Raw genomic sequence first — 111,261 nt, forward strand, 5'->3', positions numbered from 1 at the left:
TACGACATCTGAGCTGTATTGAATTCATCGAGCGAGCTGAGGCGGAGGAGGAGCGCCAGAAAGCCGCCGCCGAGAAGGCGATAGGTCACCAGAATCTGACAGAAGACGAAGCGGAAGAGCTGCGGCGTGATGCCTGCATCAAGCGCATAGCGCCTCGCACCTTTCAACGACACCAGAAGTACCTGTGCGCTCCACTCGACCATGCCGTGCAAATGGGCCTATTGTCGCATAACCCCTATAAGCCTTACGTGCTGGGGGAGGCTGCGATCACTGAGCTGCGTAAAGGACAGCCAGAGACAAAGCGGGTCCTGTGGACCAGTAGCGACTTTGAGAGCTTGTTAAAGACCGACACGTGGACCTCGAGTCGAACCGAGATTGATGACCCTCTCTACTGGGTGCCGATCATCGCACGGTTCCACGGCCTCCGAAGTGAGGAAATTCTTCAGCTGAAACCGAAAAACATTCGGTGCGATGAGGGCGTTCATTATTTCGAGATTGAACGAGGCACCGGGCAAAGCACAAAAAGCAATAACGCTCGCCGTATGGTTCCGCTTCACAGCCAGCTAATCGGCCTCGGTTTTCTGGAGCTTGTTGATCTGCACCACCGCCGCGGAAAAGTTCGGATATTCGACAAAGTGAACCGCGCGAAAACCAAAAAGCTGTCCTTCACCGCGAACTTCACGAAGTCCTTCACCTACTACCGGAAAACCAGAGGGGCGTATGAAGAACGTCGCGATCTGCATGCCCTCAGAACGACCTTCCATAGTCATTGCATCGCGCTCGCCGTTCCGGACACAGCCCGTCGTTACTTGATGGGACATCGCAACGATGACGTGGGTGTGACGAACTACCTACCAGACGGCTTTCCGCTCACGACACTGAAGCAGTATATCGAGATGCAGAGTCATGACCTGCGCGCTATCACCCAACGTTTCTGCGGCCCTGCAACGGGGTCAGGCGGTCCGAGGCTCGTTTCGTCGGTGGGCCTCCGGCTGGCTTCCTAATAAGGCGCCTATGACACCGCCTACACAACAAGCGACCTTCTTCGGATACAACAGGCGGACGGACGGACGCCCCCTATAGGGGCGGTCCGTCCGTCCGCTCTCCACCTGAAACAAACTCAGTCAAACTTTTTCTGTCCTCCAAAAGGAGACCCATCTCCGGACTGACCGATAGGTCCGTCAGATGAAAGGTAAAGAAATGACGCAAGCAAAAACTTTGTCGCCCAAGCAAGTGCAGTTCCTCGATAGACCGCTCCTGCGCGCACCCGACTTCGAGATCGAGAGAAGCCGCCCGTACATCATAAAGAAGCTTCTGTTGGCTTCGCAGGTCAGCATGCTTGCTGGACCTCCGAACATCGGAAAGTCATCCGTCTTGGCATGTATAGCGGCACACGTGTCGCTCGGAAAGTCAGTGGGAGGGCTGCGTACTAAGAGAACCGCAGTGCTCTACGTAGCGGCCGAAGACCCTCACGGGATAGCGGAGCGCGCCTATGGCTTCTGGCAAAACACGAACTCCGAACTCGCGGAGTTCCATATCTTCGAGTCACCGGTCAACCTAAGCGACGACAACGAGATGGCCACCTTCCGCGCAGAAACGATGCGGTTCCGTCGCGAGGTGACATCCGAGCAGCTTCTGATTGTCTACGATACGCTGAACTTGTGCATTGGCGAAGGCGACGAGAACTCCGCCCGTGACATGTCTCGCGTTGTCAGCAACGCGCGCGCTCTCACTCAACAAACGGGAGCTCATGTCATGATCGTCCACCACACTGGAACGAGTGACCGTTCGCGCCCACGCGGATCCAGCGCCATGCATGGCAACGTGGACACGCTTCTAATGCTCGAGCGAGCAGATGGAGACACCGGCGGATCGTTCGTGAGAATGATCCAAGAGAAGCAACGCTCGATGCCAAAAGGGAAGCCGGTATTCTTCGAAATCTCGCCTTATGCGGTTGGCAAAGATGAAGATGGCGAGGTCATCACTGTGCCGATTGCCCGTCCCATCGTTCCTACTCCGGCGCTGCTTGCAAGTGGGTCGGACGCTTATGGTGCACCCAAAGCCACCGACGCCCGAACCACGGGCATCCTGCGAGTGATCGAAGCGCTCAATTCCAAAAACCGGGGCCGTGTCTTTGCGCCAACTGATATATACGACCACGTCATCGGCATGTTCGAGGGCCAGAAGACAGATACCATGCAGAAAGCGGTGCGCAGGGTTCTCGCATCATTAGCAAATGACGGCACGCTCGAGGTCGCGGAGGGAGGACAGTATCGTCTCCGCGAATCTACTCCGCCCGCAGCGCATCATCAGGCAGCTTGATCGTCCCTAAGGAACATCCTATTGTCCGCTGCCCTTAGTTGATCCAAGCGGCGCCTCCGTTTTTCTCGGTGGCGCCGCTTTCATTATCTCCTCAAATAACTCTTCGTAGCGTCGAACGAGCTGATTCGCGATATCGTAGGCCTGCACGATCGTAATCTGTTCAAGGGAGTAGCCTGACAATCGAAACGCTCGAGAGTGAAGTGAGGTAAAAGTAATAACTCTGAGAAGCGATTTTTCTTGCGGGGATTCCATGATAGTTCCTAAGTAGATTGCGAAGGCGCACAACGGACAAAATATACATTTTGTCCCATCTCTCAAAATTCAAATGGCTATTTTTTCATTTCGGCATTCGGTCAAGACGTTCTCTCCCAAAGCCTCCGCCAATCGGGCGGCGAGGCATGGACAAACCATTGCTCATCTGAATTATATATCACGCCCTCAAGCAGCCCAAACGATCATTCGCAGGCGTCTCTCAGCATCGACTGACGCTCAGGTATCTGAGATAGCCGAGCGAGAGGCGGAGAAGCGCAAAGGTCGAGTAGGCGAGCGATTCATTATTGCTCTCCCTATTGAAGCAACGCCCAAGCAGCGTGAACTTCTTGTGACCGAATATTGTGAAAAGCTAACGCAAGGAACGGCGGGGTACATAGCCGCCATTCACGACAAGCGTGGCAACGATCTGCGAAATCCACATGTGCATATCGTTGTCTTCGACGTGTTCAGGAAGACAGGTAGCCGTGGGCGTCCACAAAGCACCATTGGAATGGCCCGGAAGGGCGCAATTGAACAGAAGGCTGCCCTGTGGGGAGAAGTTCACAATAGAATGCTGATCTCGTGGGGCTATGGCCCTGAGTGCATGATCAGCCCTCTGTCATACGCGGCCCAAGGATTGGAGCGCCTGCCGCAGATTCACGAAGGGGCAAGAAGCCGCGCTATGTCCGAAAAGGGATTGCGGCCAAAGATCAAGCCGCAGTGGAGTGGCGTGGATGCGGGCCACAGCCGTGCCGAAGCCAACCAGATCATCCGAGAAATCAACAGCTACAAGAGGAGCATGAGAGATGGAACAACCGAAGAGCGGCATGGATTGGGAGGGCACAATGAAATCCGCCGAGAAGAACTCGCAGATGGCAGCCGCTATGACGGAGCGCGCCGTTGCAGCTCTGGCGGACGTAATGATCCAAATGCAAGACCATGGACGGCGCTTGAGGAGCATACAGGCACAGATCAAGATGTTGGAAGAAAGCCAGCCGCAACCCAAGAAAGAGACTGCCACTCTCCCCCCTTCACAGCCAGGCAGCCAATACAGGTGGGCCCGCCTCCGTTTGGTTCACCTCTACGCGCTCGGAGCGGCGGCGGCATTCGGCGTGTCTATCGCGAACTGGTGATGCTCCGAGACACACTCCGGGCATGGCTTGTGAACGGGGAAGAGAAGCTTCTTACTCCCATTCCAACTGGGGTTGCGGTGAACTCAATGCAGCCCAAGCGGGTCTTGCAGCCAGATCGGCAGCACACCCGATAGCCGTAGAACGCTTAGCTGCAGACCTTCGGATAATGGACCACTTTTGGCCACTCAGTTGGTCGCCCGATATAAGCTTATTTTCCTCCCACGACTCCTGTCCTCTAAATGCTGCCCTTCTTTATCAAACACTCGCTACTAACCTGGAATAATAAGCATTACGATCAGCCTGTGCGTTCGTAACATCAAGAGAACTGATCGCCATTGCCGCGAAAGTGTCGAAGCTGGTTTTCCGGCACGACGGAATCTTCTTGGTCCTGAAAACAAACCAATGAAAAATTAGCCGAGACACTACCTTTCCATAGAAACAATGCAGGCCTACCAATGCCCTGTATATTGCTTCAGGGATGCTGCAGGTTTGGAACTTTCCGATTGCCTTCGCCTTAGCCAATATCGCGTCGACCTTTATAAAAGGCTCGCTGCTCCCCGAAGCATTGATGATAGCGAGAGGCTTCTCACGGTCAAAAAGAGCCTCATTGTGCCCAATGTACTTCAAATCCAACGCAGTCAACCTTTTTAAAACACGTGACTGCTTTTCAAGAAAGGCTTTATAATCTTCATAGAATTTTCTTTTCTGAGCCACCGTCGCAAAAAGCGCGAGCGCGTGATCAAATGAGAAATCCATGAATACGTCAGATTCCCAACTATATCCATAGGTGTAGAGCACCCGACTGTCATGAAGCAGGCTTCCCCGAAGACCTTCATAATCGCGGTCCATAGCTACCAAAACATGAGACAAGTTCTCTGAAATGACTCGCTCCGCAAGAGGCCTCAGAACTGTCTTACTCCCTAAGCTCTTGCAAACGACAGATTTTCCATGATCAGAAAATATCTTGCTCCAGAACATCTCATCGAAAGAAGATCCTTCTCCATCAACTGGCGCACCTTCGCAGTAAATAACGAGGTCCGCGTCATGAAATAGGTGCTCACTCCCCAGTCCAAGATCCGTCCTAACGAACATTAGAAATGCAACTCTCTATTTTAATAACTTTATCTTGAAACATGCCGACGATGTCGGGCGAGTGTGTTGCAGATATGATTTGGCAAGAACGGTTGAGGCTCCGAACGTGCTTGAAAAGGGAGCTCTGCCACTTGACATGAAGCGAAAGCTCTGGCTCGTCAGATATGAATACGACAGGCCTCCCCTCTTGAAGTAGCGCCTCGCCTAAGAGAATAAACAGCTGCTTCTCGCCCGAAGACAGCACCTTGATGTCCACAGCTTGCTCCGACGCCAAGTGCACTTTCGGAACATTTCGCTGATCGAAATGCAGCTCTTTTCCACTTAGTAGAGAATTGATAATACTCTCAAACTTTATCCTCGGCTCAAATATCAGTTGACGCTTGTCTTGCAGAGTGCGCCATTCTTTGATCATCTCACTTACACGGTGAGCATCAGAGAGGGTTATTGCTTCATCAAGATTAAGCTTGGAGGTCTGCTCGTATGACTTTTTAGCGCTCTGAACCCTTGAATAGTGACCGTTAACGCTTCTGGATGCTTTGGAATTAGTCACCCCAAGGCCTTTTAGAACATCGATGACAGTTGATCGGTCTTCCTGCTCTAAAGAAGCCTGCTTGAATACATCACCCCCGGTATGGTTCTGCTCAAGCAGCGACAGAAATACGTGCTCCTGAAAATTTTTACTTTCTACTTCAGCACGTGAAGTTAGCAAAGAGAAGTATCGGGAGAACGCTTGGGAAATCTCGTAGACTTTCTGGTCAACTGGGGACTGATGCCCCTCATCCTTCCGTCGTGGATCCATCTCAGAGGTAGCACGGTTGATAGACAGCCAGTTGACTTCCACAAATTTGGAAAGGATCGAGCTTAGGCGCTCACCCACCTCAACGCTCTGGCGATACCGAGCGTTGACGTAACGGTGATCCCGGTACAGCCGTGCGTCGTGTGGCCCCTCCACTCCGAATGTTTGCCCTTTATCCCCAGAGCTTTCTTTAACAGTGTATTTTATGTCCAAGCTTCCCATCTCTGGGTCTGTGGTTTTCACCACCTCGATTATTGGCTTCTTGTTGGCTCCAATGGTTTTCAGCTTGATCGACACCTTATCGAACTGAATTGAATAAAGTGTAGCAATATCGGAACGAAGGACCGCGGAAATTAGATTAATAATAGTAGTTTTCCCGCTCCCATTGGGCCCAATTAGGAAGTTCAAATCGTCCTTGAGCTTTAGAGAAACTTTCCTGCTACCCCAGAATCCTTCTATTTCTACAGTATCTATATAATTCAACTTCAGCGGCCCCTCGATCCATCGCCATAAATATATCCCCGAGCATAAGATGCGGTATCTCTCCTTTTGACAAGTCGCTGCTTAAAGGTGGCGGTAGGGTGGGACCTGCTCGGTGGCTACCGGCGGACGCTAACGGCTTTTGCGTCCGGCGCGGGATCCCTGCGCAGCCTTACGCTACTCCTGGACAGCCATTCGAAGCGATGGATACAGGTGGTCCTGTAGGGGATCCGCTTCATGCGTAGCGCCTTGGACGTGCATCGATGTTGCGCTGATTTTGGCCTTGCGTGACGGCACAAGAACAAGCACTTTTCGTTACACAAATCGGTATCGTGTACCGGCTGCCTGAGGATTCGTTAACGCGGTCAACGCTGTTTGTACTGGCTCCGAGCCCTACCGCCGGAGCCAACAAAACAAAGCTTGTTGGCAGACACTAATCCCCCGATCTAAATTACAGTTCTCTGCAAGCCGTAGATCACGGCTTCTTTCGTATGTTCTTCTCATACGATCACAAGGGCTTTGATGTTTGGGGGATGTCCGAGTGACAGGCTGGAAAAGCGGGCGGGCCCAGAACTGATAACGATTACATTGCCTGTCACTCTGGCCGTGAATATGGAACGCTGACACGGCAAGGCAACGAGCTGATGCATAAAAGTTTATCCGATCCGTCGCCCGAGCGTTGCATTTACCTTGCCGCAGCGAAAAGGTAGCCTGCCGCCGTATCAGGAAGGTAAACCGCGATGTCAGAAGAGATGATGAGCTATGTGTCGTTCTATGGCTTCTGGGTCATCGGAATCATCTGCTGCTTCGTGGCAGCTTTTGGCGCCTTCGTCGTGATCCGGGCGATTTTCTTTCCGCGGAACGACAAGGACGAGTGAAACGCCGCAGGACACAGTCCGCGGCGTAATCAGGGTCAGCCCTGCGGGATCTGGCTGCCGGCCTGTGCCACAAGTTGCGCCATCTGGCTGCAAAGCTCTGCCTCGCTGGTGGAGCGGCTCTCCGCAACCTCGGCAAGCGTAACTTCCTGGCCCATGGACGAGACGGTTCCGTCCTTGCCCTTGGAATAGGCCTCCATCGCGGGGGCGGTATCATCGGGGGCGGGAATCAGGCCCAGAAGGCGGTTCTGCGTTTCGATGACGCTGTTGTCCACTTTTCCGACGGTTTGGCAGTATTCCAGAACCCCAAGCTGGTTCTGGGCGGCAGCATAGGCGTCTTCCATGCTCATCTGCGGCGCTGCCGGTGCGGCCTGGTCCTGTGCCATGGCAAGGCCGGACATCAGCGGCGTGGCGACCAAGGCGGCCGCGAGGATGCGTGCTTTCACGTAATTGCTCCCGTAATTTGCATTTCGCCCCTCTACGCTATGAAGCGCCGCCCGCGGCGTAAACCGGGGGCGGCGAAGGTCGGCAACAAGTCGCGGAGGGGCAGGCGGAAACCTGCGTTACCGCCCCGGGATCAGACCCCTCGGGCTGAATCGCAACACCAGAAGCAGGATGATCCCCATCGTCAGCAGGCGCATATGTGCGGCCCCGTCCAGCAGATGGGCCTTGGCCCAGCCATCGGGCAGCGGCGCCGTCAAGGTGTGAAGCAGCGATGCGCCCATCGGCTCCACCATCACCCACAGCCACCAGATCAGGAAGCCGCCCAGCATCGCGCCCCAGTTGTTGCCAGAGCCGCCGACGATGACCATCACCCAGATCAGGAAGGTGAAGCGCAGCGGCTGATAGGCCGAGGGCGTCAGCTGGCTGTCCAGCGTCGTCATCATCGCCCCTGCAATGCCGATCACCGCCGATCCGATGATGAAGATCTGCAGGTGACGGGCCTTTACGTTCTTGCCCATCGCACCGGCGGCAACCTCGTTATCGCGAATGGCGCGCATCATTCGGCCCCAAGGCGAATGCAGCGCCAGTTCGGCCAGCAGCATCACCAGCGCCAGAACGACCGCGAACAGCCCCAGATAGCACAGCTTCACCACAATGGACGAGGCGGCGGCAGGATCGAAGCCAAAGCCGGTTGCCCAGTCAACGAAGGCAGTGCTGCGCTGCAGGTCCACCTCGTAGGGAACGGGGCGGGGCAGGCCGATCACGTTCTTCACGCCGCGCGACAGCCATTCTTCGTTGCGCAGGATGGCCAGCGTAATCTCGGCGATGCCAAGCGTCGCGATTGCGAGGTAGTCCGAGCGGAGGCCGAGTGCCGTCTTGCCGATCGCCCATGCCGCCAGCGCCGCCAGAATGCCGCCTGCGGGCCATGCCAGCAGCACGGGCAGGCCAAAGCCGCCAAGGTTGCCCTGAATGGTGGGATTGATCGCTTCGACCGCCGCCACGCCCGGATCAAAGATGCCGCGGAAAATGAAGAATCCGGCCACGATGATCGAAAGAACGGCCAGCATCCGGAAGCGGGGCAGGCGGCGCCACACAAGGGATGCCGCCACCAGCGCGGCAACGCCCACCGCCAGCGCGCCAAGGATGCGCCAACCGCCGGCGGCCATCGCGCCCTCGACCGGCGGGGTGGCCACCAGCACCACGGCAAGGCCGCCAAGCGCCGCAAAGCCCATGACGCCGATGTTGAACAGGCCGGCATAGCCCCACTGCATATTAACGCCCAAAGCCATGATGGCCGAAATGACGCCCATGTTCAGGATGGTCAGCGCCACGTTCCAGCTTTGCGTCAGGCCGGTGAAGACAAACAGTGCCGCCATCAGCGCAAACAGAAGAGCATTCCGCATCATACCGATTTCCCCCGGAACAGGCCCGTGGGCCGGAACAGAAGCACAAGAACAAGGATCGCAAAGCTGACGGCGATCTTGTAATCCGTCGAAAGAAGCTGGGCCAGGCCGTCCGGCTGAAGGTTTTCCGGCATGACATAGCCGGCGACCTTCTTCCAGGCATAGGTCACCCCCACCTCGGAGAAGGCGATGACAAAACCGCCTGCGACCGCACCGATGGGGCTTCCAAGGCCGCCCACGACTGCCGATGCAAAGATCGGCAGCAGCAACTGGAAGTAGGTGAAGGCTTTGAAGCTTTTATCCAGTCCGTAAAGCACGCCCGCCGTTGTTGCCAGCGCTGCCACGATCAGCCACGTGACCATGACCACGCGTCCGGGATTGATGCCGGACAGCAGGGCCAGATCCTCGTTGTCGGCGAAGGCGCGCATCGATTTTCCGGTGCGGGTACGGTTCAGGAACCAGAATAGCAGCGCCATGGCAACGGCCGCGACAACCACCGTGATCGCTTGGGTGGAGCGGATGGCAAGCCCCTCGTCCAGTCCCGTCGCCTCGCGGAATTCCCGCGCGCCGATCAAAAAGCGGGCGCCGTCGGCGAAGTTGATATCCTCCACCCCGATGATGAAGCGCACGATGCCGTTCATCACGAACATCACACCAAGCGAGGCCATGGTCAGGATTACCGGCGCAGCCCGCGTTTTGCGGTAAAAGCGATACACCGCGCGATCTGTCGCCATCAGGAACAGCGCCGTCACCGCAATGCCCACAGGCAGGGCCAGAAGGGCAGTGGGCAGGGGGCCGGCGCTGATGCCCCAGCTTTGCAGCCCCCATGTCACAAGGATGGTGCACATGGCCCCGAAGGCCATCGTGTCACCATGGGCGAAGTTCGAAAAACGCAGGATGCCATAGATCAGCGTCACCCCAAGCGCACCAAGCGCCAGCTGCGCACCATAGGCGACGGCGGGAACGAACACGAAGTTGGCAAAGGCGACAAGCGCGTTGAGAAGATCCATGTCAGCCACCAAGAAAAGTCCGGCGCACTTCGGGATCGGCCATAAGCTCGGCCCCGGTGCCGGTGAAACGGTTTGTGCCCTGTACAAGGACGTATCCCTTGTGGGCGATCATCAGCGCCTGCCGCGCGTTCTGTTCGACCATCAGAATCGAAATGCCGGTGCGGGCAATCTCGATGATGCGGTCGAACAATTCGTCCATCACGATGGGGGATACGCCCGCGGTGGGTTCGTCCAGCATCAGCACCTTCGGCTGCGTCATCAGGGCGCGGCCCACGGCCACCTGCTGGCGCTGGCCGCCCGAAAGCTCCCCCGCTGGCTGGTGGCGCTTGTCGCGCAGGATGGGGAACAGATCGTACACCATATCGATCGTGGGGCGGAAATCGTCACGGCGCAGGAATGCCCCCATTTCAAGGTTTTCCTGCACGGACATCGAACCGAAAATGTTGTGCGTCTGCGGCACGAAGGCCATGCCCTTGGCCACGCGGTCCTGCGGGTTCAGGGTGGTGATGTCCTCCCCCTCAAGCCTGATCTGGCCGCCGCGCAGGCCCAGCATGCCGAACACCGCCTTCATGGCCGTGGATTTGCCCGCGCCGTTCGGCCCGACGATGACGGCGATCTCGCCCTTTTCCACGGCTATTGTGCAGCCGTTCAGGATGTTGGCGGCACCATAGCCGCCGGTCATGGAATCACCAATCAGGAAGGGGTCAGACATGGGCAACCTTGTTCTTCAGGCCAGTGCCGAGATAGGCCTCGATCACGGCTTCGTTCTGCATGATCTGATCGGCGGAACCGTGGGCCAGAACCTCGCCCGCGGCCATGACGATCACGGGATCACAAAGGCGGCCGATGAAATCCATATCATGTTCGATCACGCAGAAGGTATAGCCGCGTTCGCGGTTCAGACGCGTGATGGCGTCGCCGATCGTGTTCAGCAGCGTGCGGTTCACGCCGGCGCCCACCTCGTCCAGAAAGACGATCTTGGCGTCCACCATCATGGTGCGGCCAAGCTCCACCAGCTTCTTCTGCCCGCCCGAGATGTTGGAGGCCTTTTCGTCGGCGATGTGGCTGATGGTCAGGAAGTCCAGAACCTCGTCGGCCTTTTCGCGCAGCGCCCGTTCCTCGGCGCGGATGGCCCCGCGGCGGAACCATGTGTTCACCAGTGATTCACCTGCCTGACGGGCGGGCACCATCATCAGGTTCTCGCGCACCGTCATGGACCCGAACTCGTGTGCGATCTGGAAGGTGCGCAGCAGGCCGCGGTGGAACAGCTCGTGCGGGGGCAGGCCGGTGATGTCCTGCCCATCCATCGTCACCCGTCCCGATGTCGGCGCAAGCCGGCCGGCGATCACGTTGAACAAAGTGGATTTTCCCGCCCCGTTCGGCCCGATCAGGCCCGTGATCGAGCCTTTCTCGATCGTCAGCGACGCACCGTTGACGGCACGGAACGAGCCGAAATACCTGTGAAGGTTTTCGACGGTCAGCATGTCTTTCCCCGGATGCCGTTGCCCGTCGGGGCCCGCACGGCGTTGCCAAAAAATCGAAGTGGCCCGGCAATGCTGCCGGGCCACGTCATGGTTTCTTAGCTGATCCTAACGGAAACCGATAGTTTCATACGCACCGTCCACGATGTTGTATTCGCGGAACGTGCCCTGGCTTTCACCAGGTTCGATCAGTTCGACGCCGGTTGCGCCGACGTAATCGATGTCCTGCCCTTCGGACAGCAGGCGCAGGGCTTTATCAAGCTCCCCGGGGTGGATCTGTTCGCCCGGCGCGTTGGCCACGTCGAACATCCGGTCCTTGAACTGCGCAGGGTCCGACGATCCGGCTGCCTGCATCGCCAGCAGCACCAGCGCTGCCGCGTCATAGCTTTCGCCGGCATAACTGGAGGTGCCGTCAAAGCCGGCATCACTTGCGATCTGCTGGAACAGTGCGGCATTGTCACCCTCGGCCGCCGGCAGATCGCCGAAAGACCCTTCAAGATCGCTGCCGAAAGCGTTCAGGAGCGTGTCGCCATACATCCCGTCAGGGAAGAAGAACGTATCGAACGCGCCGGTGTCCAGCGCCCCCTGAACAATGCCGCGGCCACCCTGATCGACGTAACCCGCCACGACCAGTATCTCGCCCCCCGCCGAAGACAGGGCTGCGATCTCGGCCGAGTAGTCCGCCTTGCCGTCATCATGGGCGGCCTGCATCGTCACCTCGCCGCCCTTTGCGCGGAAGGCTTCGGCGAAGCTGTTGGCAAGCCCGTTACCATAGTCGTTGTTGGTATAGGTGACAGCGGCGGACGTGATCCCGCGTTCGCTGATGATGTCGGCCATCACCTGACCCTGCCGTGCATCCGAAGGCGCGGTGCGGAAGAACAGGCCGTCATCCTCCACCTGGCTAAGACCGGGGGAGGTGGAGGAGGGCGAGATCTGCACGATGCCGTTGGGGCGCGAGACGTTCTGCAGGATGGCGCTGGTCACGCCCGAACAATCGGCCCCGATGATGGCCTTCACGCCTTCGGCGCTGACCAGACGTTCCGCCGCGGCGGTGGCAGCCGTGGCATCGACGCAGGTCGAATCGGCCCGCACCGGCGTTACGGTCGAACCGCCAAGGAAAGCGCCCGACGCCGCCACCTCGGACATTGCAAGTTCCGCGCTCTCGGCCATCGTCGGCGTGATGGATTCCAGCGGTCCGGTGAAGCCGAAGATCACCCCCAGCTTCACATCTTCGGCACCAGCCGTTCCGGCCAGCGCGGCACTTGCGACTGTGGCAAGCAGGATCCGTTTCATAAGACACTCCCTCCGTGTTGTGAAAGAACCGTAAGAGGCCATTCCGCGAAAGGAAAGCATAACTGCAGGCCTTGGGCCACGGAACGAAATGTAAAGGATAAGTGAATAAAACAGGCCCCCCGGGTTGATCGAAGGCTTGCATCCCTTATATCCGGCGCTGTAACACGGGCGCCTGTCCGACCAGATCATGTGTGACGGAAAGATCGCCATGCAAGATATGCATGTCGGGAGTTCCAAATCCGTAGTCCTCACACGGGACTGTTCGGTTTATCCCCAGCGGACGCCAAAATCGCAAGAGCAAGAACAGGAAAACCGATGGCTGATTTCGTCGATAGCAGTGCTTTCAACTTCGAGCAGGGTCAGCGCGCTCGGAAGCTTTTTGCCGCCGTGGTGCTCGCCGCGCTTGATGATGCGATCGCGGATGACAAGAAATACGGCAACGGACCCGATCAGATCGCCCGTTGGGCCCGTTCGCGCGATGGCCGCGAAGTGCTGTCCTGCGCCGGCATCGACCCGAACGAACGCGTGGTGAAGGGTCTGATGGAATTTGTCGGCAAGGGTGTGCGCACTTCGGTTGCCCTGTCGCGCGAGGAAAGCGAGCGCCGCAACGCGCTGGAACTGGACCAGGCAGAAGCTGCCTGAGCTTTTGGTTTTCCCGGAAGTATCGCCTCGGCCCTGGGCCGGGGCGTTTTTATTTCAGAAGCCGTTGTTCTGCCAGCGCCTGATTGATCTCAGCGCGGATCATCTTGCGGATGTTGCGCGTCATGCGTTCGCCAACCTGGCCCTGAAGCTCCTCTGTCAGCAATTCCCGCACCAGCTCCTGCAAGACGTCTTCGTCGATGGGGGCCATGCGGTCATGCACCTCGCCCGTCAGCGGGGGGGCGGCATCTGCCACAGCCGTGCCTGTGCCAGGGCTGCTGTCATGTTCCGCAGGAACCCGCTGCGCCTGTGTCAGGATCAGCGGCCCCGCCGCGGCGACCGGCGTTTCGGCTGTCACTTGCCGGATGGAGGCGAGAATATCCGAGATCTGTGGCTCAACCGGACGATCTGACATCATTGCCTCCGCTTTAACGGTTAAAGGTTAAGCGCAGCGCGTCCGCTTTACAACGCGAAGTTGCGGGCCACTGCAAATCCCGGCATCACGGGCGCCGAGGCGTTGAAGACTGGCCGCCAGTTGATCTCTCCGTCGACGCGATAACCGATGCGGGCGACACCGAGATTGCGTTCCATGAACAGGGCAGCGATGCGGCCGCCTTCCTTCAGCTGATCCGTCAGGGACTGCGGAACCTGTTCCACCGCACCCTGGATCATGATGACGTCATAAGGGCCATGCTTTGCCGCGCCTTCGGTCAGCGGGCCGGCCACCACGACAGCATTGTCCACGCCGCTTTGGATCAGGCGATTTTCAGCCTCGGCTGCCAGTTCGGGTTCCTCCACCGCGATCACGGCATCGGCCAGCCGTGCCAGGACGGCCGAGGAATATCCAAGTGCCGTTCCGATATCCAGCACCAGCTCGTCAGGCTGGATGTCCAGCGCATCGACCAGCTTGGCAAAGCTGCGCGGGTCCAGCAGCACCCGGCCTTGGGCCAGCGGCAGGTTTTCCCCAAGATAGGCGGCTTCGCGCAGGTTTTCCGGCACGTAAACTTCCCGCGGCACGTTGAGCATCGCATCGATAATCGCGTATTTCGTGACATCGGACGGCCGGATCTGGCTATCAACCATGATCGTGCGCCGGGCGGAGAAGTCAGTCATTGCAGGACTCGCGCGTCTGTTATCTGTCATGCCGTTCTGACACATGGCGCCGCAGGCGGCAATCGGTCAGTCGCGATGGTTGCGAAGGGCGCGGACTTCGAACGGTTTCAGGACCAGCCGCGCACTGTTCCCATACCCTTCGGGCGGAAGGGCGGCGCGCATCTGGCCCAGCAACACTTCGCCCATGGCGTCACATCCGGGGCTGTCGGGGTGAAAGCTGCCCGTAAACGCTTCTTCGGTATAGATGATCTGGTGGCGCGCGAACAGCAGCGCGTAGTAGTCGATGACGCCGCCTTCCTGGATCCAGATTGTTTCCTCGTTCACCAGGGCGCGGGCAGGGGCAAGCACCTCCCGTTCGCCGAAAAGCAATTCCGCACGCCAGTCGTTCAGCAGGATCATATGGTGCTGTGAAACGATCAGGCTGCGGTTGTTGCCCAGCGCCCCGGGTGCGATGCGAACGGGGGCAAGGCGGCCCTTTCCTTCAACACGAATGCTGCCAATCCAGCGGACGGGCTGGAATCCGTCATCCTTCGTCATGACCATGTCATCTTCGACCAGATCTTCAACCGGAAGAGGGCCGTGATAGGTATCCACCAGCGTGCCACGGCTGACATAGGCGGGCAAAGGGGGCAGATCGCGCACGGGATGGGTCATAAGCATTCGTGGGCTTCGATGCTGCCAAGACTGGAGCAGCGCAACGGCAAAGTAAACCGGGCTGTTGGTTTCCACGGGAAAGGGGCGGCCCGGGAAAGGCCGCCCCCTCGCGATCCGGAAGGATCAGAAGCGATAGTTCAGACCGACGCGCAGGGTGTGGAACTCCGGCGTTTCTTCGGTGGTGAACGTGCCGGCGTTGGACGTGGTGGTTTCCGAGCCGTAGTTGGCGTATTCGTATTCGCCGCGAACCGACCAGTTGTTGTTCAGCAGCTTTTCAAGGCCCAGACCGACGACATAACCGTCAAGGTCACGCTCTTCGTGCAGCACATCGCCATTGCCCACGACCCAGTATTCCGAACGGCCGACCGAGTAGCCGGCGAACCCGTAAAGAAGCATGTCGGGTTGCACGACATAGCCGAGGTTGCCGCGCAGCGTGGCGGTCCATTTCAAGTCGTTCGCGCTGCGGAAGCCTGCTTCGTCCGCGTCGTCGCCAACATCGGCCAGCGTGGCCATGGCTTCAACGCCGTAAACGATGCGGCTGCCGGGTTGCTGCCAGCGATAGCCGGTGTGGACGTTGCCAACGGCGCCGCTGATTTCCAGCGTGCCGGCATCGCGGGTCACCGGGATGGCGCCGACACGGTCGTCACCGGCGAAGGCATAGCCGAGGCCACCACCGACATAACCGCCCTGGAAGCTGGGCGCGGCGGGCACGACGACGGCGGGCGAAGCCACGACCGGCTCCGGCGTCGGCACGACCGGGCCACCGGCAAGAACGGGCGTGGCGGCAAGGGCGACAAGCCCGAAACCAGCAGCGGCGATACGATTCATCATCTTCACGTCTCCTCGAACAGGGGGGCGGGGGGGGCACCAGTTTAGCGAAACTGTAGGTGGCCCGGTGCCATCCGCGAAACCTTAAATTAATCTTAAAGCCATAAGCGGAAGCACCTGTTGCACTTGTGCATCAAATGCTGTTCGCAAACCGGCCGGACTGACAGCTAGATTTGCGTCTCTTCGGGGGAAGTGTGCGGCACTCAGTTTTCATGCGCATGAATGCGGGCGTTGCCGGCGGTAAGGTCGCCCGCCAACCGGTCAAAGCGCAGATATGCAATAGCCTGCCCATTCGACTGGGTGAACAGCGTGCCCGCCACCTTTCCGCCTGCCATGATCTCCGTTCCCACGGGTGCAGCCCCGTCTATGGCAACGCGCATCAGGCCTTTGCGCAGTTCTGTCTTGTGCTTCATGCGGGCGGTCACTTCCTGCCCGACATAGCAGCCCTTGCGAAAATCCACGCCGTGAAGCCGCTCGAACCCGGCTTCGAGGATGAAGGTATCCGGAGTCAGCTCGATCCCCGTTTCGGGAACCACATGCTCTACCCGCAGGGCATCCCAGTCGACATCCGGTACATCCACCGTGTCGCCATAAAACCGCCAGCCCATCGCGGGGTGGCGCGGATCGGCATGGCTGCCCGCAGGGCCGGTTCCGACGCCGCGCGAAACAGTAACGGTTGCGGGTGCGATCTGCACATCCGCGCGCAGCCGATACATCGACAGGCGGCGCAGGGTGGCATCGGCGATGCCGGTATCGATATCAACCAGCAGGTCGTCACCCTGACGGATGATGAAGAAATCGGCCAGGTATTTGCCCTGCGGTGTCAGCAAGCCGGACCAGACGATGCCATCCTCTTGCAGGCGCAGCACGTCATTGGTGACGAGGTTCTGCAGGAAGTCCAGCCGGTCGGCTCCGGTGATGGTCCAGATCGTGCGTGTCATGCCTGATCCCTGAATTGCAGACGGTAAAGTTCGGCATAGATCCCGCCGCGGCGAAGCAGGTCGTCATGCGTGCCCTGATCGACCACGCGGCCCTGATCCATCACCACGATGCTGTCCGCCTCGCGGATTGTGGACAGCCGGTGCGCGATGACCAGCATCGTACGCCCGTTGCCCTTTTGCGCAAGGGCCGCGGCCACCATCGCCTCCGACTGCGCATCCAGCGCCGAGGTGGCCTCGTCCATCAGCAGGACCGGTGCGTCCGAGATCAGCGCACGGGCGATGGCCACACGTTGCCGCTGCCCGCCGGAAAGCGCAGAGCCGCGCGGCCCGGCAGGACTGTCGATGCCTGCAGGCAGGTTCTGCACGAACTCGGTCACGTGGGCGGCGTCAAGCGCGGCGCGAAGCTGGTCCTCGGGGATGTCGCGGCCCAGCACCACATTTTCTCGGATCGTTTCATCGAACAGCGCGCTGTCCTGCGACACGACCGAGAACTGGCCCCGCAGATCCTCCAGCGAGAATTCCCGCACATCCGTTCCATCCATCAGGATCTGCCCCGACAACGGCTGCGCAAGTCCCGTCAGCAGATGGAACACGGTGCTTTTCCCTGCGCCCGAGGCACCAACCAGCGCGGTCATCTTGCCCGCACGCGCGGTGAAGCTGGCCCCGCTCAGCACCGGAACCTCGGAATAGCCGAAATGCACGTCGCGCAGTTCGATCTGCGGCGGGGTGCGGGCAGGGCGGGCCGTTGCCGGTGCACGCGGCGCAGGATGCAGGTCGAACAGGCGGAAGATGCGCGTCAGGCTGGCGGCAGCCACCTGCCAGAAGCCCGAGATATCGCCCAGGCGGCGCATCGGCTGGAAGGTCAGCGCCATCGCGGTGAAGAATGACATGAACTCGCCCACCGTCCGTTCGCCCGCGATGATCTCCTGGCCTGCAAGCATCAGGACCGTGAAGAACCCGATGCCGGTGATCAGGTCGATCAGCGCAGGCATGGAGGCGCGGCCCGTGGCGGTTTTCACCTCTGCCCGGACGATGCGCCCGACGATGCTTTGGAAGCGGCCGGTCTGATACGCCTCCATCCGGTTCAGCTTGATGGCCTGGATGCCGTGAAAAATCTCGTCCAGACGGGTGGAGCGGAGGCCCGCCTGCGCCCGCGTCTGCCCCACCTTGCGCCGGATATAGCGTTGCACGACGATGGCCGGCAGGATCAGCAGCGGTGCGCCGACCATCGCGGCCAGCGTCCAGTGCACGTCGATCGACAGCGCCACCACGAAAAGCCCGATCAATGAAATGGCATCGCGCCCCACGCCCGTGATGACTGATGACCAGACACCCTGCACGGCGGCGGTATCGCCCTGCACCCGTTCGATCAGCTGGCCGGGGGGGTTGGTCTGGAAGAAGTCCTGGTCCAGCGTCAGGATGTGGCGCAGAAGATCTACCTGCATGAGGGTGGAGCTTTGCTGCGCGATGCGCGTCAGAAGTGCCTTCGATGCGACCGAGGTGAAGGCGCGGATCATGAACAGGCCAAGGATGCCGAAGCCCACCCAGACGAGCGCGCCTTCGCCGCCGGGCGTGAACACGCGGTCGAACAGCGGCTTGATCATCCATGACAGCAGGCCCAGCGTGGACCCTTCGATCGTCATCAGCAGGAAGGCAAGGACCATCTTGCCCTTGTGCCGGCTGAGATAGCCGCGCCACAGCCGCCCGAACAGGCGGTGCGAAGCGTAACGGGGGTCGCGCGTCTTGTGCGGGCTGTCGATGGACAAGGGGCCTCTCCGTATTGGGCCTTGGGTCTAGCCCGCGGGCGGGAGGGAGGCAAGAGATTGACGCGCCCCCCGGCCCGGGCGTAGCGATCATGGATACATCAGGAGGATGCCAATGAGCCTTGCCAACGGTCGTCACTACCTCGCCATTCCCGGCCCCTCTGTCATGCCGGACCGGGTGCTGAACGCGATGCACCGCGCCGCGCCCAACATCTATGAGGGCGCATTGCATGACATGGTGGACGGCATCGTGCCGGACCTGAAATGGGTGGCGGGAACGGCGCAGAACGTCGCGATCTATGTCGGGAACGGTCATGCGGCGTGGGAGGCGGCGATCGCCAACATGTTCTCGCGCGGGGATCGGGCGCTGGTTTGCGTGACAGGCCATTTCGGGCAGGGCTGGGCCAATGCGGCGCGGCAGATGGGCGTGGATGTGCAGGTTGTCGATTTCGGCAGGCAGGCCCCGGTCGATCCCGCCCGGGTGGAAGAGGCGCTGCGGGCCGACCCCTCGATCCGCGCCGTGCTGCTGACGCAGGTGGATACTGCAACCACCGTTCTGAACGACATCGCGGCGATCCGGACAGCGATCGACGCTGCGGGATCGGATGCACTTCTGGCTGTTGATGCCATTGCCACGCTTGGATGCGACGAGTTTCACATGGACAGGTGGGGCGTCGATGTCCTTGTTGCGGCCAGCCAGAAGGGCCTGATGGTGCCGCCGGGCCTGTCTTTCGTCTGGTTCTCGGACAGGGCGCATGAACGGTCGGCCCGCGCGGACATGCGCACGCCGATGTGGAACTGGACGCCGCGGGCGTTCCCGAAGATATTTCATGAACAGTTCGGCGGCACCGCCCCCACGCATCATCTTTTTGCCCTGCGCGAGGCGCTGGACATGCTGAAGGAAGAAGGGCTGGAGGCCGTCTGGCACCGCCACGACACCCTTGCCCGGACCGTCTGGGCAGCCTTCGATACGTGGGGCGCAGGGAACCCGCAGATCGGGCTGAACGTGGCGGACCCTGTGCAGCGTGGCCGCTCGGTCACTGCGGCGCGTTTCGGGGCCCCACATGCGACAGCCATCCGCCGCTGGACGGAACAGAAGGCCGGGGTGACGCTGGGGATCGGGCTTGGCATGGCCGATCCGGCAACGCCGGAATATCATGGCTTCCTGCGAGTGGCGCACATGGGGCATGTGAATGCCCACATGACGCTGGGCGTCCTTGCCGTGATCGAGGCTGCAATGCAGGCGTTGAATATTCCGCACGGGCAGGGTGCGCTTGCCGCCGCCGCAGGCGTGGTGGCGCGGGGCGCCTGAGGGTTGCGCGGCGGCCGGGCCGCCGCGCAACGGGATCAGCGAACCGGGGTGACGAATACCGGATTGGCCGGAGCCTCTTCTTCGGCCTCAGCCTCATCGGTTGCAGGCGCAGCAGGTGCCGTTGCAGGCGCCTCGGTCTCGGTCTCGGTCCCGCGCTCGATTTCCGTCCCGGCCACGGCTTCCACCTCGGGCTTGAACGAAGCTGCAGGAGCCTCCGCCTCCGGCGTGGCGGCAGGTGCGGCTTCCAGTGCACGGGCCGCATCCCTAGCCAGCGTGTCGGCGCTTTCGGCTTCCACCTCGTCGGGCACGTCCGTCGTTTCTGCGTCCAGCGCCTTCGTTTCGACCTTTGCGGGCGCGGCGCTTGCGGCAACGGGGGCAGCTCGCTTGGGTTTGGGCGAGGGTGGCGGCAGCGTCAGCTTCGTCGGGATCTCTCCTTCCGGAGTCAGCACGACCACCTTGGTGCCGGTGGGCACGCGCTCATAAAGGTCCAACACGTCTTGCTGGATCATGCGGAAACAGCCCGAAGACGCGCGCTTGCCAATGGTCCGCCATTCGGGCGTTCCGTGAATACGGAAGCCATAATCCTTGCCATCGATGTAGAGGTAAAGCGCGCGCGCACCCAGCGGGTTGGTCGGGCCGCCGGGCTGGCCGTCACGCCATTTCTCAAGGCTTGGCTGACGTTCGATCATCTCGGCCGGCGGGGTCCATGTCGGCCACTGCGCCTTGCGCGCCACAACCGAGGTGCCAGACCAGCCGAAACCGTCACGGCCGACCGAAATGCCATAGCGGATCGCCTTGCCCTCGGGCTGGACAAGATACAGCACCGCATGGGCAGGATCGATGACGATGGTTCCGGGTTGCTCCGTCGTTTCATAAGGAACGATCTGACGGCGATAGGCGACGGGGATTTCTTCTTCGGGAATGGGGGGCAAGCTGAACTTGCCGGCAGACCGTGCCGCATAGGCGTTCTCGAAGAACTGCGGCTCTTGTGCGGCTTGGACCGGCTGCTCTGTGAAGCTGCCAATCTGCTCGCATCCCGCCAGCGCTGCCACCATCGCGGTGGCTGCCAGCATTGCCCTGAATGTCATGGTCCTGTGCCTGTCTTTTGTACGCGTATTGACCCACACATAATGCAGCCAGCGCCCAGAACCACAACCCCGTCCTTAGGACAGCCGCACCAGGCGGTGCTTCTTCTTGCCGATGGAAACCTTCAATTCGTTCCCGATCACGTCAGCCGTGACGGGGGCGTTCGCATCGGCCACAGGCTCGTTATTGAAGCGCAATCCGCCTTCGGCGATCAGGCGTTTGGCTTCCTTGCCCGAGGGGGCAAGCCCGGTTTCCACAAGGAAACGCGCCACGGGCAGCCCTTCGCCAAGCGTAGCGGCGGGCAAGCTCACAACTTCGAGATCGCCGCCGACGCCGCCCTGTTCGAACACCGCGCGGGCGGTGTCCTCGGCCGTGCGGGCCGCTTCGGCACCGTGCAGCAGGGTCGTCACTTCGTTCGCAAGGATGACCTTCGCGCCGTTGATCTCGGACCCTGCCAGCGCGCCCAGACGATCGCACTCCTCCACCGGAAGTTCGGTGAACAGCTTCAGGAAGCGGCCCACATCGGCATCGGTCGTGTTGCGCCAGAACTGCCAGAAGTCATACGAAGACAGCATCTCGCCGTTCAGCCAGACCGCGCCGCCCGCCGACTTGCCCATCTTGCGCCCGTCCGACGTGGTCAGCAGCGGCGAGGTGAGCCCGAAGATCTGGGCATCGGCCACCCGGCGCGTCAGGTCCACGCCGTTGATGATGTTGCCCCACTGGTCCGATCCGCCCATCTGGAGCAGGCAGCCATAGCGCTTGTGAAGCTCCAGAAAATCATAGGCCTGAAGGATCATGTAGTTGAATTCAAGGAAGGACAGCGACTGTTCGCGATCCAGCCGGGTTTTAACGCTTTCGAACGACAGCATCCGGTTGACGGAGAAGTGACGCCCGATCTCGCGCAGGAAGGTCAGGTAGTTCAGCCCGTCCAGCCAGTCGGCGTTGTTGAGCATGACGGCATCCGTCGCGCCTTCGCCATAGGTCAGGTACTGGGCGAACACCTTCTGCATCCCGTCGATGTTCGCGCCGATCTGCGCATCCGTCAACAGGGGGCGTTCTTCCGACCGGAAGGACGGATCGCCAAGCTTCGTCGTGCCGCCGCCCATCAGCGTCAGCGGGCGGTTCCCGGTTTTCTGGAACCAGCGAAGGATCATGATGTTCAGCAGGTGGCCCACATGCAGCGAAGCTGCCGTTGCGTCATAGCCGATATAAGCCGAAACCGGGCCGTTGCGCAGTGCCTCGTCGAGCCCCTGAAGATCGGTGCAATCGGCAAGATAACCGCGGGCCATCATCACGTTCAGGAAGTCCGATTTCGGATGGAAGGTCATGGTTGTTCTCGTGCGTTATATCGTGCAGGCCTGCGGTATAACTTGGAGGCAGGGGTTTGGCCATGTGGAATTCGGGGCCCGTCTGGGCGCTTGGCGCGATGTCGGGAACCTCGCTGGATGGGGTGGATGCGGCGCTGGTGCTGACGGATGGCGAACAGGTGGCTGAATTCGGGCAGACTGCCTATCGCCCCTTCACGCCAGAGGAACGGGACGTGATCCGCGCAGCGCTTGGCCAGTGGGAAGGCGCAGCCGTGGAGGCCGCCGCCAAGGTGGTGGAGGATGTGCATGCCGAACTGCTGGCGCAGTTTCCGCAGGCGCAGGTGGTAGGGTTTCATGGTCAGACACTGGCCCATGATCCGGGCGGGCGCGGCACGCTTCAGGCCGGCAGCGGTGCGCGGCTGGCCGATCGGCTGGACTGCCCCGTCGTCTGGGATTTCAGGACCGAGGATGTTCGGCAGGGCGGGCAGGGTGCGCCGCTGGTGCCGTTCTATCACTTTGCCTGCGCCCGCCGCGCAGGGCTGGATGCACCGGTCGCTTTCCTGAACCTTGGCGGGGTAGGCAATGTCACGTGGATCGATCCACGCAAGGCCACGCCCGAGGATGAGGGCGCGTTGCTGGCCTTTGATACCGGCCCGGCGAATGCGCCGATCAATGATCTGATGCGTGAGCGGTTCGGGCTGGAGCGGGACGAGAATGGTATGCTTGCCGCGCAGGGCATCCCGGACGAGGCCCTTCTGGGGCGGTTCCTTGAACATGCCTTCTTCTCAAGAAACGCGCCGAAGTCATTGGACCGAAACGATTTCGACAAGGTGCTGGATGTATCACATCTGGGCGATGCGGATGCCTGCGCCACGCTGACGGCGGCGGTGGCGCGATCCGTTGGGATCGGCTGTGCGCGGTTTCCGGTTCCGGTACAGCGCATCTACGTGACCGGCGGCGGGCGCAACAACGCGACGCTGATGCGGATGATCGCCGAAGCAACCGGTGCCGAGGTGGAGGATATTGCGGTGCTGGGTCTTGATGGCGATATGCTGGAGGCGCAGGCTTTCGCTTATCTGGCCGTACGCGTGGCGCGGGGCCTTCCGACATCCTCGTCCGTTACGACGGGCGTGCGCGTGCCGGTTTCGGGCGGGCGCCTGGACGGGTAGTCGCCCGCGCCTCGGGCCCCGCTGGGGCCGTCGGCGCGGGCGGCTGCCGCGGAAGGTGTCAGGCCTTCAGGATGGAGCGGCCAGCGTATTCGGCCACTTCGCCCAGCATCTCCTCGATGCGGATAAGCTGGTTGTATTTTGCCAGACGGTCCGAGCGCGAAAGCGAGCCGGTCTTGATCTGGCCGCAGTTGGTGGCAACCGCCAGATCGGCGATGGTCGCATCCTCGGTCTCGCCCGAGCGGTGGGACATGACGTTGGTGAAGCGAGCACGGTGCGCCATGTCGACGGCTGCCAGCGTTTCGGTCAGCGTGCCGATCTGGTTGACCTTTACCAGCATGGAGTTGGCGCAGCCCTTGGCGATGCCTTCGGCCAAACGCTTGGGGTTCGTCACGAACAGATCGTCGCCGACCAGTTGCACCTTGTCGCCCAACCGATCGGTCAGCAGCTTCCAACCTTCCCAGTCATCCTCGGCGCAGCCATCTTCGATCGAGATGATCGGGTAATCGCCGCAAAGGGCGGCAAGGTAATCCACATTTTCAGCCGAAGTGAAGGTTTTTCCTTCGCCTTCCATGACATATCTGCCATTCTTGAAGTATTCGGTCGAAGCGCAATCCAGGGCAAGGTACATGTCGTCGCCCGGTTTGTAGCCTGCCTTCTCGATGGACCTCATGACAAAATCCAGCGCCTCGCGGGTGGAGCTGAGGGCAGGCGCGAAGCCGCCTTCATCGCCGATCCCGGTGTTGTAGCCGGCCTGCGACAGTTCCTTCTTCAGCGTGTGGAACACCTCCGCACCCATGCGGATGGCTTCCTTCACGTTGCCGGCCGAAACCGGCATGATCATGAATTCCTGGATGTCGATCGGGTTGTCGGCATGTTCGCCGCCATTGATGATGTTCATCATCGGAACGGGCAGAACGCGGGCCGAGGTGCCGCCGATATAGCGGTAAAGCGGCTGCATGGTGAAATCGGCCGCCGCTTTGGCCACGGCCAGTGACACGCCAAGAATCGCATTTGCGCCAAGGCGGGATTTGTTCGGCGTGCCGTCCATCTCGATCATGGTGCGGTCGATGCCGACCTGTTCGGTCGCGTCGAAGCCGATCAGTTCCTCGGCAATCTCTCCGTTGACGGCGGCCACGGCTTCCAGCACGCCCTTGCCTTTGTACCGGGCAGCGTCGCCGTCGCGCTTTTCAACCGCTTCATGCGCGCCGGTGGAGGCGCCGGAAGGAACCGCCGCACGGCCCATCGCGCCGCCTTCAAGCGTGACGTCAACCTCGATCGTGGGATTGCCGCGGCTGTCGAGAATCTCACGGGCATGGATGTCGATGATGGTGCTCACTGGCCTGTCCTCCTTTGGCGCCTGCCGATGGTCTAGCTTGCGGAAATGCCGGAGGAAAGCCCGTTTGCGCCAACGTCAGCCCTTCTTCATCGGCACGCCATAAAGTTCCAGCCGGTGGCCCTTCAGCCGATAACCAAGCTTGGCGGCGATCCTTTCCTGAAGGGCTTCGATTTCCGGATCGACGAATTCGATCACCTCGCCCGTCTGAAGGTCGATCAGGTGATCGTGGTGGTCGCGTTCGGCATCTTCGTAACGCGCGCGGCCGTCACCGAATTCCAGCCGTTCAAGGATGCCCGCCTCCTCGAACAGTTTCACCGTCCGGTACACCGTGGCAAGCGAGATGCCGGGATCGATGGCAGTGGCGCGGGTGAACAGCTCCTCCACATCCGGATGCCCTTCGGCCGAGCCGATCACGCGCGCCACCGTGCGGCGCTGCTCGGTCATGCGCAGGCCCTTCGCCTCGCAGCGTTGGATGATATCATCGGGCATGCACGCTTCCTTTCTTTGGTCGATCTAGGCGATTCCGCGGCGCGGGAACAAGGCGGTTTGCACAGGCGCGTGACATGGGAGGTCCAAGGCGCTATGGCCCGCCCATCCATCTGCCGAGGACACAATGACGCCAGCCGCCCGCCTTTCCGCCGCCATCACCATCCTTGACCGCTGGCTTTCGGGCATTCCCGCGGAAAAGGCGCTGGTGAACTGGGCGCGGGCCAGCCGCTTTGCCGGATCGGGCGACCGCGCCGCGATCCGTGACCTGGTGTTCGATGCCATCCGCTGCCGTCGCAGCTTTGCCGCGCTTGGCGGCGCCGAAACGGGGCGCAGTTTGGTCCTTGGGGGCGTGCGGGCGGCGGGCGCCGATCCGGCAACCCTCTTCACCGGGGAGGGGCATGCACCCGCACCCGTAACGGAAGCTGCCCGCACCCCGACCGAGCTTGAGGCGCTGGATTGTCCGGACTGGCTGGCCCCGCAGCTTCGCGCCAGCCTTGGTGACAAATTCGCGCCGGTGATGCAGGCGTTGCGCCACCGCGCACCGGTCTTCCTGCGGGCGAATGGCGCACGTGACGGCATCATTGCCGCGCTGGCTGCCGAAGGGATCGTGGCGCGGCCCCATCCGCTTGCCGCTGCCGCGCTGGAGGTGACGGAAGGCGCGCGCCGCATCCAGACCTGCACCGCCTATCGCGACGGGCTGGTGGAGCTTCAGGACGCTGCTTCGCAGGCGGTGACTGAGGCGCTGCCGCTGTCGGACGGGGATCGCGTGCTGGATTTCTGCGCGGGCGGGGGTGGCAAGACGCTGGCGATGGCGGCGCGTGCGCAGCTGGACCTGACGGCGCATGACATCAACCCGCGACGCATGGCGGACCTGCCGGTTCGGGCGGAACGGGCAGGCGTTGCCGTGCGTCTTGCCAACACCGCAGAAGCGTTGGCCTTGCAATATGATCTTGTGCTGGCGGATGCCCCCTGCTCGGGCTCGGGCAGCTGGCGGCGCGCGCCGGAAGGCAAGTGGCTGCTGACGGCCGAGCGGCTGGAAGAGCTTCTGCACATCCAGTCCGGCATCCTTGATCAGCTTGCACCCGCGGTGCGCGCGGGCGGGCACCTCGGCTATGCCACATGCTCGCTTCTGAGGAGCGAGAATGACGCACAGGCAGAGGCTTTTCTTGCCCGCCACGCCGGATGGACGCGGGAAAAGTCGCTGACGCTGACACCGCTGGATGGCGGCGACGGATTCCATCTGACCGTGCTGCGCGCTCCGACGGGTTAATGTGACGTTAACCTTCTCCTGCCAAGCTTGAACCTGAGTGAGGCGTGAACGGTGATGCGAGTGGACAATCTTCTGGGTTGGGCGGTCATGCTCATCGCTGCCGGACTTGCGGCGCTGACGCTGACGTTTCTTGGCAATTCGGCGCTGGTTGTCGATGTCAGCCTGTCGGTCACCGCGACCTTCTGGACCATGGCGGTTTCGGCGCTGGTCGTCTGGGGCGCGCGCTGGTGGAAGGAACGTGCGCAACGCGCCGTGCTGGCTCGGCTGATGGACCGGGATCCCGCCATTTGCTTCGCCACCGATGCCGAATGCCGGATCTGCGCCAGCAACGAAGCGGCCCGTCGGGTGGCGGGCAGCGATCAGCGAACCACCATGGCTGCGCTGTCGCGCCTTTTCGCCGATCCGCCGGCGGTGCTGAAACGGCTGCAAAGCCGCGCCGCACTTGACGGATCAGCGGCGGAGCAGGTGACGACGCGGCAGGGCACCCTGACGCTGAACGTGCATGACGGCGGCCGGGGCCTGTTCCTGTGGCGGCTTGACCATGCACAGGATCGTGTTTCGGACACGCCGTCCGCCCCCGAGGTGAGCGTTGCACCCTTGCGTGAAATGATGCGGTTCGAACACGTGCCGCTGCCGCTGGTCATCTTCGCGGCCGAGGGTCGGGTTCTGACTGCCAACGCCCTTGCGCGCGACATGCTGCAGCTTCAGGCGAATGAAAAGGCCACGATCTCGGATCTGTTCGAGGGGCTGGGCCGCTCGTTGAGTGCGTGGCTGCAGGACGTCGCTTCGGGGCGGCTGACCGCGGCGGGCGAAGTGCTGCGGATCCGCCGCTCGGCGGACAGCTATGTTCACGTGTCCTTGCGGCGCACGCAGGAACGGGGGCGCACCGTGGTGCTGGCGGTCCTGATCGACGCGACTGCCGTGCGCGCGTTGGAAACGCAGTCGATCCAGAGCCAGAAGATGCAGGCCATCGGACAGCTTGCCGGCGGCATTGCGCATGATTTCAACAACCTGCTGACCGCCATCTCGGGCCATTGCGACCTGCTGCTGCTGCGCCACGACGCGACCGATCCCGAATATGCGGATCTGATGCAGATCCACCAGAACGCCAACCGGGCCGCCAGCCTTGTGGGGCAGCTTCTTGCCTATTCCCGCAAGCAGACCCAGAAGCTTGAAACGCTTGAACTGCACGAAGTGCTTTCCGATCTCGCCCATCTTCTGAACCGCCTTGTGGGGGAACGGGTGACACTGCGGCTGGAACACGGACCCGGCCGCCTTCGCGTGCAGGCCGATCGCCGCCAGCTTGAACAGGTGGTGATGAATCTTGTGGTGAACGCGCGCGATGCGATGAAGTCGGGTGGCGTGATCCGGATCGAGACGGAGGCCCTGACCCTGCGGGCCGAACTTCGCCGCAACCGTGCGATCGTTCCCCCGGGGGATTATGTGGTGGTTCGCGTCATTGATCAGGGCGCAGGCATCGAGCCCGACCATCTGGAAAAGATATTCGAGCCGTTTTTCACCACCAAGCGCCCGGGCGAGGGGACCGGCCTTGGCCTGTCCACCGTGTATGGCATCGTCAAACAGACGGGCGGCTATATCTTCGTGGACAGCACGGTGGGCGAGGGCAGCGTCTTCAACCTGTACCTTCCCACCGCGCCCGAGGTGAAGGCCGTGGTCAAACCGCCTCCTGCCGCGCCCGTGGTCCTGCCGCCGGGCGAAGGCGTGATCCTTCTGGTGGAGGACGAGGCCCCCGTTCGCGCCTTCGCCTCGCGCGCATTGCGGCTTCGCGGATACACGGTGCTGGAAGCGGGAAGCGCCGAGGAAGCCCTGGAGGTGCTGGAGGATCCGTCACTGGTCGTGGATGCCTTCGTGACGGATGTTGTCATGCCGGGAATGGACGGGCCGACTTGGGTGCGCCAGGCACTTCAGCAGCGGCCCGACGCGCGGATCGTCTTCGTATCCGGCTATGCGCAGGAAGCCTTCGCGGATGAACAGGCGCAATTCCCGCACTCTGTCTTCCTGCCCAAGCCGTTTTCGCTGAACGACCTTACGACGACAGTGCAGCGGCTTCTGACGTGATGCGCCCGTAAAGTTCCAGATCCGGCGCACAGGCCTGACGCCACAGCGTTTCGGCCTCGGCTGAAAGGTCCAGCGATCCGGGGGGCGAAACGTTCAGGCGCGGCAGGGTGATGGCGCAGTCCAGGCGATCCTCAAGAAACGCGATGAAGCGGTCGATCTCCTCGTACCGGAACAGGTGATCCACGCCTTCGCCATTGCGCGGGCGCAAGAACCGTTCCTGAGAGCCCACATCGGCAAAGGCGGGCTGGGGATCGGACGCATAGGCGCGAACGAACTCTTCGAAGGTCATGCCGCGCGTCGCCTTGCCATCCTCGGCCGCCTCGCGGGTGCGATAGCGGAACCAGCTTCCCAGCCAGTCGCGCGGTTCGCGCATCAGGGCCATCACCTCGAAATCATGCCCCGAAGCGGCCTTGAGATAGGGCCCGATGAAACGGTGATAGCGGTGAACGGTCGTGTGCTTCAGCAAGGGCGGCCGGGTGACCGAGATTGCCGACAAAGCCTCCAGCGCACTTTCGATCGCCGTTGACCCCGTCTTCGGCGTGGCAAGAAATACCAGCCGTTGTTCCCAGAAAACCAGCATCTATCGCCATCCCTCATTATCTGTGGGGCCACTCTCGGCCATTGGCGTAAACTATTGCTTAAGCATTTTCGCGTGAAGTCGAATTTGTTGAAAATGCTTGAAGTTGCAGGGCCCCTTCGCCATATAGGGAACAAGACAAGAACATCGGCAAGATTGCCCCCCGGCGACAGCTATGCGAGAAGGGTTAACGTATGGCGACTGCGAACCTCTTTGATTTGAACGGAAAGCGCGAAATGGACAAGGCGAAGGCGCTCGAAAGCGCACTGGCTCAGATCGAACGTCAGTTCGGCAAGGGCTCGATCATGAAGCTCGGTCAGGACAATGCGGTGCTGGATATCGAGGCGACCTCGACCGGATCGCTGGGCCTGGACATCGCGCTTGGCATCGGGGGCCTGCCCAAGGGCCGCATCATCGAGATTTATGGCCCCGAAAGTTCGGGGAAGACGACGCTGACGCTGCATGTCGTGGCCGAGGAGCAGAAGAAGGGCGGCGTTTGCGCATTCGTCGATGCCGAACACGCACTGGATCCGCAATACGCCAAGAAGCTGGGCGTGAACCTTGACGAGCTGCTGATCTCGCAGCCCGATACGGGCGAGCAGGCGCTTGAAATCGTCGATACGCTGGTACGGTCCGGTGCGGTGAACCTGATCGTGGTTGACTCTGTCGCGGCGCTGACGCCCAAGGCCGAGATCGAGGGCGACATGGGCGACATGCAGATGGGCAGTCAGGCCCGTTTGATGAGCCAGGCGATGCGCAAGCTAACCGCCTCCATCGGCCGGTCGAACTGCATGGTCATCTTCATCAACCAGATCCGCATGAAGATCGGCGTGATGTTCGGCAGCCCGGAAACGACCACGGGCGGCAACGCGTTGAAATTCTACTGCTCTGTCCGTCTGGACATCCGCCGCACCGGCGCGATCAAGGACCGGGATGAGGTTATCGGCAACTCTACCCGCGTGAAGGTCGTCAAGAACAAGGTCGCACCGCCCTTCAAGGAAGTTGAATTCGACATCATGTATGGCGAAGGCATCTCCAAGCTGGGTGAGCTGGTGGATCTTGGCGTGAAGGCCGGCGTCGTTGAAAAGTCGGGTTCTTGGTATTCCTTCGGGGATGAGCGGATCGGGCAGGGACGCGAGAATGCGAAGCAATACCTGAAGAACAACCCTGATGCCGCACGTGCCATCGAGGACAAGGTTCGCGCCGCACATGGCCTTGACCTGAGCTTCAAACCCGGCGCGGATGACCTGACCGAGGACTGAGGCCTTGTTGCGAGTGGTCTAGGCAGGTAAACGGGTCGGAAGACAAGAACAGGGGCCAGCATGCCGTCGCTGAACGATATCCGATCCACCTTCCTCGATTTCTTCGCGCGGAACGGCCATACGGTCGTTCCGTCCAGCCCGCTGGTTCCGCGCAACGATCCCACGCTGATGTTCACGAACTCTGGCATGGTGCAGTTCAAGGACTGTTTCACCGGGGCCGAAACGCGTGACTATGTCCGTGCGACCAGCGCACAGAAATGCGTTCGCGCGGGCGGCAAGCACAACGATCTGGACAATGTCGGCTATACCGCCCGGCACCATACGTTCTTTGAAATGCTAGGCAATTTCAGCTTCGGCGATTACTTCAAGGAACAGGCGATTCCCCTTGCATGGGAACTGCTGACAAAGGATTTCGATATTCCGAAGGACCGGCTTCTGGTCACCGTGTACCACACGGATGACGAGGCTGCGAACATCTGGAAGAAGGTCGCCGGCCTGTCCGATGACCGCATCATCCGCATCCCGACCAGCGACAACTTCTGGCAAATGGGCCCGACCGGCCCCTGCGGCCCCTGCACCGAGATCTTCTTCGATCACGGTGACAAGATCTGGGGCGGCCCTCCCGGTTCGGCGGACGAGGATGGCGACCGCTTCATCGAGATCTGGAACCTCGTCTTCATGCAGAACGAGCAGTTCGCGGATGGTTCGATGCGTGCGCTGGACATGCAGTCCATAGATACCGGCATGGGGCTTGAGCGTATCGGCGCGCTGCTGCAGGGCAAGCACGACAACTATGACACCGACCTGATGCGCAGCCTGATCGAGGCGAGTGCGCATGCGACCTCCTCCGATCCGGACGGGGCAGGAAAAACGCATCACCGTGTGATCGCCGATCACCTGCGTTCCACCTCGTTCCTGATTGCCGATGGCGTCATGCCGTCCAATGACGGGCGCGGTTATGTGCTGCGGCGGATCATGCGCCGCGCGATGCGTCATGCGCACCAGCTTGGCGCGCAGGATCCGCTGATGTACCGGCTGGTGCCGGCACTGGTTCGCCAGATGGGCGCGGCCTATCCGGAACTGAACCGTGCGCAGGCCCTGATCGAGGAAACACTGCGGCAGGAAGAAACCAAGTTCCGCCAGACGCTGGACCGCGGTCTGCGCCTGCTGGATGACGAGCTGGGCCAACTTCCCGAAGGCGCGGCCCTTTCGGGCGAGGCGGCGTTCAAGCTGTACGACACCTATGGCTTCCCGCTGGACCTGACGCAGGATGCCTTGCGCGAAAAGGGCCGGACGGTGGACACTGACGGCTTTGACGCGGCCATGGCCGAACAGAAAGCCAAGGCCCGCGCGTCCTGGGCAGGTTCGGGTGAAACCAAGGATGCTGCGATCTGGTTCGAACTGGCCGACAAGGTCGGAGTTACGGAATTCCTCGGCTATGACACCGAGGAGGCCGAGGGCGAAGTTCAGGCCATCGTCGCAGGCGGCGCCGAAGCTGCAAGCGCCACAGCGGGGCAGGAGGTTCAGATCGTCCTGAACCAGACGCCGTTCTATGGCGAAAGCGGTGGTCAGGTCGGCGATGCGGGCCTTCTGCGCACGGCGACGGGCACGGCGAAGATCACCGACACCAAGCGCAGCCAGGGGCTGTTCATCCACTCTGCCACGGTGACCGAGGGCGAGATCAAGGTCGGCCAGGGCGCCGAACTGCTGGTGGACCATGATCGGCGTATGGCGATTCAGGCGAACCACTCGGCCACGCACCTGCTGAACGAGGCGCTGCGGCGGACGCTGGGCGATCATGTCGCACAGCGCGGCAGCCTTAACGCGCCCGACCGTCTGCGCTTCGACTTCAGCCACACCAAGGGGCTGACGGCCGAGGAGATTGCCGCGGTCGAGGCCGAGGTGAACGAGATGATCCGCCAGAACGGCGAGGTCGTCACCCGCGTCATGTCCCCTGACGATGCGCGCGAACTTGGTGCGCAGGCGCTGTTCGGCGAGAAATACGGCGATGAGGTGCGCGTCGTCTCAATGGGTCGGATGGACGCGTCGGGCAAAGGCAGCGATGGCAAGACCTACAGCCTTGAACTTTGCGGCGGCACCCATGTGGGCCGTCTGGGCGAGGTGGGGCTGTTCGTGCTGCTGAGCGATACCGCGTCCTCGGCGGGGGTTCGCCGGATCGAGGCGCTGACTGGCGAGGGCGCACTGGCCTACCTGTCAGAGCAGGTGAAACGGCTGGCCGAGGTTGCCGCGCTGTTGAAGGCCGCGCCTGCGGACGTGGTCGAACGGACGCGTGCGCTGGTAGAGGAACGCCGGGCCCTTTCGAACGAGGTGGCGCAACTAAAGCGCGAAGCCGCGATGTCCGGCGCTGATGAAGAAGCGAAGGACATCGGCGGTGTCCGCTTCCTGTCGCGCATCGTGCAAGGCGTTTCGGGCAAGGAACTGCCGGCGTTGGTGGACGAGATGAAGGCCAAGGTCGGCTCTGGTGCTGTGCTTCTGATCTCGGACACCGGCGGCAAGGCTGCGCTGGCGGCTGGCGTGACGGCAGACTTGACGGAGCGGCTTTCGGCGGTTCAACTGGTCAAGGCTGCAGCCGAAGCGCTTGGCGGCAAGGGGGGTGGCGGCCGCGCGGACATGGCGCAAGCCGGTGCTTCCGATGCCTCCAAGGCCGAGGATGCGGTCAAAGCCGTCGAAGCTGTTCTGGAGGGATAATGTCAGCGCTTTGGATCACCCATGTCGAGGTTACGGATCCCGACAGTTATGCGCTTTATGCGCAGGCTGCCGGTCCGGCCATTGCCGCACATGGGGGTGTGTTTCTGCATCGCAGCGGCCCCTACGTCCAGCTTGAGGGGCGGGAGCGCAAGCGCAACGTGGTTGTGCGCTTCCCCTCGGTCGAGGCGGCGGTGACCTGCTACAACTCGGATGAGTATCAGGCGGCACTGGTGCATGCGAAACATTCATCGGACCGCGACCTTGTGGTGGTCGAGGAACTGGAAAACTGAAAAGGCGCGGGTGATCCCCGCGCCCTTTTTATTCACCCTACAAAAAAGGCGCCCCGCGGGGCGCCTTTTTTATTAGCCAGCAGCGCGCGACTGGCGCTTACGCTCGTGCGGGTCAAGGTAACGCTTGCGCAGGCGGATGGCCTTCGGCGTCACTTCAACCAGTTCATCATCGTCGATATAGGCGATCGCCTGTTCCAGCGACATCCGCACCGGCGGCGTCAGGCGAACGGCTTCATCGGTACCCGAAGCGCGGACGTTAGTCAGCTTCTTGCCTTTCAGCGGGTTCACTTCCAGATCGTTCTCGCGCGAATGCTCGCCGATGATCATGCCTTCATAGACCGCTTCCTGCCCGCCGATGAACAGCATACCGCGTTCCTCAAGGTTCCAAAGCGCATAGGGAACAGCAGTGCCGTTTTCCATGGAAATCAGAACGCCCTGGCGACGGCCCTCGATCGGGCCCTTGTGGGGTGCCCATTCGTGGAAGACGCGGTTCATGACACCCGTGCCGCGCGTGTCGGTCAGGAACTGACCGTGATAGCCGATCAGGCCGCGCGACGGGACATGCGCGATGATCCGGGTCTTGCCAGCGCCTGCGGGCTTCATCTCGGTCAGGTCGCCCTTGCGCGGGCCGGTCAGCTTCTCGATCACGGCGCCGGTGAATTCGTCATCCACGTCGATGGTGACTTCCTCGATCGGCTCCAGCCGCTGGCCGTTTTCTTCGCGGAACAGAACGCGCGGGCGAGAGATCGATAGCTCGAACCCTTCGCGGCGCATGTTCTCGATCAGAACGCCCATCTGGAGTTCGCCGCGGCCCGCCACGTCGAACGCTTCACCACCGGGAGTGTCGGTGATCTTGATGGCGACGTTGACCTCGGCTTCTTTCATCAGGCGGTCGCGAATGACGCGCGACTGAACCTTGTTGCCATCCTTGCCTGCCAGCGGCGAGTCGTTGATGCCGAAGGTGACGGAGATGGTCGGCGGGTCGATCGGCTGCGCCGGAATCGGCGTATCAACTTCGGGGGCGCAAAGCGTGTCGGCCACGGTCGCCTTGGCCATCCCGGCCAGCGTCACGATGTCGCCGGCTTCGCCCACGTCGATCGGGCTTTGCGACAGGCCGCGGAAGGCCAGGACCTTCGAAACGCGGAACTGCTCGATCCGCTCGCCGTCGCGCGAAAGCGCCTTCAGCGTGTCACCGGCCTTGACGGTGCCCGCCTCGACGCGGCCCGTCAGGATGCGCCCGATGAAGGGGTCGGCCGACAGCGTCGTGGCAAGCATCTGGAACGGCTCTTCCATGCGGGACAGCTGCTTGGGTGCCGGAACATGCTTGAGGATCAGGTCATACAGCGCCGACAGGTCCTTGCGCGGGCCGTCCAGTTCCATGTCCGCCCAGCCGGACCGCCCGGAGGCGTACATCGCGGGGAAGTCCAGCTGCTCGTCCGAAGCGCCGAGGTTGGCGAACAGGTCGAACACCTCGTCCAGTGCGCGGTCGGGCTCGGCATCGGGCTTGTCGACCTTGTTCAGAACGACGATCGGGCGCAGGCCAAGCGCCAACGCCTTCGAGGTCACGAATTTCGTTTGCGGCATCGGGCCTTCGGCAGCATCGACCAGCAGAACGACGCCGTCCACCATGCTCAGGATCCGCTCCACCTCGCCGCCGAAATCGGCGTGGCCGGGGGTGTCCACAATGTTGATGCGCGCGCCGCCCCATTCGAGCGAGGTGCATTTGGCAAGGATCGTGATCCCGCGCTCACGCTCGATGTCGTTGCTGTCCATCGCGCGCTCGGCCACGGCCTGGTTGTCGCGGAACGCGCCCGATTGCTTCAGAAGCTCATCCACCAATGTGGTTTTGCCATGGTCGACGTGCGCGATGATCGCGATGTTGCGGAGTTCCATCCGGGGATCCTTGTCTGCTGCCCCGTCGCGATACACGCAGCAGGCGGAAAATGCCAGCCCCTCAGTGCCCCCGCGCGGCCGCAAGTAGGCCGTGCCGCGCGGGATGGCGCCAGGCGATCAGCCGATCCCGATAAAGGACAGGATGGCGACGACGATGACGACAAGGCCAACGATATAAATGATGCTGTTCATGACGTTCCTCCGTTCCTGCGCCAGCTTCATGCGGCGCTCGCGGTTCAACGGCGGGAATTGGGGCGCGGTTCCCTCAGGCTTCGCGTTGCCATAGCCCGGGGTCCTGGTGAATGAAGCCGTCCCCTGCAACCCGCAGCATGGTGGAACGATCCGGTGTGCTGTAGTCGTAAAGCTCGCGGTCGCGTCGCCGGAAATGCTGCGGCCTTTCCGTCAGCTTCGTTTGGCCGATATCGAAATACGCGGCGGGAATCCCGACGGCAGAGGTGACGCAAATTGCCTCCTTGCGCATCAGAAGCACTGAGGTGGCAGGGGTGAAGCCCAGCGTCAGGTGGCGCAGGTGGCGCAAACCCATGCAAACACCGTCAAGCGTCCATCCCTGCGCCTCGCGCAGGATCAGGTGGGAAAAGCGGTCCTTGCCGCGACAGCCGTCGATCTGCGCCCAAAGCGCACCGTCCTGCGCAAGCTGCACCTGATAGCTGACCGTGACCTGATGATCCGGGGCAGCCGTGAACATGGCCATCCCTTCAAGCCGCAGGGAACCAGCCTCATCCGTCAGCACGGCCGCGTCGCGGCCGGGAATGTCGATGCGTTTCCATAATGCCGTGGCCATGGGGCTCCCCTCCTAGAAGGGTGTGGATAACCTGCGGAGGTGTCGGTTCCATGACGGACGATATGAAAAGGCCCGGGATTTCCCGGGCCTTCAAGATCAGGAGAGCGCCTTGTTCAGGTATTCGTCCACCTTTTCCAGGTAGCCCATCGTTGTCAGCCATTGCTGATCGGGGCCCACCAGAAGGGCGAGGTCCTTGGTCATGAACCCGTCCTCGACCGCCTGCACTGTAACCCTTTCCAGCGTGGTGGCAAAGGTCAGCAGCGCATCGTTGTTGTCCAGCTTGGCGCGGTGCTTCAGGCCGCCCGTCCACGCGAAGATCGACGCGATGGAGTTGGTGGAGGTTTCCTTGCCCTGCTGGTGCTGGCGATAGTGGCGCGTCACCGTGCCGTGCGCAGCCTCGGCTTCCACCGTTTTCCCATCGGGCGTCATCAGAACCGACGTCATCAGGCCGAGCGAGCCGAAGCCCTGCGCCACGGTGTCCGACTGAACGTCCCCGTCATAGTTCTTGCAGGCCCAGACATAGCCGCCCGACCATTTCATCGCCGAGGCGACCATGTCGTCGATCAGGCGGTGTTCGTAATGGATGCCGGCAGCCTTGAACTTGTCCGCGAACTCTTCGTCATAAACCTTCTGGAACAGGTCCTTGAAGCGGCCGTCATAGGCTTTCAGGATGGTGTTCTTGGTCGACAGGTAAACCGGCCAGCCCTTGACGAGGCCGTAGTTCATGGAAGCGCGGGCGAAGTCGATGATCGATTCGTCCAGGTTGTACATCGCCATGGTGACGCCGGAACCCGGTGCCTGGAACACTTCCTTTTCGATGGTTTCGCCGTCTGCGCCGACGAACTTGATCGACAGCTTGCCCTTGCCGGGGAAGCGGAAGTCGGTGGCGCGGTACTGGTCGCCAAAGGCGTGACGGCCCACGACGATCGGCTGGGTCCAGCCGGGCACCAGACGCGGAACGTTCTTGCAGATGATCGGCTCGCGGAAGATCACGCCGCCAAGGATGTTGCGGATCGTGCCGTTGGGCGAGCGCCACATCTGCTTCAGGCCGAACTCCTCGACCCGCGCCTCGTCGGGGGTGATGGTGGCGCATTTCACGCCCACGCCATATTCCTTGATCGCATGCGCGGCATCGATCGTGATCTGGTCGTTCGTGCGATCCCGCTCTTCGATGCCGAGGTCGTAATACTTCAGATCAACGTCGAGATAGGGAAGGATCAGCTTCTTCTTGATGAAGTCCCAGATGATCCGGGTCATCTCGTCGCCGTCGAGCTCGACGACAGGGTTGGCTACCTTGATCTTCGACATGAGTGTCCTCGGGTGGTTGCAGGATTCGGTGAAAGGTGTAGCGCGGGCGGCGAAGAAAGAAAAGTATGCAGATGTATACGGATCAGGTGAAGAATGGCAGTGCCTGCGCACGGACCCAGTGCCACACCGCCGGAAGGCCCCGTGCGATCTTCGTGCCGATGCGGCTGTCCAGCTGGCCCAGCGTCACGTCGTACTCGATCCACGAGCCGCCGCCATTGGCGATATTCTGCATGACCGGCTGAACCCGGTCCAGCGATTTGGCAAAAACGGCGTCCGGTGTCGTGTTTGCCTCGAATTCGTCCCACAGGGCCCGGAATTCGGCTGCCTGATCGGCGGGAAGCAGGCCGAAGATGCGCGAGGCGGCGGCGGCTTCGGCCGCCTGTTGCGCTTGCGAGGCATGGGCAGCACCGTTCTGCGAATGGATCGGGATATCGCCCGTGTCGATCTCCACCAGATCGTGCAGGATCAGCATTTTCAGCACGCGCGTGATGTTCACGCCGCTTGGTGCCTGATCGGCCAGCACAAGCGCGTATAGCGCAAGGTGCCAGCTGTGCTCGGCTGAGTTTTCGCACCGCGAGCCGTCGGTCAACCGGCTGGCCCGCAGCACGTTCTTCAGCCGGTCGGCCTCTTGCAGGAAAGAAAACTGCTGCGAGAGGCGGTCGGTCATCAACGGCTCGTTTCGCCCAGACGGCGCTTCACATAGCCGCTGACCGTGTCGATCATCGGCTTCATGTGTGCCTCGTCATCCTTGAAGAAGTGGTCCGCGCCCTCGATCACCTCATGCGTGACGGTGATGCCCTTCTGTTCGTGCAGCTTGTTCACAAGGCTGACCGTGTCCTTGGGCTGGGCCACGCGGTCCGCAGAACCGTTGACGATCAGGCCCGACGACGGGCAGGGCGCGAGGAACGAGAAATCGTACATGTTGGCGGGCGGAGAAACGGAAACAAAGCCCGTGATCTCGGGTCGGCGCATCAGAAGCTGCATCCCGATCCAGGCACCGAAGCTGAAGCCGGCGACCCAGCAGTGCTTGGCGTTCTGGTTCATGGATTGCAGGTAATCCAGCGCCGATGCCGCGTCCGAAAGCTCCCCCACGCCCTGATCGTATTCACCCTGGCTACGGCCCACGCCGCGGAAGTTGAACCGCAGGACGGTGAAGCCCAGATTGTAGAATGCGTAATGCAGGTTATAGACGACGCGGTTGTTCATCGATCCGCCAAACTGCGGATGCGGATGCAGCACGATCGCTATCGGCGCGTCACGTTCCTTTTGGGGGTGATAGCGGCCTTCCAGGCGGCCTTCGGGGCCGGCGAAAATCACTTCGGGCATGCTGCGCCTTCTTGCTTGAGCGGGGTGCCGACCGTACGGCGATAACTTAGAACGATTCCAAAAGGGCTTGACATCTGCCTCCCTTCAGGCTGGAAAGCAGTTAAGCGGCCCTGCGGCCAAGGTCAATCTATCTGGACGATGCACACATGAAACTCTCGACCAAAGGGCGGTATGCAATGGTGGCGCTGGCGGACCTGGCGCTGCAACAGGGGGACGCGCTGGTGTCGCTGGGCGAGGTGTCGAAACGGCAGGACATCTCGCTTCCTTACTTGGAACAGCTGTTCGTCAAGCTGCGCCGGGCAGGTCTTGTGGAAGCCGTGCGCGGCCCGGGCGGCGGATACCGTCTTGCCCGCAGCCCCGATTCAATCCGGGTGAGCGAGATCATGGAAGCGGTGGATGAGCATGTAAATGCCATGCATACCGGGGCCGGTGCATCCGGCGGGGTTTCGGGCAGCCGCGCGCAATCCATGACCAACCGCCTGTGGGAAGGGCTTGCGGCACATGTCTATGTGTTCCTGCACCAGACGCGGCTTTCCGACGTGGTGGGCAACGGGATCAAGCCCTGTGCGGCGGTCCCGGCCCTGTTCCGCGTGGTGGTCGAGGATTGAGCGGCCGGACCGGAGGCTGATATGGATCGGGTCTATCTTGACTGGAATGCCACGACCCCGCTGAGGGTAGAGGCGCGGGATGCGATGATCGCCGCGATGGACGTGGCGGGCAATCCGTCCTCGGTCCATGCCGAGGGGCGCGCGGCCAAGGCGCTGGTCGAAAAGGCGCGGTCGCAGGTGACAACGGCGCTTGGTGCGGACGGGGCGGATGTTGTCTTCGTTTCCAGCGCGACCGAGGCTGCGGCGCTGGCTTGCGCGGGGCGCGGCCTTTCCTGTTCAGACGTGGAGCATGAGGCGGTCTCTGCCTGGTGCGACGCTTCGCTGGAAACAGGGATGGACGGGCTGGTGCGGGTGACCGATCCGGCACGCACCGCGCTGCAATTTGCCAATTCTGAAACCGGCATCATTCAGCCGTTGCCCGAGGGGCTGGCCGTTTGCGATCTGACCCAGGGCTTCGGGAAGGTGCCGCTGGCGTTCAACTGGCTTGGTTGCGACATGGGGCTGGTTTCGGCCCACAAGCTGGGCGGGCCGAAAGGCGTGGGCGCGCTGGTGATCCGGCGCGGGCTTGACGTGGCGGCACAGCTGAAAGGTGGGGGGCAGGAAATGGGCCGCCGTGCGGGAACCGAGAACGTGATCGGCATCGCCGGTTTTGGCGCTGCGGCCGAGGCTGCGGCCCACGATCTGACCGACGGGGCGTGGGATCGTGTCGCGGAAATTAGAAACATTCTTGAAAACGCGTTGTGCGACGCCGGTAATGTGACTATTTCAGTCGGCAAGGATGCCACGCGGTTGCCGAACACGCTTTGCCTCGTCACGCCCGGATGGAAGGGCGAAACGCAGGTCATGCAGATGGATCTGGCCGGTTTTGCCGTTTCGGCGGGATCGGCATGTTCCAGCGGAAAGGTCCGGCAAAGCCGGGTGCTGCGGGCGATGGGGTTCGATGAGGTTGCTGCGTCTTCGGCGCTGCGCGTCTCGCTCGGCCCGGATGTGACAAAAGATCAGGCTTTGCGGTTTGCGGAAGCCTGGACCAAGGCGCGGGCGCGGCATCTGTCGCGCGCCGCGTGAAGGAGAGAAAGATGGCTTTGGAAGATACGCTCCCCGAGATCGAAGTGCGCGAAGGCGTCGACCGCGAGACGATCGAAACCGTGCAGGCCATGGCCGGCAAGTACAAGCACGGCTGGGAAACCGAGATCGAGATGGAGTTCGCGCCGAAAGGCCTGAACGAGGAGATCGTGCGCCTGATCTCGGCCAAGAATGGCGAGCCGGAGTGGATGACCGAATGGCGCCTTGCCGCCTACCGCCGCTGGCTGGAGATGACCGAGCCGCGTTGGGCCATGCTGAACTATCCGGAAATCGACTATCAGGACCTGTATTATTACGCCAAGCCGAAAAGCATGGAAGTGAAGCCGAAGTCGCTGGACGAGGTCGATCCCAAGCTTCTGGCCACCTATGAGAAGCTGGGCATCCCGCTGAAAGAGCAGGCGCTGCTTGCCGGTGTTGAAGGTGCGGACGCACCGCAGCGGGTTGCCGTTGACGCCGTGTTCGACTCCGTTTCCGTGGGCACCACCTTCAAGGCCGAACTGGCCAAGGCGGGGGTGATCTTCTGTTCGATCAGCGAGGCGATCCGCGAGTATCCGGAGCTGGTGAAGAAATACCTCGGCACCGTGGTGCCGCAGTCGGACAACTATTTCGCGACGCTGAACTCGGCCGTCTTCTCGGACGGCTCGTTCGTGTACATTCCCGAAGGCGTCCGCTGCCCGATGGAGCTGTCGACCTATTTCCGCATCAACGCGGAAAATACGGGGCAGTTCGAACGTACGCTGATCGTGGCCGAAAAAGGCTCCTATGTCAGCTATCTCGAAGGCTGCACGGCACCCAAGCGCGATACGAACCAGCTGCACGCTGCCGTGGTGGAAATCGTTGTGCTGGAAGATGCCGAGGTGAAATATTCTACCGTCCAGAACTGGTTCCCGGGCGACGAGGAAGGCAAGGGCGGCATCTACAACTTCGTGACCAAGCGCGCCGATTGCCGGGGCGACCGTGCGAAGGTGATGTGGACGCAGGTGGAAACGGGTTCCGCGATCACGTGGAAGTATCCTTCCTGCATCCTGCGCGGCAATGAAAGCCAGGGCGAGTTCTATTCCATCGCCATCGCCAACAATGCCCAGCAGGCCGATACCGGCACCAAGATGATCCATCTTGGCAAAAACACCCGTTCGCGCATCGTGTCGAAAGGCATCTCGGCCGGGAGGGCGCAGAACACCTATCGGGGGCAGGTCACCATGCACCCGCGTGCGACCGACAGCCGGAACTATACCCAGTGCGACAGCCTTCTGATCGGCGATCAGTGCGGTGCGCACACGGTTCCCTACATCGAGGTGAAGAACAACTCGTCCCGCGTGGAGCATGAGGCGACGACGTCCAAGGTGGACGACGATCAGCTGTTCTATTGCCGGTCGCGCGGGATGGACGAAGAGGAGGCCGTTGCGCTGGTCGTGAACGGTTTCTGCAAGGAAGTGCTTCAGGCGCTTCCGATGGAATTTGCGATGGAGGCTCAGGCGCTGGTCGCCATCAGCCTCGAAGGCTCTGTGGGCTAAGGACAAGAATATGCTTAAGATCAACAACTTGCACGTTAAACTTGAAGAAGAGGAGAAGGTCATTCTCCGCGGCGTCGACCTGGAGGTCGAGGCCGGCAAGGTGCACGCGATCATGGGGCCCAACGGCTCGGGCAAGTCCACGCTGTCCTATGTTCTGTCGGGCCGCGACGGTTACGAGGTGACGGACGGTTCCGCGACGCTGGAAGGCGAGGAACTGCTGGAGATGGAGCCGGAAGAGCGCGCCGCGGCGGGCCTGTTCCTTGCTTTCCAGTATCCGGTCGAGATCCCCGGCGTCGGCAACATGACCTTCCTGCGCACCGCCCTGAACGCTCAGCGCAAGGCGCGCGGTGAAGAGGAGATCTCTGCCGGTGACTTCCTGAAGCTGGTGCGCGAGAAGGCCGCCTCGCTGAAGATCGATGCCGACATGATGAAGCGTCCGGTCAACGTGGGCTTCTCTGGCGGGGAAAAGAAGCGCAACGAGATCCTGCAGATGGCGCTTCTGGAACCCAAGATGTGCATCCTGGACGAGACGGACTCGGGCCTTGACGTCGACGCGATGAAGCTGGTTTCCGAGGGCGTGAACGCCCTGCGCGACGAGGGCCGCGCGTTTCTGGTGATCACCCACTACCAGCGTCTGCTTGACCACATCCGCCCTGATGTGGTGCACATCATGGCCAATGGCCGCATCGTGAAGACGGGCGGCCCGGAACTGGCGCTCGAGGTCGAGAAGAACGGCTATGCCGACATCCTGTCGGAGGTGGAGGCATGACGCTTCCGCAAGCGAAACTGGACCAGCTTTCGGCCCGGATCGCGGGCCTTCATTTCCCCTCGACCGGCTGGCAGGGCAAGGCGCGTGGCGCCGCGTTGGAGCGGTTGAGCGCGATGGGCCTGCCGGTCCGGCGCGACGAATACTGGCGTTATACCGATCCGGCAAAACTGGTCGCCCCGCAGCCGCAGGCTGAAGTCTGGGGCGGGGAGGTTGCATTCGACGAGATCGACGCGCTGAAGGTTGTGTTCGTGGACGGCATGTTCGATGCCGAGGCTTCGGATGACCTGACGATGTCGGGTGTGGAAATCTCGCGCCTTGCAGAGGCGGTTACGGACCTGCACTGGGCCGCGGAAATTTATGGCGAGCTTGAGACGAAGGGCCAGTACCCGGCGCAACGTCCCTTTGCGGCGCTTGGGTCTGCCTTCGCCACCGATGGCCTTCTGATCCGTGTGACGGGCAAGGCTGACCGTCCGGTTGCGGTGATTTATCGTTCGAGTTCCAACACTTCCGATGTGAACCTTCACCACTGCGTGAAGGTTGAGGAAGGGGCGGAAATCACGCTGCTGGAAAGTGGTGACGCCGCAGCCCGCCTGCTGACGGTGATGGAAGTCGATGTCGCCAAGGGCGCGCGGTTCCATCATGTCCGGGCGCAGGGCCGCAGCCACCAGCGCATCGTGAACACCCACGTCTTTGCGCGGATCGCAGAGGAAGCGACGTTCAAATCCTTCACCGCATCCATCAATGGTGTGATGACACGGAACGAAGCGGTGCTGGATATCGTGGGCGATGATGCCGTGGCGCATGTCGCTGGTGCATCAGTGGGTGACGGGTCGGACTTCCACAACGACGACACCGTCTTCATCACTCATGCGGCGGAACGGTGTGAAAGCCGTCAGGTTTACAAGAAGGTCCTGAAGAACGGCGCCACGGGTGTGTTCCAGGGTAAGATCCTGGTGAAGCCGGGCGCACAGAAGACCGACGGCTATCAGATCAGCCAAAGCCTTCTGCTGGACGGCGACAGCCAGTTCCTGGCAAAGCCGGAACTGGAAATCTATGCCGATGACGTGAAATGCTCGCACGGCTCCACCTCGGGCGCGATCGACGAAACGGCACTGTTCTACCTCCGCTCGCGCGGGGTGCCGGAGCGTCGGGCCCAGTCGCTGCTGGTTCTGGCCTTTCTTGCCGAGGCGCTGGCCGAGATCGAGGAAGAGGCGCTGGCCGAGGATCTGCGCCTGCGTCTTGAAAACTGGCTGGACCGGCACGAGGGCTGATGATGTCCGGTAGACTGCTCTCGCTCATCATGCTTTCGGTGCGGGAGCCCCGGGTTGGCATGCGCACGGTTCTGGATCTTTCGTTGCAGCGGGGCGAGCGTATTTCGCTTTTCCTGCTGGCGGCGATCCTGCCGACGCTGCTGATCTTTGTTGCCTTCAGCCTGTCGCCTGCTTCCGAAGAAGTGGCAGGCTTTCCGATAAGTCCGATGCCGCTGCTGGTGGCGCAGGCCGGGGCGCTGCTGATGATGTCGGCGGTGACCTTCTGGATCGGGCGCTGGCGGGGCGGCACGGGCAGCTTCGCAAACAGCATCATCACGCTGTCATGGCTTCAGATCGTGATGGTGGCGGCGCAGGTGGCGTTTTTGGTGCTGGAACTTGCGCTTCCGTTCGTTGCTGCGATCGTCGGCATTCTGGCGCTGATGCTGATGCTTTGGCTGGTCGTGAACTTCGTGGCAGAGCTTCACGGCTTCCAGTCGCTTGGCCTTGTTTTCGTGGGCGTCATCGGCACGCTTTTCGTGCTGTCCTTTGTGCTGGCCTTTCTGTCTTCCATCCTGCTGGGGATATGACCAATGTATGATGTCGAGGCGGTCCGCCGCGATTTCCCGATCCTGTCGCGGCAGGTGAACGGCAAGCCGCTGGTTTATCTGGACAACGGCGCCTCGGCGCAGAAGCCGCAGGCGGTGATCGATGCGATCACCAACGCCTATTCGATGGAATATGCGAACGTTCATCGCGGCCTGCACCACCTGTCGAACCTTGCAACGGACCGGTACGAGGCGGTGCGCAGCAAGGTTGCGCACTTTCTGAACGTTTCCGATCCCGAGGAGATCGTTCACACCAGCGGATCGACCGCAGGCATCAACCTTGTGTCCTATGGCTGGGCTGCGCCGCGGCTTCAGCCAGGGGATGAGATTGTTCTGACCGTTCTTGAACATCACGCCAACATCGTTCCGTGGCATTTCCTGCGTGAACGTCAGGGCGTGGTTCTGAAATGGGTGGAGTGTGACGCCAAGGGTGACATCGATCCACAGGCCGTGATCGACGCCATCGGTCCGCGCACGAAGCTGGTAGCTGTTACGCATATGTCCAACGTGACGGGAACCGTTCTGGACGTGGCGGCCATCTGCGCGGGTGCACGGCAGAAAGGTGTTCCGGTGCTGGTGGACGGATCGCAAGCCGCGGTTCACATGCCGGTGGATGTTTCCGCCATCGGCTGCGATTTTTATACTATCACCGGTCATAAGCTGTACGGACCCAGCGGTTCAGGCGCGATCTTCATCCGGCGCGACCGGATGGAAGAGATGCGCCCCTTCATGGGCGGTGGCGATATGATCGACACCGTCACACGCGACACCGTCACCTATGCCAAGCCGCCCATGCGGTTCGAAGCTGGCACGCCGGGCATCGTGCCCCAGATCGGGTTTGGTGCGGCGCTGGATTACCTGACTGCACTTGGTATGGAAAACGTGGCGGCGCATGAACGGCGCCTTCGCGATGCGGCGCGTGCCAAGCTGGGCGGCCTCAACTGGCTGAACGTGCAGGGCGATTCGGATACGAAGGGGGCGATCTTCTCGTTCACGCTGAACGGGTCGGCCCATGCGCATGACATCTCGACCATCCTTGATCAGCGCGGGATCGCCGTTCGGGCGGGAACGCATTGCGCGCTGCCTTTGATGCAGCATCTTGGCGTCAGCGCGACCTGCCGCGCAAGCTTCGGTCTTTACAACACCGAGGCGGAGGTGGACACGCTGGTTTCAGCACTGGAGCTTTGCCACGAGCTCTTCGGCTAGAACGGCGCTTGCCACCGCCGTTCCCGCCTGCTAGAGACCTGCGCAGGCACCCATAGCTCAGCTGGATAGAGCGCTGCCCTCCGAAGGCAGAGGTCTGAGGTTCGAATCCTCATGGGTGCGCCATATATCATTGATGTTTCCTGAATCGTCTGGCCTGACGCGCACAAGATGGCTCATTTTCGGGCATCCATCGCGGCCCGTGCAGTCGCTTGGTGGTTCGGGCAATGATGGCCGTAGGTGGATTCGATGGTCTCCACGGACACGCCGAAGAACCCTGCCACGTCCCATGTCCGGGCCCTGCGCGGCAGCGCCCGAGTGATGGCGGTATGCCGCAGGGTGTGTGGCGTCACGTCCGGCATTCCTGCTTCATCGCGGATGGCAATCCAGCCTGTCTTGATGTCGCCAACCTGCTGCCCCTGATACTGGACCGCGTACCCTTCGCATGCCACCGACGGGCGTGTGCCAGCAATCGATCAGGCAGGCGGCTGGCGCTTCTTGGAGCCGCGCTCCATGCTGCCTCGGCGATAGAGCAGGCCTTTCTTCACGTCGATCCCTCCACCCACCGTGTTCGGGGCGAAGCGCATCCGCAGGATCGCGTCTTTTCGGGTGCCGGTATAGCTCGATGGGGATGAACCGCACCAGCTTCCTGCGGGCGCTGCGATAGGCAGCCCAAAGTAGGCGGGCAGCCTCGCCCTGCGTCAGCCAGCGTTTCCTTCGCCGCCGGCTTCTCGGGAAGAGTCAGCGGCGGGGCGCTAGCCTTCCGCATGTCATAATGCAAGGCCGCCCGGAGGGTGCCCAGTTCCCGCCGAACGGTGGCCGGCGACACCGGAACAACCTTGCCATTAACCTTCCGCGCGCGGTTCTTGCTCTATTGGCGGCACGTCTCGCCCTTCACCGCTGACACTGGCAGTTTTTCCCATTAGGGCAGCAGAGCCGAGATAGCATAGGCAATCCGCGCCGGATCCTTCACTGTGACGGCATGCTCTTGGCCGTAGAGGGTCAGGACTTCCCCGACCGTGACTGCATCGGCAGCACGGGGGCCTTGTGGCCGGTCCCGCGTGGCGCGACGCGCTTTTCAGCATCTCCACAGTCTGCCGTGCCTGTCGCGACCTCTGGGCGTCCAGTGTCTCGGATGACCCAATTGGCGCGGGATTTGTGCCAGTGGAGGCGAGGGTCTTTGGCGCGCTCTGCCATGCTTTGATCAGCTCCTAGAACAACGCGTCGCTCCGGGCTACAGGATGATGCCTCGACCTTTTTCAGCCGCAGTTAGCCCACGAAGGCCGACTGGAACACGTACGTGTGTTCTGAGGAACCGGGCCCGCCTGTCGTGCGATGTTCCCACATACGCCGTTTCGGCAGAGGAGAAATGTGATGAGCTCGACAAACGACAAACTGAACGCGGCCGGCAACAAGCTGGCGGGCAGTGCAAAAGACGCGGCTGGCAAGGCGACGGACAACCAGGAACTGCAAGGCGAAGGCAAAGCCCAGAAGGCCAAGGGTTCGGTTCAGGACGCCGTCGGAGATGTCAAAGGCAAGCTGGGTAAATAAGGCCTGAGTAGGACGGCTGTCCGACGCAGAGTCTTCCAAGAAGCGGTCTCGCGCGAGGCCGCTTCTCTTTATGTGAAGGCCGCGGAGGCTGGAGGATGAGACCCGGCGGCTGAAGCGCATGTTCGCGGATCTCAGCATGCAGGCCGATCTGCTCAAGGAAGCGCTTGGAAAAAAGTGACCCGGCCAACTCAACGCCGGGAGTTGGCCGCGAAGGCGGTGGCGACGAAGGGGATCAGCATAGCGCTGGCCTGCCGGACGTTCGGCGTCAGCGAGAGAGCGCTACAACCGCACCGTCCGCCACGAATGGCTCGACCTCTACATCTTCGACACCATCGCGGAGGCACAGAGCATCGCAACCGACTGGCTATGGACTTACAACAACAAGCGACCGAACATGGGCATCGGCGGCATCACACCCGCACAGAAACTGAAAAATGGCTGCCTGAGTTCTACGGCCAAATCCCGTGAAAACGGAGAGGATTACCCCCCCCCCCCCCCCCCACTGCGACGATCTGGGCCGAAGGCGGTGACGATGCGATCATCGGGGATACGCGCCGCATCGTGCTCATCTGCCGCGCTACCACCGTGGCCGCGGTGAAGGCGGCAATCACCGGGGGTGGACGTTCTGGTTTGAGGCAGACCGGACACGCTGTTGTTCGACCTGTGACGCCGATTTGACGATGATAGGGCCGACAGCATTTGACCCGAAATAGCAGCTTGCATCTACATTTCTGGTAGGTTTCTCTCACCAGAAACCATCTGGTTTCTTCGGGAGGGGACTTGCGTGTCTATCGGGATATTTGTGCATGTGTTCTACGAGGATGTCTTTCCTAGGATCGTCGACCACATCCGAAAGATACCCGAGGAGACTGCCGTTTATGTGTCGACAACTCACCAGAATGACATAAAATACATATCTTCTATCTGTCCGGAAGCGGAGATTCGGACGTTCGATAACAGGGGGCGAGATATCTGGCCGAAGGTCTGGGGGTTCTCCGACAAGTATGCCCTCCATGACATCGTGCTCCATCTTCATACGAAGAAGTCAGTTCATAGCGGACAATTCAGAAATTGGCTGGATGATATTCTGAGCAGCCTCTTGAGCGACTCCGAGTCCATATCCGAGCTCGTCGAGCGCCTTCGGTGTGGAGACGCTTCGATGATTTGCCCGCCCGTCCACAAAAAGCATCTCAAGAGCCAGAGATGGCGGAACAACATCACCTACGGGAAGGCCCTGGCGGATATGATGGCGCTCGATGTCACGTTCAATCAGGAGACGTTCGATTTCCCGGTTGGAAGTATGTTCTGGGCGCGGTCCGAGATCCTCATGCCATTAGTGAACCTATCTCTCCCTCAAACCTATTTTCCGGATGAAGCCGGGCAGACGGATGGCACTCCCGCACATGCAATCGAGCGGCTCTACGGTGTGCTCGCGTCGAGATCCGGAGACGGCATCCAGTTTCTGGATCATTGATACAATCCCAAAAGGGACAAATGGAAGGCATCAATGCCGATTTTCACGGCTGATAAGAAGCTGTGGTAGTTTGCGCATGTGCCGAAATGTGCGGGTACAAGCGTCGAAGATCACCTTGCAGCTAGGTTCGGAAAGCTTGCGTTCTTAGACAGGAAGTTCCATGCGAAGAAGCGTGGAACATGGATCGGGTCCTCCCCGCAAACGCTGAGGGGGTAAGAACGTACACATGATCTTCATGACCGCCACAGCAAAAGCCGTCGCCGATTTCTTCTCGGTCATGGACCGGGAGGGCCGGGGGATGAAGTATCATATGAGCAAGGTGATATTCTTCATGGGTCTTGTCCTGGTTCTGCCGCAGAACACGCTCATGTTGCCCACCTATCGGCAGATTACGGCCTGATCGGCACACTCCCTATTCTGACACGGATCTTTGCCATCATCTACCTGTGGAAGCGCCCGCCGCCCGAGCCGCATTCGTCGCCCATGGAAACGGTTAAGGAAAATGCCAAGCTGATCCCGTTCGTTCTGGAGGAAATCCGGCAGGTCGTACGGGAAAACAAGGAACATCGCCGCCACCTTGATCAGCAAGAGCGGCGTCTTGACCATATCGAGGAACGCTCCGAGCGGCTTGGCGAAGTCATCAAGGCCCGCCCGGAGCGTTGAGGCATCCGCAACTCCTCCACAGCGATACTGCCGGCGTCAGTGAGCGCCTGCTCCCTAATCCAATTCAGGAGATATACCGATGGCTACTCGTTTTCAGAATTATGCGATGGGCGTGACAGCTCCCGCTCTCGGAGCTGTTGCCATCACCCCGTCCGATAGCGTCGATCTGGCCGAAGGGGTCTGCGCGGTCACCCTTGGAGGTGCGGGAACGCTAAGCTTCATCGGCACGGGCGGGACCACCTATACAACCGGCATGCTTCCCGTAGGCACGTACAGTTTGTTCGCCCGCCGCATCCTCGCGACCGGCACCACGGCCACCGACATCACGGGCTGGATCTGATGCTGGGGCTTGGGATCAGTCTGGGGCTGGCCGCGCCTATGCTGGCAGGCCCTGCCGCGTCAAAGCCTGTCCTCACCGTCACCAACGGGCAGATCACCCCATTTAGCCGTGACGGCGTGCATTACGTCGAGGTGCTGTGGCAGCAATCGGGCGGTTTTACGTTGAGCCGAAACGTGACGTGGCACAACCGCGCCCTTGGCGCTGGCGGGGCGAACGGCGGGCGGCAATCCGCGTCCGACTATGTTCCCGGCGGCGGCGGGGCCGGTGGGCTTCTGATGGCCTTGGGAGCGCCCTTTGCTGCCGGAGATTATACGGTGGAAATCGGCGCGGGAGCGCCTGCGAACAATGTCAACGGCGGTGGTTCCAACGGGTCCGATAGCCGTCTTATCACGCCTTCCGAAACGCTTGTCGCAATCGGTGGCGGGCGTGGCGCATCAGCGGGTGTCGGAAACACGTTGGGCCAGCTTGGCGGCTCGGGTGGCGGTGGTCGCGGTGGCGCGGCAAGCCAAGTGAACGGCGCCGGCGAGGGTACAGCGGGGCAGGGTTATGCCGGATCGGCTGGGTATCGGGTTGACGATCTTTCCCGAGCATCCGGGGCAGGCGGTGGCGCTGGTTCTGCGGGCGGTCCCGCGTCTGCCAACACGGGCGGAACGGGTGGCGCGGGCCGTCTGCTGACGTGGATTGCAACACCGCGTGAAGTGTGCCGGGGCGGCGATGGCATGAATGCCTCAGCTTCGGGGAGCAGTCCTAACGAAACCTGGGGCAACGGCGCGAAGGGTGCGATCAGCGGGATCGCAGGCAAAGGTGGTGACGGCTTCATGTTCCTCGTCGTTCGTGCGGATGAAGTTCAAGTAAAGGCAAGCGCATGATCTACGTTGCGAAAGTCGAAAAGGGGCAGGTCACACAAGTCATGGTCATGCCGGATGCCCATGAACCGGGAGAGGGAGAAGTCCTGATCGGGCCGGAAAACACCGTTGGCATTGGCTGGGCCTATGACGGAGCGCAGTTCCTGCCGCCCGAGGTGGAGGAGGAAGGGGAGCTTCCGCCCGACACCGCCTGATCTGATCCATCCCACCCCAACCGCCCCGCCTCGTGCGGGCTTTTTTTATGTCTGGACACATCATGCAGACGAATGAGGCAGGCGTTGCCCTGATCAAGAACTCCGAAGGGCTGGGGCTGGAAGCCTATCCCGATCCCGCCCATGGCTGGAGCGTGCCGACGATCGGCTATGGCCACACCAGCGCCGCTGGTGCGCCCAAGGTCACGCGCTGCATGGTCATCACCGCAGAAGAAGCCGATGCCATCCTACGGCGCGATCTGGGCCAGTACGAGCGGGCGGTGGAGGAGGCGCTGACTGTGCCTCTGACGGCCAACCAATTCTCGGCGTTGATCGGCTTCACGTTCAACCTTGGCGCGGGCAACCTCCGCTCCTCCACCCTGCTGCGGCGAACGGCACTTTCACCCTGCACATCGAGGATGCGGTGCAGGTGAACTCGGCCTTCGTTCTTTACGTGCTGACCGTCGTCTGGTCGCGTATCGCCTCCAAGCGTCCGGACGGCAAAACCTGATGATCGGGCTGGAGTGGATCCTCGGCGGGATCGTGGCAACGCTGGCCGCGGTCGTCGCCGCGCACCGGCGCGGGAAGGCTGCGGAGCGGAAACAGGAACCGGACAAGGTCGCGCTCGGCTATGTCGACACGAGGAGACGGACGGATGATGCGGATATTGTGGGCGATGATCCTGCCGCTGCTCGCAACTGGCTGCGCAACCGCGATCCAGACCAGCGGTGATGCGATGATGCGACACGGGCGGACCGGGCGGTGCATGCCGCGGCGCTGGCCGATGAAGGCAGCGATCGGGTGGTTCGCACGGGGCAGGCGCTGATCGCGCGGATCAATGCGGCGTGCGGAGGGTCAGCACCGAGTAGCCGCGAATAAGCGTGCAAAACACTAACTATGAAGTCGCCTCCGCCTGCAACGGCGGGGCGTCGGCTACGTCAACAGCGCGCCGTATATAAAGATGTCTGATGATCGCGAGTAAACGTTGACGATAAAGTGAGCGCGCCGTTATTCAGGTCGTGTTGGCGTCTTATCACTGATGGCTTTCGGTACCTGCGGAGTAAATCTTGATCTCGATACGGTACGTTCTCGCTGGTTACACCCCGAAGTTTCTGAAGTCTCCGGTGTACAAGCGGCTCTACAAAGATATCGGCGCTGATTACCACCTTGATGGCTTGGACTTCGTGGGGAGGAGAGTCCTGATTGTTGGGCCAGCGAAGACGGTCCACGACGAACTGAAAGCCATCGACGTTTCGGGATATGACATCGTCGTTCGAATGAACAACGGGCTGTTCTCCGAATTCAAGGATTCATCGGGCGTACCGCTTGGGTGTAATGTACTCTTTCATAGCTTGACCCATGATCTGCGAAAGGTAACGCCGAATGATCTTCGTCGGGCGGGGGTCAAACTGGTGGTCCATCGTACCCCCAAGCGAAGCGCATTTCTATCAACCCTTCTCGCGGAGCGTGATCTCAAGCGGATAGCCCAAGTGAAGATCATCAAGCCCGAACGGTATGATGAACTTGCTGCGCGGTTGGGCAGCTTTTCACCGACCACCGGCTTGGTGTGCGCGTCGTTCTTTCTGGGTGCGCCTGTTTCCGAGGTGGCGATCGTCGGGTTCACCTTCTTCAGCACGAAATATGTGCAGGGATATGATGCGGCCGTCACGTCTGATGCGATCGCGTTGGAGCGCGTCGTCTCGGCTGGCCATCATTCACCTTATGCAGAAGCGGCGCTTTTCCATGAGCTTGTCGAGCGGGCGCGGGCAGAGGGCAGAAACGTTGTTCTAGGGCGGCAAGTCGAGGAGAGCGTGGCAAGGCTGGCGCGGGTGGTGTAGCCATTTCGGCGTCCGCCCCTATCTGCGCAGCATGTGGATCCGCCGGTGCATCAATCTTGATGAATCCGACACTCGAGACGACGACTGGGTCGTCGCGCATGATGGAGAGGATGTGGGCCGCATCTACTCTCCAAGAAGGACGACATGGCTCGTGGGTACCTGCTTCCCGTACTGATCGGCCGACACTCTGAAGAGGCGTTGGAAGAGTGCCAGAGTACTTCAGATGGGCTATCCTGATGGTCGGTTGGACGTATGCTCTTAGCAACTGAAGGGCCTGAAGGTCATTAAGCTTCATGGGTTTCTGGGGGCGCCCCAGAAACACCGTAGTTTCCGGCGTCTGGACCGGGCCGGAATAGGCAACCGTCGGCGATCATACGGGGAACAAAACGAATAGAACTGCCCTCCAAAGCCAGAGGTCTGAATCCTCATGGCTGCGCCATTTCAAGCCTGTCATCCTGCATCTGCACCTGGCCTGTTTCGCACAGGGCGATCACATGCGCGTTCACGTTGTGGCGTGCCGCGGGACGCAGGCCAGGGGCGATGCGCGCGTAGAGGCTGTTCACGATCCCGTCCAGCGTGGAAGGGCCTTGCGACAGAAGGCGAAGGATGGATGCTTCACGGGCCTGCCTGTGGGCGCGCAGGGTGGCAAGGCGCTTCGCGGGATCCTCGATCGGGTCGCCGTGGCCGGACAGGAAGCGTTGCCACGGACGCGTCTCCAGCTTTGCAAGCGATTCCATGTAGTCGCGCAGCCGTCCGCGCGGCGGGATGATCGCCGTGGAAGCCCACCCCATGACATGATCGGCCGTCAGGCAGATGTTACCTGCGGCGAAGCAAAGATGATCATCGGAATGGCCCGGGGTATGGATCGCCTCCAGTTGCCAGGAAGTGCTTTCAAGGATTTGCCCGTCTTGCAGCGCGATGTCGGGGCGGATCGCGGAACTGGGGCTATCATATCCGCACAGGGGCGCGCCCGTCGCAGCCTTCAGCCCGGGAACAAGCATCGAATGGTCCTTGTGGTCGTGGCTCAGCAGGATATGGGTGATCCGTTCGCCCTTTGTCGCTTCCAGAATGGCTGCCAGATGGGCCGGATCGTCGGGGCCGGGATCAAGGACGGCAACCTCTCCCTCGCCGATGATATAGGTGTTCGTCCCCCGGAAGGTCATGGCGGACGGGTTGGGTGCAAGCAGGCAGCGTATCTGTGTCATGATGCGCATCATATACGCCGGGGCGGGGGATTGAACCTTTGCCTGCGCCCGTTACTGTCACGGCATGGCCATATCCCGCATCCCCTTGCCCCGAAGCCTTTCCGGCCGCGCCGCGCTGATCCTGATCGTCCCCATCCTGACGATCCAGCTCGTGTTCTCGTTGCAGTTCATCCAGCGGCATTACGAAGGCGTGACCGAGCAGATGTCCCGCGGGCTGGAGATCGAGCTGAGCTATCTTCTGAACACCTACGATGCCGATCCGGCCGAGGCGCAGCGGGTCGCCGACGGATTGCAGTTCAAGCTGGTGGCACCGGCAGAGTGGGAGATCCAGGCCGACCGGCGGGACTTCTGGGATCTGTCGGGGCGCGTCATCATCAGCACGCTGCGCAACGGGTTGCCGCTGACTGCGGTGGATCTGCAGCATGACAACCGCGCCGTGCGCCTGCTGATGCAGACGTCGCGCGGGCCGATCAACGTGGAGGTCGACCGGCGGCGCGTTTCCGCGTCCAATCCCCACCAGTTGCTGGTGCTGATGATCGTCACCTCCGTGCTGATGACGGTGATCGCCTTTCTGTTTCTTGCAAACCAGCTGCGTCCCATCGCCAAGCTGGCTCGCGCCGCCGAGGCCTTCGGGAAGGGGCGCAACATCCCGTATCGGCCGCGCGGCGCGTTGGAGGTTCGGGCAGCGGGAACCGCTTTTCTGGAAATGCGCAACCGGATCGAAAGGTTCATCGAGCAGCGCACGCTGATGCTTTCGGGAATCAGCCATGATCTGCGCACGCCCTTGACGCGCATGAAGCTGGAGCTGGCCATGATGGACGAGGCGGAAGCGGCGGATCTGCTGCGCGACGTGCAGGAGATGGAGCGGCTGGTTGACGAGTTTCTGGCCTTCAGCCGCGGTGATGCGACCGAGGAGGTGGCGCATGTGGACGCGGGCGAGTTGGTGCATCAGGTGGTCGCGAATGCGCAGCGCATGGGCCAGTCCGTGCAGACGGGGGGCATCGCCGGCGATGCGGTGGTACCGCTGCGCCCGCAGGCGGTTTCGCGTGCATTGGAGAATCTGGTGAACAACGCGGTTCGCTATGGCACCTCGGCGCGTGTCAGCCTGATCGCCACGCCGGCCAATATCCGATTTGTGGTGGAGGATGACGGTCCCGGCATCCCGAAAGAGATGCGAGAGGAGGCCCTGACCCCGTTTTCACGCCTCGGGAAGGAGAGGGATCCCAATCGCGGCGGGGGCGTGGGGCTTGGGTTGTCGATCGCCGCGGATATCGCGCATAGCCACGGCGGAAAGCTTCGCCTGCTGGAAAGTGAGGACATGGGCGGGCTGCGGGCCGAGATCGTACTGGCGCGCTGAGCCGGGTGCCCTTGCGGGTGGCGGCAGGCATGACTAAGACTCGGGCAACACCGGGGGAATGTTCCCAACGCATGCGAAGGGCAGGGCAGATGAAAGATCCGATCGACACATACATGAACACGCTTGTCCCCATGGTCGTCGAGCAGACGAGCCGTGGCGAGCGTGCCTATGACATCTTCTCGCGCATGCTGAAGGAGCGGATCATCTTCCTGTCGGGCCCCGTCCATGACGGCATGTCCAGCCTTATCTGTGCCCAGCTTCTGTTCCTGGAGGCGGAAAACCCGTCCAAGGAAATCAGCATGTATATCAACAGCCCCGGCGGTGTCGTCACCTCTGGCCTGTCGATCTATGACACGATGCAGTACATCAAGCCCAAGGTCTCCACACTGGTGATTGGGCAGGCCGCATCCATGGGCAGCCTGCTGCTGACGGCCGGTGAAAAGGGCATGCGCTTCAGCCTGCCCAACAGCCGCGTCATGGTGCACCAGCCTTCGGGCGGGTATCAGGGGCAGGCGACGGATATCATGATCCATGCCCGCGAAACCGAAAAACTCAAGCGCCGCCTGAACGAAATCTACGTCCGTCACACGGGTAATGACTACGAAACGGTTGAAGCCGCGCTTGAACGTGACAATTTCATGTCTGCAGAAGATGCAAAAGCCTGGGGCCTGATCGACGAGACCGTCGAAAGCCGCGGGAAAGCTGAACCGGCAACCTGACGGTTTTGCGATTGTGGAGGCCGGGCGACTGGCCTACATTGAACCCTTAATGTTCCGGCCCCCTTGCTGGGCCGGGGGCTTCCCAGAGGACAACGATGGCGAACACGACCGGCGGCGACAGCAAGAACACCCTCTACTGCTCGTTCTGCGGAAAGAGCCAGCACGAGGTTCGCAAGCTTATTGCAGGTCCGACCGTATTCATCTGCGATGAATGCGTCGAACTGTGCATGGATATCATCCGCGAAGAAACAAAGACGACAGGCCTGAAGACCGCAGGCGGGGTTCCCACCCCGAGCGAGATCTGCAAGGTTCTGGACGACTATGTTATCGGGCAGGTCCATGCCAAGCGCGTTCTGTCTGTCGCTGTCCACAACCACTACAAGCGGCTGAACCATTCGTCGAAGACGGATATCGAACTGTCGAAGTCGAACATCCTGCTGATCGGCCCCACGGGTTGCGGCAAGACGCTGCTGGCCCAGACGCTGGCCCGCATCCTTGATGTTCCGTTCACGATGGCCGATGCGACCACGCTGACGGAAGCCGGGTACGTGGGCGAGGATGTGGAGAACATCATCCTCAAGCTGCTGCAGGCGTCGGAATACAACGTCGAACGTGCGCAGCGCGGCATCGTCTATATCGACGAGGTCGACAAGATCACCCGCAAGTCCGACAACCCGTCCATCACCCGCGACGTGTCGGGCGAAGGGGTGCAGCAGGCGCTGCTGAAAATCATGGAAGGCACCGTTGCCTCCGTGCCCCCGCAGGGCGGGCGCAAGCATCCGCAGCAGGAATTTCTGCAGGTTGATACGACGAACATCCTGTTCATCTGCGGCGGTGCGTTCGCGGGCCTCGACAAGATCATCGCGCAGCGTGGCAAGGGTTCGGGCATCGGCTTTGGTGCTGACGTCAAGGATCCCGATGGCCGCAGCGTGGGCGAGCTGTTCTCGGAACTGGAGCCGGAAGATCTGCTGAAGTTCGGCCTGATCCCGGAATTCGTTGGCCGTCTGCCGGTTCTGGCAACGCTGACGGATCTGGATGAAGACGCACTTGTCACGATCCTGACCGCGCCGAAGAACGCGCTGGTCAAGCAGTATCAGCGCCTGTTCGACATCGAGGGCACGCAGCTGACCTTCACGGATGATGCGCTGACCGCCATCGCCAAGCGCGCGATCAAGCGCAAGACCGGCGCCCGCGGCCTTCGGTCGATCATGGAAGATATCCTGCTGGACACCATGTTCGAACTTCCGAGCATGGATGGCGTGGCCGAGGTTGTGGTGAACGAAGAAGCCGTGACCAAGGGCAGCAAGCCGCTGATAGTGCACAGTGAAAAGAAAGAGCCGGCTTCGGCAGGCTGACGCGTTTGTGCGGGGGCGGGGGTGGACCCTGCTCCCGCCTTTTGTCATAGACGGGGCAGAGAGGCGGAGGCTCGGATGTTTCAGACGCTCACACGGACTTTGACGTGGTGGAACAGCCAGACGCTGAACACCCAGTTCTGGACGTGGCGCAACGGCCAGAAGGTGGGTGAGGACGATCAGGGCAACGTCTTCTATCAGACCAAGGACGGCAAGCGCCGCTGGGTCATCTATAACGGCGAGTCCGAGGCAAGCCGCGTTTCCCCCGACTGGCACGGCTGGCTGCACCACACCTGGGACGAACCACCGACCAGCCGTCCGCTGACGCACAAGGTTTGGGAAAAGCCGCACCAGGAAAATCTGACCGGGACGCCCGCCGCCTATGCGCCGGCAGGATCCTTGCGCCGGGTTGAGCCGGTGGAGCGGCGCGATTACGAGGCATGGCAGCCGGAATGACGACACGGAATACGACAGAAGTTGTGGTCGGCGGGGCGGTTCTTGCCGCCGCAGTGGCCTTTGTTCTTTATGCAGGGCAGATCGCCGGTTTGGGCGGCAGCGGCGGCAGCTATACGCTGCATGGCAGCTTCCGCACCGCAGATGGCATCGGCGTGGGCACGGACGTGCGGCTTGCTGGTGTGAAGATCGGAACCGTCACCTCTTTGTCGCTGAACCCGCAGACGTTCTTCGCTGATGCAACGATCTCCGTTCCCGAAGGGATCGAAGTTCCGCTGGATTCGTCGCTGCTGATTTCTTCCGAAGGGTTGCTGGGCGGCAATTTCGTTGAAATCCAGCCCGGCGGTGCGCTGGAAAATGTCGAGCCGGGCGGTGAGATCGAGGATACGCAGGGCTCTGTCAGCCTGATTTCGCTGTTGATGGCGTTTGTGGGCGGTCGGGAGAGTGACAGCGGCAGCACTTCCGATCCGGCAATGCCATGAAGCGCGTGCTTTGGCTTCTGGCGCTGATCGCGGCGCCTGCCATGGCGCAGGATATCGAAAGCGCCTCCAGCGCGGCGGGCGGAACCGTTCGCTGGCTGGACAAGGTCACGGGTGCAACCAGTGATCTTTCGCTGGCTGATGGAGAGTCGGTGACGGAAGGGTTTCTGACGATCCAGATGGACGAATGCCGGTATCCGGCATCGGATCCCACGTCGGATGCTTATGCACATCTTACCATAACCGACACGCGCGTAGGCCCACCTGTCTTCGAGGGTTGGATGATCGCTTCAAGTCCGGCACTGTCGGCTTTAGACCACCCACGCTATGATGTGTGGGTCCTCGACTGCATGTGAACGATTCGGGCGGCCGTGGGGCAATATCCTTCAGGCTCGAAGATCGCCTCATCTTCCAGCGCTGCGGCAAGAAGCTTCTGATATCGGCGGGCCGGAATTGCGATCCCGCCAAGGCTGGCAAGGTGCGGTGTCAGGAACTGGGTGTCGAACAGGCGGAAACCGCCGGCATTCAGGCGATGCACCAGCCAGGCAAGTGCGATCTTCGAAGCGTCTGTCTTTCGTGAAAACATGCTTTCGCCGAAAAACGCAGCCCCGAGAGTAACGCCATAGGTTCCGCCGATCAGGTCGCCATCACGCCACACCTCGCATGAATGGGCGTGGCCCAGTGCATGAAGGCCGAGATACAGGTCTTCAATGCGGTGACTGATCCATGTCTCCTCGCGCGCGGCGCAGGCCCGGACGGTACCGATGAAATCATGGTTCACGCGAACTTCGTAATCCGCCCGCAACAGGCTGCGGCGTAAGGATCGCGAGATATGGAAGTTGTCGAGGGGAATGATGCCGCGCATCCGTGGTTCGACCCAATGCAGGTCGGGATCATCGCGGCTGTCTGCCATGGGGAAGATCCCCATGGCATAGGCCTGTAACAGGCGGTCGGGCGTCAGCATCGCCTTACTTGCTGAAGGTCTGCTCCAGCCACTTTTCCAGCCAGTGAATATTGTATTCACCCCGCTGGATTTCGGGGTTCTGAAGCAGGGCGTCGAACAGCGGCACGGTCGTGTCCACGCCGTCCACGATTAGCTCGCCCAAGGCGCGGTGCAGTCGGGCAAGCGCTTCTTCGCGGTCGCGCCCGTGCACGATCAGCTTGGCGATCAGGCTGTCGTAATAGGGCGGGATCGAATAGCCGCTGTAAAGCGCCGAATCCATTCGCACACCAAGGCCACCCGGCGCGTGGTAAACATTCACGCGGCCCGGGCAGGGCGAGAAGTTGGGCAGACGCTCGGCGTTGATACGAACCTCGATCGCGTGACCGTTGATGACAAGATCCTCCTGCGTGAAGGACAGCGGCAGGCCAGCGGCAACGCGGATCTGTTCGCGCACCAGATCGACGCCGAAGATGGCTTCGGTCACCGGGTGTTCCACCTGAAGGCGGGTGTTCATCTCGATGAAATAGAACTCGCCGTCTTCGTACAGAAACTCGATCGTGCCGGCGCCGATATACTTGATCTTGCCCACGGCCTCGGCGCAGATCTTGCCAATACGTTCGCGCAGTTCCGGCGTGATCGCGGGGCCGGGGGCTTCCTCGAACACCTTCTGGTGGCGGCGCTGAAGCGAGCAGTCGCGTTCGCCCAGATGGACCGCGTTACCCTTGCCGTCGCCAAAGACCTGGATCTCGATATGGCGCGGCTTTTGAAGGTACTTCTCGATATAGACTTCGTCGTTGCCGAAGGCCGCCTTCGCTTCGGACCGTGCCGTGCGGAAAGCCACTTCCAGCGCAGAGGCGTCACGCGCGACCTTCATGCCACGACCGCCGCCGCCGGCGGTTGCCTTGATGATGACGGGGAAGCCGATATCTTCCGCCACGCGAAGCGCGGTTTCATAATCGGGCACGCCACCTTCCGATCCCGGCACGACGGGAATGCCAAGCATCTTGGCGGTTTCCTTCGCGGTGATCTTGTCACCCATCACCCGGATGTGTTCTGCAGTCGGGCCGATGAAAGTGATGTCGTGATCGGCCAGCGCCTGCGCGAAGCCTTCGTTTTCCGACAGGAAGCCATAGCCCGGATGCACCGCCTCGGCCCCCGAGATTTCGCAGGCCGAGATGATGGACGCCATCTTCAGATAGCTTTCGGACGAGGAGGCCGGTCCGATGCAGACGGATTCGTCCGCCATGCGCACATGCATCGCATCGCTGTCTGCGGTCGAATGCACGGCAACCGAGGTGATCCCCATTTCCCGGCAGGCCCGGATGACTCGCAGCGCGATCTCGCCCCGGTTGGCGATCAGGATCTTGGTGAACATCCGCGCCTCACTCGATAATCATCAGGGGCGCGCCGAACTCCACCGGAGTGCCATCACCGACGAGAATGCGCTTCACCGTGCCGGCCTTGGGGGCCGGAATATGGTTCATCGTTTTCATTGCTTCGATGATCAGAAGGGTCTGGCCTTCCGTGACCGTTGCACCAACCGTCACGAAGGGCGTCGCGCCGGGTTCGGCTGCGACATAAGCGGTGCCGACCATGGGCGAGGTGACGGCGCCCGGATGCTGCGCGGGATCTTCAACCACCGTTGCTGCTGCGGTTGCGGAACCCGGCGCGGGCAGCGGGGCCGGCGCGGCGGCGGCGACGGGCGCGGCCATGGTCACAACGTTCGACTGCTTGACCACGCGCACTTCAAGGCTGTCGTCGTCGCCGTATTCCCGTTTCACCGACAGTTCGGTCAGGTCATTGGCGTTCAGCAGTTCTGCCAGTGCCTTGATGAAATCGACGTCCTGTTCGGGGGATTGCTTGCTCATGCCGTCCTCGGGTGTGTGGCCGTTCGGCCTTTGTTGCGAATGGGCGCCTGCGGGGCGCGGATCGCCAGCGTTATACGCGACCCGTCCCTTGAGGGAAAGCGCCCAAATCCCGTGCTTGCACCGACGCTTGTCCCGTTCTACGGCTTTCGGATAACCTGCTGCGGAGGGCGCGTGGACAATATCATCGACAACATCATCGCCTTTGTCGAGGCGCATCGCGGCTGGGCTTTCTGGATTGCGCTGCTCTTCGCGCTGGCCGAAACCACGCCCATCGTGTCGATCCTGATTCCTTCCACCGCCATTCTTGTGGGGGTGGGCGCGCTTGTGGCAACGGGCGGCGTTGATTTTCTGCCAATCTGGGCGGGGGCCAGCATCGGCGCCATCATCGGGTCCTCCGCCAGCTGGTGGATCGGGCGGTATTACGGAGGATGGGTGCTTGGCCGCTGGCCGATGTCGAACAATCCCGATCTGGCAGATCGCGGCCGCGAAGCGTTTGCCCGCTGGGGTGGCGCCGCGCTGCTGGTGGGGCACTTCTTCGGGCCGCTGCGGGCAGTCGTGTTCCTGATGGCCGGTATTGCGGACATGCCCTTCGCGCGCTTCATCGGCTGGAACCTTCTGGGCGCCGTTGCCTGGGCCTTCGCCGTTCCGAAATCCGGAGAGATCGGGGGCAATGTTCTGGGCTGGCTTTGGCAGCTGGTGGCGGGCTGACACTTCAAGCGGCCGGTAAAGTTCCTATATCGGGGCCGAAAGGGGAACCCGATGCAACGTTTTTCCATGCTGGACCTGTCGCCAGTGCCCGAGGGGCAGACAACCGCCGAGGCGCTGGCCCAGACAGTCGATCTGGCGCAACATGCCGAGGCGCTCGGTTATCACCGCTTCTGGCTGGCGGAACATCATAACATGCCGGGCATCGCCTCGGCCGCGACCTCGGTCGTGATCGGGCATGTCGCGGCCCACACCTCGCGCATCCGCGTCGGGGCGGGGGGGATCATGCTGCCCAACCACGCGCCGCTGGTGATCGCGGAACAGTTCGGCACACTGGCCACGCTGTTTCCGGGTCGCGTCGATCTGGGGCTGGGCCGCGCACCGGGCACCGACATGGGCACTGCACGGGCGCTGCGCCGCAACATGGATGCGGGCGACACGTTTCCGCAGGATGTGGTGGAGCTGATCCAGTATTTCGACGATGCACCGCTGGACGTCCGCATCCGTGCCGTTCCGGGTGAAGGAACGCAGGTGCCTGTTTGGATCCTCGGTTCCAGCCTGTTCGGGGCCCAGCTTGCCGCATATCTGGGGCTGCCTTATGCCTTCGCATCGCATTTCGCCCCACAGGCGCTGGAGGCGGCCATCGACACATATCGTGGCACCTTCCGCGCGTCGCGTTTTCTGGATGCGCCGTATTTCATGCTGGCTGCCAATGTGTTCGCCGCCGAAACCGATGAAGAAGGAGCATATCTTCGCACATCGTCGCAGCAAAGCTTCGCCAATCTGCGGCTCGGCCGCCCCGGCAAGCTGCCCCGCCCGGTGAAGGATATCGCTTCCGTTGTGCCGGAGCAGTTTCTTGCCAGCGCCGACGAGGCGCTTTCGATCTCTGCGACCGGATCTGCGGCGACAGTGCGGGCGCAGCTTGGGGCGCTGGTGGATCGGTACCAACCGGACGAGGTTATGGTGACAGGGATGATCCACGATCACGCCGCACGTAAGCGCAGCTTCGCCATCGCGGCCGAGGTGCTTGGCGATCTGGTTTTGCCCGCAGCGGCGTGATGAGAAGGGCCGGCTTTGGCCGGCCTTTCGTCAGTGCTGGCGCAGATAGGCGATCTGGCGCGGATGGATTTGGCCCAGCCATGTTTCCGTCAGCGGAAGGCCGTCCTTGTCAGCGATGAAAGCGCGGATATCCAGTGTTTCGGCGTCCGATCGAACATCAAAGGTCAGCCGGAACGTGCCGTCTTTTCCGACAACCGGAATGGCACCTGCATCGATCGGCTCCACCCCTTGGGGAAGCTGGACCTCGGCGGTAACGTCATCCGCCGCCAGTCCCCGCAGGATGTCGCCGGTGAACTCGATCTGCATCTTCACCTGATCGGCAGGGCGCGGATTGCCCGGATAGCCGCCTTCGCCGATGCGGGTGGCGCTGGTGCGGGCAACGGTTTCTTCAACCGGCACATCCTTCGCCCAATGCAGCCGATAGCTGAACTCCATCTGCTGCCCCGGCTGCGGTGCCTGTTCCGGTGTCCAGAAGGCGACGATGTTATCGTAAACCTCGTCATTTGTCGGCAGCTCGACCAAGGTCACCGCGCCCTTGCCCCAGTCCGAGGTCGGCTCCACCCAGACAGACGGACGCTTGTCATAGAACACGCCGTCATCCTGATAATTCTCGAAGTTGCGGTCGCGTTGCAGCAGGCCGAAGCCGCGCGGATCGGTGTCCGAGAAGGTGGAGGTGACAACCCGGTCTGGGTTGTTCAGCGGGCGCCAGATCTCCTCGCCGTTGCCGGTCAGCATCATAAGCCCGTCGGTGTCATGCACCTCGGGGCGCCAGTCGGCGGCGGCAAAACGGTTGGATTCGGAAAACCAGAACATCGAAGTCAGCGGCGCGACCCCCAGACGTTCGACGCCGGAGCGGAAGAACAGGCGGCTTTGCACGTCAATGATCTGCCCCAGCCCGTTCCGGTTCGACAGCACCATGCGATAGGCGCCGGTCACGCTTGGGCTGTCCATCAGCGCAGTGATGATCAGGTCCTTCGACGGATCTTCGGCATTTTCCAGAAAGAACTCGGTAAAGCGGGGGAATTCTTCGGTTGCGGCGGTGCCGGTGTTCAGCGCCAGCCCCCGGGCGGACAATCCGTACTGGCGGGCATAACCGTCGGTGCGGAAATAGGATGCGCCAAGAAAGGAAATCCAGTCGGTCTTCAGATCGGGCCGCATCACGCGAAAGCCCGCAAATCCGGTGTCGTTGCCCAATTCGGTTGCAGGGCTGTCCTTGGGCATGTCGAAATAGTCGCGGTCGTACAGGATCTCGCGCGCCTCGCCGTCCTGCACCTGATGGATGCGGACGGGCTGCTGGAAATAGCGGCCAAGATGGAAGAACTGCACCGGCGCGTCGCCGATTTCCAACGTCTGGTCGTTCCGGAAGCGGATCTTCCAATGGGCGGTGAAATCGATCCGGTCAAGAATGTCGGGATGGCGCGGTTCCACCGGCTGGAATGGCTGCGTTGCCAGATCCCGGGCGCGGCCCGACAGGATGTCGAAGCTGAAGGCCTGCGCCTGGCCCAGATGGGTTTCCGCCGCGGCCCCGCGCTGCGGCGCATCCTGCGCGTGCACGGACGGAACCAGCAGCGCGACCGACAGGGCGGTGGCCGACAACAGGCGGAACATGGTCTTCGACATCGAATCTCTCGGTTCTGCAAAGGGTGGGTGATGAAGTGCCTGACCGGACGCGGGACGCAAGGGGCAGCATGCCGCGGGGTAATCAACCCGCGCGAGGATTTGCCGATTTGCCTCAACGTCCCGTTAAGGATTATGCGGGAAACGTGGGGCCGATCAGGAGGGACGATGTGACGATCATCCGGCAGAAACTGGTACGCCCCGCACCGCAGGATGGCGGGGCAGAGCGGGCATGGCGGCAGGCGCTGAACCGCGCCGCGATGGAACATGCGGGGCTGGACCTTCTGGTGACGGCCGCGCGTATCGAAGTGATGGCAGCTGCGGCCTTCGTGGCCAGGGTTCCCGAACATGCGCTTGCACTGATGGTGGCCGGGCCTGAGGGCGGGCGCGGCGCAGCCGTGCTGTCACCGGCCCTGACCTCGGCCTTGGTTGAGGTGCAGATGACGCGCCGTCTTGCGCCGAAATGGCACCCGCGCAAGCCCACCCGAACCGATGGTGCACTTGCCGCAGGTGTGATGGATGCGGCGCTGTCGGGCCTTGCCAAACTGCTGGAGGATGAGGCTGATCGTGTCTGGGCGGCGGGTTTCGGTTGCGACACCTTCCTGCCCGATACCGATTCGCTGAAGCTGGCCTTGCCGGAAGCCGACCTGCGGGTGTTGATCGCGGAAGTGACGCTGGCCGGCACGCGTCAGGCGCAGCTGATGCTGGCCCTTCCGACCGAGGGGCGGGGAACGGCGCCCGCGGGCAAAGACTCATCGCGGGATGAAACGGCATTTCGCAGCGACCTTGCCGCGCAGGTGATGGAGGCCGAAACGGCGCTGGAGGCCGTTCTTTGCCGCATGACGGTGCCGCTGGCTGCGGTCATCGGCCTGAAAGTGGGCGAGACGATCCCGCTTCCAAGCGCCTCGGTGGAGCAGGTGGCCTGCGAAACCGGATGCGGGGCCACGGTTGCGACCGGGCGCCTTGGCCAGAACAAGGGCATGCGAGCCATCCGCATCTCGATAGGGCCCGCGGCGGAGGTTGTTCCCCTGCGCGCCGCGGGCTGATCCCCTCAGCGCATCTTTTCAAGCGTTGGGCGCAGATGGTTCAGATCGTATCCGTGGCGTGCGGGCAGGGCGATCAGATCGTCCGTGTCCATCTCGGCCGCATAGGCCAGGGCCCAGATGATCGAGCTGCGGTTGCCCGAAGCGCAATAGGCCAGAACCGGACCTTGGGACGCATCGATCGCCTGCCGCTGCGCCTCGACCGCATTCATGGTCAGGTTGCCGGGGGTGATCGGGTTGTCCACGAAAACCATTCCGGCGGCTTCCACGGCAGAACGCATCTTGTCTGCATGCAGCGATGCAGGAATTTCCTCATCGGGGCGGTTGTCGATCACGGTGGTGAAGCCCGCCTCGCGCAGGGTGGCCACGTCCTCCAGCCCGATCTGGGGCGAAACGGCGTAATTGTCGGTGATCTGGCGGATGTCCATGATGTCTCCCTGCGGTTTGGCGGTCAGAGTAGCGCCGCGCCGGCGGGGCGGCAACCGTCACGACAGGATGACACCTGCCACCACCATCATCAGCCCCAGCGCCGACACGCCCAGCGCAGCGGTGTTCACCAGCGTCAGCTTGCGAAAACGCGCCTGAAGCACCTCGCCCTCCAGCCCTTCGCGCCTTGCGCGCAGGGCCTGCATGATGCACCAGCCAAGCCCGCCGATACCGCCAAGGCACAAGACTGCGCCCAATGCCACAAGCCACGCCATTGCCACCCCTTCCATTCCGTGCCCCAACGGCGTAACCCCAACCCACGATGCTGGCAAGCACTCGCCATTGGAGATGACGATGACCAAACCGATCGCCCCCGAAGCGCTGGAGACGCTGTTCCGCACGGCGCGCACCCATAGCGCATGGCTGGATCGCCCCGTCTCGGACGATCTGCTGATGCAGGTGGTGCAGCTTGCCTCGACCGGTCCGACGGCATTCAACCAACAGCCGTTGCGCGTGATCTTCGTCCGCTCGGCCGAGGCGAAGGAACGGATGAAGCCCGGCCTGATGGGCAGCAATGTCGACAAGTCCATGGCCGCGCCGGCCACCGCGATCCTGTGCTTTGACCGCGCCTTCTTCCGCCACATGGCCGAAGCTGCGCCCGGTTTCGATGCCGAAGGGATGTATGGCGGCAACCCGGACTTCGCCCGCGCCAGCGCGGCGCAGAACGGCACGCTTCAGGCCGGATATTTCATCATGGCGGCCCGCGCCCTTGGGCTGGATTGCGGCCCGATGACGGGCATCCACAAGGACAAGATCGCCGAAGCGTTTCTGGCCGACCACCCTGACTGGGAGGTCAACATGCTGGTCAACCTCGGCTTCGGCGATGAAACGGCGCTGCGTCCCGGACGCCCGCGCCATTCCGTTGACTTCACTTCCACCATTATCTGACCGAAGGACGACATGAGCGATCCCCTCGATTCCTATAACGTCACCGCGGACGAGCTTCGCCAGTTCATTGAGCGTTTCGAACAGCTCGAATCCGAGAAAAAGGATGTGAACGAGCAGCAGAAAGAGCTGATGGCCGAAGCCAAGGGCCGGGGCTATGACACCAAGGTGATGAAAAAGGTCATCGCCTTGCGCAAGCGCAAGCCGGACGAGATCGCCGAGGAAGAGGCGATCATGGACATGTACAAGTCAGCCCTTGGCATGCATTGACGATCAGGGGGTGAGGAACGTCACCCCCTGCATCGCCCGGATGCGTTCGACATCCTGATCATAGGCGTGGGTCATGCGGTCCACGGTCGCCTGATCCCATTCCGGCATGTCGAACTCATCCTCCAACGCCTCGGGGCGGCCGAATTCCTCCAGAAGATGGGCGATGATGGTCCGGCGATGTGCCGGAGCCTGCGTTTCTGCCAGCGCCGCATGAAGGGCGCGAAAGCCTTCCTCCTCCAGCAGGTGATGCAGAAGATCGTCCCAGCCCTGCAGGGTCGTGCCATCGGGAAGGCCAGTGACCGCCTCCAGTATCTCGTGCCAGATCAGCGGCGTGTCCTCGTCGCACCAGACGATCAGCGGAATGTCCGGATTGTACGAGATGATCTCGGCGATTGTTTCGGACCAGCGCAGGGCTTCCGCATCGCCGCCGCCCAGCATCTCGGCCAGCGGCTTGCGCTTGCGCGCGCACAGGTCCGGCAGGAAGGTGGCAGGGTTGCGGATCGCCATGAAGAAGGCGACCTGCTGGTTCGGAAACGTCTGGTTCAGCGCCTGCACCCGCTTTGGTGCCGTCGGATAAAGTGTGCCGCCGCGCACCGCCCATTGCGGAAAGGACAGGAAGTTGTCCCAGGACAGGATCATCCGGCGGGGCCGCCTGGTATCGTCCAGGATCTGTTCCAGCATGACATCTTCGGTTTCCTGGCTTGCGGGGGCGCCTTGCAGGGCACCAGCCGCATCGCGCAGCAGGACGCGATAGGCATCGGGATCGGGAACGGCAACCTCTTCGGCCCGAAGCATGGCCGCATTCGCAGTTAGGCAGCGTAAAAGCCGTTCGTCATCGGTACAGTGAACGCCAAGGTGGATCGCGATTTCCATCTGCTTCCTGTTAGTTATCCGCCACGGGCTTCTATAGCCCGACCGCCTTACGGCGTGAACCAGATATGTGGTGATGACGCCCTTGCCAGCCGCCGCCGCACAGGGTAATACACCCCGATGCCTCTATAGCTCAGCTGGTAGAGCGGCTGATTTGTAATCAGCGGGTCGGGAGTTCGAGTCTCTCTGGGGGCACCATCGCAGCAAACGCTTCGGCCTATTCCTCGATCCCGAACACCTTGTCGCGTCCTGTGGCGCCTTTCAGCAGCGTAAGGCTGGTCGGTGCCAGGCGCAGATGTTTCGCCAGAAGCTTCTGGACCGCCTTGTTCGCCTTTCCGTCATCTGGCGCCGCTGTCACATATATGCGCAACGGTTCGCCATCCCCGTCAGCCTTCACCTCGTTGCGCGAGGCTTTGGGCGTGACGCGGACGGCGATCCGGCGACCGGATCGGGTCACTTCTTGCGGCCCTTGGGCTTTTTCGGGATGTCCTCCTCGGCCTCCTTGCGGGCGGCCCGCAGGCGGGCTGTCTTTTCATCACGCGCCTGAGTTTCCGCGTCGATGATCGCGGTTGCGGCTGCGTTCGTGCTTTCCCATGTCGTTTTAGGTTTGGTCGTCATGGTGGCCTCCGGCCTTGCTGGGTGGTCAACCCAATATGTGACCTGCGGAAGGGTTTCCGCCACATGATCCTGACCTATTGCGGCCCGATGCGCCAGAACCCGCAGGCGGGCATGGGAAAAGCCGGGCCGGATGATTACAAAGGCTTGGCTATCTCTCTGCGCCGCGCTAGCGTCCGCCCCGTAAAGCCATAGGAGGGCAGAATGATCCGCTCCGGAGAGCCGAGCTTCCGCGAATCGGTCGATCTCATGTTCAATCGCGCCGTGCGCCACATGGACCTGTCGCCGGGATTGGAGCAGAAGATACGGGTTTGCAACTCCACCTACACGGTGCGTTTCGGGGTCCGCCTGCGCGGCAAGATCGAAACCTTCACCGGCTACCGCTCTGTTCATTCCGAACACATGGAGCCTGTGAAGGGTGGGATCCGTTTCGCGCTGAACGTCAGCCAGGACGAGGTTGAGGCGCTGGCCGCGCTGATGACCTATAAGTGCGCGCTGGTGGAAACCCCGTTCGGCGGTTCCAAGGGCGGTCTTTGCATCGACCCGCGCCAGTATGACGAGCGGGAGCTGGAACTGATCACCCGCCGCTTCGCGTACGAGCTGATCAAGCGCGACCTGATCAACCCTGCCCAGAACGTCCCGGCCCCCGACATGGGCACGTCCGAGCGCGAGATGGCATGGATCGCCGACCAGTATGCGCGGATGAACACCACCGACATCAACGCCAAGGCCTGCGTTACCGGAAAGCCGCTGAACGCAGGCGGGATCCAGGGGCGCGTCGAAGCGACGGGCCGTGGCATCCAGTATGCGCTGCGCGAGTTCTTCCGCCATCCCGAGGATGTGGCCAAGGCGAAGTTGTCCGGATCCCTGGACGGCAAGCGTGTGATCGTGCAGGGCCTTGGCAATGTGGGTTATCACGCCGCGAAGTTCCTGTCCGAGGAAGACGGCGCCAAGATCACCGCGATCATCGAGCGGGACGGGGCGCTGACCGGCGAAGCCCTTGATGTCGAGGATGTGCGCCAGTGGATCATCAAGACAGGCTCGGTTCGTGATTATCCGGGTGCGACCTTCGTGGAAGACGGCGCGAAGCTGCTGGAGGCGGAGTGCGACATCCTTATTCCCGCAGCGATGGAAGGTGCGATCCATCGTGGGAATGCCGAACGGATCCAGGCCCCGCTGCTTATCGAAGCGGCAAACGGTCCCGTTACTTTCGGTGCGGATGAGATCCTTCGCAAGAAGGGCACCGTGATCATCCCTGACATGTATGCCAACGCCGGCGGTGTGACCGTTTCGTATTTCGAGTGGGTGAAGAACCTGTCCCATATCCGCTTTGGCCGGATGCAGCGGCGGGCGGAAGAAGCGCGGCACGAACTGCTGGTGAACGAGCTGGAGCGTCTTTCCGAAGACAAGGGGCTGGGCTGGACGCTTTCGCCGAACTTCAAGAAGAAATACCTTCACGGCGCGGGCGAACTGGATCTTGTCCGCTCCGGCCTCGATGACACGATGCGCACGGCCTATCAGGCGATGCGCGAGGTCTGGCACGGGCGCGACGATGTCGAGGATCTGCGCATGGCCGCCTATATCGTCTCGATCAGCCGCGTTGCGGCCACCTATCAGTCCAAGGGGCTGTAAGCACATGTTGCGTCCCCGCCTGCTTCGGGCGGGGACGTTGGGGCTTTACTCCGCCCCAAGGCGGACCGATATAGACGGTCATGTCGCTCCCGCACGGTTTCCTCGATGAATTGCGCAACAGGATCTCGCTGTCCTCGGTCGTGGGGCGCAAGGTCACATGGGATATGCGCAAGTCCAACCAGGGCAAAGGCGACTTCTGGGCACCGTGCCCGTTCCATCAGGAAAAATCCGCCAGCTTCCACGTAGATGACCGCAAGGGCTTCTATTACTGCTTCGGCTGCCATGCGAAGGGCGATGCGCTGACCTTTGTGCGCGAATCCGAAAACGTCGGATTCATGGAGGCGGTGGAGATCCTTGCCCGCGAGGCAGGGCTAACCATGCCCGCGCGCGACCCGAAGGCCGCCGAGAAGCTGGATCGCCGCGCCCAGCTTTCACAGGTGATGGAAGAAGCGGTGAAACATTACCGCCTGATGCTGAAATCCGGGCAGGGCGCAGGCGCGCGGGATTATCTGGCGGGCCGCCGTCTTGATCCGCAGGCGCAGGACAGGTGGGAGATCGGCTTCGCGCCGGATCAGCGTCAGGGACTGTTTCAGGCGCTGACGGCGAAAGGTATCGCGCCTGATCTGTTGGTTGAGGCGGGCTTGTGCGCCAGGCCGGATGACGGCGGTGCGCCCTATGACCGTTTCCGCGGCCGTATCATCTTTCCGATCCGCGACGCACGGGGGCGGGCGATCAGCCTTGGCGGGCGCGCGATGGACCCCAATGCCCGCGCGAAATACCTGAACGGCCCCGAGACGGACCTGTTCGACAAGGGCCGCAACCTGTTCAACCATGGCCCAGCGCGCGAAGCTGCGGGCAAGGGGCAGCCGTTGATCGTGGCCGAAGGCTACATGGACACGATTGCCCTGTCCGAGGCGGGGTTCCGCGCCACCGTCGCCCCTTTGGGAACTGCCATAACCGAGGATCAGCTTCGCCTGATGTGGCGCATCGCGGATGAACCCGTGATCGCGCTGGACGGCGATGCTGCGGGCATTCGGGCAGCGATGCGCCTGATCGATCTGGCTCTGCCGCTGCTGGAGGCGGGGAAGGGCCTGCGATTCGCCGTCATGCCCGCCGGCCTTGATCCTGACGATCTGGTGCGGGCGCAGGGCGCGCAGGGGTTCCAGAAGGTGCTGGACGAAGCCTCGCCCATGGTTGGCCTGCTGTGGCGGCGTGAAACGGAAGGCAAGGTCTTCGACAGTCCGGAGCGGCGGGCGGCGCTGGACAAGACGCTGCGGGCGGCGATCTCGCGAATCGCCGATCCATCGATTCGCCACCATTACGGCGAGGAGCTCAAACGGCTGCGGTGGGAGCTTTTCGGCATCCGCCGCACCCGTACGCCTTTCGTTCCGGGTAAACGTCCCGCACAGGCCGCCGTGCCCACCGCTGCCGCGCGCCAGTCCCTTCTGGCAACGGCCGAGGAGGCGATGACCCGCGACCTGCGCGTTTCCGTCATCCTCGCGGGCTTTGCGACGCATCCCGCGCTGGTTCCCGCCTTCGAAAGCTCGATCGAGCGTCTGGCGGTGACCCATCCCGATCATCAGGCCGTGCAACATGCGCTTCTGGCACATGAAACGGTGCCGCATGACGCCCTTGAAAGGCTGCTGGCGCTTCCCCATGTTCGGATTTCCCCGCCTGTCCGGAACCCCGAGGATGCCGATCTTGCCCGCATGTGCCTTGCTGAAGAGTTTGCCAAGCTCGACGCGGCACTGGGCGCCGAGATCGAGATCCGCGAGGCGATGGAAGATATGGAAGGGCTGGCCGACGAGGGTTTGACGTGGCGTTTGAGCCAGGCGGCAGAGGCACGCAACAATGCCGGTCGAACCCGCCTTGACGATGCCACTGACCTGGGCGAAGACCGCTCCGCCTTGTCAAAGCATCTGCAAAGTTTGATCGACAGCCAGATCTGGGTCAAGAAAAGGGGCTGAGGCGCTTACACGCTGCGTGATTCGCGTTATTGATTCGAGACCGCCGTGGCGATTCGCACCGCCCCGGCATTTTCCGCTAGGAGCTACCATGGCAGTCAAAGACAACGACGACGGCAAACACGAAGATCAGGAGACCGATTCTTCGCTGGACATGAGCCAGGCCGCCGTCAAGCGCATGATCTCCGAAGCGCGCGAGCGGGGCTACATCACGTATGAACAGCTGAACACCGTCATTCCGCAGGATCAGGTCTCCTCCGACCAGATTGAGGATATGATGGCCATGCTGTCCGAGATGGGCATCGAAGTGCGCGAGCAGGCGGAGACCGAAGAGGAAACCGCGGGCGCGGTGGTGGAAGCCACCTCCACCTCACGCGAGGTTGCCGTGGCCGGCACCACGTCCGAAACGCTGGATCGCACGGACGATCCGGTGCGGATGTACCTGCGCGAGATGGGCTCGGTGGAGCTTCTGAGCCGCGAGGGCGAGATTGCCATCGCGAAGCGGATCGAAGCTGGCCGGAACACGATGATCGCGGGGCTGTGCGAAAGCCCGCTGACCTTCCAGGCGATCACCATCTGGCGCGACGAGCTTCTGGCGGAAGAAATTTTGCTGCGCGACGTGATCGATCTTGAGGCCACCTTCGGGTCGGCCATCGATGCCGATGGCGAAATGGAAGGCGTCGATCTGGAAGGCGTGGAGGTTTCCGACACGCAGCAGCGGCGCCAGAACTCGTCCGAGCCGGAACTGGATGCTGATGGCAATCCCATCCGCAACGACGACGATGACGAGGATGACGACGCCTCGGCCATGTCCATCGCAGCGATGGAAGCATCCGTGCGTGCCGACGCGCTGGCGACCTTCGACGCGATTGCCCGCAATTACGAAAGCCTTTCGGACATGCAGGACGACCGGATGCGGTCGACCATGGGTGGCGAAGGGTTTGCCGGCGAAGCCGCCTATCAGAAGCTGCGTGCCGAGATGGTCGTGCTGGTCAACAGCCTGCACCTGAACAGCAACCGGATCGAGGCGCTGGTTGACCAGCTTTATGGCATCAACCGCCGCGTCATGTCCATCAACTCGGGCATGGTGAAGCTGGCCGATGCCGCGCGGATCAACCGTCGTGAATTCATCGACGAATATCAGGGCTACGAGCTGGACCCGACCTGGGTTGATCGCATGAATGCGAAGGCGGGTCGCGGATGGCAGACCCTGATGGAGAAAAGCCGCGAGAAGGTCGAGGAACTGCGCGCCGAGATGGCGCAGGTCGGCCAGTATGTCGGCGTGGACATCAGCGAATTCCGCCGCATCGTGCAGCAGGTCCAGAAGGGTGAAAAGGAAGCCCGTCAGGCCAAGAAGGAGATGGTCGAGGCGAACCTGCGCCTCGTGATCTCCATTGCCAAGAAATACACGAACCGCGGCCTGCAATTCCTGGATCTGATCCAGGAAGGCAACATCGGCCTGATGAAGGCCGTGGACAAGTTCGAATATCGCCGCGGCTACAAGTTCTCCACCTATGCAACGTGGTGGATCCGTCAGGCGATCACCCGGTCCATCGCGGATCAGGCGCGGACGATCCGTATCCCGGTGCACATGATCGAAACGATCAACAAGCTGGTGCGGACGGGGCGGCAGATGCTGCACGAGATCGGCCGCGAACCCACGCCCGAGGAACTGGCCGAGAAGCTGCAGATGCCGCTCGACAAGGTCCGCAAGGTCATGAAGATCGCGAAAGAGCCGATCTCCCTCGAAACCCCGATCGGGGACGAGGAAGACAGCCAGCTGGGCGACTTCATCGAAGACAAGAACGCGGTTCTGCCGCTGGATTCCGCCATTCAGGAAAACCTGAAGGAAACCACGACCCGCGTTCTGGCCAGCCTGACCCCGCGCGAGGAGCGTGTTCTGCGGATGCGTTTCGGCATCGGCATGAACACCGACCACACGCTGGAAGAGGTGGGCCAGCAGTTCAGCGTCACCCGCGAGCGGATCCGTCAGATCGAAGCGAAGGCGCTTCGCAAGCTGAAGCACCCCAGCCGCTCGCGCAAATTGCGGAGCTTCCTGGACCAATGATGAAATACATCGCCATCGTGGCGGCACTGGCTGCAGCGCCCGCGCAGGCCTACATCACCAAGGAAAGCTATGTGGTCAGCGGTGATGCGCAGCGCTTCACCGTGCGCTACGAGCCGGGGTCGGCCGCGCGGCAGTATTGGTGTGCCGCGGGGCAGTTTGTCGACAATCATCTTGCCATGCTGCCGACCACGCCGATCTACCGTCTTTCTCCGCGCCCGCTGGCGCGGGGCGAGGGGATGACGGTTTCCATCTCGCCCGAAGGGGCGATTGGCGACACCGGCGTGGCCGTTTTTCCGCCGCCGGATCACCTGTCGGCAGGGTTCGCGGCTTCGCTTTGCGACGCGCGGTATCCGCTGGCCCGCTGATGCGAACCAGCTTCACCATCCCCACGCGCGGACAGGGTCTTTACGAGATTACGCGCGACGTGGCGGAGTGGGTGACGGGCGACGGGGTGCTGACGCTGTTCATCCGTCACACCTCTGCTTCGCTTCTGGTGCAGGAAAATGCGGATCCCGAGGTGCAGACGGATCTGCGCGAGTTCTTCGCGCGCTTGGTGCCGCCTTCGACGGATCCGGCAATGTCATACCTGACGCACACCTACGAGGGGGCGGACGATATGCCTGCGCATATCAAGGCGGCCCTTCTGCCCGTTAGCCTGTCGATCCCCGTCAGCGGCGGTAGGTTGGCGCTTGGGCGCTGGCAAGGCATTTATGTCTTCGAACATCGTGATGCCCCACACCGGCGCGAAGTGGTTGCGCATCTGTTGAGTTAAAGCCACAATCAGGCGCAATATATGGATTAGGGGAAGCAGGATGCGGTGTCCTTTTTGCGGCAATATCGACACGCAGGTGAAGGACAGCCGCCCGGCCGAGGATCACGTCTCCATCCGCCGTCGCCGCTTTTGCCTTGCTTGCGGCGGGCGTTTCACCACCTATGAACGCGTGCAACTGCGTGATCTGGTTGTCATCAAAAGCTCTGGCAAGCGCGAGGACTTCGATCGCAGCAAGCTGGAACGGTCGATCCGTATCGCAATGCAGAAACGCCCGGTGGAGCAGGAGCGTCTGGACCAGATGATTTCGGGCATCGTGCGGCGACTGGAAAGCATGGGCGATACCGACATCCCTTCCAAGGTGATCGGAGAGATCGTGATGGAAAGCCTCGCCCGGATCGACGCGGTCGGCTATGTCCGCTTTGCCAGCGTGTACAAGAACTTCCATTCGGCTGACGATTTCGACAAGTTCGTGGCCGAACTGCGTCCCGCCACCCTGCGCGAAGAGTGAGCGATCAGGATCACATGGCCCACGCGCTGGCCCTTGCGCAGCGTGGCTTGGGCAGCGTTTGGCCGAACCCTGCCGTGGGGTGCGTGATCCTGCGCGAGGGACGGGTGGTCGGGCGCGGCTGGACCCAGCCCGGCGGGCGCCCCCATGCCGAGGCGCGGGCGCTGGCGCAGGCAGGCGATCTTGCACGCGGCGCCACGGCCTATGTCACGCTGGAACCTTGCGCCCATTTCGGAAAAACGCCGCCCTGTTCCGCCGCGCTGATCCGCGCGGGCGTGGCACGGGTTGTGACGGCGCTGACCGATCCAGATCCGCGCGTGGCAGGCCGCGGCCATGCGATGCTGCGCGACGCGGGGGTGGCAGTCACCGAGGGGGTTCTTGCCGGGCAGGCGCGGGCCCTGAACGCCGGCTTTCTCAAGCGGGTGGAACGGGGGCTTCCACATGTGACGCTGAAGCTGGCCACCACCATCGACGGGCGCATTGCCACCCGCAGCGGGGAAAGCCGCTGGATCACGGGGCCGCAATCGCGTCGCCTGGTCCACCTGATGCGCCTGCAACATGATGCGGTCATGGTCGGCATCGGAACGGCCATGGCCGACGATCCCGAACTGACCGTTCGCGACATGGGCGCAGCGCGCCAGCCGGTGCGGATCGTGCTGGACAGCCGTCTTCGCTTGCCGGTGAACAGCCGGCTTGGCCGCTCGGCGGGGCAGGTGCCGGTCTGGATGGTGCATGATGGGACGGCTGACAGCAGCGCATGGGCGAAAGCAGGCGCAAAGCCCATATCCGTTCCGGGGATGGAGCCTGAGGCCGTGCTGCGGGCCATCGCCGCCGAAGGAATCACACGCATCTTCAGCGAAGGCGGCGCACATGTGGCGGCGGCCCTTCTGCGCGCAAGGCTGGTGGACGAGCTTGCAACCTTCACCGCAGGGATCGCGGTAGGGGCTGATGGCGTTCCTGCGCTGCAAACGCTGGGGGGCAGCGCGCTGGCGGATGCCCCGCGCCTTTCCCTGATCGAACACCGCCGCATTGGCGGCGATGTTCTGACGCGGTGGCGCGCCTGATCACCAGTGGCCGGTGTTTTCCATGGAAGACCACGGTTCTGCCGGCGGCAGGCGATCGCCTTTCTGCAGCAACTCGATCGAGATGTTGTCGGGGCTGCGCACGAAAGCCATATGCCCGTCGCGCGGCGGGCGGTTGATCGTCACGCCCGCATCCTGAAGCTTGGCGCAGAGGTCATAGATGTTGTCGCATTCATAGGCGAGATGGCCGAAGTGGCGGCTGTCCGACGGCAGTCCTTCGTCGCCATCCCAGTTATACGTCAGCTCCACCGGGCATTCGGGCTGTCCGGGAGGGGCCATGAACACCAGCGTGAAGCGGCCTTCCTCGCTTTCCTTGCGGCGGGTTTCCTCAAGCCCCAAAAGGCGGAAGAAGGCCATCGAGGCTTCGAGGTCCTTTACGCGGACCATGGTATGTAGGTATTTCATCGGGTTCTCCTTTCGCGGGGAAGCTAACACGTCGAAGGGGCGCGGCAAATGGAACAACAATATCTTGATCTTCTGCAGCGGGTTCTTGATCAGGGCGATGAACGGGTGGACCGCACGGGTGTCGGCACGCGGTCGCTGTTCGGGGCGATGCTGCGCTTCGATCTGTCGGGCGGGCAGGTGCCGGTTCTGACCACGAAGCGGGTCTATTGGAAGCTGGCCGTGAAAGAGATGCTGTGGTTCCTGACCGGCGGCACCAACATCCGCCCGCTTCTGGAACAGAACGTCCGCATCTGGAGCGATTGGCCGCTTGCAACCTATCGCCGCGAAACGGGCGAGGACATCTCGCAGCGCGACTTCGAGGACCGGATCGTGGCAGATGCCGATTTCGCCACCAAGTGGGGGGACCTCGGCCCCGTTTACGGCAAGCAGTGGCGGCGGTGGAGCGGCCCTGACGGGCAGGAACATGACCAGATCGCCACGCTGATCGACACGCTGCGCACCAATCCCGCCAGCCGCCGGATGCTGTTCCACGCCTGGAACGTGGCCGAGGTCGGGAACATGGCGCTGCCGCCCTGCCACATGGTCTACCAGTACCACGTCACCTCTGACGGGCGGTTGAACGGGCTTTTGTATCAGCGGTCCTGCGATCTGCTGCTGGGGCTTCCCTTCAACCTGACGGGGGCGGCGGCGCTGCAACTGATGCTGGCCCAGCAGGCCGGCCTGCAACCCGGAGAGCTGGTCTGGACCGGTGGCGACGTGCACCTTTACCTCAACCACCTGGAGCAGGCGCGGACCCAGATCGCGCGCGCGCCCCGGGATCTGCCGCGCATGGTGCTGCGCAAGGCCGACAGCATCGACGCCTACCGGATCGAGGATTTCGAACTGGAGGGGTATGATCCCCATCCCCCAATCACTGCAGAGGTCGCTGTCTGATGCTGACACTTATTGCTGCCCGCGCCCGCAACGGTGCCATAGGCAGGGACAACACGATCCCTTGGGAAGCGCCCGAAGATCAGGCGCTTTTCGCCCGCGAAACGGCTGGCGGCGCGATCATCATGGGCCGCCTGACATGGGAGAGCCTGCCCAAACGCCCCTTGCCGCGCCGGATGAACATCGTCGTCACCTCGCATGCCGTGGAGGCGGAATGGACGGCTGCAAGCGTGGAGCAGGCGGTGCAGATGGCACGGGATGCAGGCCATGCGCGAATTTACGGCATTGGCGGGCAGGGCATCTATCGCGCGCTTCTGCCACTGGCCGACCGCCTGCTGCTGACCGAGGTGGACCTGGACGTGCCGGATGCCGACGCCTTCTTTCCCGAGTTCGATCCGGCCAATTGGCGTCAGTCACAGCCGCTGGTCCTGCGTGAGGATGGCCCACGCTGTGTGCTGAAGGAATACCTGCGCCGTTAAGGCGCAGGCGTTAGGTGGGTGATGCCAACGGCAGCCGCCCGCGCCAGCGCGGGGTCCAGCGACATCGGGATATATTCCCCACGACGCCACATGCCGCCCAGATCGTCATAGAAGCGCGATAGCGGATGTCCCGATTGCCCCGTCGACGTGATGAAGATGGAGCTGTCGGGATCGGCGAAGTCATAAACGCCGCGATACCCCGCACCATGCACGTTCTGGAACGGCTGCGGGCCCGTGCCCTTGGTCACACCGCGGTTCAGCGTGTCATCCCCGCCCGAGGTGGATTGGCGGATGTTCACCAGATACCGCAGCACGGGAATGTTTCCCAGAACCGGATCGTCATGTGTGGCCTGGTGGGCATCGCCCCAGCGCCAGCTTTCGATGTTGCCGCCATAGGTCTGCGACAGCCAAAGCAGCGCCGCATCCAGCGAGATGCGGGCGATGTCGGCGCAGGTTTCCGATGTTCCCGACCGCACGATATCGCACCAGACGCTGGCGCCGTCCGTATCGCGGAACACGCGGTCAAGAAACACGGGATCGATATGGCTGAACTGGTTCGCCATCGGTCCAAGCTCGTCCCGGATCAGGCGGTCCTGAAGAGCGGCCAGCCATGCCTCGGCGATCAGCGGCTCGGGCATATGCTCGTTCATCTCGCCGTTCCATTCGGCAAGCATTTCCAGCGCGCGCTGGCGCATCCGTTCGGGCGTGCCGTCGGGGGCGGGCTCTCCGGTGAACCACAGATCGGCGCCCACAAGGGGCAGGATGTTGCGCATGGTCGTGCTGACGGTATCCTGCTGCGCTTCGATGAAGCTGTCGCGGGTGTGCACGGCGCGGGCGTCCATCAGCGTCAGCCACCGCTGGATACGCTGCGTGTCGCCCCAGTCGAAGCTGACATGGTTCGGGAAGGGCCGGTCCACCGTCTTGTTGTTCGTGTTGCCAAGGATGCCCGATGCGGGGTTCACCTCGCGTGGGTTCGTTTCATAGGGCTGGATGCCCTGCCAACGGTTCTGGGGGTCCCATCCCCGTGTCGGCATGCGTCCCTGCGTCTGCATCTGCGGATCGCGCGCCGGGATTGCGCCCACGGTTTGCAGCGCGATGCCGTTCGCATCGGCCAGCATCAGGTTCTGTGCGGGGGCGACAAAGCGGCGCCCCTCGGCGATCGCCTCCTGCACACTGCCCGACATCATCAGGCGCAGCCCGGCCGTCATCGATGTGTCTTCGGCGCTGAGTCCCGTCCATGACAGCGACATCACGTGCCCCGGGGGCGTGACGGTGCCGACATCGTATTGCGAGGCGGGCAGCACCGGCCCATTATCCGTCCACCGCAGGGTAACGGTTTCCGGGGCAGCATCCTTGATGCGGATGATCGACCGCTCGGTCCGGAAGGGCTTCCAGCCGTCGGGTGTGCGATATTGCGCCGGCCGGTCGTCGGAAACCTCCTCGATATGCAGGTCCTGATCGTCGACATAGGCCGTCGTCAGCCCCCAGCCAAGGCGGTCCGACCTGCCTGAAAGGATAAGCGGCATGCCGGGGATAGTGGCACCGATAACCCCGCCCGAAGACAGCTGAAGCCGTGCAAGATACCAGATGGTCGGCGCGGTGAAGGCCAAGTGTGGATCGTTCGCCAGAAGCGATCCGCCAGCCGCCGAGCGTGAGGGTGCCGCCGCCCATGCATTGGACGCCCCCGCAAAGATGGGTGCGCGGAACGGCGAAAGCGGATCCTCGGCCGTATGGATGGGGTGATAGTCGGGCACCACACCGGGCGCGATCTCCGAATATTTCGGCAGGGCGATCACGCCTTGTCCGGGATCATCGGGAAGAATGTCCCGCAGGCGCTCATCAGGCAGGATCAGCGACATCCGCGCACGCAGGACTTCCTCTTGTGCCTTGCCCGACATCTGCAGCGCCAGCAGCTTCAGGATGGCGATGCTGTCCGCCGGCTGCCATGCCGAGATTTCGTTCGAGAACAGGAAGAACTGCGGCGCACCGCGCCCGCGGGCCCCGAGGTTCACCTGCCGGATCCAGTCATTCACCCCTTCGGCATAAGCCTTCAGCGCGCGCCGCGTGAGGTCGTCCTGCGCATGGACCGAACTTTGCGCCAGCCCGTACAGGTCCAGCCGCCGCATCATCGCGTCGGTATGCAGGGTACGGCTGCCGAAAATCTCGGACAGGCGGCCCTGCGCGGTGCGCCGCATCAGGGTCATCTGCCAAAGGCGGTCCTGCGCATGGGCGAAACCAAGGGCGCGGAACACGTCCTCGTCCGTTTCCCCGAAGATATGGGGCACATCGTTGGAGTTGCGGACAATCTCTACCGGGGCGGAAAGCCCCTGCAGGGCGAAGTCCTCGGAATAATCGGGAAGGGAGCGCGACAAGAACCAGTATCCGATCGCCACCCCCACCAGTCCGAGGATCACGAGGCCCGCGAAGATGCGGAGAAGCCAGCGGAAAATGCGGATCATCGGGGCCTCGGCATCAGGACGTTTGGCGGCGTCCTAGCTTAAGGACGGGATGACCGCAATCTGCCTGCATCAGGGGATGATGCGGGTGTATTTCGTGCCCGCCACCGTTGCGCCCGCAATCAGGCCCGACTGGCCGTAAACCAGCGCAATGACGGGGTCGATCTCGGTCGTGTCCTTGCCGATGCTGCCGCCTTGGTCCGGCACGGCATAACGCAGGTCCGCCCCCGCGACCCACCCCGAAGAGGCGCGGAATTGCGACAGCGCCTGCGGCGTCATGAAGAACAGCGCATGGGCGTATTGCTGCGCGCCGATCTGCAGACCCACGGATGCCTTGGCCGCCGAATAGTAATCCACCGTCACGTCGTTGATCCGCAGCGCACCGCGCCCATAGGATGCGCCAAGGCCCAGACCGGCTTCGGTGATCAGCGGCATGAACAGAACGCCGGCAGAACGGGCGGCAAGATCGCGTGTACCGGGGAACTGCCGAAACAGGTAATCCCGTGCCACGTCGACGCGCGCGTCGATCGTCGCGCCCCCGTTGCTGTTGATGCCATTTGCACAGGCCGCAAGACCAAGGGTTGCGCCAAGACCTGCAAGTATCGCACGACGGTCCATGTTCTTTCCTTCTGTCCCCTGACCCTTGACGGGCCGTGGGCGCAGCCTAGCCCATCGGTCCGCAGGTGTCATCCGCATCAGTATGAAGGGGCCAGTTTCCGCGCAACTTCGGGGGCATAGTAGGTAAGGATGCCGTCGCAGCCCGCGCGTTTGAAGGCCAGCAGGCTTTCCATCATCACGCGTTCCCCGTCCAGCCAGCCATTTTGCGCGGCGGCCTGAAGCATCGCGTATTCCCCCGACACCTGATAGGCATAGGTGGGCACGCCGAACTCTTCCTTCACGCGGCGGCAGATATCCAGATACGGCATACCCGGCTTGACCATCACGCTGTCTGCGCCTTCGGTCAGGTCGCGGTGAACCAGACGCAGCGCCTCGTCGCTGTTAGCGGGGTTCATCTGATAGGTCTTCTTGTCCCCCTTCAGCGTGGCATTTGCCCCCACGGCATCGCGGAAGGGACCATAGAAGGCCGAGGCATATTTTGCCGAATAGGACATGATCGCGACCGTATGGTGGCCGGCCTTCTCCAGCGCCATCCGCATCCGGCCGATGCGCCCGTCCATCATATCGGAGGGGCCAAGAATGTCGGCACCCGAGTCCGCTTGCGCAAGGGCCATCTTCACCAGCGCATCCACGGATTCATCGTTCAGCACCACCCCGTCCTTCATCAAGCCGTCCTGACCATGCGCGCTGTAGGGATCCAGCGCGACATCCGTCATGATGGCGATGTCTGGCACCTCTGCCTTGATGGCGCGGATGGCACGGTTGGTCAGGTTCTCGGGGTTCCATGCCTCTTCGCAGGCTTCGGTGCGCAGGGAGGGGTCGGTATAGGGAAAAAGGCAGATCGCCGGAATGCCGAGTTCGGCCGCCTCGGCCACCGCACGAACCAGCCGGTCGATCGACCGGCGCGACACGCCGGGCATGGAGGCGACAGGCGTTTCGACATCCTTGCCATCCTGAACGAAGACCGGCCAAATCAGGTCGTTTACGGTCAGTACGTTTTCCTGCGTCAACCGGCGCAGCGCCTCGGTCCGGCGGTTGCGGCGAAAGCGGGTTGCGGGATAGTGGGCCTGGATCGGTCGCATGACAGTCCTCTTTTCAGCTTGTTCCGGCCTGCGGATGACGGTTGGGACGTTTTTGTGAAGCTCGTGACATGGAAGTGTCGGTGCCTCAAGGCTATGCAATGGCAAAACGGGAAGGAACACCCAAACGTGCAATGGTACGAACTTCTTCTCTCGCCGCTCAGCCTGCGGTCCTTTTCCAGCCTGTGGTTCTGGATTGCGCTGGTGGCATTCTGGACGCTGGTGAACCGGCGGGTGATGGGCGTGCCGTTCGACCGGGTTCTGGCCGCGCGCGAAGGGGATGCCGAAGCCGCGTCCGAGGCGGAGGCGCTGGCACGGATCGAGGTGCGGCGGCGGCTGCGCCCGTCGCAGGGCGTCCGGATGGTGCATGTGGCACTGGCGGCCTTTGTGGGCACCGCGCTGACGCTTCTGGCGTTGGCGGGGCTGGAACTGGCGCAGGCGCTGGCGCTTATGATCCTGCCGTGGCTGCTGATCGAGCTGCTTCGCCAACGCCTTGCCCGCCGCCTTGATGCCGAAGCGCCCGATGCCACAACCCTTGTGGACCGGCTGATCTGGCACCGGCTGGGCACGCAGGCCATTGGCGGCATCGCCATTTTCGTTACGGTGCTTTGGGGGGCTTGGCGGAACCTGAGCCTTTCCATACCGCATTGACGTCCGCGCGGTCCGGGATAAAGGAAGACCATGAACACTCGCATCATTCTGGGCGGCGCGCCCGAAGGGTATGACGCCCGCCTTCTGGCGAAAGAGCTGTCGCGCGGCCAGCCGGTCATCCACGTTGCCCGCGACGACAAGCGGCTGGAGGCGATGCGCACCGCCCTGTCCGTCATGGCGCCCGACGTGGCGGTGCTGGAGTTTCCGGCTTGGGATTGTCTGCCCTATGACCGCGTCTCCCCGAACCCGCTGATTGCCGCGCGGCGCATGGCCACGCTTGCCGCATTGGCGCAGGGGCTGCCATCGGCCTTCGTGCTTCTGACCACGCTGAACGCGGCCACGCAAAAGGTGCCTTCGCGCGAAACCGTGGCAGCTGCCAGCTTCTCGGCCCGGGTGGGGGACCGGATCGACGAAAAGCGGTTGCGCGATTACCTCGGACGCATGGGCTATTCCCCCGTCACCACGGTGGCGGAGCCGGGGGACTTCGCGATCCGCGGCGGCATCATCGACATCTATCCGCCCGAAACACAGCCCGTCCGCCTGGATCTGTTCGGCGATACGCTTGATGGGCTGCGGCAGTTCGATCCGGATACGCAACGGTCAACAGACAAGCTGGCAGCGCTGGATCTTGCCCCGGTGTCGGAGGTAATGCTGGACGAGGCCGCGATCACGCGCTTCCGGCAGAACTATCGTGTCGAATTCGGCGCGGGTGGTGCGAACGATCCCCTTTACGAAGCTGTAAGTGCCGGCCGCAAGCATCAGGGGATGGAGCATTGGCTGCCCTTCTTCCATGACCGGCTGGAAACGATCTTCGATTACGTCCCAGATGCTGCCGTGATGCTCGACGATCAGGTCACGCCCGCCCGCCTGTCGCGCTGGGAAGGGATCGCAGACCAGTATGACGCGCGGCGAGAGGCCCTGGGCCAGAAGAACCGCGTCGACACGGTGTACAAGCCGGTTGCGCCCGAAACGCTGTATCTGGACAATGCGGCATGGGAGGCGGTGCTGGGCCCGCATCGCACGGTGCAGCTTTCGCCGCTGGCGCAGGCACCGGGGCCGGGGGTTCTGGATGCCGACGGGCGCATCGGGCGCAACTTCGCCCCCGAACGCCAGCAAGAGAATGTCAGTTTGTTTAGCGCACTGGCAGATCACGTCCGCGCGCTTCGCAAGGACCGGCAGGTGGTGATCGCAAGCTGGTCCGAAGGCGCACGAGAGCGGTTGAAGGGGCTGCTTGAAGATCAGGGTGCAAGTGCCACCTATGTATCGGATTTCCGCGAGGTGAAGGACGGGAAGGGCAGCCTGTTCCTGATCGTCTGGCCGCTGGAGGCGGGGTTCACCGCGCCCGGCCTTGCCGTCATTTCAGAGCAGGACGTTCTGGGCGACCGGCTGGTCGGCAAACCCAAGAAGCGCCGCAAATCAGACAATTTCCTGCGCGAGGTGGATACCCTTTCCCCCGGTGATCTGGTCGTGCATGTGGAACATGGCGTCGGCCGCTACATGGGGCTGGAAACGCTGCGCGTGCCGCAGCCGCCCCGCAACAAGCCGGGTCCGCCGCATGATTACCTGCATCTTGTTTATGCCGAGGACGCCAAGCTTTACCTGCCCGTAGAGAACATCGAGCTTCTAAGCCGGTTCGGCCACGAAGACGGCCTGCTGGACAAACTGGGCGGCGGTGCATGGCAGGCCAAGAAGGCCCGCCTGAAGGAACGCATCCGCGAGATTGCGGACAGGTTGATGCGCATTGCCGCCGAACGCAACCTGCGCCACGCACCCATCCTTGAAGCGCCGCACCAGATGTGGGAGGCGTTCTCTGCCCGTTTTCCGTATCAGGAAACCGATGACCAACTTGCCGCCATCACCGACGTGGTGGCCGATCTGGAGGCGGGGCGGCCGATGGACCGACTTGTGGTGGGCGATGTCGGCTTCGGCAAGACCGAAGTGGCGATGCGCGCTGCGTTCGTGGCGGCGATGGCGGGGATGCAGGTTGCCGTGATCTGCCCGACCACACTTCTGGCCCGCCAGCATTTCCGCAGCTTCGCCGATCGCTTCCGGGGCTTTCCGTTCAAGGTTCGCCAGCTGTCGCGTTTCGTTCCGGCCAAAGAGGCGTCGGAAACCCGTGCTGGGCTGGCCGATGGCACGGTGGATATCTGCATCGGCACCCATGCCCTTCTGGCCAAGGGCGTGCGCATCAAGAACCTTGGCCTGCTGGTCATCGACGAGGAGCAGCATTTCGGCGTCTCCCACAAGGAGCGCCTGAAGGAAATGCGGTCCGAAGTGCACGTTCTGACGCTGACGGCAACGCCGATCCCGCGCACGCTGCAACTGTCGCTGACGGGGGTGCGGGACCTGTCGATCATCGCAACGCCGCCGGTCGACCGTCTGGCCATCCGCACCTATGTATCCGAATTCGATACCGTCACAATCCGCGAGGCGCTTTTGCGCGAACGCTATCGCGGGGGGCAAAGCTTCTTCGTTGTGCCGCGCGTGTCGGACCTGCCCGAGATCGAGGCGTTCCTGCGTGAACAGGTGCCCGAGGTGAGCTTCATCATCGCCAATGGCCAACTTGCCGCAGGTGAGCTGGATGAAAGGATGAACGCCTTTTATGACGGCAAGTACGATGTGCTGCTGGCGACGACGATCGTTGAATCCGGTCTGGATATCCCCACAGCCAACACGATGATCGTGCACCGCGCCGACATGTTCGGCTTGTCGCAGCTCTACCAGATCCGCGGGCGCGTGGGGCGCGCCAAGACGCGTGCCTATTGCTATCTTACGACAAAGCCCCGTGCACCGCTGACCCCGCAGGCCCAGAAACGGTTGCGGTTGCTTGCCAGCCTCGACAGCCTGGGGGCAGGGTTCAACCTTGCCTCGCACGATCTGGACCTGCGGGGGGCAGGCAATCTTCTGGGAGAGGAGCAGTCGGGCCACATCAAGGAAGTCGGCTACGAACTTTACCAGAACATGCTGGAGGAAACGATCCAGAAGATCCGCTCGGGCGAGATCGGGGGCCTTACGGATGCGGATGAACAATGGTCGCCCCAGATCAACATCGGTGTGCCTGTTCTGATCCCAGAAGAATACATCCCCGATCTGGATATCCGTCTGGGCCTTTACCGCCGCTTGTCAGGGTTGACCACGAAGGTGGAACTGGAAGGCTTCGCCGCCGAATTGATCGACCGCTTCGGAGAGATCCCGAAAGAGGTGAACACCCTGATGCTGGTGGTCCGTATCAAGGCGATGTGCAAGAAGGCCGGCATCTCGCGTCTGGATGCAGGGCCGAAGGGTGCGACGATCCAGTTCCATAACGACAAGTTTGCCAATCCGGTGGGGCTGGTCGATTTCGTGAAGGCCCAACCCGAGGCGAAGGTGGTTGGCAACAAGATTGCCGTCACTGCCGACTGGAAAACGGAGGCGGACCGCATCCGCGGCGCCTTCGGTCTTGCACGCGATCTGGCGGAAAAGGTGGTGAAACCGAAGCGTCAGTGACGCTTCGGGATCAGCCGCATCAGAACCAGCGCAGTGCCGGTATAGATGGCGATACCCGTGGCCAGCGGCACGTTCGTGCCGTCGAATGCCTGCCCGACGGGCGTCGCCAGAACCACCCCCATGATGGTGGAGAAGCAGCCGATGATGGAGGCGCCAAGGCCCGCCAGATGGCCAAGCGGTTCAAGCGCCAGCGCGTTCAGGTTGCCCATGGACAGGCCCAGCATTCCGAACATCGTCATCGTCCACAGCACCTGCGCGGCAAAGGCGAACCCTTCGGGCATGATGCCGAAGCCATTCGTCACCGCCATGAGAGTCGAGACGACAACCTGCACCCCGATGACCGAGGTGATCAGCGTCCGCATCCCGATCGTCATGACCAGGCGCGCATTCACAAAGCTGGACACACCCGCCACCAGCGCGATCAGCGCGAACCAGTAGGGGAAGGTCTCTGCCCGGTCGAAGCGCACCTCGAAGATCTGCTGGATGGAGGAAATGGTCGCAAACATGCAGCTCATGATCAGGCCCTGCACGATCATGGAGATGATGACGATACGATTGCGCAGAACCTCCACCAGCCCAAGACGCAGCATGCTGACCTGCAATGCGCGGCGGTTTTCAACCTTCAGGGTTTCGGGCTGGCGGATCCACAGCCATGTGGTGGAAAGGACCGAGAACAGGACGAAGGCGAAGAACAACGAGCGCCAGTCGCTTGCGCTGATGATGATGCTGCCGATCATCGGGGCCACGGCCGGAACCAGCGTGAATACCATCATGATAAAGCTGACGACGCGGGCCATGTCGCGGCCGACGTAAAGGTCGCGCACCATCGCGATGGCGACCACGCGCGGCCCCGCAGCGCCGATGCCCTGAACGACCCGTCCCACCAGCATCCATTCAAGATCGCCCGATATCCACGCGATCAGCGCACCAAGGCAATAGATCACGGAGCAGCCGATCATCGTCGCCTTGCGACCGATCGCGTCGGAAACCGGCCCCATGATCAGCGTGCCGACCCCCATGCCCAGCATGAACAGCGTCACGATAAGCTGAACGTGGTTCGGGGCATCCGGCGTCAACTCGGCCGTGATGTCGGGCAGGGCCGGCAACATCGAGTCGATGGAGAAGGCAACGGTGGCCATCATCGCAGCGATCAGCGCGATGAACTCGACCTGTCCGGGGGCGCGCTTGGCGATCATTTGCTTTCCAGTTGCTCTGCGATTTCGTCGATGATGCGCTGCCATGTTTCCAGTGGCTGCGCGCCCGGGATCACGAACTGCCGGTCGATCAGGAAGGTGGGAACTGCCGTCACGCCTTTCTGGCGCGCATCCAGATCCCGCGCCAGAAGATCGTCCCGGTCGGCATCCGATGCCAGAAGCCGTGCCACAAGATCGCGATCCATCCCGCAGGCACCTGCCAGATCAGCCAGCACTGCGTGGCTTCCGATGTCCAGTCCGTCCCGGAAATAAGCCCGGAACAGGGCATCCACCACGCGGTTCTGCGCCCCTTCAAGGCCGGCCCAGTGGATCAGGCGATGCGCGTCGATTGTGTTCGGCATGCGGGTGGCACGGGTGATGTCCATCTGAACGCCTGCCTCATCCGCGGCGGCCTGCACTTGGGCCGCCATGGCGGCGGCCTTCTGACGATCGCCAAACTTCGCCTCCAGCCACTCAGCGCGGTTGGCGCCTTCGGACGGGATGTCGGGGTTGAGGCGGAAAGGATGCCATTCCACCCGGAAGGCATGGGCGGGCCGGCTTTCCAATGCGCGGTCCAGGATGGATTTGCCGATATAGCACCATGGGCATACCGGATCGGAAAATACATCCAGCGGAATCGTGGCCGAAGTCATCTGTCATCCTGACATGTCGGGTAGCATCCGGCGGTCAGGCCGTCGGATAACCCATTGATTATGCGCCCGGCACCACCGGATGACCAGAGCCGCAGGATGAATTTTTTACGGCATCAGCCGCCCTGCACCGGATCCTCGGTGACGTTATCATCGCCGAACTTGCGATCGTCATCCGTCGCGTCCTCGCCCGGCGACACGTAAAGCTGGCTGTCGCGGATCGAGGCGTTGTCATGCTGTTCATCCATATGCACGTCCGATGGCACCGCGCCTTCCAGCCATTCATCAACCTGCTGGGCGATATCTTCGGGATCTTCGCCCGTCACCTCGATCAGGCGGGCTTCCAGCGCCTCGCGGTCGCCGTCCACATCGATCAGGTCTTCTTCCGAAAGGTCCGGCCAGGTGTCCAGCAGGGACTCCTGAAACGCCTCCCAGTTTTGCTCAACATTGTTCCAGCGCATTCCGGTTCTCCATTCGTTTGGTCTGCCGGAAACGCAGGATGCGTGCTGTTGTTCCTCAGTCCGCCCACCAGGTTTCCGGCTCGAACCCCGGCCAGTCGCCGTAAAGGGGCAGGCGGTCCGGATGGCGCAGGTTGCTGCGATAGGCGATGCGGGACACGGGCGAATACCAGAAGGGAATGACATAGCGCCCCGCCATCAGCAGCCGGTCCAGCGCGCGGGTCGCGCTTTGAAACTCCCGCGGGGTTTGCGAACGGACCATCGCCGTCACCATCGCATCCACGGCGGGCGATGCAACGCCCATGAGGTTGCGACTGCCCGTCTGGTCAGCGCCGCTTGACCCCCCGTAAAGCATCTGCTCGTTCCCCGGGGAAAGCGAGAAGCTCCGCTCGATCTCGGTCATGTCGAAATCGAAATCGGTGATGCGCTGGCGGTATTGCGCGGCATCAACCGTAACGACGCGCGCCTCGATCCCGAGGCGTTGCAGCGACTGCACATAGATCGCGGCAACCGAAGCCGTTTCCCCCGCGCTTTGCGGCAGCAGGATATCGAAGCGGAAAGGCTGGCCGCCCTTGGTCAGGACGCCATCCTCCACCGTCCAGCCGGCTTCTTGCAGCAGGGCCATGGCGCGGCGCTGCCGGCTGCGGGCAGGGGCATCGTCGCGTGGCAGGGCATATCCTTCAAGCGCGCCGGGGGTGATGCTGTCGCGATAGGGGGCCAGCAGATCGGCCTCATCCGCGGGGACGGGGGTGCCGATTTCCATCCCGAGGTCGGAGTTGGAGAAGTAGCTTTCGATCCGCGGCTCGGTCCCGCCGGTGACGATGCGGTTGATCAGGCCGAAATCGAAGGCGAGGATCATCGCTTCACGCACGCGCCAGTTGTCGAACATCGGATCGCGCGTGTTCATGACGAAGCCGTGCATCCCCGACGGACGGCGGTGGGGGATCTCCTCCAGCACGATGTCGCCGTTGCGCACGGCCGGAAAATCGAAGCTGCTGAGCCACCGCGACGGGTTCCCCTCACGCCAGAGAGAGAGAGAGCCGGCCTTGAACGCCTCGAACATCACGCTGCTATCGGCATAGAATTCCGTCCGCATCTCGTCGAAATTGTAGAGGCCGCGGTTGAAGGGCAGATCCTTGCCCCACCAGTCCGGATCTCGCCGATAGGTGATGGAGCGGTTGGGCACGAAGCTTTCCACGCGATACGGGCCCGATCCGATGGGCGCTTCCAGCGTGGACTGGGTGAAATCCTTGTTTTCCCATTGCGCCCGCTTCAGCACGGGACGCAGGCCAAGGATCAGCGGCATTTCGCGGTCAGGTTCGGTGAAGACGAAGCGGACAGAGCGGGGCCCGGTCTGTTCGACCGATCGCACCTTGTGCCACGCCCCGGCATAGCGGGGCTGGCCTTGTTCGGCCAACGTCTCGAAAGACCAGATCACGTCCTTGATGGTTACGGGCGTTCCATCGGAAAAACGGGCCTCGGGGCGCAGCGTGAATTCCACGAAGCTCCGCTCGTCATCCGTTTCGACGCTTTCGGCCAGAAGCCCGTAAAGCGTGAACGGCTCGTCGATGGACCGGGCCATCAGGGATTCCACCGTCCATGTTCCAAGAAAGAACGGGGCGCGCCCTTTGACGATGTAGGGGTTCAGAGAGTCGAAGCCCCCCGATTCGCCGGTAATCATGATGCCGCCCTTCGGCGCGTCCGGATTCGCATATGGCAAATGGTTAAAATCTGGTGAAAGGGCGGGCTCACCATACATCGCGATGCCGTGCGACTTTTCTGCCACAGCCTGCGAGGCCACCAGAAGGAAGGCGGTGCAGCTTGCCGCGGCCTTCAAAACCTTAACGATTTGTGACTTCATGCGCCGCCTGACCCTCTTCTTGCCCCGGGTGACCGGGCCCCTTCTGTGGCAGACCGGCTCACCTGAAACTTTCAACTTGGCCAAACGGATGCGGGAGGTTATAAAGACCTCACTGCTCGATAGGTTTCTTGCCTGTATGAAACCTGCCTCATACTGAACGCCGGCCTTAGTGCCGGCGTTTTTTTTGCCGACGTGGCGGGCGTATCCCGAGGTCGGGCAGCATGGCAAGTACATTTCTTGACATCACGCGCCTTCCGGTGCCGGAGCGGGGGAAGACGCGCCCATTTTTTGGTTAACGCAAGCGGCAGATTTCCGACGCAATTCCCGCAGCAAGGCGTGCGTTGTTCAGAACAAGCTCGATGTTGGAGGCAAGGGAGCGGCCTTCCGTCAGCGCGAAGATGCGGTCCAGCAGGAAGGGCGTCACCTCCTTGGCGGCGATGCCTTGCTGTTCCGCCTCGCGCAGGGCGGCTTCGATGGCAGGTGCGATCTCGGCCTGCGGGATCTCATGCTCGGCCGGAATGGGGTTGGCGACAAGTTGGCCGCCCGGCAGTTCAAGCGTGGCGCGCATCAGGTGGGCCTGTGCGATCTGGGTTGCCGTGTCCATGCGCAGGGGGGCCTTCAGCCCCGACTGGCGCGACCAGAAGGCGGGAAGTTCATCCTGACCATATGCGATGACCGGAACGCCATGTGTCTCAAGCACTTCCAGCGTCTTGGGCAGATCGAGGATTGCCTTTGCGCCCGCTGCAACCACCGTGACGGCCGTCTGGCCAAGCTCCGGCAGGTCGGCCGAGATGTCAAAGGTCGTCTCTGCACCGCGGTGCACGCCGCCGATGCCGCCGGTGGCGAAAACGTCGATGCCCGCAAGCTTGGCGCAGATCATCGTTGCGGCCACCGTCGTGGCCCCCGTGCGGCCAGAGGTGATGCCAACAGCCAGATCGGCACGCGACAGTTTCATCGCATCGGGTGTCTGGCCAAGCAGATCCAGATCCTCGTCATCCAGCCCGATGCAGATCGCGCCGTTCATGATGGCGATGGTGGCCGGCACGGCCCCTTCGGCGCGGATCGTATCCTCAACGGCGCGGGCCATCTCCACGTTCTGGGGGAAGGGCATGCCGTGGGTGATGATAGTGCTTTCCAGCGCGACAACGGGCGTGCCTTCGGCAAGCGCTTCGGCAACTTCGGGAAGGATGATCAGGGGAAGGCTCATGGGATATCTCCGGAAACGTGATCGGCGGCGGTGCGCAACGCGGCGCTCAGGGCGTCGCGGCGGCTTGCGCCCCGACGTTCGGCCACAAGATGCGCGGCCATGAAGGTATCGCCCGCACCTGTCACGCGCGTGACAAGAACCGGCGGGGGTGTGTCGGTGACGACGCCTTCGCCCGCGCGCCCTTCGGCGCAGGCGCGCCCGCCATCGGTGACCAGCACATGCGCCGCGCCGCGCGCCAGCAGTGCCTCGGCCGCTTCGGCTGCGGTCTTTGCATTCACCTTCGACAGGATCGAGGCTTCTTCAAGGTTCACATAGATCGTGGCATTGGGGCAGCCCAACAGCGGCAGCAGCCGTTCGGCCTTGCCGGGGCTGGCTGGGGCCACGCGCAGATCCGCATTGGCAAACAGGGGAGAGCTGGCGATCTCGCTCAGCAAGCCTTCGGTCAGGTTGCCGTCCAGCGCGATGGGCCCGTTCCATCCGGCCAGCGCGCCGGAAAGGGGGCGCAGGATCTTGTCGCCCGCAGCCTCAAGTGAATGGGCGTCGGCGATTGCGGCGATCAGCCCGTTCGCGCCTTCCACGGCCATATAGCGGTCGGTGGGCAGGTCGTCGGACCGATAGATGTAGTCCGTGACCATTCCCAGCCGGGCGCAGTCGGCCACAAGCTCGTCCCCTTCGGCATCGCGGCCGATGGCGGTCAGCAGTGCCGGGGTCAGCCCGAAGCGGCGCAGCGTGATGGCAATGTTCATCGCGACCCCGCCCGGGATGCGCGTGATGCGTCCCGGCACGTCCGAGCCGAGCCGCATGGCAGCGGGCGAACGCCCGATGATGTCCCAAAGGACGGAACCGATGCAAAGAATATCCATGTGCTGCTTCTGTGCCAGCCGTGCGGCCCGCGCAAGGGGTTGCGGCCGGATCACGGGCAGGTTATATGCGCGCCACTTCACAGGCGAGGCTTGGGCTGATCGGGGAGACATCCCGAAAGGTCCGCCGGTTGGGAGAGATCCCTGAGGGCTTCGCCGAGGCGCAAACCGGAAAAGGAAATGGACATGGCGCTCCCCGATTTCTCGATGCGTCAGCTGCTTGAAGCTGGCGTTCACTATGGTCACCAGACCGCTCGCTGGAACCCCCGCATGGCGGAGTTCATCTATGGCGATCGCAACGGCATCCACATCGTTGACCTGACGCAGACCGTCCCGATGCTGGACAAGGCGCTGCAAGTCGTTCGCGACACCGTTGCCAAGGGTGGCCGCGTTCTGTTCGTGGGCACGAAGCGCCAGGCACAAAAGCCGGTCGCCGACGCTGCCGAGCGTTGCGCACAGCACTACATGAACCACCGCTGGCTGGGCGGCACGCTCACCAACTGGAAAACGGTTTCCAACTCCATCCAGCGCCTGAAGCAGCTGGACGAGCTGATGGAATCCGGCGCCGAAGGCCTCACCAAGAAAGAGCGCCTGAACATGGAGCGCGAGCAGGCCAAACTGCAGGCTTCGCTGGGCGGCATCCGTGACATGGGCGGCGTTCCGGACCTTCTGTTCATCATCGACGTGAACAAGGAAGACCTGGCCATCCTGGAAGCGCAGAAACTGGGCATCCCGGTTGTTGCGATCGTGGACACCAACGCTTCGCCCAAGGGCGTGGATTATGTCATCCCGGGCAACGACGATGCGGCCCGCGCGATCGGCCTGTACTGCGATCTGGTGGCCCGTGCGGCGCTGGACGGCATGACTGCCCAGATGGGCGCTGCCGGCATCGACCTTGGCGAGCTGGAAGCCGCGCCCGAGGAAGAGGCCGTCGAAGAGGCGTAAGCCTGTCGTCTGACCGTTACCCGGCGGGATTAAACCCGTCGGGATTTCCATTCGAATACCGAGGAGAGCCACGATGGCAATCACCGCACAGATGGTGAAGGAACTGCGCGAATCGACCGGCGCAGGCATGATGGACGCCAAGAAGGCGCTGACCGAAACGGACGGCAACATGGAAGCCGCCGTTGACTGGCTGCGCACCAAGGGTCTGGCCAAAGCCGCCAAAAAGTCGGATCGCGTGGCTGCCGAAGGTCTGGTCGGCGTTGCCGTCTCGGGCGGCAAGGGCGTTGCGGTCGAAGTGAACTCGGAAACCGACTTCGTTGCCAAGAACGCCGACTTCCAAAAGCTGGTCGCTGGCATCACGAATGCCGCGCTGACGGTTTCGGATGTTGACGCGCTGAAGGCTGCCGATCTGAACGGCAAAACGGTGGAAACGGTTCTGACCGAAGCCATCGCCGTTATCGGCGAGAACATGACGCTGCGCCGCATGGCCGTTGTGGAAGGCGACTCGGTCGCGTCCTATGTCCATACCGCTGCTGCCGACGGCATGGGCCGCATCGGCGTGCTGGTTGCCGTGAAAGGCAACGACAACGGCATTGCCAAGCAGATCGCGATGCACATTGCCGCGACTAACCCCGCCTCGCTGTCGGAAGCCGACCTGGACCCGGCACTGGTGGAGCGTGAGAAGAACGTCCTGACCGAGCAAGCGCGCGAGTCGGGCAAGCCGGAAGCCGTGATCGAGAAGATGATCGTTGGCCGCATGGCGAAGTTCTTCGAAGAAGTTACGCTGCTGGGCCAGAAGTTCGTTCTGAACCCCGACGTGACCGTTGGTCAGGCTGCCAAGGATGCTGGCGTTGAAGTCGTCGGCTTTGTCCGCATGGCTGTTGGCGAAGGCATCGAAAAAGAGAAAGAGGATTTCGCCGCCGAAGTCGCAAAGACTCTCAAGGGCTGATCTTCTTACCCGTCTTACGGAAACGCCGCTCCATCCGGGGCGGCGTTTTCATTTGCGCACGGCGCCCCCCTTGACCTTCGGTGCCCGTCGTTTCTTATGGTTCGCGAACCGAAAGAAGGAGAGCCCCGATGGCCTTTACGCTTCCCGAACTTCCCTATGCCCATGACGCGCTTGCCGATCTGGGCATGTCGAAGGAAACGCTCGAATTCCACCACGACATCCACCACAAGGCTTATGTCGACAACGGCAACAAGCTGATCGCCGGCACCGAGTGGGAGGGAAAATCCCTCGAAGAGATCGTGAAAGGCACCTATCAGCAAGGCGCTGTCGCCCAGAACGGGATTTTCAACAACGCCTCGCAACACTGGAACCACAACCTGTTCTGGGAAATCATGGGGCCGGGCGAAAAGAAACTTCCGTCCGAGCTGGAGAAGGCACTGACCGAGTCCTTCGGGTCGGTCGAGAAGTTCAAGGAAGAATTCGCAGCCGCCGGTGCCGCACAATTCGGTTCCGGCTGGGCCTGGCTGGTGAAGGATGCGTCGGGCGCTCTGAAGATCACCAAGACCGAAAACGGCGTGAACCCGCTTTGCTTCGACCAGACGGCGCTGCTGGGCTGCGACGTTTGGGAGCACAGCTACTATATCGATTTCCGCAACAAGCGTCCGGCCTATATCACCAACTTCCTCGACAAGCTGGTGAACTGGGAAGCGGTCGCTTCGCGTCTCTGATCACGGCAAAGGCCCGCCGATCCGGCGGGCCTTTCTTATCCTGCGGAACATCTGCGGGCAGCCGCCGTTTCCCCTCGACGCAACAAGAGGAGACGGACATGCACCGCCTGACGAATGGAACTTGGGTCGTCGTTGCCGATGGCGAGAAAGCGCTTTTCATGCGGAACGAAGGGGATGGCCAGTATCCCGTTCTGCGCGTGCGCCGGCTGGAAATCCACGACAACCCACCCGATCGCGAGCAAGGCACTGACAAGGCGGGGCTGATGGGCAACGGGCGCGGCGGTACCGGCGGCGCGGCGGGCGAGACGACCTTCCACCAGCTTGAAAAGGAACGCTTTGCGCAGGATCTGGCGCAGATCCTTTACAAGCAGGCGCACAAGGGCAAGTTCGACCGGCTGGTTCTGGTTGCCGCACCGCAGACACTTGGCGCCATCCGGCCCGAACTTCACAAGGAAGTTCAGGATCGCATCGTGGCCGAGATCCCGAAATCCCTGACCTCGATGCCGGTTGATCAGATCGAAAAGATCGTGATGTCGGAGTTGTCGGCCGACTGATCAGTCAGCCAGAGCCGCCTCCAGCGCTTCGACGCTGTCCACTACCGTCACGAAGTCCAGAAGCGATGCATCGGCAAACCCTTCGGCCACGGTGTGATTCAGAAGCTGGATGAGGGGTGTCCAGTAACCCTCGGTGTTCAAAACAAAGATCGGCTTGTCGTGCAGGCCGATCTGCCGCCAGGTCAGCACCTCGAAAAACTCGTCAAGCGAGCCTGCGCCCCCCGGAAGCACGACGATCTTGTCCGAGTTCATGTACATGACCTTCTTGCGGACATGCATGTTGTCGGTGACGACGAACTGCGTCACCTGGCGCCGGCCCTGTTCACGGTCCATCAGGTGCTGCGGGATGACGCCCAGTGTCGCGCCCGAGGCCGCACCGCGGGCTACCTCGCCCATCAGCCCTACGTCGCCCGCCCCGTAAACCAGCCGCCAGCCGCGCCGCGCGATCATCGCGCCCGTTGCATGGGCATCTTGCATGAAGGCCGGACGCGCCCCCTTGCGGGAGCCGCAGAATACGCAGACGGAAAGGGTATGGGTCATCGGATCACCTTGTTTTACACCGCTTCTACATGCAGCGGGCGCCTGACGGCAAGGTGACCCGTCTGGTCATTTGTGGCGCATGCCCCTATCACGGCGGACACAGGAGACCGCCATGACAAAGACGCCCGAGACATCCAGCACCGGCTGGCAGACAATCGCCCGCGTAGCGCCCTATCTGTGGCCCAAGGACAAGCCTTGGGTGAAGCGCCGGGTCGTGATCGCGATGACGATGCTGATCATCGCCAAGGTTATCTCGGTCTCCACGCCGCTGGCCTACAAGGCGGCGGTGGATGCGCTTGGGGGCGAGGCGCCGGATGCCGTCACCATGCTGATGCTTGGCGCCGTGGGGCTGACGCTGGCTTACGGCCTTGCCCGTTTCGGGGCGGTGGCGTTTCAAGAATTGCGGGATTTCGTGTTCGTGCGCGTGGGCCAACGTGCGCTTCGGGCGCTGGCGCTGGAAACGTTCACCCATATCCACCGGCTTAGCCTACGCTATCACATCATGCGGCGCACGGGCAGCCTCAGCCGCGTGATGGAGCGGGGCGTGAAAGGCGTGGAGTTCCTGCTGCGCTTCCTTCTGTTTTCCATCGGGCCGCTGATCCTGGAGCTTTCGCTGGTCGCGATCATTTTCTGGGTTCTGTTCGGCTTCGTCTACATGCTGGTGGTGATCGCCACCGTTGCGGCCTATGTCGCCTTCACCTTCAAGGTGACCGAGATCCGCGTGCGCATCCGGCAGGAGATGAACGAGCAGGACAACGACGCCAACCAGAAGGCCGTCGACAGCCTGCTGAACTTCGAGACCGTCAAGTATTTCGGGGCCGAGGCGCATGAGGCGAGCCGCTATGATACAGCAATGGCGGGATACGAACGGGCTGCCGTGCGTACCGGGCAAAGCCTGTCGGTGCTGAACATGGGGCAGGGCGCGATCATCACGACCGGCCTTGTGGCGGTGATGGTCATGGCTGCGCGCGGCGTTCAGGCGGGCACACTGACGGTGGGCGATTTCGTGATGGTCAATGCCTACATGATCCAGATCACGATGCCGCTGGGTTTCCTTGGCACTGTTTATCGTGAAATCCGGCAGGCGCTGGTCGATATGGGCCAGATGTTCGGCCTTTTGAACCAACCGGCCGAGATCATGGACAAACCCGATGCGCCGGCCTTGCGCGTGAATGGCGGCGGGGTGGAATTCGATGAAGTGTTCTTCGGCTATGATCCGGCGCGCCCGATCCTTCAGGGCCTGTCCTTCAAGGCGGAACCGGGCCAGACGATCGCATTGGTCGGCCCGTCCGGCGCGGGCAAATCCACTGTCGGGCGGCTTCTGTTCCGGTTCTATGACGTGACGGGCGGGGCCGTGCGGATCGACGGGCAGGACCTGCGCGATGTGACGCAGGACAGCGTTCACGCGCAGATCGGCGTCGTTCCGCAGGATACCGTGCTGTTCAACGACACCATCCGCTATAACATCGCCTATGGCCGCCCCGGCGCGACCGAGGAGGAGGTGTTCGCCGCCGCCCGCGCCGCCCGCATCCACGATTTCATCCTGTCGCTGCCCGATGGATACGATACCAGCGTGGGCGAGCGTGGCCTGAAGCTTTCGGGTGGGGAAAAGCAGCGTGTCGGCATTGCGCGCACAATGCTGAAGAACCCGCCGATCCTGCTGCTGGACGAGGCGACCTCGGCCCTGGACACGCAAACGGAACGGGACATCCAGGACAGCCTGCGCGTGATGTCGCAGGGCCGAACCGTGATCACCATCGCCCACCGCCTGTCGACCATCGCGGATGCCGACCGCATCCTTGTGATGGATGCCGGCCGCGTGGTGGAGGATGGCCGGCATGAGGAATTGCTGGCCCGCGGCGGACGATATGCCCGCCTTTGGGCGCACCAGTCCGCCGAAGAGGCGCATGCGGTATGAGCGGTCTTGGCATTTCGCGCGGAAACTGTGTAAGACGAAGGTCAACGGCAAGGGAGCGGTTTTCGTGAGCAACTCCGACAACTTCATGGGCGAGGTGGCCGAGGAGCTGCGTCGCGAGCGGATGGTCGGCGCGCTGAAGCGCTATGGCTGGATCGCAGTCGTGGTGGTGCTTGGCATCGCCGGCGGTGCCGCATGGGTGGAGTGGGAGCGTCAGAACGATCAGGCGTCTTCCCGCGCGTTTGGCGACACGCTTCTGGCGGCGCTGGAAACGGACACGCCCGAAGCGCGCCGCGCCGCGCTGGATGGTGTGACAGTGGAAGGGGAGCGTGCGGCCCTTGTGAACCTGCTGCAAGCGTCTGATCCAGACCAGGACAAGGCGGCAACGCTGGCCGCGCTGGATGCGGTGATCGCAGATACCAGCCTTCCGGCGGTGATTCATGATCTGGCGGTGCTGCGCAAGGTGATCGTGGCAGGCAGCGATCTTGCGGTGCAGGATCGTCAAGCCCTGTTGCAGCCGCTGACATCGCCCGGCCAACCCTATCGCCCCTTGGCGATGGAGCAGGCGGCCTATCTGCATCTTGAGGCTGGCGAGACACAGCAGGCGATCGAGGCGCTTCAGGCGTTGCTGGGCGACCAGCAGGCCATGCCCGATCTGCGCCAGCGGATCACGCAGGTCATCACCGCCCTTGGCGGTTCCACCACGACCGGTTGAGGAGGCGGCCATGATGAAGGCGACGACAGCCCTGGTAACGCTGGCCGCTTTGGCCGTGATGGGATGCCAGCGCGAGAGCGTTCTGCCGGGCGAGCGGATGGATGTGCGCGCCCCTTACGAAGATACGGGCGCCGGGGCGAACCGGGCAGCACCCATCTCGCTGCCTGCGCAGACCGCCGGATCGTGGACGCATCGCGGCGGCAATGCGCAGCATCTGGCCGGCAACGGACAGCTTTCCGCCCAACCGTCGGAAGTGTGGAGCGTGAAGTTCGGCGCCGCCGACTCTCGGCGCAAGCGGATCGCGGCGGCCCCGGTTGCGGTGGGCGACCGCGTTTTCGCGATGGATGCCGATGGGCAGCTTGCAGCGGTTTCGACCAGTGGCCAGCTTCTGTGGCAAACCCCGCTGCGCCCTGTGGGAGAGCGTTCGAGCATCTCGGGTGGCGGGATCGCTTATGGCGAGGGGCGCGTTTTTGCGACCACCGGCTATGGCGAGCTGATTGCGCTGGATCCCGCTTCGGGTGCCGTGCAATGGCGCCAGAAGCTTGGCGCGGCAGCCATCGGCGCACCCACCGTTGAAGGCGGCACTGTTTATGCCGTTGCCCGTGACGGGACCGCGTGGGCCGTGGATGCCGGTACGGGCCGCGTGGACTGGACGCTTCTGGGCACATCCGAGGTTGGCGGGATGCTCGGCACCGCCTCTCCGGCGGTGGCGGGTGGCTCGGTGATACTGCCATTCTCTACGGGAGAGGTCATTTCGGTCCTGCGCCAGTCCGGTGCGCGCCAGTGGACAACTGCCGTCGCAGGGCAACGTCGGGGCCGCAGCTATGCGCTGATCCCGGATATCACTTCCGATCCGGTTGTCAGCGGGCGAACCATCTATGTCGGCAACCAGGCGGGGCAGACGGTTGCGGTGAACCGCGACACCGGCACCCGCATCTGGGCGGCGCGCGAAGGGGCTTACGGCCCGGTCGCCGTTGGCGGCAATTCCGTGTTCCTTGTTTCGGACGAGGCGCATCTGGTCCGGCTTGATGCCTCCACCGGTGATACGATCTGGTCGGTGCCGATGCCCTATTACACCAAGGAAAACCCCAAGCGCCGGAGTGCGATCACCCCTCATTACGGCCCCGTCATCGCGGGCGGGCGGGTCGTTGTGGCTTCGGGCGATGAACGCCTGCGGTTCTTCGACCCGGTCAATGGCAACCTTGTCGGAGAGGTCGGGCTTGAGGGCGGCGCGGCTGCACAACCGGCCGTCGCGGGCGGCGCAATATACGTTGTCACGTCGGATGGACGGATTCACGCTTTCCGCTGACGCGCGGGCGGTGTAGACGTCCGGCCTTCGGAAGGAGAGCGGCATGAGTTTCACCCTCGCCATCGTCGGGCGGCCCAATGTGGGCAAATCGACCCTGTTCAACCGGCTGGTCGGTAAACGGCTGGCACTGGTCGACGACCAGCCCGGCGTCACGCGCGATCTGCGCGAGGGCGACGCGCGATTGATCGACCTGCGCTTCACCGTGATCGACACGGCGGGGCTTGAAGATGCCACCGATGACAGCCTTCAGGGCCGGATGCGGCGGCTTACCGAACGTGCCGTGGAAATGGCGGATGTCTGTCTGTTCCTGATTGATGGCCGCGTTGGCGTGACGCCGCAGGACGAGGTGTTTGCCGACATCCTGCGCCGCAAGAACGCCAACGTCATTCTTGGCGTCAACAAGGCTGAAGGCAAAGCCGGTGATGCCGGCGCGATCGAGGCGTGGAGCCTTGGACTGGGCGAACCTGTTCGCCTGTCCGCCGAACATGGTGAAGGGATCGACGATCTTTACCACGTTCTGCGCCCCATCGCCGCCGGCTATGCCGAACGCGCCAAGCAGGACGCACCGATCATCGACGTCGATGTGCCCGAAGGGTCGGAGGACGAGGCGGATCCCGATGCGCACAAGCCCACCGAAAAGCACCCGCTGCAGATCGCGGTCATCGGTCGCCCGAACGCGGGTAAATCGACGCTGATCAACAAGATCATCGGCCATGACCGTCTGCTGACCGGGCCCGAGGCCGGGATCACCCGTGATGCCATCTCGGTCAGGACCGACTGGAACGGCACCCCCACACGGATCTTCGATACCGCAGGGATGCGCAAGAAGGCCCGGATCAGCGACAAGGTCGAAAAGCTTTCGGTCGCCGATGGCCTGCGCGCGGTGCGATTCGCCGAGGTTGTCGTCGTGCTTCTGGACGTGGAGATCCCGTTCGAGCAGCAGGATCTGCGCATTGCCGATTTCGCCGAAACCGAGGGGCGGGCAGTCGTCATCGCGGTCAACAAGTGGGATCTGGAGGATGAGAAGCAGGACAAGCTGGCCGAACTGAAGGAAATGTTTGACCGGCTTCTGCCGCAGCTTCGCGGTGCGCCGCTGATCACCGTTTCGGCCAAGACCGGCCGCGGGCTGGAACGTCTGCGCGAGGCGATCTTGCGCGCGCATGACATCTGGAACCGCCGCATTCCGACCGCGCGCCTGAATTCGTGGCTGGGCGCGATGACGGAAGCGCACCCGCCGCCCGCACCCGGCGGCCGCCGGATCAAGATGCGCTACATGACGCAGGTGAAGACCCGTCCGCCGGGCTTCATCGTGATGTGCAGCCATCAGGACATGGTTCCTGACAGCTATAAGCGTTATCTGGTGAACGGTCTTCGCGACCACTTCGACATGCCGGGAACGCCGATCCGTCTGACGTTGCGGGGCCAGGGCGACAAGAACCCCTTCAAGGACAAGAAGAACTTCGGCACACCGTCGCGGTTGCGAAAGCACCTCGACAAGAAGAAGTCCTAGGGGACGACTTCCTGCCAGTCGCGCATCCGGTTGCGGAACCAGGTGCGCTGACGCTTTGCATATTGGCGCGTGGCGATCTTCGCCGCGGCCACCGCATCTCCAAGCGACATCTCGCCCCTCAGATGGGCTATCAGTTCGGGGGCGCCGATGGCGCGGGATGACGGGCGGGCTGGTTGCCAATGTGGCAGTTCTGCCCGTGCCTCATCCAGCGCGCCTTCCTGCATCATCATATCGAACCGCCGATCGATCCGCTTGCCCAGCCAATCCGGGTCGGGCCGCAGCACAAGCGCATGTGCCTTGTGCAGCGGCAAAAGCGGTGGCGGAGTATCGGCCTGCCAATCGGACAGGCCGCGCCCGGTGACGCGCAGCACCTCCCAAGCTCGCTGAACGCGGGCACGGTTCTGCATGTCGATCCTGCTTGCAGTGGGCGCATCAAGGGCGGCGATTAGATCGGGCAGCGCAAGACCGTCGCCTTCGGCGCGGATGGCAGGGGGCGTTGCGGGAATCTCAGCCAGTCCTTCGGTCAAAGCGGTGAAATAAAGCCCCGTGCCGCCCACGATCACCGGGCGCTGCGGCCCGTTCAGCAGGGCGGAAACCTCGCGCAGCCAATGGCCTACGGAGTATTCCTGATCCCGCGCAACATGACCATAAAGGGCGTGCGGCAGGGCTGCCTCCTCGCTTGGCGACGGGCGCGCGGTCAGGATGCGCCAGTTGCCGTAAACCTGCAAAGCATCGGCATTCAACACGATTCCCCCGCGTTGTTCGACGATTTGCGCCGCCAGCGCCGATTTTCCGCTGGCTGTCGGACCGGCGATCAGGACAGGCCGATCGTGCGGAATATCGCGCCAATCGCGCATCACTGACAATCCTTTGCTGATGGCCATGCGGCTCTGGTTGAAACTGGCGGCGTTTTCGGACATTTTCGCGCAAAGTAAAACCCGACGAAAGCGCCCCATGACCCAGATCTCCCAAACGCCCATTACCTATAAACGTGTAATGCTGAAGATCTCGGGCGAAGCGCTCATGGGGGATCAGGGTTACGGCCTGCATCCGCCCACCGTGGATCGCATCGCCCGCGAAGTTAAATCCGTTCACGATCTTGGGGTCGAGATCTGCATGGTCATCGGCGGTGGCAACATCTTCCGCGGACTGCAAGGATCCGCGCAGGGGATGGAGCGGACGACCGCCGATTACATGGGCATGCTGGCCACGGTGATGAACGCGCTGGCCATGCAAGCCGCGCTGGAGGCGCTGAACATCCACACCCGCGTGATCAGCGCCATTCCGATGGATCAGGTGTGCGAGCCCTATATCCGCCGCCGGGCCGTCCGCCACCTTGAAAAGAAGCGCGTCTGCATCTTCGCTGCGGGCACGGGCAACCCGTATTTCACCACGGACACCGCCGCCACGCTGCGCGCGAACGAGATGGCCTGCCAGGCGATCTTCAAGGGCACCAAGGTCGATGGGGTTTATGACAAGGATCCGAGCAAGCACGCCGATGCCAAGCGCTATGATGACGTGACCTATGACGAGGTGCTGCAAAAGCACCTGGGCGTCATGGATGCTTCGGCCATCGCGCTGGCGCGCGACAATGATCTGCCGATCATCGTCTTTTCGCTGGACGAGCCGGGCGGATTCTGCGGCATCCTGCGCGGTGAAGGCACCTATACGCGGGTGCGTGGCTGAGGCTATACCGCTGTGCGGGCGCCTGCTATGAAGCGCGGAACTATCAGGAAGGAAAACGCATGTCTGACGATCTGGAGATCGATCTTGACGGGATCGAGCGCCGCATGGATGGCGCGATCACGGCGCTGCGGGCAGAGTTCAGTTCGCTGCGGACGGGCCGCGCTTCGGGTGCGATCCTCGATCCGATCCACGTGGAGGCCTATGGCCAGATGACCCCGATCAACCAGCTTGGGACCGTGAACGTTCCCGAGCCGCGGATGGTCGTGATCAACGTCTGGGACAAGGGCATGATCTCGAAGGTTGAAAAGGCGATCCGCGAAAGCGGCATCGGCATCAACCCCGTAGTTGACGGGCCGCTGATCCGGCTGCCCATTCCCGAGCTGAACGAAGAGCGGCGCCGCGAGCTGACAAAGGTTGCCGCCGGTTATGCGGAAAACACCCGCGTTGCGATCCGCAACGTGCGCCGCGACGGGATGGACCAGATCAAGAAGGCCAAGGCTGCCGGTATGGCCGAGGATGACCAGAAGATGTGGTCGGACGAGGTTCAGGCGCTGACGGACAAGGCCATTGCCAACGTCGACAAGGCGCTGGAACAGAAACAGCAGGAGATCATGCAGGTCTGAACCTGCATGTAGGGAGGCACCCGTGGCCGGCACGCACAAGGACGGCGCACGTCACGTCGCCATCATCATGGATGGCAACGGACGATGGGCCACAAACCGCAGCTGGCCACGGCTGGTCGGTCACCGCAAGGGAGCCGAGCGGGTGAAGGAGATCGTCCGCTGCGCGCCCGATCTCGGAATCGAGTGGCTGACAATCTATGCCTTCTCGACGGAAAACTGGAAGCGCTCCACCGAAGAGGTGCTGGGCCTGATGGGCATCTTCGCACGATATATCGAGCGGGAGGCCGATCGCCTTGCTGCTGAAGGCGTGCGGATGCGCTTCATCGGTGACCGTTCGCGGCTCGACAAGAAGCTTCAGGCGCTGATGCTGGGGATCGAGCGTCGGACGGCGCATTTGACCCGCCTGAACTTGACGGTGGCCATCAACTATGGTGGGCGGGACGAGATGGCGCGCGCCGTGCGGTCCCTGGTTGCCGATGCTGCCGCAGGGCGCATCGATCCGGCACAGATCGACGGGGCGATGATTTCGGCGGCGCTGGACACGCGGGATCTTCCCGATCCTGACCTGATCATCCGCACCTCGGGGGAAACGCGGACCTCGAACTTCCTGCCGTGGCAATCGGCCTATGCAGAATATGAATTCACGCCGACACTCTGGCCGGATTTTTCGCCTGATGAACTGGCGGCGATCGTGGCGCGTTTCGGCAATCGCGACCGCCGTTTCGGCGGTGTGAAGCACGCATGAGGGGCGGGCGGAAGCAAGGACGTTGGGGCGATCTTCCCAAGCGCATGGCCTCTGCCGCGATCATGCTGGGTATCGGCGTTGTGGAGGTCTGGCTTGGCGGCGTGACTTTCGCCGCCCTTGTCATCCTGCTGACCGGCCTGATGACGTGGGAATTGGCGCGGATGCAGAAGCCGCGTGCGCCTTGGATGGCGGCAGGGCTAGGTGTGCTGGCCGCCGTCGCCTTGCTGGGGGCCCTTCAGGTGCCGCCCCCGTTGCAGGCCCTTTTGATCGCGCTTCCGCCTCTGGCATGCATTGGCGCGCTGCATCACCGCAAAGTTGCCACTATGTACGCGCTGGCGATCATGCTGTCGGGCTTTACCCTTATCGATCTGCGGAACGAGGCGGGCACGGTTGCGATCGTCTGGCTGATCACGCTGGTCGTGGCCTCGGATGTGATGGGATATTTCGCAGGCCGCAGCCTTGGCGGACCGAAATTCTGGCCGCGCGTCAGCCCCAACAAGACCTGGTCCGGTACCATTGCCGGCTGGTTCGGGGCAGCTGCCGTGGGCGCGCTCTTCGTGGCGATGCAAAATGAGCCGTGGCAGTTGATCGTGCTGTCGCCCATCGTGGCGCTTGCGGGCCAGCTTGGTGACATCGCCGAAAGCTGGATCAAGCGCCGTGCCGGCATCAAGGACAGTTCCAGCCTGATCCCGGGACATGGCGGTGTTCTGGATCGGTTCGATGCGCTGATCGGGGCGGTGGTGATCATCCTGCTGCTTGGTTTTCTTTTCCCTCTGCCTATTCCGGACAATATCTGATGCGCAGCGTTTCGATTTTCGGCGCGACCGGCTCTATCGGGGAAAGCACGTTCGACCTGATCCGGCGGGGTGGCGGCGCGGAAGTTTATCGCACCGTTGCGCTGACCGGTGGGCGGAACATCACACGCTTGGCCGAGATGGCACGAGAGCTGCGGGCTGAAATTGCAGTCACCGCGCATGAAGAATGCATGCCTGCGTTGCGCGATGCGCTGCAGGGCAGCGGGGTCGAGGTTGCTGCGGGCGCAGGGGCCATTGCAGATGCGGCCGACCGTCCGGTGGATTGGACCATGTCGGCCATAGTGGGTGCGGCAGGGCTGGTTCCGGGGCTGCGTGCGCTGCGCCATGGTGGCACGTTGGCCTTGGCGAACAAGGAAAGCCTTGTGACGGCCGGGCCGCTGCTGATGCAGACGGCGCATGATTTCGGTGCAACGATCCTTCCGGTGGATAGCGAACATTCCGCCGTCTTTCAGGCGCTGACGGGCGAGGATCGATCCTGCGTGGAGCGGGTGATAATCACCGCGTCGGGCGGCCCGTTCCGCGACTGGGATGCGGAGCGGATGGCAACGGCGACCCTTGCCGAGGCTGTGGCGCATCCGAACTGGTCCATGGGTCAGCGTATTTCCATCGACAGCGCGTCAATGTTCAACAAAGCGCTTGAACTCGTTGAAACGAGAGAGTTTTTCGGCATTGATCCTGAGAAGATCGAAGTGCTGGTCCATCCGCAATCCATCGTGCATGCTCTGGTCGGGTTCTGCGATGGCGGGATCATGGCGCATCTGGGCCCGGCGGATATGCGTCACGCCATTGGTTTCGCACTGCACTGGCCGAGTCGTGGCCCTGTTCCGGTGGAACGTCTGGACCTTGCGCGGATTGCCAACCTTTCCTTCCAAACCCCTGACGAAAAAAGATTTCCTGCCCTGCGCCTTGCGCGCGAGGTGATGGAGGCGCGGGGCCTGTCGGGCGCAGCCTTCAATGCGGCGAAAGAGATTGCGCTGGACCAGTTCATCGCGGGGCGGATCACGTTCCCGCAGATGGCGGTGCTGGTAGAGGAGACGCTGGCGCAGATGGCGCGGCGGAACGATCTTTCGCGTGACGCTGCGAACCTTGACGATGTGCTTCAGGCCGATGCCGCGGCACGTCGCACCGCAACCGAGATCGTGGGGGCTTGGTGATGGATATCGCACAACTCGTTCCGCAATTCGGCGGGCTCGTCTGGACGCTGGTCGCGTTTGTTCTGGCACTTTCAATCATCGTGACCATCCACGAATATGGCCATTATATCGTTGGCCGCTGGTCCGGCATCCACGCTGAGGTTTTCTCGCTCGGCTTCGGGCCGGTGCTTTTTTCACGAACAGACCGCCGTGGCACGCGCTGGCAGGTGGCCGCGTTGCCGCTGGGCGGTTACGTCAGGTTCAAGGGCGATGCCGATGCAGCTTCGTCCCGTCCGGATGCATCCGTTGAGGCACTGACGCCCGAGGAGCGTCGGCAGACCCTGCCCGGGGCGCCGCTTTGGGCGCGGGCCGCAACCGTTGCTGCGGGGCCGGTGTTCAATTTCATCTTCGCCATCATGGTCTTCGCGGGCGTTTCTATCGTTTCCGGCATCGCGGTGGATGAACCTGTGGTGGGGCAGGTGCAGCCTGTGCCGCAACAGGGCGATACCCTCAGGACGGGGGACCGGATCATCGGGATCGAGGGGCAGCCGACCGAAACTCTGGGCGATGTCTTCCGTGTGGCCGCCGATCTGCCCGCAGCCGCCACAGCCTCCTACGAGGTGGAGCGGGATGGTCGACGTATCGCGATCGAAGGACCGTTCCCGTTTCCGCCGATCGCGGGAAGTGTGGCCCCCGGCTCGGCTGCGCAGGATGCGGGCCTGCGCGCGGGCGACGTGATCGTGGCCGTTGATGGTGCGCCGGTGAATTCCTTCGAGGAACTGCGTGATCTGGTTGGCCTGTCCGAGGGAAAGCCCTTGACCTTGACCGTCTGGAACGGGACAAACCGCGAGGTGACGCTGACACCGAAGCGGCAGGACATTCCGCTGCCCGATGGCGGCTTTGAAACGCGCTGGCTTCTGGGCATCACCGGCGGTCTGGTATTTTCCCCCGAAACCCGCAGGCCCGGCCCGATGGAGGCGTTGACGCTTGGTGCTACCCAAAGCTGGACCATCGTGACAACCAGCCTTTCGGGCATGTGGCACATGGTCACCGGCGCCATTTCCACCTGCAATCTTCAAGGTCCCATCGGGATTGCCGAAACGTCGGGCGCTGCGGCACAGGCCGGCACGCAAAGCTTCATCTGGTTCATTGCGGTGCTTTCGGTGGCGGTGGGGCTTATGAACCTGTTTCCGATTCCGGTGCTGGATGGCGGGCACCTGCTGTTCTATGCCGCCGAGGCTGTTCTGGGCCGACCGCCAAGCCCGCGCGTGTTGCAAGCGTTCATGACAGGCGGGCTTGCGCTGATCCTTGGGCTGATGGTGTTCACGCTGACGAACGACATTCTGTGTCCGTGACCTCTCAGCCTTTTGACAACTGGTTTTATTGCCGCTAGTCAGGTCGGCAACAAAGGTAAAGAACGGGGCAGCGGATGACACGCGTGAAGGGTCGCTCGGGCAAGGCTGGGCTGCGTCCTGCCGTTGTATCGGTTTTCTTGGGGGCGGCAGCGGTTGGCGGGGCGGTGATCCCGGCACTGGCACAAAGCTACAGCTTCTCCAACGTCGTGGTGCAGGGGAACGAGCGTGTGGACGTTCCGACTATCCTGTCCTTCGCGGGCGTATCTTCGGGGCGACCGCTGTCGGCGGCGGAACTGAATGCCGCGTATCAGCGCATCGTGAATTCCGGCCTGTTCCAAACGGTTGAGATCGAGCCGCAGGGCGGGACCCTGGTCATTCGGGTCGAGGAATATCCCATCGTCAACGTGATCGCGTTCGAGGGGAACTCCGTTCTCAGCGACGATGTGCTGGCTGGGCTGGTGAAGACGCAGACGCGCCGCGCTTATTCCCCGTCGCAGGCCGAAGCGGATGCAGCCGCCATCACGCAGGCTTATTCGCAATCGGGGCGCAACGCCGTGACGGTGACGCCACAGATCATCCGGCGCACGGAAAACCGCGTCGATCTGGTGTTCGCCGTGACCGAGGGGCGCGTGGCGGAGGTGGAGCGCATCGCCTTCGCCGGCAACCGCACGTTTTCGGATCGCCGGCTGCGGCAGGTTCTCGAAACACGGCAGGCGGGCCTTCTTCGCCGCCTGATCCGCGCGGACACGTTCATCCCTGAACGGGCACAACTGGATCGGCAGCTTCTGCGCGACTTCTATCTTTCGCGCGGTTTTGCCGACGTGCAGATCACCGAGCCTTCGGCGGAACTGACGCGCGACCGCAGCGCCTATTTCATGACCTTCAACATCCAGGAAGGCCAGCGCTACCGGATGGGGAACGTCACGCTTGCCTCCGAAGTGGCGGGCATCGATCTGGGCCCGTTCCAGGATCAGATCTGGATCAAGTCGGGCAGCTATTACTCGCCCAGCTCCATCGACAACGTAACGACGCGGATGGAAAACGTCGGGGTCCAGCAGGGCCTGAACTTCGTGCGCGTGGAGCCCCGGATCAGCCGGAACGAGGCTGCGGGCACGCTGGACGTGGCCTTCACGCTGGTGCGCGGACCCCGCGTTTTCGTGGAACGCATCGACATCGAAGGAAACACCACCACGCAGGATCAGGTGATCCGTCGCCAATTCCGCACAGTCGAAGGGGACCCCTTCAACCCGCGTGAAATCCGGCAGGCCGCAGAGCGTATCCGTGCGCTTGGCTTCTTTGCCGATGCGCAGGTGGAAAGCCAGCAAGGCTCCGGTCCGGATCAGGTGGTGGTGAATGTCGATGTGGAAGAGCAGCCAACCGGCTCGCTTTCCTTCGGTGTGGCTTATGGCGCCGTGTCGGGTGTCGGCTTCAACATCGGCTTTTCAGAGTCCAACTTCCTTGGCCGCGGTCAGTATCTGGGTATCAATATAGGCACCGGCAGCGACAGCGTGAATTCGACGCTGACCTTCGCAGAGCCTGCCTTCCTTGGCCGTGATCTGCGCTTTGCCTTCAGCGCGAACTACACCAAAACCGACAACGAGAATGCCGACTATAATACCAAGCGGATTGGCCTTGGCCCGTCGCTGACCTTCCCGATCAGTGAAAACGGGCGGCTTGAGCTGCGGTATCGCATCTCGCAGGACGAGATTTCGGGCGTTGAAACGGGCGATCCGGATGATCCGGCGGACAACGGCTCGTCCGCGATCCTGCAGCGAGAAGAAGATCTGGGTGAGCTGCTGACAAGCACCGTGGGGTATACCTACAGCTATGACACGCGCACCAACGGTCTTAATCCGCTTGGCGGGGTGCTGCTGCGCTTCGGACAGGACTTTGCCGGTGTTGGCGGCGACGTGGAGTATATCAAGACAAGCTTCACGGCACTGGCCGAACGTCGTGTCTGGAACGAAGATCTGACCTTGCGCGCAGTGTTCGAGGGCGGCGCCCTTACGATGCTGAACGATCAGGTATCTACCGTGCCGAACCGTTACTTCGGAAACTCCATCCGCGGCTTCGATCCTAACGGCCTTGGCCCGCGCGATCTGAACGCCAGCAACAAAGACGCGCTTGGCGGCAACTACTATGCGGTCGCGCGTCTGGAGTCCGAATTCCCGCTGGGTCTGCCGGCGGAATACGGGATCACCGGTGGTCTGTTCGCGGATGCGGGTTCAGTCTGGGGGCTGGATAATAATATCGGCACTGGCGGCGAACCTGTGGACGATGATTTCAACCTGCGGTCCTCGGTCGGATTCTCGATCTTCTGGACGACGCCGATCGGTCCCCTTCGCCTGAACTTCACCAAGGCGCTGGTGAAAGAAGACTATGACAAGGAGCGCAACTTCGATCTGACGATCAACACGCGCTTCTGATGTGGCGCGCCATCGCCTTCGCCTTGTCGCTGTTGCCCCTTCAGGCAACAGCGCAGGGTGCGCCTTCATCGGAACGAAGCGCAATCCTGACCATCGTCCCGGAGCGGCTTTATGATGAGACGCGAGCTGGCAAGACGGTGGAGGAGCGGGCCGAAGAAGCCTCCCGCGCATTGATGGCGGAGAACCGCCGCATCGAGGCGGAGCTTGAGGCTGAGGAGCGCGAACTGACGCAAAAGCGTGATACCTTACCCCCGGACCAGTTCCGGACGCTTGCGGATGCTTTCGATGCCAAGGCTGAACGCATCCGGGATGAGCAGGATGCGAAGTCGCGCCGCATCGCTC

Annotated in this window: 114 protein-coding genes, 2 tRNA genes and 2 pseudogenes (2 of these 118 cut by a window edge); 71 read left to right on the top strand and 47 right to left on the bottom strand. The window is 62.3% G+C overall.

Annotation, left to right across the window (positions count from 1 at the left end):
- The 4 genes and pseudogenes from JX25_RS04515 to JX25_RS15055 all read left to right on the top strand — a co-directional run.
- On the top strand, positions 1-1,004 hold the 3' portion of the coding sequence (locus tag JX25_RS04515; protein ID WP_128253887.1) for a site-specific integrase. It extends 595 nt beyond the left edge of the window; the window shows 1,004 of its 1,599 coding nt (coding positions 596-1,599); its start codon lies off the left edge, out of view; its stop codon occupies positions 1,002-1,004.
- 181 nt (positions 1,005-1,185) lie between these two features.
- A complete protein-coding gene (locus tag JX25_RS04520) occupies positions 1,186-2,322 on the top strand; it encodes an AAA family ATPase (RefSeq protein WP_128253888.1) in 1,137 nt (378 codons plus the stop codon).
- A 325-nt stretch (positions 2,323-2,647) separates the two neighbouring features.
- Positions 2,648-3,256 (top strand): annotated as a pseudogene (locus tag JX25_RS15335) (MobA/MobL family protein); the annotation flags it as partial.
- A 124-nt stretch (positions 3,257-3,380) separates the two neighbouring features.
- Positions 3,381-3,707 (top strand): hypothetical protein, encoded by a 327-nt coding sequence (locus JX25_RS15055; RefSeq protein ID WP_241557849.1) that lies wholly within the window; start codon positions 3,381-3,383, stop codon positions 3,705-3,707.
- A gap of 255 nt (positions 3,708-3,962) precedes the next feature.
- Here the strand turns inward: JX25_RS15055 and JX25_RS04530 are convergent, their stop codons facing one another.
- Positions 3,963-4,685 carry a hypothetical protein gene (locus JX25_RS04530; RefSeq protein ID WP_128253890.1) on the bottom strand — a complete coding sequence of 241 codons (723 nt, stop codon included), beginning with the start codon at positions 4,683-4,685 and terminating at the stop codon, positions 3,963-3,965.
- A 103-nt stretch (positions 4,686-4,788) separates the two neighbouring features.
- Positions 4,789-6,078: an AAA family ATPase gene (locus tag JX25_RS04535; protein WP_164876052.1), complete on the bottom strand. Its 1,290-nt coding sequence runs from the start codon at positions 6,076-6,078 to the stop codon at positions 4,789-4,791.
- Positions 6,079-6,815: 737 nt separating this feature from the next.
- Here JX25_RS04535 and JX25_RS14945 point away from each other — a divergent pair.
- Positions 6,816-6,953: a hypothetical protein gene (locus JX25_RS14945; protein ID WP_206611517.1), complete on the top strand. Its 138-nt coding sequence runs from the start codon at positions 6,816-6,818 to the stop codon at positions 6,951-6,953.
- 35 nt (positions 6,954-6,988) lie between these two features.
- Here the strand turns inward: JX25_RS14945 and JX25_RS04540 are convergent, their stop codons facing one another.
- From JX25_RS04540 to JX25_RS04565, 6 genes are all read right to left on the bottom strand, one after another.
- Positions 6,989-7,396 carry a pore-forming ESAT-6 family protein gene (locus tag JX25_RS04540; RefSeq protein WP_241557850.1) on the bottom strand — a complete coding sequence of 136 codons (408 nt, stop codon included), beginning with the start codon at positions 7,394-7,396 and terminating at the stop codon, positions 6,989-6,991.
- Positions 7,397-7,513: 117 nt separating this feature from the next.
- Positions 7,514-8,800: a branched-chain amino acid ABC transporter permease gene (locus JX25_RS04545; protein WP_128253892.1), complete on the bottom strand. Its 1,287-nt coding sequence runs from the start codon at positions 8,798-8,800 to the stop codon at positions 7,514-7,516.
- Positions 8,797-9,807 carry a branched-chain amino acid ABC transporter permease gene (locus JX25_RS04550; protein ID WP_128253893.1) on the bottom strand — a complete coding sequence of 337 codons (1,011 nt, stop codon included), beginning with the start codon at positions 9,805-9,807 and terminating at the stop codon, positions 8,797-8,799. The genes JX25_RS04545 and JX25_RS04550 overlap by 4 nt, the downstream gene beginning before the upstream one ends.
- Position 9,808: 1 nt before the next feature.
- Positions 9,809-10,519, bottom strand: coding sequence for an ABC transporter ATP-binding protein (locus JX25_RS04555; protein WP_128253894.1), 711 nt, complete (start codon positions 10,517-10,519; stop codon positions 9,809-9,811).
- A complete protein-coding gene (locus JX25_RS04560; RefSeq protein ID WP_128253895.1) occupies positions 10,512-11,291 on the bottom strand; it encodes an ABC transporter ATP-binding protein in 780 nt (259 codons plus the stop codon). The genes JX25_RS04555 and JX25_RS04560 overlap by 8 nt, the downstream gene beginning before the upstream one ends.
- A 105-nt stretch (positions 11,292-11,396) precedes the next feature.
- Entirely contained in the window at positions 11,397-12,581 is a 1,185-nt protein-coding gene (locus JX25_RS04565) for an ABC transporter substrate-binding protein (protein WP_128253896.1), read from the bottom strand.
- 315 nt (positions 12,582-12,896) lie between these two features.
- On the opposite strand from JX25_RS04565, the gene JX25_RS04570 reads away from it, so the two are divergent.
- The gene (locus JX25_RS04570; protein WP_128253897.1) at positions 12,897-13,223 is read left to right on the top strand and encodes a DUF6280 family protein; all 327 of its coding nucleotides are present in this window, start codon (positions 12,897-12,899) and stop codon (positions 13,221-13,223) included.
- Positions 13,224-13,272: 49 nt separating this feature from the next.
- On the opposite strand, the gene JX25_RS04575 is transcribed toward JX25_RS04570, so the two are convergent.
- The 6 genes from JX25_RS04575 to JX25_RS04600 all read right to left on the bottom strand — a co-directional run bounded on the left by JX25_RS04575 (position 13,273) and on the right by JX25_RS04600 (position 18,420).
- Positions 13,273-13,635 carry a hypothetical protein gene (locus JX25_RS04575; protein WP_128253898.1) on the bottom strand — a complete coding sequence of 121 codons (363 nt, stop codon included), beginning with the start codon at positions 13,633-13,635 and terminating at the stop codon, positions 13,273-13,275.
- Positions 13,636-13,682: 47 nt separating this feature from the next.
- Complete coding sequence (locus JX25_RS04580) at positions 13,683-14,333, bottom strand: protein-L-isoaspartate O-methyltransferase family protein (RefSeq protein WP_128253899.1); 651 nt, start codon at positions 14,331-14,333, stop codon at positions 13,683-13,685.
- A 66-nt stretch (positions 14,334-14,399) separates the two neighbouring features.
- Entirely contained in the window at positions 14,400-14,987 is a 588-nt protein-coding gene (locus JX25_RS04585) for a Hint domain-containing protein (protein WP_164876054.1), read from the bottom strand.
- A 123-nt stretch (positions 14,988-15,110) separates the two neighbouring features.
- Complete coding sequence (locus tag JX25_RS04590; RefSeq protein ID WP_128253901.1) at positions 15,111-15,818, bottom strand: outer membrane protein; 708 nt, start codon at positions 15,816-15,818, stop codon at positions 15,111-15,113.
- Between the two features lie 200 nt (positions 15,819-16,018).
- A complete protein-coding gene (gene ygfZ / locus JX25_RS04595; protein ID WP_128253902.1) occupies positions 16,019-16,756 on the bottom strand; it encodes a CAF17-like 4Fe-4S cluster assembly/insertion protein YgfZ in 738 nt (245 codons plus the stop codon).
- Positions 16,753-18,420, bottom strand: coding sequence for an ABC transporter ATP-binding protein (locus JX25_RS04600; RefSeq protein WP_128255176.1), 1,668 nt, complete (start codon positions 18,418-18,420; stop codon positions 16,753-16,755). Before JX25_RS04600 ends, ygfZ begins: the two co-directional genes overlap by 4 nt.
- A 214-nt stretch (positions 18,421-18,634) precedes the next feature.
- Between JX25_RS04600 and JX25_RS04605 the strand changes: the two genes are divergently transcribed.
- Positions 18,635-19,831, top strand: coding sequence for a pyridoxal-phosphate-dependent aminotransferase family protein (locus JX25_RS04605; protein WP_128253903.1), 1,197 nt, complete (start codon positions 18,635-18,637; stop codon positions 19,829-19,831).
- A gap of 35 nt (positions 19,832-19,866) precedes the next feature.
- Here the strand turns inward: JX25_RS04605 and JX25_RS04610 are convergent, their stop codons facing one another.
- A complete protein-coding gene (locus JX25_RS04610; protein WP_128253904.1) occupies positions 19,867-20,919 on the bottom strand; it encodes a L,D-transpeptidase in 1,053 nt (350 codons plus the stop codon).
- 75 nt (positions 20,920-20,994) lie between these two features.
- On the bottom strand, positions 20,995-22,245 hold the full coding sequence (tyrS, locus tag JX25_RS04615; protein ID WP_128253905.1) for a tyrosine--tRNA ligase: 1,251 nt from the start codon (positions 22,243-22,245) through the stop codon (positions 20,995-20,997).
- 62 nt (positions 22,246-22,307) lie between these two features.
- On the opposite strand from tyrS, the gene JX25_RS04620 reads away from it, so the two are divergent.
- Positions 22,308-23,393 carry an anhydro-N-acetylmuramic acid kinase gene (locus JX25_RS04620; protein ID WP_128253906.1) on the top strand — a complete coding sequence of 362 codons (1,086 nt, stop codon included), beginning with the start codon at positions 22,308-22,310 and terminating at the stop codon, positions 23,391-23,393.
- A gap of 58 nt (positions 23,394-23,451) precedes the next feature.
- Here JX25_RS04620 and eno read toward each other — a convergent pair whose 3' ends face one another.
- Complete coding sequence (gene eno, locus JX25_RS04625; protein WP_128253907.1) at positions 23,452-24,729, bottom strand: phosphopyruvate hydratase; 1,278 nt, start codon at positions 24,727-24,729, stop codon at positions 23,452-23,454.
- Positions 24,730-24,804: 75 nt separating this feature from the next.
- Positions 24,805-25,218 carry a Fur family transcriptional regulator gene (locus JX25_RS04630; RefSeq protein WP_128253908.1) on the bottom strand — a complete coding sequence of 138 codons (414 nt, stop codon included), beginning with the start codon at positions 25,216-25,218 and terminating at the stop codon, positions 24,805-24,807.
- Positions 25,219-25,342: 124 nt separating this feature from the next.
- Between JX25_RS04630 and JX25_RS04635 the strand changes: the two genes are divergently transcribed.
- Together JX25_RS04635 and JX25_RS04640 are read left to right on the top strand one after the other, a co-directional pair.
- On the top strand, positions 25,343-26,488 hold the full coding sequence (locus tag JX25_RS04635) for an RsmB/NOP family class I SAM-dependent RNA methyltransferase (RefSeq protein WP_128253909.1): 1,146 nt from the start codon (positions 25,343-25,345) through the stop codon (positions 26,486-26,488).
- Positions 26,489-26,548: 60 nt separating this feature from the next.
- A complete protein-coding gene (locus tag JX25_RS04640) occupies positions 26,549-28,567 on the top strand; it encodes an ATP-binding protein (protein ID WP_421780177.1) in 2,019 nt (672 codons plus the stop codon).
- On the opposite strand, the gene JX25_RS04645 is transcribed toward JX25_RS04640, so the two are convergent.
- A complete protein-coding gene (locus JX25_RS04645; protein ID WP_128253910.1) occupies positions 28,536-29,147 on the bottom strand; it encodes a hypothetical protein in 612 nt (203 codons plus the stop codon). The two genes, JX25_RS04640 and JX25_RS04645, sit on opposite strands and share 32 nt — an antisense overlap.
- A gap of 191 nt (positions 29,148-29,338) precedes the next feature.
- On the opposite strand from JX25_RS04645, the gene recA reads away from it, so the two are divergent.
- The 3 genes from recA to JX25_RS04660 are packed head-to-tail and all read left to right on the top strand — an operon-like array spanning position 29,339 to position 33,405.
- Positions 29,339-30,406: a recombinase RecA gene (gene recA / locus JX25_RS04650; protein WP_128253911.1), complete on the top strand. Its 1,068-nt coding sequence runs from the start codon at positions 29,339-29,341 to the stop codon at positions 30,404-30,406.
- Between the two features lie 60 nt (positions 30,407-30,466).
- Positions 30,467-33,115, top strand: coding sequence for an alanine--tRNA ligase (gene alaS / locus JX25_RS04655; RefSeq protein WP_128253912.1), 2,649 nt, complete (start codon positions 30,467-30,469; stop codon positions 33,113-33,115).
- On the top strand, positions 33,115-33,405 hold the full coding sequence (locus JX25_RS04660; RefSeq protein ID WP_128253913.1) for a DUF1330 domain-containing protein: 291 nt from the start codon (positions 33,115-33,117) through the stop codon (positions 33,403-33,405). The genes alaS and JX25_RS04660 overlap by 1 nt, the downstream gene beginning before the upstream one ends.
- 72 nt (positions 33,406-33,477) lie before the next feature.
- Here the strand turns inward: JX25_RS04660 and typA are convergent, their stop codons facing one another.
- The 5 genes from typA to JX25_RS04685 form a co-directional block, all read right to left on the bottom strand.
- Positions 33,478-35,298 (bottom strand): translational GTPase TypA, encoded by a 1,821-nt coding sequence (gene typA, locus JX25_RS04665; RefSeq protein ID WP_128253914.1) that lies wholly within the window; start codon positions 35,296-35,298, stop codon positions 33,478-33,480.
- A 265-nt stretch (positions 35,299-35,563) separates the two neighbouring features.
- Positions 35,564-36,100, bottom strand: a complete 537-nt coding sequence (locus JX25_RS04670; protein ID WP_128253915.1) for a putative glycolipid-binding domain-containing protein — start codon at positions 36,098-36,100, stop codon at positions 35,564-35,566.
- 96 nt (positions 36,101-36,196) lie between these two features.
- A complete protein-coding gene (locus JX25_RS04675; protein ID WP_128253916.1) occupies positions 36,197-37,408 on the bottom strand; it encodes an NADP-dependent isocitrate dehydrogenase in 1,212 nt (403 codons plus the stop codon).
- A gap of 82 nt (positions 37,409-37,490) precedes the next feature.
- Positions 37,491-38,075: an HD domain-containing protein gene (locus tag JX25_RS04680; RefSeq protein ID WP_128253917.1), complete on the bottom strand. Its 585-nt coding sequence runs from the start codon at positions 38,073-38,075 to the stop codon at positions 37,491-37,493.
- Entirely contained in the window at positions 38,075-38,734 is a 660-nt protein-coding gene (locus JX25_RS04685) for an alpha/beta hydrolase (protein WP_128253918.1), read from the bottom strand. The genes JX25_RS04680 and JX25_RS04685 overlap by 1 nt, the downstream gene beginning before the upstream one ends.
- Positions 38,735-38,880: 146 nt before the next feature.
- Here JX25_RS04685 and iscR point away from each other — a divergent pair, with 146 nt between their 5' ends.
- The 8 genes from iscR (at position 38,881) to JX25_RS04725 (ending at position 45,892) form a co-directional block, all read left to right on the top strand.
- Complete coding sequence (gene iscR, locus JX25_RS04690) at positions 38,881-39,342, top strand: Fe-S cluster assembly transcriptional regulator IscR (protein WP_128253919.1); 462 nt, start codon at positions 38,881-38,883, stop codon at positions 39,340-39,342.
- A 21-nt stretch (positions 39,343-39,363) separates the two neighbouring features.
- Positions 39,364-40,407, top strand: a complete 1,044-nt coding sequence (locus JX25_RS04695) for a cysteine desulfurase family protein (protein WP_128253920.1) — start codon at positions 39,364-39,366, stop codon at positions 40,405-40,407.
- Positions 40,408-40,418: 11 nt separating this feature from the next.
- A complete protein-coding gene (sufB, locus tag JX25_RS04700; protein ID WP_128253921.1) occupies positions 40,419-41,939 on the top strand; it encodes a Fe-S cluster assembly protein SufB in 1,521 nt (506 codons plus the stop codon).
- Between the two features lie 10 nt (positions 41,940-41,949).
- Positions 41,950-42,708 (top strand): Fe-S cluster assembly ATPase SufC, encoded by a 759-nt coding sequence (gene sufC, locus JX25_RS04705; RefSeq protein ID WP_128253922.1) that lies wholly within the window; start codon positions 41,950-41,952, stop codon positions 42,706-42,708.
- The gene (sufD, locus tag JX25_RS04710) at positions 42,705-43,979 is read left to right on the top strand and encodes a Fe-S cluster assembly protein SufD (RefSeq protein WP_128253923.1); all 1,275 of its coding nucleotides are present in this window, start codon (positions 42,705-42,707) and stop codon (positions 43,977-43,979) included. Before sufC ends, sufD begins: the two co-directional genes overlap by 4 nt.
- 59 nt (positions 43,980-44,038) lie before the next feature.
- Positions 44,039-44,545: a Yip1 family protein gene (locus JX25_RS04715; protein WP_164876055.1), complete on the top strand. Its 507-nt coding sequence runs from the start codon at positions 44,039-44,041 to the stop codon at positions 44,543-44,545.
- Between the two features lie 3 nt (positions 44,546-44,548).
- A complete protein-coding gene (locus tag JX25_RS04720) occupies positions 44,549-45,769 on the top strand; it encodes a cysteine desulfurase (protein WP_128253925.1) in 1,221 nt (406 codons plus the stop codon).
- Positions 45,770-45,815: 46 nt separating this feature from the next.
- Positions 45,816-45,892 (top strand) — tRNA-Arg (locus JX25_RS04725).
- A gap of 50 nt (positions 45,893-45,942) precedes the next feature.
- Here the strand turns inward: JX25_RS04725 and JX25_RS14760 are convergent.
- Positions 45,943-46,119 (bottom strand): site-specific integrase, encoded by a 177-nt coding sequence (locus JX25_RS14760; RefSeq protein WP_164876056.1) that lies wholly within the window; start codon positions 46,117-46,119, stop codon positions 45,943-45,945.
- A 1,021-nt stretch (positions 46,120-47,140) separates the two neighbouring features.
- Between JX25_RS14760 and JX25_RS04730 the strand changes: the two genes are divergently transcribed.
- From JX25_RS04730 to JX25_RS04775, 11 genes and pseudogenes are all read left to right on the top strand, one after another.
- On the top strand, positions 47,141-47,317 hold the full coding sequence (locus tag JX25_RS04730) for a CsbD family protein (protein ID WP_128253926.1): 177 nt from the start codon (positions 47,141-47,143) through the stop codon (positions 47,315-47,317).
- An 82-nt stretch (positions 47,318-47,399) separates the two neighbouring features.
- Positions 47,400-47,750, top strand: a pseudogene (locus JX25_RS04735) (integrase core domain-containing protein); the annotation flags it as partial.
- 351 nt (positions 47,751-48,101) lie between these two features.
- A complete protein-coding gene (locus JX25_RS04740) occupies positions 48,102-48,791 on the top strand; it encodes a rhamnan synthesis F family protein (RefSeq protein ID WP_164876057.1) in 690 nt (229 codons plus the stop codon).
- Positions 48,792-49,017: 226 nt separating this feature from the next.
- Complete coding sequence (locus JX25_RS14765) at positions 49,018-49,191, top strand: hypothetical protein (protein ID WP_164876058.1); 174 nt, start codon at positions 49,018-49,020, stop codon at positions 49,189-49,191.
- A gap of 83 nt (positions 49,192-49,274) precedes the next feature.
- Entirely contained in the window at positions 49,275-49,454 is a 180-nt protein-coding gene (locus JX25_RS04745; protein ID WP_128253928.1) for a hypothetical protein, read from the top strand.
- A 79-nt stretch (positions 49,455-49,533) separates the two neighbouring features.
- Complete coding sequence (locus tag JX25_RS04750; RefSeq protein ID WP_128253929.1) at positions 49,534-49,794, top strand: spike base protein, RCAP_Rcc01079 family; 261 nt, start codon at positions 49,534-49,536, stop codon at positions 49,792-49,794.
- Positions 49,794-50,663, top strand: coding sequence for a glycine-rich domain-containing protein (locus tag JX25_RS04755; protein WP_128253930.1), 870 nt, complete (start codon positions 49,794-49,796; stop codon positions 50,661-50,663). The genes JX25_RS04750 and JX25_RS04755 overlap by 1 nt, the downstream gene beginning before the upstream one ends.
- Positions 50,660-50,854 (top strand): hypothetical protein, encoded by a 195-nt coding sequence (locus tag JX25_RS04760; protein ID WP_128253931.1) that lies wholly within the window; start codon positions 50,660-50,662, stop codon positions 50,852-50,854. Before JX25_RS04755 ends, JX25_RS04760 begins: the two co-directional genes overlap by 4 nt.
- Before the next feature lie 62 nt (positions 50,855-50,916).
- Positions 50,917-51,285 (top strand): lysozyme, encoded by a 369-nt coding sequence (locus JX25_RS04765; protein ID WP_164876059.1) that lies wholly within the window; start codon positions 50,917-50,919, stop codon positions 51,283-51,285.
- A gap of 76 nt (positions 51,286-51,361) precedes the next feature.
- Positions 51,362-51,583 carry a hypothetical protein gene (locus JX25_RS04770; protein ID WP_128253933.1) on the top strand — a complete coding sequence of 74 codons (222 nt, stop codon included), beginning with the start codon at positions 51,362-51,364 and terminating at the stop codon, positions 51,581-51,583.
- Between the two features lie 335 nt (positions 51,584-51,918).
- A complete protein-coding gene (locus tag JX25_RS04775; RefSeq protein ID WP_128253934.1) occupies positions 51,919-52,689 on the top strand; it encodes a hypothetical protein in 771 nt (256 codons plus the stop codon).
- Between the two features lie 425 nt (positions 52,690-53,114).
- On the opposite strand, the gene JX25_RS04780 is transcribed toward JX25_RS04775, so the two are convergent.
- Entirely contained in the window at positions 53,115-53,894 is a 780-nt protein-coding gene (locus JX25_RS04780; protein ID WP_164876060.1) for an MBL fold metallo-hydrolase, read from the bottom strand.
- Between the two features lie 64 nt (positions 53,895-53,958).
- Here JX25_RS04780 and JX25_RS04785 point away from each other — a divergent pair, with 64 nt between their 5' ends.
- The 6 genes from JX25_RS04785 (at position 53,959) to JX25_RS04810 (ending at position 58,610) form a co-directional block, all read left to right on the top strand.
- Positions 53,959-55,251 carry an ATP-binding protein gene (locus JX25_RS04785; protein ID WP_128253936.1) on the top strand — a complete coding sequence of 431 codons (1,293 nt, stop codon included), beginning with the start codon at positions 53,959-53,961 and terminating at the stop codon, positions 55,249-55,251.
- An 89-nt stretch (positions 55,252-55,340) separates the two neighbouring features.
- Positions 55,341-55,970 (top strand): ATP-dependent Clp protease proteolytic subunit, encoded by a 630-nt coding sequence (locus JX25_RS04790; RefSeq protein WP_128253937.1) that lies wholly within the window; start codon positions 55,341-55,343, stop codon positions 55,968-55,970.
- 95 nt (positions 55,971-56,065) lie between these two features.
- Positions 56,066-57,325 (top strand): ATP-dependent Clp protease ATP-binding subunit ClpX, encoded by a 1,260-nt coding sequence (gene clpX, locus JX25_RS04795; protein WP_128253938.1) that lies wholly within the window; start codon positions 56,066-56,068, stop codon positions 57,323-57,325.
- Positions 57,326-57,400: 75 nt separating this feature from the next.
- Positions 57,401-57,778 carry an NADH:ubiquinone oxidoreductase subunit NDUFA12 gene (locus JX25_RS04800; RefSeq protein WP_128253939.1) on the top strand — a complete coding sequence of 126 codons (378 nt, stop codon included), beginning with the start codon at positions 57,401-57,403 and terminating at the stop codon, positions 57,776-57,778.
- On the top strand, positions 57,775-58,257 hold the full coding sequence (mlaD, locus tag JX25_RS04805; protein ID WP_128253940.1) for an outer membrane lipid asymmetry maintenance protein MlaD: 483 nt from the start codon (positions 57,775-57,777) through the stop codon (positions 58,255-58,257). Before JX25_RS04800 ends, mlaD begins: the two co-directional genes overlap by 4 nt.
- The gene (locus JX25_RS04810) at positions 58,254-58,610 is read left to right on the top strand and encodes a DUF2155 domain-containing protein (RefSeq protein WP_128253941.1); all 357 of its coding nucleotides are present in this window, start codon (positions 58,254-58,256) and stop codon (positions 58,608-58,610) included. Before mlaD ends, JX25_RS04810 begins: the two co-directional genes overlap by 4 nt.
- Here the strand turns inward: JX25_RS04810 and aat are convergent.
- From aat to accB, 3 genes are read right to left on the bottom strand one after another with little or no spacing between them, the layout of a single operon-like run.
- Positions 58,580-59,218 (bottom strand): leucyl/phenylalanyl-tRNA--protein transferase, encoded by a 639-nt coding sequence (aat, locus tag JX25_RS04815; protein ID WP_128253942.1) that lies wholly within the window; start codon positions 59,216-59,218, stop codon positions 58,580-58,582. The two genes, JX25_RS04810 and aat, sit on opposite strands and share 31 nt — an antisense overlap.
- Positions 59,219-59,222: 4 nt before the next feature.
- On the bottom strand, positions 59,223-60,572 hold the full coding sequence (gene accC, locus JX25_RS04820; protein ID WP_128253943.1) for an acetyl-CoA carboxylase biotin carboxylase subunit: 1,350 nt from the start codon (positions 60,570-60,572) through the stop codon (positions 59,223-59,225).
- Between the two features lie 7 nt (positions 60,573-60,579).
- The gene (gene accB / locus JX25_RS04825) at positions 60,580-61,065 is read right to left on the bottom strand and encodes an acetyl-CoA carboxylase biotin carboxyl carrier protein (protein WP_128253944.1); all 486 of its coding nucleotides are present in this window, start codon (positions 61,063-61,065) and stop codon (positions 60,580-60,582) included.
- Between the two features lie 171 nt (positions 61,066-61,236).
- On the opposite strand from accB, the gene JX25_RS04830 reads away from it, so the two are divergent.
- Together JX25_RS04830 and JX25_RS04835 are read left to right on the top strand one after the other, a co-directional pair.
- Complete coding sequence (locus tag JX25_RS04830) at positions 61,237-61,773, top strand: DedA family protein (RefSeq protein WP_128253945.1); 537 nt, start codon at positions 61,237-61,239, stop codon at positions 61,771-61,773.
- 51 nt (positions 61,774-61,824) lie between these two features.
- On the top strand, positions 61,825-62,829 hold the full coding sequence (locus JX25_RS04835) for an LLM class flavin-dependent oxidoreductase (protein ID WP_128253946.1): 1,005 nt from the start codon (positions 61,825-61,827) through the stop codon (positions 62,827-62,829).
- A 30-nt stretch (positions 62,830-62,859) separates the two neighbouring features.
- Here JX25_RS04835 and JX25_RS04840 read toward each other — a convergent pair whose 3' ends face one another.
- Positions 62,860-64,449 (bottom strand): OpgD/OpgG family glucan biosynthesis protein, encoded by a 1,590-nt coding sequence (locus JX25_RS04840; RefSeq protein ID WP_128253947.1) that lies wholly within the window; start codon positions 64,447-64,449, stop codon positions 62,860-62,862.
- A 167-nt stretch (positions 64,450-64,616) separates the two neighbouring features.
- Between JX25_RS04840 and JX25_RS04845 the strand changes: the two genes are divergently transcribed.
- Complete coding sequence (locus JX25_RS04845) at positions 64,617-65,492, top strand: FliM/FliN family flagellar motor switch protein (protein ID WP_164876061.1); 876 nt, start codon at positions 64,617-64,619, stop codon at positions 65,490-65,492.
- Between the two features lie 5 nt (positions 65,493-65,497).
- Here JX25_RS04845 and JX25_RS04850 read toward each other — a convergent pair whose 3' ends face one another.
- Both JX25_RS04850 and JX25_RS04855 read right to left on the bottom strand, forming a co-directional pair.
- Positions 65,498-65,917, bottom strand: coding sequence for a protein tyrosine phosphatase family protein (locus JX25_RS04850; protein ID WP_128253949.1), 420 nt, complete (start codon positions 65,915-65,917; stop codon positions 65,498-65,500).
- Between the two features lie 57 nt (positions 65,918-65,974).
- Entirely contained in the window at positions 65,975-66,190 is a 216-nt protein-coding gene (locus JX25_RS04855; protein ID WP_128253950.1) for a hypothetical protein, read from the bottom strand.
- A 79-nt stretch (positions 66,191-66,269) separates the two neighbouring features.
- Here JX25_RS04855 and JX25_RS04860 point away from each other — a divergent pair, with 79 nt between their 5' ends.
- Together JX25_RS04860 and JX25_RS04865 are read left to right on the top strand one after the other, a co-directional pair.
- Positions 66,270-66,863 carry a malonic semialdehyde reductase gene (locus tag JX25_RS04860; protein WP_128253951.1) on the top strand — a complete coding sequence of 198 codons (594 nt, stop codon included), beginning with the start codon at positions 66,270-66,272 and terminating at the stop codon, positions 66,861-66,863.
- Between the two features lie 12 nt (positions 66,864-66,875).
- Positions 66,876-67,130 (top strand): DUF2312 domain-containing protein, encoded by a 255-nt coding sequence (locus JX25_RS04865; protein WP_128253952.1) that lies wholly within the window; start codon positions 66,876-66,878, stop codon positions 67,128-67,130.
- Positions 67,131-67,133: 3 nt separating this feature from the next.
- On the opposite strand, the gene JX25_RS04870 is transcribed toward JX25_RS04865, so the two are convergent.
- Positions 67,134-68,003 carry a hypothetical protein gene (locus tag JX25_RS04870; RefSeq protein WP_128253953.1) on the bottom strand — a complete coding sequence of 290 codons (870 nt, stop codon included), beginning with the start codon at positions 68,001-68,003 and terminating at the stop codon, positions 67,134-67,136.
- Between the two features lie 119 nt (positions 68,004-68,122).
- Between JX25_RS04870 and JX25_RS04875 the strand changes: the two genes are divergently transcribed.
- A tRNA-Thr gene (locus tag JX25_RS04875) sits at positions 68,123-68,198 on the top strand.
- Between the two features lie 19 nt (positions 68,199-68,217).
- Here JX25_RS04875 and JX25_RS04880 read toward each other — a convergent pair.
- Both JX25_RS04880 and JX25_RS14770 read right to left on the bottom strand, forming a co-directional pair.
- Entirely contained in the window at positions 68,218-68,457 is a 240-nt protein-coding gene (locus JX25_RS04880) for a DUF167 domain-containing protein (protein WP_128253954.1), read from the bottom strand.
- Positions 68,454-68,618: a hypothetical protein gene (locus tag JX25_RS14770; RefSeq protein WP_164876062.1), complete on the bottom strand. Its 165-nt coding sequence runs from the start codon at positions 68,616-68,618 to the stop codon at positions 68,454-68,456. Before JX25_RS14770 ends, JX25_RS04880 begins: the two co-directional genes overlap by 4 nt.
- A 201-nt stretch (positions 68,619-68,819) precedes the next feature.
- Between JX25_RS14770 and JX25_RS04885 the strand changes: the two genes are divergently transcribed.
- From JX25_RS04885 to ribD, 7 genes are all read left to right on the top strand, one after another.
- Positions 68,820-70,247 (top strand): Glu/Leu/Phe/Val family dehydrogenase, encoded by a 1,428-nt coding sequence (locus JX25_RS04885; RefSeq protein WP_164876063.1) that lies wholly within the window; start codon positions 68,820-68,822, stop codon positions 70,245-70,247.
- 80 nt (positions 70,248-70,327) lie between these two features.
- Positions 70,328-72,214 carry a DNA primase gene (gene dnaG, locus JX25_RS04890; RefSeq protein WP_128253955.1) on the top strand — a complete coding sequence of 629 codons (1,887 nt, stop codon included), beginning with the start codon at positions 70,328-70,330 and terminating at the stop codon, positions 72,212-72,214.
- An 88-nt stretch (positions 72,215-72,302) separates the two neighbouring features.
- Entirely contained in the window at positions 72,303-74,279 is a 1,977-nt protein-coding gene (gene rpoD / locus JX25_RS04895) for an RNA polymerase sigma factor RpoD (RefSeq protein ID WP_128253956.1), read from the top strand.
- Positions 74,279-74,644 carry a hypothetical protein gene (locus tag JX25_RS04900; protein ID WP_128253957.1) on the top strand — a complete coding sequence of 122 codons (366 nt, stop codon included), beginning with the start codon at positions 74,279-74,281 and terminating at the stop codon, positions 74,642-74,644. The genes rpoD and JX25_RS04900 overlap by 1 nt, the downstream gene beginning before the upstream one ends.
- Positions 74,644-75,051, top strand: coding sequence for a secondary thiamine-phosphate synthase enzyme YjbQ (locus JX25_RS04905; RefSeq protein WP_128253958.1), 408 nt, complete (start codon positions 74,644-74,646; stop codon positions 75,049-75,051). Before JX25_RS04900 ends, JX25_RS04905 begins: the two co-directional genes overlap by 1 nt.
- A 40-nt stretch (positions 75,052-75,091) precedes the next feature.
- The gene (gene nrdR, locus JX25_RS04910) at positions 75,092-75,559 is read left to right on the top strand and encodes a transcriptional regulator NrdR (protein ID WP_128253959.1); all 468 of its coding nucleotides are present in this window, start codon (positions 75,092-75,094) and stop codon (positions 75,557-75,559) included.
- Positions 75,556-76,620 (top strand): bifunctional diaminohydroxyphosphoribosylaminopyrimidine deaminase/5-amino-6-(5-phosphoribosylamino)uracil reductase RibD, encoded by a 1,065-nt coding sequence (ribD, locus tag JX25_RS04915; protein ID WP_338323022.1) that lies wholly within the window; start codon positions 75,556-75,558, stop codon positions 76,618-76,620. The genes nrdR and ribD overlap by 4 nt, the downstream gene beginning before the upstream one ends.
- Here ribD and JX25_RS04920 read toward each other — a convergent pair whose 3' ends face one another.
- Positions 76,621-77,043 carry a VOC family protein gene (locus JX25_RS04920; RefSeq protein WP_128253961.1) on the bottom strand — a complete coding sequence of 141 codons (423 nt, stop codon included), beginning with the start codon at positions 77,041-77,043 and terminating at the stop codon, positions 76,621-76,623. It lies immediately after the preceding gene.
- A 48-nt stretch (positions 77,044-77,091) separates the two neighbouring features.
- On the opposite strand from JX25_RS04920, the gene thyA reads away from it, so the two are divergent.
- Complete coding sequence (thyA, locus tag JX25_RS04925; RefSeq protein WP_128253962.1) at positions 77,092-77,976, top strand: thymidylate synthase; 885 nt, start codon at positions 77,092-77,094, stop codon at positions 77,974-77,976.
- Positions 77,976-78,452: a dihydrofolate reductase gene (locus tag JX25_RS04930; RefSeq protein ID WP_128253963.1), complete on the top strand. Its 477-nt coding sequence runs from the start codon at positions 77,976-77,978 to the stop codon at positions 78,450-78,452. The genes thyA and JX25_RS04930 overlap by 1 nt, the downstream gene beginning before the upstream one ends.
- On the opposite strand, the gene JX25_RS04935 is transcribed toward JX25_RS04930, so the two are convergent.
- From JX25_RS04935 to hemB, 3 genes are all read right to left on the bottom strand, one after another.
- Positions 78,449-80,911: a penicillin acylase family protein gene (locus JX25_RS04935; RefSeq protein WP_128253964.1), complete on the bottom strand. Its 2,463-nt coding sequence runs from the start codon at positions 80,909-80,911 to the stop codon at positions 78,449-78,451. The two genes, JX25_RS04930 and JX25_RS04935, sit on opposite strands and share 4 nt — an antisense overlap.
- Before the next feature lie 69 nt (positions 80,912-80,980).
- Positions 80,981-81,526 (bottom strand): lipid-binding SYLF domain-containing protein, encoded by a 546-nt coding sequence (locus tag JX25_RS04940; RefSeq protein WP_128253965.1) that lies wholly within the window; start codon positions 81,524-81,526, stop codon positions 80,981-80,983.
- Positions 81,527-81,603: 77 nt separating this feature from the next.
- The gene (gene hemB / locus JX25_RS04945) at positions 81,604-82,608 is read right to left on the bottom strand and encodes a porphobilinogen synthase (protein ID WP_128253966.1); all 1,005 of its coding nucleotides are present in this window, start codon (positions 82,606-82,608) and stop codon (positions 81,604-81,606) included.
- A 126-nt stretch (positions 82,609-82,734) separates the two neighbouring features.
- Between hemB and JX25_RS04950 the strand changes: the two genes are divergently transcribed.
- Both JX25_RS04950 and mfd read left to right on the top strand, forming a co-directional pair.
- On the top strand, positions 82,735-83,256 hold the full coding sequence (locus tag JX25_RS04950; protein WP_128253967.1) for a component of SufBCD complex: 522 nt from the start codon (positions 82,735-82,737) through the stop codon (positions 83,254-83,256).
- A gap of 30 nt (positions 83,257-83,286) precedes the next feature.
- The gene (gene mfd / locus JX25_RS04955) at positions 83,287-86,742 is read left to right on the top strand and encodes a transcription-repair coupling factor (protein ID WP_128253968.1); all 3,456 of its coding nucleotides are present in this window, start codon (positions 83,287-83,289) and stop codon (positions 86,740-86,742) included.
- Here the strand turns inward: mfd and JX25_RS04960 are convergent.
- From JX25_RS04960 to JX25_RS04985, 6 genes are all read right to left on the bottom strand, one after another.
- Positions 86,736-87,938, bottom strand: coding sequence for a multidrug effflux MFS transporter (locus JX25_RS04960; protein WP_128253969.1), 1,203 nt, complete (start codon positions 87,936-87,938; stop codon positions 86,736-86,738). The two genes, mfd and JX25_RS04960, sit on opposite strands and share 7 nt — an antisense overlap.
- Positions 87,935-88,588 carry a DsbA family oxidoreductase gene (locus JX25_RS04965; RefSeq protein ID WP_128253970.1) on the bottom strand — a complete coding sequence of 218 codons (654 nt, stop codon included), beginning with the start codon at positions 88,586-88,588 and terminating at the stop codon, positions 87,935-87,937. Before JX25_RS04965 ends, JX25_RS04960 begins: the two co-directional genes overlap by 4 nt.
- Before the next feature lie 113 nt (positions 88,589-88,701).
- A complete protein-coding gene (locus JX25_RS04970; RefSeq protein WP_128253971.1) occupies positions 88,702-89,046 on the bottom strand; it encodes a hypothetical protein in 345 nt (114 codons plus the stop codon).
- A 55-nt stretch (positions 89,047-89,101) separates the two neighbouring features.
- Positions 89,102-90,904 carry an extracellular solute-binding protein gene (locus JX25_RS04975; RefSeq protein WP_241557851.1) on the bottom strand — a complete coding sequence of 601 codons (1,803 nt, stop codon included), beginning with the start codon at positions 90,902-90,904 and terminating at the stop codon, positions 89,102-89,104.
- 292 nt (positions 90,905-91,196) lie between these two features.
- Positions 91,197-92,111: a pseudouridine-5'-phosphate glycosidase gene (locus JX25_RS04980; RefSeq protein WP_128253972.1), complete on the bottom strand. Its 915-nt coding sequence runs from the start codon at positions 92,109-92,111 to the stop codon at positions 91,197-91,199.
- The gene (locus JX25_RS04985; protein ID WP_128255180.1) at positions 92,108-92,974 is read right to left on the bottom strand and encodes a PfkB family carbohydrate kinase; all 867 of its coding nucleotides are present in this window, start codon (positions 92,972-92,974) and stop codon (positions 92,108-92,110) included. Before JX25_RS04985 ends, JX25_RS04980 begins: the two co-directional genes overlap by 4 nt.
- Before the next feature lie 177 nt (positions 92,975-93,151).
- Between JX25_RS04985 and rpsB the strand changes: the two genes are divergently transcribed.
- The 4 genes from rpsB (at position 93,152) to JX25_RS05005 (ending at position 96,147) form a co-directional block, all read left to right on the top strand.
- A complete protein-coding gene (rpsB, locus tag JX25_RS04990; protein WP_128253973.1) occupies positions 93,152-93,916 on the top strand; it encodes a 30S ribosomal protein S2 in 765 nt (254 codons plus the stop codon).
- Between the two features lie 73 nt (positions 93,917-93,989).
- On the top strand, positions 93,990-94,865 hold the full coding sequence (tsf, locus tag JX25_RS04995) for a translation elongation factor Ts (RefSeq protein WP_128253974.1): 876 nt from the start codon (positions 93,990-93,992) through the stop codon (positions 94,863-94,865).
- A 128-nt stretch (positions 94,866-94,993) separates the two neighbouring features.
- Positions 94,994-95,593: a superoxide dismutase gene (locus JX25_RS05000; protein WP_128253975.1), complete on the top strand. Its 600-nt coding sequence runs from the start codon at positions 94,994-94,996 to the stop codon at positions 95,591-95,593.
- Between the two features lie 98 nt (positions 95,594-95,691).
- Entirely contained in the window at positions 95,692-96,147 is a 456-nt protein-coding gene (locus JX25_RS05005; RefSeq protein WP_128253976.1) for a host attachment family protein, read from the top strand.
- Here JX25_RS05005 and JX25_RS05010 read toward each other — a convergent pair whose 3' ends face one another.
- Positions 96,148-96,687 (bottom strand): LOG family protein, encoded by a 540-nt coding sequence (locus JX25_RS05010; protein ID WP_128253977.1) that lies wholly within the window; start codon positions 96,685-96,687, stop codon positions 96,148-96,150.
- Positions 96,688-96,799: 112 nt separating this feature from the next.
- Here JX25_RS05010 and JX25_RS05015 point away from each other — a divergent pair, with 112 nt between their 5' ends.
- The 4 genes from JX25_RS05015 to der all read left to right on the top strand — a co-directional run bounded on the left by JX25_RS05015 (position 96,800) and on the right by der (position 102,136).
- Positions 96,800-98,605 (top strand): ABCB family ABC transporter ATP-binding protein/permease, encoded by a 1,806-nt coding sequence (locus tag JX25_RS05015; RefSeq protein ID WP_128253978.1) that lies wholly within the window; start codon positions 96,800-96,802, stop codon positions 98,603-98,605.
- A gap of 64 nt (positions 98,606-98,669) precedes the next feature.
- Positions 98,670-99,317, top strand: a complete 648-nt coding sequence (locus tag JX25_RS05020) for a hypothetical protein (RefSeq protein ID WP_128253979.1) — start codon at positions 98,670-98,672, stop codon at positions 99,315-99,317.
- A 10-nt stretch (positions 99,318-99,327) separates the two neighbouring features.
- A complete protein-coding gene (locus tag JX25_RS05025) occupies positions 99,328-100,626 on the top strand; it encodes an outer membrane protein assembly factor BamB family protein (RefSeq protein ID WP_241557852.1) in 1,299 nt (432 codons plus the stop codon).
- A 43-nt stretch (positions 100,627-100,669) separates the two neighbouring features.
- The gene (gene der, locus JX25_RS05030; RefSeq protein WP_128253980.1) at positions 100,670-102,136 is read left to right on the top strand and encodes a ribosome biogenesis GTPase Der; all 1,467 of its coding nucleotides are present in this window, start codon (positions 100,670-100,672) and stop codon (positions 102,134-102,136) included.
- Here the strand turns inward: der and miaA are convergent.
- Positions 102,133-102,993, bottom strand: coding sequence for a tRNA (adenosine(37)-N6)-dimethylallyltransferase MiaA (miaA, locus tag JX25_RS05035; protein ID WP_421780216.1), 861 nt, complete (start codon positions 102,991-102,993; stop codon positions 102,133-102,135). The genes der and miaA overlap by 4 nt on opposite strands.
- Positions 102,994-103,090: 97 nt before the next feature.
- Between miaA and pyrH the strand changes: the two genes are divergently transcribed.
- The 8 genes from pyrH to JX25_RS05075 form a co-directional block, all read left to right on the top strand.
- On the top strand, positions 103,091-103,822 hold the full coding sequence (pyrH, locus tag JX25_RS05040; protein ID WP_128253982.1) for a UMP kinase: 732 nt from the start codon (positions 103,091-103,093) through the stop codon (positions 103,820-103,822).
- A gap of 59 nt (positions 103,823-103,881) precedes the next feature.
- Positions 103,882-104,445, top strand: a complete 564-nt coding sequence (gene frr, locus JX25_RS05045) for a ribosome recycling factor (RefSeq protein WP_128253983.1) — start codon at positions 103,882-103,884, stop codon at positions 104,443-104,445.
- 67 nt (positions 104,446-104,512) lie between these two features.
- On the top strand, positions 104,513-105,190 hold the full coding sequence (gene uppS, locus JX25_RS05050; RefSeq protein ID WP_128255182.1) for a polyprenyl diphosphate synthase: 678 nt from the start codon (positions 104,513-104,515) through the stop codon (positions 105,188-105,190).
- Complete coding sequence (locus JX25_RS05055; protein WP_128253984.1) at positions 105,187-105,987, top strand: phosphatidate cytidylyltransferase; 801 nt, start codon at positions 105,187-105,189, stop codon at positions 105,985-105,987. Before uppS ends, JX25_RS05055 begins: the two co-directional genes overlap by 4 nt.
- Positions 105,987-107,159 carry a 1-deoxy-D-xylulose-5-phosphate reductoisomerase gene (gene dxr / locus JX25_RS05060; protein ID WP_128253985.1) on the top strand — a complete coding sequence of 391 codons (1,173 nt, stop codon included), beginning with the start codon at positions 105,987-105,989 and terminating at the stop codon, positions 107,157-107,159. The genes JX25_RS05055 and dxr overlap by 1 nt, the downstream gene beginning before the upstream one ends.
- Entirely contained in the window at positions 107,159-108,493 is a 1,335-nt protein-coding gene (rseP, locus tag JX25_RS05065) for an RIP metalloprotease RseP (protein WP_128253986.1), read from the top strand. The genes dxr and rseP overlap by 1 nt, the downstream gene beginning before the upstream one ends.
- A gap of 74 nt (positions 108,494-108,567) precedes the next feature.
- Positions 108,568-110,919, top strand: a complete 2,352-nt coding sequence (gene bamA / locus JX25_RS05070; RefSeq protein WP_128253987.1) for an outer membrane protein assembly factor BamA — start codon at positions 108,568-108,570, stop codon at positions 110,917-110,919.
- A protein-coding gene (locus JX25_RS05075) for an OmpH/Skp family outer membrane protein (RefSeq protein ID WP_128253988.1) crosses the window boundary here: on the top strand, positions 110,919-111,261 show its 5' portion. It continues 224 nt past the right edge of the window; 343 of the gene's 567 nt are visible here — the first part of the coding sequence; the start codon lies at positions 110,919-110,921; its stop codon lies off the right edge, out of view. Before bamA ends, JX25_RS05075 begins: the two co-directional genes overlap by 1 nt.

The sequence above is a fragment of the Falsirhodobacter deserti genome (assembly GCF_004015795.1).
Classification (GTDB): domain Bacteria; phylum Pseudomonadota; class Alphaproteobacteria; order Rhodobacterales; family Rhodobacteraceae; genus Falsirhodobacter; species Falsirhodobacter deserti.

Excerpts from the sequence above, each read along its gene's own strand:
- JX25_RS04550 (WP_128253893.1), bottom strand. The coding sequence starts at position 9,807 with ATGGATCTTCTCAACGCGCTTGTCGCCTTTGCCAACTTCGTGTTCGTT.
- JX25_RS04560 (WP_128253895.1), bottom strand. The coding sequence starts at position 11,291 with ATGCTGACCGTCGAAAACCTTCACAGGTATTTCGGCTCGTTCCGTGCC.
- miaA (WP_421780216.1), bottom strand. The coding sequence starts at position 102,993 with ATGCGCGATTGGCGCGATATTCCGCACGATCGGCCTGTCCTGATCGCC.
- JX25_RS04620 (WP_128253906.1), top strand. The coding sequence starts at position 22,308 with ATGTGGAATTCGGGGCCCGTCTGGGCGCTTGGCGCGATGTCGGGAACC.
- JX25_RS04850 (WP_128253949.1), bottom strand. The coding sequence starts at position 65,917 with ATGGACATCCGCCAGATCACCGACAATTACGCCGTTTCGCCCCAGATC.
- JX25_RS04555 (WP_128253894.1), bottom strand. The coding sequence starts at position 10,519 with ATGTCTGACCCCTTCCTGATTGGTGATTCCATGACCGGCGGCTATGGT.
- uppS (WP_128255182.1), top strand. The coding sequence starts at position 104,513 with ATGGATGGCAACGGACGATGGGCCACAAACCGCAGCTGGCCACGGCTG.
- JX25_RS04590 (WP_128253901.1), bottom strand. The coding sequence starts at position 15,818 with ATGATGAATCGTATCGCCGCTGCTGGTTTCGGGCTTGTCGCCCTTGCC.
- hemB (WP_128253966.1), bottom strand. The coding sequence starts at position 82,608 with ATGCGACCGATCCAGGCCCACTATCCCGCAACCCGCTTTCGCCGCAAC.
- der (WP_128253980.1), top strand. The coding sequence starts at position 100,670 with ATGAGTTTCACCCTCGCCATCGTCGGGCGGCCCAATGTGGGCAAATCG.
- JX25_RS04575 (WP_128253898.1), bottom strand. The coding sequence starts at position 13,635 with ATGTCAGATCGTCCGGTTGAGCCACAGATCTCGGATATTCTCGCCTCC.
- JX25_RS04960 (WP_128253969.1), bottom strand. The coding sequence starts at position 87,938 with ATGATCGCCAAGCGCGCCCCCGGACAGGTCGAGTTCATCGCGCTGATC.
- JX25_RS04755 (WP_128253930.1), top strand. The coding sequence starts at position 49,794 with ATGCTGGGGCTTGGGATCAGTCTGGGGCTGGCCGCGCCTATGCTGGCA.
- JX25_RS04730 (WP_128253926.1), top strand. The coding sequence starts at position 47,141 with ATGAGCTCGACAAACGACAAACTGAACGCGGCCGGCAACAAGCTGGCG.
- JX25_RS05025 (WP_241557852.1), top strand. The coding sequence starts at position 99,328 with ATGATGAAGGCGACGACAGCCCTGGTAACGCTGGCCGCTTTGGCCGTG.
- rpsB (WP_128253973.1), top strand. The coding sequence starts at position 93,152 with ATGGACATGGCGCTCCCCGATTTCTCGATGCGTCAGCTGCTTGAAGCT.
- JX25_RS04920 (WP_128253961.1), bottom strand. The coding sequence starts at position 77,043 with ATGAAATACCTACATACCATGGTCCGCGTAAAGGACCTCGAAGCCTCG.
- JX25_RS04885 (WP_164876063.1), top strand. The coding sequence starts at position 68,820 with ATGATCCGCTCCGGAGAGCCGAGCTTCCGCGAATCGGTCGATCTCATG.
- JX25_RS04570 (WP_128253897.1), top strand. The coding sequence starts at position 12,897 with ATGGCTGATTTCGTCGATAGCAGTGCTTTCAACTTCGAGCAGGGTCAG.
- JX25_RS04870 (WP_128253953.1), bottom strand. The coding sequence starts at position 68,003 with ATGGAAATCGCGATCCACCTTGGCGTTCACTGTACCGATGACGAACGG.
- JX25_RS04970 (WP_128253971.1), bottom strand. The coding sequence starts at position 89,046 with ATGCGCTGGAACAATGTTGAGCAAAACTGGGAGGCGTTTCAGGAGTCC.
- JX25_RS05005 (WP_128253976.1), top strand. The coding sequence starts at position 95,692 with ATGCACCGCCTGACGAATGGAACTTGGGTCGTCGTTGCCGATGGCGAG.
- JX25_RS04765 (WP_164876059.1), top strand. The coding sequence starts at position 50,917 with ATGCAGACGAATGAGGCAGGCGTTGCCCTGATCAAGAACTCCGAAGGG.
- mlaD (WP_128253940.1), top strand. The coding sequence starts at position 57,775 with ATGACGACACGGAATACGACAGAAGTTGTGGTCGGCGGGGCGGTTCTT.
- JX25_RS14770 (WP_164876062.1), bottom strand. The coding sequence starts at position 68,618 with ATGACGACCAAACCTAAAACGACATGGGAAAGCACGAACGCAGCCGCA.
- JX25_RS04745 (WP_128253928.1), top strand. The coding sequence starts at position 49,275 with ATGGAAACGGTTAAGGAAAATGCCAAGCTGATCCCGTTCGTTCTGGAG.
- JX25_RS04600 (WP_128255176.1), bottom strand. The coding sequence starts at position 18,420 with ATGGTCCTTGCCTTCCTGCTGATGACGATCGAAGGGTCCACGCTGGGC.
- JX25_RS15055 (WP_241557849.1), top strand. The coding sequence starts at position 3,381 with ATGGAACAACCGAAGAGCGGCATGGATTGGGAGGGCACAATGAAATCC.
- mfd (WP_128253968.1), top strand. The coding sequence starts at position 83,287 with ATGAACACTCGCATCATTCTGGGCGGCGCGCCCGAAGGGTATGACGCC.
- JX25_RS04635 (WP_128253909.1), top strand. The coding sequence starts at position 25,343 with ATGACGCCAGCCGCCCGCCTTTCCGCCGCCATCACCATCCTTGACCGC.
- JX25_RS04780 (WP_164876060.1), bottom strand. The coding sequence starts at position 53,894 with ATGACACAGATACGCTGCCTGCTTGCACCCAACCCGTCCGCCATGACC.
- JX25_RS04660 (WP_128253913.1), top strand. The coding sequence starts at position 33,115 with ATGTCAGCGCTTTGGATCACCCATGTCGAGGTTACGGATCCCGACAGT.
- nrdR (WP_128253959.1), top strand. The coding sequence starts at position 75,092 with ATGCGGTGTCCTTTTTGCGGCAATATCGACACGCAGGTGAAGGACAGC.
- JX25_RS04975 (WP_241557851.1), bottom strand. The coding sequence starts at position 90,904 with ATGAAGTCACAAATCGTTAAGGTTTTGAAGGCCGCGGCAAGCTGCACC.
- JX25_RS05000 (WP_128253975.1), top strand. The coding sequence starts at position 94,994 with ATGGCCTTTACGCTTCCCGAACTTCCCTATGCCCATGACGCGCTTGCC.
- JX25_RS04675 (WP_128253916.1), bottom strand. The coding sequence starts at position 37,408 with ATGTCGAAGATCAAGGTAGCCAACCCTGTCGTCGAGCTCGACGGCGAC.
- thyA (WP_128253962.1), top strand. The coding sequence starts at position 77,092 with ATGGAACAACAATATCTTGATCTTCTGCAGCGGGTTCTTGATCAGGGC.
- bamA (WP_128253987.1), top strand. The coding sequence starts at position 108,568 with ATGACACGCGTGAAGGGTCGCTCGGGCAAGGCTGGGCTGCGTCCTGCC.
- JX25_RS04630 (WP_128253908.1), bottom strand. The coding sequence starts at position 25,218 with ATGCCCGATGATATCATCCAACGCTGCGAGGCGAAGGGCCTGCGCATG.
- JX25_RS04680 (WP_128253917.1), bottom strand. The coding sequence starts at position 38,075 with ATGACCGACCGCCTCTCGCAGCAGTTTTCTTTCCTGCAAGAGGCCGAC.
- JX25_RS04785 (WP_128253936.1), top strand. The coding sequence starts at position 53,959 with ATGGCCATATCCCGCATCCCCTTGCCCCGAAGCCTTTCCGGCCGCGCC.
- JX25_RS04985 (WP_128255180.1), bottom strand. The coding sequence starts at position 92,974 with ATGGATATTCTTTGCATCGGTTCCGTCCTTTGGGACATCATCGGGCGT.
- JX25_RS14945 (WP_206611517.1), top strand. The coding sequence starts at position 6,816 with ATGTCAGAAGAGATGATGAGCTATGTGTCGTTCTATGGCTTCTGGGTC.
- typA (WP_128253914.1), bottom strand. The coding sequence starts at position 35,298 with ATGGAACTCCGCAACATCGCGATCATCGCGCACGTCGACCATGGCAAA.
- dnaG (WP_128253955.1), top strand. The coding sequence starts at position 70,328 with ATGTCGCTCCCGCACGGTTTCCTCGATGAATTGCGCAACAGGATCTCG.
- JX25_RS05015 (WP_128253978.1), top strand. The coding sequence starts at position 96,800 with ATGACAAAGACGCCCGAGACATCCAGCACCGGCTGGCAGACAATCGCC.
- JX25_RS04835 (WP_128253946.1), top strand. The coding sequence starts at position 61,825 with ATGCAACGTTTTTCCATGCTGGACCTGTCGCCAGTGCCCGAGGGGCAG.
- frr (WP_128253983.1), top strand. The coding sequence starts at position 103,882 with ATGTCTGACGATCTGGAGATCGATCTTGACGGGATCGAGCGCCGCATG.
- accB (WP_128253944.1), bottom strand. The coding sequence starts at position 61,065 with ATGAGCAAGCAATCCCCCGAACAGGACGTCGATTTCATCAAGGCACTG.
- JX25_RS04855 (WP_128253950.1), bottom strand. The coding sequence starts at position 66,190 with ATGGCGTGGCTTGTGGCATTGGGCGCAGTCTTGTGCCTTGGCGGTATC.
- aat (WP_128253942.1), bottom strand. The coding sequence starts at position 59,218 with ATGCTGACGCCCGACCGCCTGTTACAGGCCTATGCCATGGGGATCTTC.
- JX25_RS05055 (WP_128253984.1), top strand. The coding sequence starts at position 105,187 with ATGAGGGGCGGGCGGAAGCAAGGACGTTGGGGCGATCTTCCCAAGCGC.
- JX25_RS04670 (WP_128253915.1), bottom strand. The coding sequence starts at position 36,100 with ATGGCCACGGCATTATGGAAACGCATCGACATTCCCGGCCGCGACGCG.
- JX25_RS04715 (WP_164876055.1), top strand. The coding sequence starts at position 44,039 with ATGCGCACGGTTCTGGATCTTTCGTTGCAGCGGGGCGAGCGTATTTCG.
- JX25_RS04580 (WP_128253899.1), bottom strand. The coding sequence starts at position 14,333 with ATGACTGACTTCTCCGCCCGGCGCACGATCATGGTTGATAGCCAGATC.
- JX25_RS04770 (WP_128253933.1), top strand. The coding sequence starts at position 51,362 with ATGATCGGGCTGGAGTGGATCCTCGGCGGGATCGTGGCAACGCTGGCC.
- JX25_RS04980 (WP_128253972.1), bottom strand. The coding sequence starts at position 92,111 with ATGAGCCTTCCCCTGATCATCCTTCCCGAAGTTGCCGAAGCGCTTGCC.
- JX25_RS04720 (WP_128253925.1), top strand. The coding sequence starts at position 44,549 with ATGTATGATGTCGAGGCGGTCCGCCGCGATTTCCCGATCCTGTCGCGG.
- JX25_RS04610 (WP_128253904.1), bottom strand. The coding sequence starts at position 20,919 with ATGACATTCAGGGCAATGCTGGCAGCCACCGCGATGGTGGCAGCGCTG.
- rseP (WP_128253986.1), top strand. The coding sequence starts at position 107,159 with ATGGATATCGCACAACTCGTTCCGCAATTCGGCGGGCTCGTCTGGACG.
- JX25_RS04530 (WP_128253890.1), bottom strand. The coding sequence starts at position 4,685 with ATGTTCTGGAGCAAGATATTTTCTGATCATGGAAAATCTGTCGTTTGC.
- JX25_RS04905 (WP_128253958.1), top strand. The coding sequence starts at position 74,644 with ATGCGAACCAGCTTCACCATCCCCACGCGCGGACAGGGTCTTTACGAG.
- JX25_RS04695 (WP_128253920.1), top strand. The coding sequence starts at position 39,364 with ATGGATCGGGTCTATCTTGACTGGAATGCCACGACCCCGCTGAGGGTA.
- JX25_RS04840 (WP_128253947.1), bottom strand. The coding sequence starts at position 64,449 with ATGTCGAAGACCATGTTCCGCCTGTTGTCGGCCACCGCCCTGTCGGTC.
- JX25_RS04645 (WP_128253910.1), bottom strand. The coding sequence starts at position 29,147 with ATGCTGGTTTTCTGGGAACAACGGCTGGTATTTCTTGCCACGCCGAAG.
- JX25_RS04900 (WP_128253957.1), top strand. The coding sequence starts at position 74,279 with ATGAAATACATCGCCATCGTGGCGGCACTGGCTGCAGCGCCCGCGCAG.
- alaS (WP_128253912.1), top strand. The coding sequence starts at position 30,467 with ATGCCGTCGCTGAACGATATCCGATCCACCTTCCTCGATTTCTTCGCG.
- sufD (WP_128253923.1), top strand. The coding sequence starts at position 42,705 with ATGACGCTTCCGCAAGCGAAACTGGACCAGCTTTCGGCCCGGATCGCG.
- JX25_RS04935 (WP_128253964.1), bottom strand. The coding sequence starts at position 80,911 with ATGATCCGCATTTTCCGCTGGCTTCTCCGCATCTTCGCGGGCCTCGTG.
- JX25_RS04810 (WP_128253941.1), top strand. The coding sequence starts at position 58,254 with ATGAAGCGCGTGCTTTGGCTTCTGGCGCTGATCGCGGCGCCTGCCATG.
- JX25_RS05010 (WP_128253977.1), bottom strand. The coding sequence starts at position 96,687 with ATGACCCATACCCTTTCCGTCTGCGTATTCTGCGGCTCCCGCAAGGGG.
- JX25_RS04545 (WP_128253892.1), bottom strand. The coding sequence starts at position 8,800 with ATGATGCGGAATGCTCTTCTGTTTGCGCTGATGGCGGCACTGTTTGTC.
- JX25_RS04790 (WP_128253937.1), top strand. The coding sequence starts at position 55,341 with ATGAAAGATCCGATCGACACATACATGAACACGCTTGTCCCCATGGTC.
- JX25_RS04520 (WP_128253888.1), top strand. The coding sequence starts at position 1,186 with ATGAAAGGTAAAGAAATGACGCAAGCAAAAACTTTGTCGCCCAAGCAA.
- JX25_RS04565 (WP_128253896.1), bottom strand. The coding sequence starts at position 12,581 with ATGAAACGGATCCTGCTTGCCACAGTCGCAAGTGCCGCGCTGGCCGGA.
- iscR (WP_128253919.1), top strand. The coding sequence starts at position 38,881 with ATGAAACTCTCGACCAAAGGGCGGTATGCAATGGTGGCGCTGGCGGAC.
- JX25_RS04865 (WP_128253952.1), top strand. The coding sequence starts at position 66,876 with ATGAGCGATCCCCTCGATTCCTATAACGTCACCGCGGACGAGCTTCGC.
- JX25_RS04800 (WP_128253939.1), top strand. The coding sequence starts at position 57,401 with ATGTTTCAGACGCTCACACGGACTTTGACGTGGTGGAACAGCCAGACG.
- clpX (WP_128253938.1), top strand. The coding sequence starts at position 56,066 with ATGGCGAACACGACCGGCGGCGACAGCAAGAACACCCTCTACTGCTCG.
- sufC (WP_128253922.1), top strand. The coding sequence starts at position 41,950 with ATGCTTAAGATCAACAACTTGCACGTTAAACTTGAAGAAGAGGAGAAG.
- accC (WP_128253943.1), bottom strand. The coding sequence starts at position 60,572 with ATGTTCACCAAGATCCTGATCGCCAACCGGGGCGAGATCGCGCTGCGA.
- JX25_RS04860 (WP_128253951.1), top strand. The coding sequence starts at position 66,270 with ATGACCAAACCGATCGCCCCCGAAGCGCTGGAGACGCTGTTCCGCACG.
- JX25_RS04585 (WP_164876054.1), bottom strand. The coding sequence starts at position 14,987 with ATGACCCATCCCGTGCGCGATCTGCCCCCTTTGCCCGCCTATGTCAGC.
- JX25_RS14765 (WP_164876058.1), top strand. The coding sequence starts at position 49,018 with ATGATCTTCATGACCGCCACAGCAAAAGCCGTCGCCGATTTCTTCTCG.
- dxr (WP_128253985.1), top strand. The coding sequence starts at position 105,987 with ATGCGCAGCGTTTCGATTTTCGGCGCGACCGGCTCTATCGGGGAAAGC.
- JX25_RS04605 (WP_128253903.1), top strand. The coding sequence starts at position 18,635 with ATGAGCCTTGCCAACGGTCGTCACTACCTCGCCATTCCCGGCCCCTCT.
- JX25_RS04930 (WP_128253963.1), top strand. The coding sequence starts at position 77,976 with ATGCTGACACTTATTGCTGCCCGCGCCCGCAACGGTGCCATAGGCAGG.
- pyrH (WP_128253982.1), top strand. The coding sequence starts at position 103,091 with ATGACCCAGATCTCCCAAACGCCCATTACCTATAAACGTGTAATGCTG.
- JX25_RS04685 (WP_128253918.1), bottom strand. The coding sequence starts at position 38,734 with ATGCCCGAAGTGATTTTCGCCGGCCCCGAAGGCCGCCTGGAAGGCCGC.
- JX25_RS04965 (WP_128253970.1), bottom strand. The coding sequence starts at position 88,588 with ATGACTTCGGCCACGATTCCGCTGGATGTATTTTCCGATCCGGTATGC.
- rpoD (WP_128253956.1), top strand. The coding sequence starts at position 72,303 with ATGGCAGTCAAAGACAACGACGACGGCAAACACGAAGATCAGGAGACC.
- tsf (WP_128253974.1), top strand. The coding sequence starts at position 93,990 with ATGGCAATCACCGCACAGATGGTGAAGGAACTGCGCGAATCGACCGGC.
- recA (WP_128253911.1), top strand. The coding sequence starts at position 29,339 with ATGGCGACTGCGAACCTCTTTGATTTGAACGGAAAGCGCGAAATGGAC.
- ygfZ (WP_128253902.1), bottom strand. The coding sequence starts at position 16,756 with ATGACACGCACGATCTGGACCATCACCGGAGCCGACCGGCTGGACTTC.
- JX25_RS04750 (WP_128253929.1), top strand. The coding sequence starts at position 49,534 with ATGGCTACTCGTTTTCAGAATTATGCGATGGGCGTGACAGCTCCCGCT.
- tyrS (WP_128253905.1), bottom strand. The coding sequence starts at position 22,245 with ATGACCTTCCATCCGAAATCGGACTTCCTGAACGTGATGATGGCCCGC.
- sufB (WP_128253921.1), top strand. The coding sequence starts at position 40,419 with ATGGCTTTGGAAGATACGCTCCCCGAGATCGAAGTGCGCGAAGGCGTC.
- JX25_RS04760 (WP_128253931.1), top strand. The coding sequence starts at position 50,660 with ATGATCTACGTTGCGAAAGTCGAAAAGGGGCAGGTCACACAAGTCATG.
- JX25_RS04940 (WP_128253965.1), bottom strand. The coding sequence starts at position 81,526 with ATGGACCGTCGTGCGATACTTGCAGGTCTTGGCGCAACCCTTGGTCTT.